113 protein-coding genes, 1 tRNA gene and 1 pseudogene (2 of these 115 only partly in view) are annotated in these 111,281 nt (G+C 70.5%); 80 read left to right on the plus strand and 35 right to left on the minus strand.

All coding sequences use genetic code 11. From position 1 onward, the window contains the following. Window positions 1-106, plus strand: the 3' portion of a protein-coding gene (locus M3667_RS14600) for an SDR family NAD(P)-dependent oxidoreductase (protein ID WP_251509395.1). The gene continues 1,382 nt to the left of window position 1, outside the view; the window shows 106 of its 1,488 coding nt (coding positions 1,383-1,488); its start codon lies off the left edge, out of view; the stop codon is at window positions 104-106. 389 nt (window positions 107-495) lie between these two features. On the opposite strand, the gene M3667_RS14605 is transcribed toward M3667_RS14600, so the two are convergent. From M3667_RS14605 to M3667_RS14615, 3 genes are read right to left on the minus strand one after another with little or no spacing between them, the layout of a single operon-like run. Further along, on the minus strand, window positions 496-903 hold the full coding sequence (locus M3667_RS14605) for an NUDIX domain-containing protein (RefSeq protein WP_251509057.1): 408 nt from the start codon (window positions 901-903) through the stop codon (window positions 496-498). 36 nt (window positions 904-939) lie between these two features. Next, a complete protein-coding gene (locus M3667_RS14610) occupies window positions 940-2,268 on the minus strand; it encodes an FtsX-like permease family protein (protein ID WP_251509059.1) in 1,329 nt (442 codons plus the stop codon). Then, complete coding sequence (locus M3667_RS14615; protein WP_251509060.1) at window positions 2,265-3,023, minus strand: ABC transporter ATP-binding protein; 759 nt, start codon at window positions 3,021-3,023, stop codon at window positions 2,265-2,267. Before M3667_RS14615 ends, M3667_RS14610 begins: the two co-directional genes overlap by 4 nt. Between M3667_RS14615 and M3667_RS14620 the strand changes: the two genes are divergently transcribed. The 3 genes from M3667_RS14620 to M3667_RS14630 all read left to right on the plus strand — a co-directional run bounded on the left by M3667_RS14620 (window position 3,022) and on the right by M3667_RS14630 (window position 4,288). Beyond that, on the plus strand, window positions 3,022-3,183 hold the full coding sequence (locus M3667_RS14620) for a hypothetical protein (RefSeq protein ID WP_251509061.1): 162 nt from the start codon (window positions 3,022-3,024) through the stop codon (window positions 3,181-3,183). The two genes, M3667_RS14615 and M3667_RS14620, sit on opposite strands and share 2 nt — an antisense overlap. Before the next feature lie 83 nt (window positions 3,184-3,266). Beyond that, on the plus strand, window positions 3,267-3,899 hold the full coding sequence (locus M3667_RS14625) for an acyl-CoA synthetase (RefSeq protein ID WP_251509062.1): 633 nt from the start codon (window positions 3,267-3,269) through the stop codon (window positions 3,897-3,899). Next, a complete protein-coding gene (locus M3667_RS14630) occupies window positions 3,896-4,288 on the plus strand; it encodes an amino acid transporter (RefSeq protein WP_251509064.1) in 393 nt (130 codons plus the stop codon). The genes M3667_RS14625 and M3667_RS14630 overlap by 4 nt, the downstream gene beginning before the upstream one ends. Window positions 4,289-4,300: 12 nt before the next feature. On the opposite strand, the gene M3667_RS14635 is transcribed toward M3667_RS14630, so the two are convergent. The 4 genes from M3667_RS14635 to M3667_RS14650 form a co-directional block, all read right to left on the minus strand. Continuing rightward, window positions 4,301-5,341, minus strand: coding sequence for a zinc-dependent alcohol dehydrogenase family protein (locus tag M3667_RS14635; RefSeq protein WP_251509065.1), 1,041 nt, complete (start codon window positions 5,339-5,341; stop codon window positions 4,301-4,303). Window positions 5,342-5,655: 314 nt separating this feature from the next. Continuing rightward, on the minus strand, window positions 5,656-7,035 hold the full coding sequence (gene purB / locus M3667_RS14640) for an adenylosuccinate lyase (RefSeq protein WP_251509066.1): 1,380 nt from the start codon (window positions 7,033-7,035) through the stop codon (window positions 5,656-5,658). Between the two features lie 26 nt (window positions 7,036-7,061). Then, window positions 7,062-7,568 (minus strand): low molecular weight protein-tyrosine-phosphatase, encoded by a 507-nt coding sequence (locus M3667_RS14645; protein WP_251509068.1) that lies wholly within the window; start codon window positions 7,566-7,568, stop codon window positions 7,062-7,064. A 142-nt stretch (window positions 7,569-7,710) separates the two neighbouring features. Beyond that, window positions 7,711-8,115 (minus strand): phage holin family protein, encoded by a 405-nt coding sequence (locus tag M3667_RS14650; protein ID WP_251509069.1) that lies wholly within the window; start codon window positions 8,113-8,115, stop codon window positions 7,711-7,713. 60 nt (window positions 8,116-8,175) lie between these two features. Between M3667_RS14650 and M3667_RS14655 the strand changes: the two genes are divergently transcribed. The 4 genes from M3667_RS14655 (at window position 8,176) to M3667_RS14670 (ending at window position 13,427) form a co-directional block, all read left to right on the plus strand. Then, the gene (locus tag M3667_RS14655; RefSeq protein ID WP_251509070.1) at window positions 8,176-9,252 is read left to right on the plus strand and encodes a histidinol-phosphate transaminase; all 1,077 of its coding nucleotides are present in this window, start codon (window positions 8,176-8,178) and stop codon (window positions 9,250-9,252) included. 620 nt (window positions 9,253-9,872) lie between these two features. After that, window positions 9,873-11,003 carry a thiamine pyrophosphate-dependent enzyme gene (locus tag M3667_RS14660; RefSeq protein WP_251509071.1) on the plus strand — a complete coding sequence of 377 codons (1,131 nt, stop codon included), beginning with the start codon at window positions 9,873-9,875 and terminating at the stop codon, window positions 11,001-11,003. Between the two features lie 8 nt (window positions 11,004-11,011). Then, a complete protein-coding gene (locus tag M3667_RS14665) occupies window positions 11,012-11,977 on the plus strand; it encodes an alpha-ketoacid dehydrogenase subunit beta (RefSeq protein WP_144832012.1) in 966 nt (321 codons plus the stop codon). Between the two features lie 115 nt (window positions 11,978-12,092). Further along, window positions 12,093-13,427: a dihydrolipoamide acetyltransferase family protein gene (locus M3667_RS14670; RefSeq protein ID WP_251509072.1), complete on the plus strand. Its 1,335-nt coding sequence runs from the start codon at window positions 12,093-12,095 to the stop codon at window positions 13,425-13,427. Between the two features lie 163 nt (window positions 13,428-13,590). On the opposite strand, the gene M3667_RS14675 is transcribed toward M3667_RS14670, so the two are convergent. The 3 genes from M3667_RS14675 to M3667_RS14685 are packed head-to-tail and all read right to left on the minus strand — an operon-like array spanning window position 13,591 to window position 17,278. Beyond that, on the minus strand, window positions 13,591-14,883 hold the full coding sequence (locus tag M3667_RS14675; RefSeq protein WP_251509074.1) for an MFS transporter: 1,293 nt from the start codon (window positions 14,881-14,883) through the stop codon (window positions 13,591-13,593). 59 nt (window positions 14,884-14,942) lie between these two features. Beyond that, window positions 14,943-15,794 carry an N-acyl homoserine lactonase family protein gene (locus tag M3667_RS14680; RefSeq protein ID WP_251509076.1) on the minus strand — a complete coding sequence of 284 codons (852 nt, stop codon included), beginning with the start codon at window positions 15,792-15,794 and terminating at the stop codon, window positions 14,943-14,945. Further along, on the minus strand, window positions 15,794-17,278 hold the full coding sequence (locus tag M3667_RS14685; RefSeq protein WP_251509078.1) for an aldehyde dehydrogenase: 1,485 nt from the start codon (window positions 17,276-17,278) through the stop codon (window positions 15,794-15,796). The genes M3667_RS14680 and M3667_RS14685 overlap by 1 nt, the downstream gene beginning before the upstream one ends. 59 nt (window positions 17,279-17,337) lie before the next feature. On the opposite strand from M3667_RS14685, the gene M3667_RS14690 reads away from it, so the two are divergent. Both M3667_RS14690 and M3667_RS14695 read left to right on the plus strand, forming a co-directional pair. Next, window positions 17,338-18,261, plus strand: coding sequence for an NAD(P)-dependent oxidoreductase (locus M3667_RS14690; protein ID WP_251509081.1), 924 nt, complete (start codon window positions 17,338-17,340; stop codon window positions 18,259-18,261). 9 nt (window positions 18,262-18,270) lie between these two features. Next, window positions 18,271-18,969, plus strand: a complete 699-nt coding sequence (locus M3667_RS14695) for a GntR family transcriptional regulator (protein WP_251509082.1) — start codon at window positions 18,271-18,273, stop codon at window positions 18,967-18,969. Between the two features lie 28 nt (window positions 18,970-18,997). Here M3667_RS14695 and M3667_RS14700 read toward each other — a convergent pair. The 4 genes and pseudogenes from M3667_RS14700 to M3667_RS14715 form a co-directional block, all read right to left on the minus strand. Then, a pseudogene (locus tag M3667_RS14700) lies at window positions 18,998-19,156 on the minus strand (YegP family protein); the annotation flags it as partial. A 68-nt stretch (window positions 19,157-19,224) separates the two neighbouring features. After that, window positions 19,225-20,664: an MFS transporter gene (locus M3667_RS14705; RefSeq protein ID WP_251509085.1), complete on the minus strand. Its 1,440-nt coding sequence runs from the start codon at window positions 20,662-20,664 to the stop codon at window positions 19,225-19,227. Window positions 20,665-20,707: 43 nt separating this feature from the next. Beyond that, a complete protein-coding gene (locus M3667_RS14710; RefSeq protein WP_251509086.1) occupies window positions 20,708-22,042 on the minus strand; it encodes a D-serine ammonia-lyase in 1,335 nt (444 codons plus the stop codon). 109 nt (window positions 22,043-22,151) lie between these two features. Continuing rightward, entirely contained in the window at window positions 22,152-23,054 is a 903-nt protein-coding gene (locus M3667_RS14715) for a LysR family transcriptional regulator (RefSeq protein WP_251509087.1), read from the minus strand. Between the two features lie 215 nt (window positions 23,055-23,269). Between M3667_RS14715 and M3667_RS14720 the strand changes: the two genes are divergently transcribed. From M3667_RS14720 to M3667_RS14740, 5 genes are all read left to right on the plus strand, one after another. Continuing rightward, on the plus strand, window positions 23,270-24,172 hold the full coding sequence (locus M3667_RS14720; RefSeq protein ID WP_251509088.1) for a MetQ/NlpA family ABC transporter substrate-binding protein: 903 nt from the start codon (window positions 23,270-23,272) through the stop codon (window positions 24,170-24,172). Then, complete coding sequence (locus M3667_RS14725; RefSeq protein ID WP_251509090.1) at window positions 24,169-25,194, plus strand: methionine ABC transporter ATP-binding protein; 1,026 nt, start codon at window positions 24,169-24,171, stop codon at window positions 25,192-25,194. The genes M3667_RS14720 and M3667_RS14725 overlap by 4 nt, the downstream gene beginning before the upstream one ends. Continuing rightward, a complete protein-coding gene (locus M3667_RS14730; protein ID WP_251509091.1) occupies window positions 25,191-25,850 on the plus strand; it encodes a methionine ABC transporter permease in 660 nt (219 codons plus the stop codon). Before M3667_RS14725 ends, M3667_RS14730 begins: the two co-directional genes overlap by 4 nt. Before the next feature lie 70 nt (window positions 25,851-25,920). Beyond that, entirely contained in the window at window positions 25,921-26,331 is a 411-nt protein-coding gene (locus M3667_RS14735) for a hypothetical protein (protein WP_251509092.1), read from the plus strand. Between the two features lie 238 nt (window positions 26,332-26,569). Then, the gene (locus tag M3667_RS14740) at window positions 26,570-27,988 is read left to right on the plus strand and encodes a DUF1524 domain-containing protein (RefSeq protein ID WP_251509093.1); all 1,419 of its coding nucleotides are present in this window, start codon (window positions 26,570-26,572) and stop codon (window positions 27,986-27,988) included. A 176-nt stretch (window positions 27,989-28,164) separates the two neighbouring features. Here M3667_RS14740 and M3667_RS14745 read toward each other — a convergent pair whose 3' ends face one another. Continuing rightward, on the minus strand, window positions 28,165-28,344 hold the full coding sequence (locus M3667_RS14745; protein ID WP_251509095.1) for a hypothetical protein: 180 nt from the start codon (window positions 28,342-28,344) through the stop codon (window positions 28,165-28,167). Window positions 28,345-28,379: 35 nt separating this feature from the next. Further along, complete coding sequence (locus tag M3667_RS14750) at window positions 28,380-29,705, minus strand: aspartate aminotransferase family protein (RefSeq protein ID WP_251509096.1); 1,326 nt, start codon at window positions 29,703-29,705, stop codon at window positions 28,380-28,382. A gap of 84 nt (window positions 29,706-29,789) precedes the next feature. Here M3667_RS14750 and M3667_RS14755 point away from each other — a divergent pair, with 84 nt between their 5' ends. Beyond that, the gene (locus M3667_RS14755) at window positions 29,790-31,295 is read left to right on the plus strand and encodes a PucR family transcriptional regulator (protein ID WP_251509098.1); all 1,506 of its coding nucleotides are present in this window, start codon (window positions 29,790-29,792) and stop codon (window positions 31,293-31,295) included. Window positions 31,296-31,633: 338 nt separating this feature from the next. On the opposite strand, the gene M3667_RS14760 is transcribed toward M3667_RS14755, so the two are convergent. Then, the gene (locus tag M3667_RS14760) at window positions 31,634-33,148 is read right to left on the minus strand and encodes a CoA-acylating methylmalonate-semialdehyde dehydrogenase (protein WP_251509099.1); all 1,515 of its coding nucleotides are present in this window, start codon (window positions 33,146-33,148) and stop codon (window positions 31,634-31,636) included. Between the two features lie 154 nt (window positions 33,149-33,302). On the opposite strand from M3667_RS14760, the gene M3667_RS14765 reads away from it, so the two are divergent. The 11 genes from M3667_RS14765 to rpsN all read left to right on the plus strand — a co-directional run bounded on the left by M3667_RS14765 (window position 33,303) and on the right by rpsN (window position 41,343). Then, window positions 33,303-34,304: a metal ABC transporter solute-binding protein, Zn/Mn family gene (locus M3667_RS14765; RefSeq protein ID WP_251509100.1), complete on the plus strand. Its 1,002-nt coding sequence runs from the start codon at window positions 33,303-33,305 to the stop codon at window positions 34,302-34,304. Next, entirely contained in the window at window positions 34,301-35,116 is an 816-nt protein-coding gene (locus tag M3667_RS14770; protein ID WP_251509101.1) for a metal ABC transporter ATP-binding protein, read from the plus strand. The genes M3667_RS14765 and M3667_RS14770 overlap by 4 nt, the downstream gene beginning before the upstream one ends. Further along, window positions 35,113-35,973 (plus strand): metal ABC transporter permease, encoded by an 861-nt coding sequence (locus M3667_RS14775; RefSeq protein WP_251509103.1) that lies wholly within the window; start codon window positions 35,113-35,115, stop codon window positions 35,971-35,973. Before M3667_RS14770 ends, M3667_RS14775 begins: the two co-directional genes overlap by 4 nt. A 54-nt stretch (window positions 35,974-36,027) precedes the next feature. Further along, a complete protein-coding gene (locus M3667_RS14780) occupies window positions 36,028-36,441 on the plus strand; it encodes a Fur family transcriptional regulator (protein ID WP_251509104.1) in 414 nt (137 codons plus the stop codon). Between the two features lie 7 nt (window positions 36,442-36,448). After that, window positions 36,449-37,456, plus strand: a complete 1,008-nt coding sequence (locus M3667_RS14785; RefSeq protein ID WP_251509107.1) for a permease — start codon at window positions 36,449-36,451, stop codon at window positions 37,454-37,456. Next, window positions 37,449-38,306 carry a DUF1980 domain-containing protein gene (locus M3667_RS14790; RefSeq protein WP_251509108.1) on the plus strand — a complete coding sequence of 286 codons (858 nt, stop codon included), beginning with the start codon at window positions 37,449-37,451 and terminating at the stop codon, window positions 38,304-38,306. Before M3667_RS14785 ends, M3667_RS14790 begins: the two co-directional genes overlap by 8 nt. Further along, complete coding sequence (locus tag M3667_RS14795) at window positions 38,296-39,729, plus strand: hypothetical protein (RefSeq protein WP_251509109.1); 1,434 nt, start codon at window positions 38,296-38,298, stop codon at window positions 39,727-39,729. Before M3667_RS14790 ends, M3667_RS14795 begins: the two co-directional genes overlap by 11 nt. After that, window positions 39,726-40,415 (plus strand): DNA-3-methyladenine glycosylase, encoded by a 690-nt coding sequence (locus M3667_RS14800; protein ID WP_251509110.1) that lies wholly within the window; start codon window positions 39,726-39,728, stop codon window positions 40,413-40,415. The genes M3667_RS14795 and M3667_RS14800 overlap by 4 nt, the downstream gene beginning before the upstream one ends. 211 nt (window positions 40,416-40,626) lie before the next feature. Beyond that, a complete protein-coding gene (rpmB, locus tag M3667_RS14805) occupies window positions 40,627-40,863 on the plus strand; it encodes a 50S ribosomal protein L28 (protein WP_055832508.1) in 237 nt (78 codons plus the stop codon). After that, the gene (gene rpmG / locus M3667_RS14810) at window positions 40,863-41,033 is read left to right on the plus strand and encodes a 50S ribosomal protein L33 (RefSeq protein WP_013584775.1); all 171 of its coding nucleotides are present in this window, start codon (window positions 40,863-40,865) and stop codon (window positions 41,031-41,033) included. Before rpmB ends, rpmG begins: the two co-directional genes overlap by 1 nt. A 4-nt stretch (window positions 41,034-41,037) precedes the next feature. Next, the gene (gene rpsN, locus M3667_RS14815; protein WP_022878196.1) at window positions 41,038-41,343 is read left to right on the plus strand and encodes a 30S ribosomal protein S14; all 306 of its coding nucleotides are present in this window, start codon (window positions 41,038-41,040) and stop codon (window positions 41,341-41,343) included. Window positions 41,344-41,404: 61 nt separating this feature from the next. Here rpsN and M3667_RS14820 read toward each other — a convergent pair whose 3' ends face one another. Further along, the gene (locus M3667_RS14820) at window positions 41,405-42,862 is read right to left on the minus strand and encodes a helix-turn-helix transcriptional regulator (protein WP_251509112.1); all 1,458 of its coding nucleotides are present in this window, start codon (window positions 42,860-42,862) and stop codon (window positions 41,405-41,407) included. Window positions 42,863-43,274: 412 nt separating this feature from the next. Between M3667_RS14820 and M3667_RS14825 the strand changes: the two genes are divergently transcribed. Together M3667_RS14825 and M3667_RS14830 are read left to right on the plus strand one after the other, a co-directional pair. Next, entirely contained in the window at window positions 43,275-43,562 is a 288-nt protein-coding gene (locus M3667_RS14825; RefSeq protein ID WP_013584778.1) for an HU family DNA-binding protein, read from the plus strand. A gap of 77 nt (window positions 43,563-43,639) precedes the next feature. After that, on the plus strand, window positions 43,640-45,625 hold the full coding sequence (locus M3667_RS14830; RefSeq protein WP_251509114.1) for a cytochrome c oxidase assembly protein: 1,986 nt from the start codon (window positions 43,640-43,642) through the stop codon (window positions 45,623-45,625). Between the two features lie 6 nt (window positions 45,626-45,631). On the opposite strand, the gene M3667_RS14835 is transcribed toward M3667_RS14830, so the two are convergent. Together M3667_RS14835 and M3667_RS14840 are read right to left on the minus strand one after the other, a co-directional pair. Further along, the gene (locus M3667_RS14835; RefSeq protein WP_251509115.1) at window positions 45,632-46,717 is read right to left on the minus strand and encodes a hypothetical protein; all 1,086 of its coding nucleotides are present in this window, start codon (window positions 46,715-46,717) and stop codon (window positions 45,632-45,634) included. A gap of 42 nt (window positions 46,718-46,759) precedes the next feature. Then, entirely contained in the window at window positions 46,760-47,590 is an 831-nt protein-coding gene (locus M3667_RS14840; protein WP_251509117.1) for an NAD(P)/FAD-dependent oxidoreductase, read from the minus strand. Between the two features lie 50 nt (window positions 47,591-47,640). Between M3667_RS14840 and M3667_RS14845 the strand changes: the two genes are divergently transcribed. Beyond that, window positions 47,641-48,120 (plus strand): MerR family transcriptional regulator, encoded by a 480-nt coding sequence (locus M3667_RS14845; RefSeq protein WP_251509121.1) that lies wholly within the window; start codon window positions 47,641-47,643, stop codon window positions 48,118-48,120. A 9-nt stretch (window positions 48,121-48,129) separates the two neighbouring features. Continuing rightward, window positions 48,130-49,503, plus strand: a complete 1,374-nt coding sequence (locus M3667_RS14850; protein WP_144831311.1) for an ATP-dependent RecD-like DNA helicase — start codon at window positions 48,130-48,132, stop codon at window positions 49,501-49,503. A gap of 3 nt (window positions 49,504-49,506) precedes the next feature. On the opposite strand, the gene M3667_RS14855 is transcribed toward M3667_RS14850, so the two are convergent. Beyond that, window positions 49,507-50,160, minus strand: coding sequence for a heme oxygenase (biliverdin-producing) (locus M3667_RS14855; RefSeq protein WP_251509124.1), 654 nt, complete (start codon window positions 50,158-50,160; stop codon window positions 49,507-49,509). A 187-nt stretch (window positions 50,161-50,347) separates the two neighbouring features. Here M3667_RS14855 and M3667_RS14860 point away from each other — a divergent pair, with 187 nt between their 5' ends. The 5 genes from M3667_RS14860 to M3667_RS14880 all read left to right on the plus strand — a co-directional run bounded on the left by M3667_RS14860 (window position 50,348) and on the right by M3667_RS14880 (window position 55,575). After that, entirely contained in the window at window positions 50,348-51,619 is a 1,272-nt protein-coding gene (locus M3667_RS14860) for a serine hydrolase (RefSeq protein ID WP_251509126.1), read from the plus strand. 7 nt (window positions 51,620-51,626) lie between these two features. After that, window positions 51,627-52,535: a DMT family transporter gene (locus M3667_RS14865; protein WP_251509129.1), complete on the plus strand. Its 909-nt coding sequence runs from the start codon at window positions 51,627-51,629 to the stop codon at window positions 52,533-52,535. Between the two features lie 71 nt (window positions 52,536-52,606). Next, window positions 52,607-52,936, plus strand: a complete 330-nt coding sequence (locus M3667_RS14870; RefSeq protein WP_251509132.1) for a DUF3140 domain-containing protein — start codon at window positions 52,607-52,609, stop codon at window positions 52,934-52,936. A gap of 71 nt (window positions 52,937-53,007) precedes the next feature. Then, entirely contained in the window at window positions 53,008-54,006 is a 999-nt protein-coding gene (gene corA / locus M3667_RS14875) for a magnesium/cobalt transporter CorA (RefSeq protein ID WP_144831326.1), read from the plus strand. 60 nt (window positions 54,007-54,066) lie between these two features. Next, complete coding sequence (locus M3667_RS14880) at window positions 54,067-55,575, plus strand: amino acid permease (protein WP_251509135.1); 1,509 nt, start codon at window positions 54,067-54,069, stop codon at window positions 55,573-55,575. Between the two features lie 9 nt (window positions 55,576-55,584). On the opposite strand, the gene M3667_RS14885 is transcribed toward M3667_RS14880, so the two are convergent. Both M3667_RS14885 and M3667_RS14890 read right to left on the minus strand, forming a co-directional pair. Next, complete coding sequence (locus M3667_RS14885) at window positions 55,585-56,766, minus strand: 4-hydroxybenzoate 3-monooxygenase (RefSeq protein ID WP_251509139.1); 1,182 nt, start codon at window positions 56,764-56,766, stop codon at window positions 55,585-55,587. Between the two features lie 199 nt (window positions 56,767-56,965). Further along, entirely contained in the window at window positions 56,966-57,718 is a 753-nt protein-coding gene (locus M3667_RS14890; protein ID WP_251509142.1) for an IclR family transcriptional regulator, read from the minus strand. A 90-nt stretch (window positions 57,719-57,808) separates the two neighbouring features. On the opposite strand from M3667_RS14890, the gene pcaH reads away from it, so the two are divergent. The 11 genes from pcaH (at window position 57,809) to M3667_RS14945 (ending at window position 67,152) form a co-directional block, all read left to right on the plus strand. After that, window positions 57,809-58,621, plus strand: a complete 813-nt coding sequence (gene pcaH / locus M3667_RS14895) for a protocatechuate 3,4-dioxygenase subunit beta (RefSeq protein WP_251509144.1) — start codon at window positions 57,809-57,811, stop codon at window positions 58,619-58,621. Next, window positions 58,618-59,175 carry a protocatechuate 3,4-dioxygenase subunit alpha gene (gene pcaG / locus M3667_RS14900; RefSeq protein ID WP_251509147.1) on the plus strand — a complete coding sequence of 186 codons (558 nt, stop codon included), beginning with the start codon at window positions 58,618-58,620 and terminating at the stop codon, window positions 59,173-59,175. The genes pcaH and pcaG overlap by 4 nt, the downstream gene beginning before the upstream one ends. After that, a complete protein-coding gene (locus tag M3667_RS14905) occupies window positions 59,165-60,535 on the plus strand; it encodes a lyase family protein (protein ID WP_251509150.1) in 1,371 nt (456 codons plus the stop codon). Before pcaG ends, M3667_RS14905 begins: the two co-directional genes overlap by 11 nt. After that, window positions 60,532-61,320 carry an alpha/beta fold hydrolase gene (locus M3667_RS14910; RefSeq protein WP_251509153.1) on the plus strand — a complete coding sequence of 263 codons (789 nt, stop codon included), beginning with the start codon at window positions 60,532-60,534 and terminating at the stop codon, window positions 61,318-61,320. The genes M3667_RS14905 and M3667_RS14910 overlap by 4 nt, the downstream gene beginning before the upstream one ends. After that, window positions 61,320-61,736 carry a 4-carboxymuconolactone decarboxylase gene (pcaC, locus tag M3667_RS14915; protein ID WP_251509156.1) on the plus strand — a complete coding sequence of 139 codons (417 nt, stop codon included), beginning with the start codon at window positions 61,320-61,322 and terminating at the stop codon, window positions 61,734-61,736. Before M3667_RS14910 ends, pcaC (M3667_RS14915) begins: the two co-directional genes overlap by 1 nt. After that, window positions 61,733-62,476: a 3-oxoacid CoA-transferase subunit A gene (locus M3667_RS14920; RefSeq protein ID WP_251509159.1), complete on the plus strand. Its 744-nt coding sequence runs from the start codon at window positions 61,733-61,735 to the stop codon at window positions 62,474-62,476. The genes pcaC (M3667_RS14915) and M3667_RS14920 overlap by 4 nt, the downstream gene beginning before the upstream one ends. Continuing rightward, entirely contained in the window at window positions 62,473-63,111 is a 639-nt protein-coding gene (locus tag M3667_RS14925) for a 3-oxoacid CoA-transferase subunit B (protein ID WP_251509162.1), read from the plus strand. The genes M3667_RS14920 and M3667_RS14925 overlap by 4 nt, the downstream gene beginning before the upstream one ends. Window positions 63,112-63,114: 3 nt before the next feature. Then, window positions 63,115-64,281: a thiolase family protein gene (locus M3667_RS14930; RefSeq protein ID WP_251509165.1), complete on the plus strand. Its 1,167-nt coding sequence runs from the start codon at window positions 63,115-63,117 to the stop codon at window positions 64,279-64,281. Window positions 64,282-64,682: 401 nt separating this feature from the next. After that, window positions 64,683-65,072, plus strand: coding sequence for a 4-carboxymuconolactone decarboxylase (gene pcaC / locus M3667_RS14935; protein WP_251509168.1), 390 nt, complete (start codon window positions 64,683-64,685; stop codon window positions 65,070-65,072). Further along, a complete protein-coding gene (locus tag M3667_RS14940; protein ID WP_251509171.1) occupies window positions 65,065-65,940 on the plus strand; it encodes an NAD(P)-dependent oxidoreductase in 876 nt (291 codons plus the stop codon). Before pcaC (M3667_RS14935) ends, M3667_RS14940 begins: the two co-directional genes overlap by 8 nt. Before the next feature lie 60 nt (window positions 65,941-66,000). Then, window positions 66,001-67,152, plus strand: a complete 1,152-nt coding sequence (locus M3667_RS14945; RefSeq protein ID WP_251509173.1) for a serine hydrolase — start codon at window positions 66,001-66,003, stop codon at window positions 67,150-67,152. Between the two features lie 12 nt (window positions 67,153-67,164). Here the strand turns inward: M3667_RS14945 and M3667_RS14950 are convergent, their stop codons facing one another. Continuing rightward, window positions 67,165-68,019 carry an MBL fold metallo-hydrolase gene (locus M3667_RS14950; RefSeq protein WP_251509175.1) on the minus strand — a complete coding sequence of 285 codons (855 nt, stop codon included), beginning with the start codon at window positions 68,017-68,019 and terminating at the stop codon, window positions 67,165-67,167. Window positions 68,020-68,117: 98 nt separating this feature from the next. Between M3667_RS14950 and M3667_RS14955 the strand changes: the two genes are divergently transcribed. Next, entirely contained in the window at window positions 68,118-68,852 is a 735-nt protein-coding gene (locus M3667_RS14955; RefSeq protein WP_251509177.1) for an SDR family NAD(P)-dependent oxidoreductase, read from the plus strand. 9 nt (window positions 68,853-68,861) lie between these two features. Here the strand turns inward: M3667_RS14955 and M3667_RS14960 are convergent, their stop codons facing one another. Then, a complete protein-coding gene (locus M3667_RS14960; RefSeq protein ID WP_251509179.1) occupies window positions 68,862-69,551 on the minus strand; it encodes a GntR family transcriptional regulator in 690 nt (229 codons plus the stop codon). A gap of 81 nt (window positions 69,552-69,632) precedes the next feature. On the opposite strand from M3667_RS14960, the gene M3667_RS14965 reads away from it, so the two are divergent. From M3667_RS14965 to M3667_RS14990, 6 genes are all read left to right on the plus strand, one after another. Further along, window positions 69,633-70,436 (plus strand): SDR family oxidoreductase, encoded by an 804-nt coding sequence (locus tag M3667_RS14965; protein WP_251509181.1) that lies wholly within the window; start codon window positions 69,633-69,635, stop codon window positions 70,434-70,436. 58 nt (window positions 70,437-70,494) lie between these two features. Next, complete coding sequence (locus M3667_RS14970) at window positions 70,495-71,796, plus strand: MFS transporter (RefSeq protein WP_251509183.1); 1,302 nt, start codon at window positions 70,495-70,497, stop codon at window positions 71,794-71,796. 89 nt (window positions 71,797-71,885) lie between these two features. Continuing rightward, entirely contained in the window at window positions 71,886-72,275 is a 390-nt protein-coding gene (locus tag M3667_RS14975) for an ester cyclase (protein WP_251509185.1), read from the plus strand. Between the two features lie 121 nt (window positions 72,276-72,396). Next, window positions 72,397-72,681, plus strand: a complete 285-nt coding sequence (locus M3667_RS14980; protein ID WP_251509187.1) for a hypothetical protein — start codon at window positions 72,397-72,399, stop codon at window positions 72,679-72,681. Further along, window positions 72,678-73,115 (plus strand): BLUF domain-containing protein, encoded by a 438-nt coding sequence (locus M3667_RS14985; RefSeq protein ID WP_251509189.1) that lies wholly within the window; start codon window positions 72,678-72,680, stop codon window positions 73,113-73,115. Before M3667_RS14980 ends, M3667_RS14985 begins: the two co-directional genes overlap by 4 nt. Before the next feature lie 27 nt (window positions 73,116-73,142). After that, the gene (locus M3667_RS14990; protein ID WP_251509191.1) at window positions 73,143-73,778 is read left to right on the plus strand and encodes a Pr6Pr family membrane protein; all 636 of its coding nucleotides are present in this window, start codon (window positions 73,143-73,145) and stop codon (window positions 73,776-73,778) included. On the opposite strand, the gene M3667_RS14995 is transcribed toward M3667_RS14990, so the two are convergent. Both M3667_RS14995 and M3667_RS15000 read right to left on the minus strand, forming a co-directional pair. Continuing rightward, window positions 73,773-74,477, minus strand: coding sequence for an SGNH/GDSL hydrolase family protein (locus M3667_RS14995; protein ID WP_251509193.1), 705 nt, complete (start codon window positions 74,475-74,477; stop codon window positions 73,773-73,775). The genes M3667_RS14990 and M3667_RS14995 overlap by 6 nt on opposite strands. 39 nt (window positions 74,478-74,516) lie before the next feature. Beyond that, complete coding sequence (locus M3667_RS15000) at window positions 74,517-75,095, minus strand: YdeI family protein (RefSeq protein WP_251509195.1); 579 nt, start codon at window positions 75,093-75,095, stop codon at window positions 74,517-74,519. Window positions 75,096-75,216: 121 nt separating this feature from the next. On the opposite strand from M3667_RS15000, the gene M3667_RS15005 reads away from it, so the two are divergent. Both M3667_RS15005 and M3667_RS15010 read left to right on the plus strand, forming a co-directional pair. Continuing rightward, window positions 75,217-75,579, plus strand: a complete 363-nt coding sequence (locus M3667_RS15005) for a hypothetical protein (protein WP_251509197.1) — start codon at window positions 75,217-75,219, stop codon at window positions 75,577-75,579. A gap of 183 nt (window positions 75,580-75,762) precedes the next feature. Further along, window positions 75,763-76,524 (plus strand): SDR family NAD(P)-dependent oxidoreductase, encoded by a 762-nt coding sequence (locus M3667_RS15010; protein ID WP_251509199.1) that lies wholly within the window; start codon window positions 75,763-75,765, stop codon window positions 76,522-76,524. A gap of 3 nt (window positions 76,525-76,527) precedes the next feature. On the opposite strand, the gene M3667_RS15015 is transcribed toward M3667_RS15010, so the two are convergent. Further along, the gene (locus M3667_RS15015) at window positions 76,528-77,241 is read right to left on the minus strand and encodes a TetR/AcrR family transcriptional regulator C-terminal domain-containing protein (RefSeq protein WP_251509201.1); all 714 of its coding nucleotides are present in this window, start codon (window positions 77,239-77,241) and stop codon (window positions 76,528-76,530) included. 126 nt (window positions 77,242-77,367) lie between these two features. After that, on the minus strand, window positions 77,368-78,186 hold the full coding sequence (aqpZ, locus tag M3667_RS15020; RefSeq protein WP_251509203.1) for an aquaporin Z: 819 nt from the start codon (window positions 78,184-78,186) through the stop codon (window positions 77,368-77,370). A gap of 317 nt (window positions 78,187-78,503) precedes the next feature. Between aqpZ and M3667_RS15025 the strand changes: the two genes are divergently transcribed. The 4 genes from M3667_RS15025 (at window position 78,504) to M3667_RS15040 (ending at window position 80,618) form a co-directional block, all read left to right on the plus strand. Then, the gene (locus tag M3667_RS15025; protein WP_251509205.1) at window positions 78,504-78,992 is read left to right on the plus strand and encodes an Asp23/Gls24 family envelope stress response protein; all 489 of its coding nucleotides are present in this window, start codon (window positions 78,504-78,506) and stop codon (window positions 78,990-78,992) included. 201 nt (window positions 78,993-79,193) lie between these two features. Beyond that, window positions 79,194-79,604: an MFS transporter permease gene (locus M3667_RS15030; protein ID WP_251509207.1), complete on the plus strand. Its 411-nt coding sequence runs from the start codon at window positions 79,194-79,196 to the stop codon at window positions 79,602-79,604. A 69-nt stretch (window positions 79,605-79,673) separates the two neighbouring features. After that, window positions 79,674-80,069 (plus strand): hypothetical protein, encoded by a 396-nt coding sequence (locus M3667_RS15035; protein WP_251509209.1) that lies wholly within the window; start codon window positions 79,674-79,676, stop codon window positions 80,067-80,069. Window positions 80,070-80,072: 3 nt separating this feature from the next. Next, window positions 80,073-80,618 (plus strand): cysteine hydrolase family protein, encoded by a 546-nt coding sequence (locus tag M3667_RS15040; RefSeq protein WP_251509212.1) that lies wholly within the window; start codon window positions 80,073-80,075, stop codon window positions 80,616-80,618. 5 nt (window positions 80,619-80,623) lie between these two features. Here the strand turns inward: M3667_RS15040 and M3667_RS15045 are convergent, their stop codons facing one another. Beyond that, window positions 80,624-81,319, minus strand: coding sequence for a FadR/GntR family transcriptional regulator (locus M3667_RS15045; RefSeq protein WP_251509213.1), 696 nt, complete (start codon window positions 81,317-81,319; stop codon window positions 80,624-80,626). A gap of 168 nt (window positions 81,320-81,487) precedes the next feature. Here M3667_RS15045 and M3667_RS15050 point away from each other — a divergent pair, with 168 nt between their 5' ends. From M3667_RS15050 to M3667_RS15095, 10 genes are read left to right on the plus strand one after another with little or no spacing between them, the layout of a single operon-like run. Then, window positions 81,488-83,086 (plus strand): ABC transporter substrate-binding protein, encoded by a 1,599-nt coding sequence (locus M3667_RS15050; RefSeq protein WP_251509214.1) that lies wholly within the window; start codon window positions 81,488-81,490, stop codon window positions 83,084-83,086. A gap of 56 nt (window positions 83,087-83,142) precedes the next feature. Next, the gene (locus M3667_RS15055; protein WP_251509215.1) at window positions 83,143-84,099 is read left to right on the plus strand and encodes an ABC transporter permease; all 957 of its coding nucleotides are present in this window, start codon (window positions 83,143-83,145) and stop codon (window positions 84,097-84,099) included. Window positions 84,100-84,103: 4 nt separating this feature from the next. Further along, window positions 84,104-86,140 carry a dipeptide/oligopeptide/nickel ABC transporter permease/ATP-binding protein gene (locus tag M3667_RS15060; RefSeq protein ID WP_251509216.1) on the plus strand — a complete coding sequence of 679 codons (2,037 nt, stop codon included), beginning with the start codon at window positions 84,104-84,106 and terminating at the stop codon, window positions 86,138-86,140. Beyond that, complete coding sequence (locus M3667_RS15065) at window positions 86,137-86,928, plus strand: ABC transporter ATP-binding protein (protein WP_251509218.1); 792 nt, start codon at window positions 86,137-86,139, stop codon at window positions 86,926-86,928. The genes M3667_RS15060 and M3667_RS15065 overlap by 4 nt, the downstream gene beginning before the upstream one ends. A 22-nt stretch (window positions 86,929-86,950) precedes the next feature. After that, the gene (locus M3667_RS15070) at window positions 86,951-87,898 is read left to right on the plus strand and encodes a dihydrodipicolinate synthase family protein (RefSeq protein ID WP_251509219.1); all 948 of its coding nucleotides are present in this window, start codon (window positions 86,951-86,953) and stop codon (window positions 87,896-87,898) included. An 11-nt stretch (window positions 87,899-87,909) separates the two neighbouring features. Next, window positions 87,910-88,842 (plus strand): ROK family protein, encoded by a 933-nt coding sequence (locus tag M3667_RS15075; RefSeq protein WP_251509220.1) that lies wholly within the window; start codon window positions 87,910-87,912, stop codon window positions 88,840-88,842. Next, window positions 88,839-89,519, plus strand: a complete 681-nt coding sequence (locus M3667_RS15080; RefSeq protein ID WP_251509221.1) for an N-acetylmannosamine-6-phosphate 2-epimerase — start codon at window positions 88,839-88,841, stop codon at window positions 89,517-89,519. The genes M3667_RS15075 and M3667_RS15080 overlap by 4 nt, the downstream gene beginning before the upstream one ends. Further along, window positions 89,519-90,295: a glucosamine-6-phosphate deaminase gene (nagB, locus tag M3667_RS15085; protein ID WP_251509222.1), complete on the plus strand. Its 777-nt coding sequence runs from the start codon at window positions 89,519-89,521 to the stop codon at window positions 90,293-90,295. The genes M3667_RS15080 and nagB overlap by 1 nt, the downstream gene beginning before the upstream one ends. Next, entirely contained in the window at window positions 90,292-91,242 is a 951-nt protein-coding gene (locus M3667_RS15090) for a DUF4862 family protein (RefSeq protein ID WP_251509223.1), read from the plus strand. The genes nagB and M3667_RS15090 overlap by 4 nt, the downstream gene beginning before the upstream one ends. After that, complete coding sequence (locus tag M3667_RS15095; RefSeq protein ID WP_251509224.1) at window positions 91,239-92,408, plus strand: N-acetylglucosamine-6-phosphate deacetylase; 1,170 nt, start codon at window positions 91,239-91,241, stop codon at window positions 92,406-92,408. The genes M3667_RS15090 and M3667_RS15095 overlap by 4 nt, the downstream gene beginning before the upstream one ends. 58 nt (window positions 92,409-92,466) lie before the next feature. Here the strand turns inward: M3667_RS15095 and M3667_RS15100 are convergent, their stop codons facing one another. Together M3667_RS15100 and M3667_RS15105 are read right to left on the minus strand one after the other, a co-directional pair. Continuing rightward, the gene (locus M3667_RS15100; RefSeq protein WP_308196478.1) at window positions 92,467-94,404 is read right to left on the minus strand and encodes an exo-alpha-sialidase; all 1,938 of its coding nucleotides are present in this window, start codon (window positions 94,402-94,404) and stop codon (window positions 92,467-92,469) included. 498 nt (window positions 94,405-94,902) lie between these two features. Next, window positions 94,903-94,973: transfer RNA gene (locus tag M3667_RS15105), tRNA-Gly, on the minus strand. A gap of 264 nt (window positions 94,974-95,237) precedes the next feature. Between M3667_RS15105 and dcd the strand changes: the two genes are divergently transcribed. Next, complete coding sequence (gene dcd / locus M3667_RS15110; RefSeq protein ID WP_144831433.1) at window positions 95,238-95,843, plus strand: dCTP deaminase; 606 nt, start codon at window positions 95,238-95,240, stop codon at window positions 95,841-95,843. 88 nt (window positions 95,844-95,931) lie between these two features. Here the strand turns inward: dcd and M3667_RS15115 are convergent, their stop codons facing one another. Then, window positions 95,932-96,843: a hypothetical protein gene (locus M3667_RS15115; protein WP_251509226.1), complete on the minus strand. Its 912-nt coding sequence runs from the start codon at window positions 96,841-96,843 to the stop codon at window positions 95,932-95,934. A 108-nt stretch (window positions 96,844-96,951) separates the two neighbouring features. Here M3667_RS15115 and M3667_RS15120 point away from each other — a divergent pair, with 108 nt between their 5' ends. Next, window positions 96,952-97,479, plus strand: coding sequence for a MarR family winged helix-turn-helix transcriptional regulator (locus tag M3667_RS15120; RefSeq protein WP_251509227.1), 528 nt, complete (start codon window positions 96,952-96,954; stop codon window positions 97,477-97,479). Between the two features lie 209 nt (window positions 97,480-97,688). Here M3667_RS15120 and M3667_RS15125 read toward each other — a convergent pair whose 3' ends face one another. Continuing rightward, the gene (locus tag M3667_RS15125; protein WP_251509396.1) at window positions 97,689-99,059 is read right to left on the minus strand and encodes an MFS transporter; all 1,371 of its coding nucleotides are present in this window, start codon (window positions 99,057-99,059) and stop codon (window positions 97,689-97,691) included. 128 nt (window positions 99,060-99,187) lie between these two features. Here M3667_RS15125 and M3667_RS15130 point away from each other — a divergent pair, with 128 nt between their 5' ends. From M3667_RS15130 to M3667_RS15150, 5 genes are all read left to right on the plus strand, one after another. Next, window positions 99,188-100,972, plus strand: coding sequence for a DEAD/DEAH box helicase (locus M3667_RS15130; protein ID WP_251509229.1), 1,785 nt, complete (start codon window positions 99,188-99,190; stop codon window positions 100,970-100,972). A gap of 791 nt (window positions 100,973-101,763) precedes the next feature. Continuing rightward, on the plus strand, window positions 101,764-103,638 hold the full coding sequence (dnaK, locus tag M3667_RS15135; protein WP_251509231.1) for a molecular chaperone DnaK: 1,875 nt from the start codon (window positions 101,764-101,766) through the stop codon (window positions 103,636-103,638). Between the two features lie 9 nt (window positions 103,639-103,647). Next, complete coding sequence (locus M3667_RS15140) at window positions 103,648-104,262, plus strand: nucleotide exchange factor GrpE (protein WP_251509233.1); 615 nt, start codon at window positions 103,648-103,650, stop codon at window positions 104,260-104,262. A gap of 11 nt (window positions 104,263-104,273) precedes the next feature. Further along, complete coding sequence (locus M3667_RS15145; protein ID WP_251509235.1) at window positions 104,274-105,254, plus strand: DnaJ C-terminal domain-containing protein; 981 nt, start codon at window positions 104,274-104,276, stop codon at window positions 105,252-105,254. A gap of 91 nt (window positions 105,255-105,345) precedes the next feature. After that, window positions 105,346-105,783, plus strand: a complete 438-nt coding sequence (locus tag M3667_RS15150; protein ID WP_056224717.1) for a heat shock protein transcriptional repressor HspR — start codon at window positions 105,346-105,348, stop codon at window positions 105,781-105,783. 179 nt (window positions 105,784-105,962) lie between these two features. Here the strand turns inward: M3667_RS15150 and M3667_RS15155 are convergent, their stop codons facing one another. Next, window positions 105,963-106,556 (minus strand): hypothetical protein, encoded by a 594-nt coding sequence (locus M3667_RS15155; protein WP_251509237.1) that lies wholly within the window; start codon window positions 106,554-106,556, stop codon window positions 105,963-105,965. 159 nt (window positions 106,557-106,715) lie between these two features. Here M3667_RS15155 and M3667_RS15160 point away from each other — a divergent pair, with 159 nt between their 5' ends. From M3667_RS15160 to M3667_RS15170, 3 genes are all read left to right on the plus strand, one after another. Beyond that, on the plus strand, window positions 106,716-108,443 hold the full coding sequence (locus tag M3667_RS15160; protein WP_251509239.1) for an ABC transporter ATP-binding protein: 1,728 nt from the start codon (window positions 106,716-106,718) through the stop codon (window positions 108,441-108,443). Continuing rightward, complete coding sequence (locus M3667_RS15165) at window positions 108,440-110,617, plus strand: ABC transporter ATP-binding protein (protein ID WP_251509240.1); 2,178 nt, start codon at window positions 108,440-108,442, stop codon at window positions 110,615-110,617. The genes M3667_RS15160 and M3667_RS15165 overlap by 4 nt, the downstream gene beginning before the upstream one ends. 395 nt (window positions 110,618-111,012) lie before the next feature. After that, a protein-coding gene (locus tag M3667_RS15170) for a glycosyltransferase (protein ID WP_251509242.1) crosses the window boundary here: on the plus strand, window positions 111,013-111,281 show its beginning. The gene runs 946 nt beyond the window's last position; only the first 269 of its 1,215 coding nucleotides appear in the window; its start codon is at window positions 111,013-111,015; its stop codon lies beyond the right edge, outside the window.

Genomic DNA, 111,281 nt, shown 5'->3' on the forward strand with positions numbered 1-111,281 from the left:
CCTCGTCGACGGTGCGGCCCGCGTGTACGACCCGATCGTGCGCGGCGAGGCCGGCGAAGACCTGTTCGGCATCTTCTTGAAGGATTACCGCAAGAGCTCCTGGTGAGCTGACGCTCGGGGGCTGGGCGATCGCGAGGTCCCTGAGCCTGTCGAAGGGCCGGGGGCTCGCGGTGGCCCCGGTGGCTACGACATACTCAGCCACGTTGCGTTGCGCGAGGTCCCTGAGCCTGTCGAAGGGCCGGGGGCTCGCGGTGACCCCGGTGGCTTCGACATGCTCAGCCACCTTGCGTGGCAGAGGTCCCTGAGCTCGTCGAAGGGCCGGGGGCTTCGACATGCTCAGCCACCTTGCGCTGCGCGAGGTCCCTGAGCTCGTCGAAGGGCCGGGGGCTCGCGGTGACCCCGGTGGCTTCGACATGCTCAGCCACCTTGCGTGGCAGAGGTCCCTGAGCTCGTCGAAGGGCCGGGGGCTCCGACAAGCTCAGCCACCGATCCGCATCACGCGGGCAGGAAGAACTCGCGGGCGAGCGGGGCGATCTCGATCCCGGATGCCGTCGCGGCGGTGACCCAGCGGAGCTCGGCGATCTCGGCATCCGGAACCGGCCGCTGATCGCCGATGTCCACCCGGAAGACGTCGGCGACCACCTCGAAGCCCGGCTCGTTCGCGGCGCTGGCGGAGAACTCGCCCAGCGGCTCGAGGGCGTCGGGGCTCACCCGCAGCCCCACCTCCTCCGCGAGCTCGCGCGCGAGGGTCTCGGCCGGCGTCTCGCCCTCTTCGGGCTTGCCTCCGGGCTGCATGAACGCGGTCGTCCCGGCCTTGCGCACGACCAGGAGGCGGCCGTCGGCGTCGGTGATCACCGCGGCCGAGACTCTGATGCGGCGAGGGGCGGTGGCATCCGGAATCACCCCCGCACGCTAGCACTCGAGTGGGGGAGGGCCGGGTCATAGTGTGCCGCGCCGGATGCCGGTCACGATCGGCCGCGTCGAGGCCAGAGCGGCGGCGACCAGTGCGAAGCCCGCGCCGAAGGTCAGCGCGATCGTCAGCACCGACAGCGGCGCCACGATCAGACTCATCCCGACGATCGGGAACGCGAGCATCAGACCGAGTGCGGCGCCTCCCACCGAGGCCCATCGCAGCGGCACCATGACGGTGATGCGGCGGGCGCGGCGGAGTTCGGCATCCGGGATGCCGAGGCGGTCGAGGCCCACGATCAGCTCGCGCTCCTCGAGCACCGACGCCGCCTGCGTCACCCCCACCGCGCACGCGAGCAGCACAAAGGCGATGCCGAGGGTCACGAGCACCCCCGTGCGGATGTCGGACATCAGCGGCCCGGTATCGCCCGCGACATCCGCGATCGCGAGGCCGCATCCGGCCACGACGGCGATGAACGACACGAGCGCCATGCCCGACACCCGGCGCCACGCCGGTCCCGCGTGCGCGGCGAGCTCCCGACCGGCGACCAACTGGGCGGCGGTGCGGGCATGACGGGCCATCGCGCGGCCGCGGGCGGCGACGATTGGCGCGCCGGTGAGGTTGAGGAGCGCGAGCGCTCCGGCGAACAGCCCGAGGAGCACGGCGATGGTCACGGCGGGCCCGAGCAGCTGACCGAGGGCTCCGAGATTCGACACGAGCACCACGACCAGGACGATCGAGACGCCGCCGACGACGAAGGCGGTCGTCCTCTTCGCGGGCGCCTCGCTGCGGGTGCGCACACCGAGCGGGGTCACGGCGACCTTGCGCAGGCTCGCGGCCGCGCTGACCGCGCCGATGAGCACCACGGATGCCACCACCCCGGCGCCCAGCAGAGGATCGACGCTTACGGCCCCGACGCCGACCGGGCCGCCGAAGAACGGCAGCAATCCGACGACGGGAAGGAGCGCAGCGTAGAGGGCGACCCCCGCGACGGCTCCGGCGGCCGCGATCGCGGTGGCCTCGAGCACGGTCAGCGACCACAGCTCGCGTGTGCTCGCACCGAGCAGGCGGAGGGTCGCGAGCCGGTCGTTGCGCCGACGACTCGTCAGACGGGCCGCCGCGGCGCCCAGGGTGACCAGGGGCACGGCGAGCAGCACCAGCGCGAGGACGGCCAGGATGCCGTAGAGCCCGCCCTCGGCTCCGGCTCGGGGATCGACGAGGAACATGCGCGCGCCGCCGGCGACGACCAGCAGCAGCGCCGTGGTGACCGCGAACGCGACGACGGGGAGGGCGATCGCCGCCCGACCCTGGCGCGCGGGGCGCGAGAGCAGGCGGGCGAGGGGGAGGACGGTGCTCATCGGGTCACCTCCGTCAAGGTGGGGACCGTCGCGCTCGCCGGAGGCGCGGTGGTCGCGGCATCCTGAGCCGAATCGCCCACGATCCTCCCGTCGCTCACCCGCACGATCCGCGAGCAGCGGCGGGCGACGTCTGCATCGTGCGTGACCATCACCAGGGTGCGGCCCTGACCCGTGGTCGCGCGCAGCAGGGCGTCGAGCACCTCGGACGAGGTGGCCGAGTCGAGGGCCCCGGTCGGCTCGTCGGCGAAGACGACGGGAGCACCGGTCACCTGGGCACGGGCGATCGCGACGCGCTGCGCCTGACCGCCCGACAGCTGCCCGATGCGCCGGCCCTCGAGACCCGCGAGTCCCAGAGAGGCGAGCCAGGCGGTCGCGTGCCGCTCGGCATCCGGTCGGCGCATGCCCTTCAGCAGCAGGGGCAGCGCCGCGTTCTCGACCGCGGTGAGTTCGGGCAGCAGCAGGTGCTCCTGGAAGACGAAACCGAGCGACTCGCGGCGCACCCGAGCCCGCTCGCTCTCGCTCAGCCCGACGAGTTCGCGCGGGGCAAGACCGGGGGCGCTCAACACGATCGAGCCCGCATCGGGGGCGATGACCGCCGCGAGGCAGTGCAGCAGGGTGGTCTTGCCCGAGCCCGAGGCGCCCATCACGGCGACGGACTCGCCGGCGCGGATCGTGAGAGAGACGCCGTCGAGGGCGCGCAGCTCGCCATACTGCTTGACCAGGCCGGAGGCGGTGAGCACGGGTGAAGAGATCATGGTTCCATTCCAGCGATCGGGCGCCGCTCGGTCGTCCACCCCCGGGTGGATCCGCGTCGTCCTCGGGATCGATCTGCCGTTCACTCTCTGCTCGTACGTCGCCGCCGCGATCGAGCGCACCCGGGCCGAACAGCAGAGGGAAGGCCAGCTCGTCGACTGATTCGACGTCGAGCGTCCACATATTCGCCACAGGTGCCGAGGAATAGACTGGGTCGTATCGACACCGTCTCTTCGGGACCCTCCGTGACCACTCCTTCTTCCGCTCGCACGTTCGACGCGCGCCACGTGCAACTGGCGCGCGCCCTCTTCGCGGCGCTCGCAGCGGTGATGATCACATTCTCGGGGGACCACTCCGCGCCGCTCGGCCTGAGCGTCTTCTCGGGCTTCGCGCTCGCGACCGGTCTGGTCTTCGGGCTCTCGGCGTGGCTCGTGTTCCCGGCCGGACAACGCACGGTCCCCGTGCTGCTGGCCGCCGTGTCGGTTCTCGCGGGTCTGGTGTCGAGCGTCGGCAGCTGGCGCACCACCGGCGTCTTCTTCGGCGTCGTGGTCGCCTGGGCGCTGCTGTCCGGACTCATCGAACTGATCGGCGCGATCCGCGATCGCAAGGCGGGCCGCACGGCGGGTGTGCGCGACGGCGTGCTCATCGGCATCGTGACCCTCGTGCTGGGGGCGGCCCTCCTGCTGCCGTTCCAGCAGTACGCACTCGACTACAGCATCGCCGGTGCGGGGTCGTTCACCCTCACCGGCATCACCATCGCCGTAGGACTCTTCGGCGGATACGCGGCGGTCGTCGCCGTGTTCCTCGCGATCGCCGGCTTCTCGCCGCGTCGTCCCGAACCCGTTCCGGCCGCATCCCCCGAGGAGGCAGCGTCGTGACCGACAAGCCCGCCGACAAGCCCACCACCCGACGCGACCTGATGAAGCCCGTTCAGCTTCTCGGCCTGGCCTTCATCGCGGCGCTGTTCGCGGGTTTCGTCACGCTGATGTCGATGGGGTTCTTCCAGACCCGTCCCGCCGACGAGATCCAGCGCGCCCTGGTCGTCGGCCTCGTCGCCGCTGGCGCGACGTTCATCATCACGCTCGTCTCGCTCGCGCTGCTGCTGCTGGCCGTCGATCCCTCGAAGGTGACCGCGACGGTCGACCGCCCGCTGCTGTTGCCGAAGGACGCTCCGGATGCCGCCGCACCCGGTGCTCCCGCGACGCACGACGCCCCGGCCAAGCCCGCCTCGTCGACCGACGGCACTCCCGAGGCCCCGAAGGCCTGACGCAGGCCGCCGCTACGCGCGGCGCGGGTCGATCATCGTCATGCCCGCGGGCGACGCCGAGTCCATCGAGGGAAGCAGCCCCGCCGCCTCGCCGAGGCCGACGACGCGTTCGATGAGCTCCTGCGGGCGCAGCGCGCCGCTCTCGATGAGCGACAGCATCTCGGGATAGTCCGCGGCGGCCATGCCATGGCTGCCGAGCAGGTCGAGCTCCCAGGCGATGACGCGGGCCATCGGCATCCGGGTCATTCCGTCGTCGGTGGGCAGCAGGCCGATCTGCACGTGACGGCCGCGGCGGCGCAGGCTCAGCACGGCGTCGCGCGCGGTCTGGGCGCTGCCGACCGCGTCGACCGAAACGTGGCTCCCGCCGCCCGTGATCTCGTGCACGGCGGCGGGGATGTCGGCGCCGTCTGCCACCAGCACGTGCTCGGCGCCCAGGCGCGTGGCGGCCTCGAGGGCCGCGGATGTGCGGTCGACCGCGATGACGCGCGCGCCGAGTGCGACGCCGATCATCACGGCGCTGAGGCCGACGCCGCCGGCACCGACCACGGTGATCCACTCGCCGGCCTGCACGCGCGCGCGGCCGGTGAGGGCGCGGTACGCCGTGGCGAAGCGGCAGCCGAGGGCCGCGGCGGCCTCGAACGAGACGTCGTCGGGAATGCGCACGACGTTCGTGTCGGCCGCGCGCAGTACGACGCGCTCGGCGAAGCTGCCCCACTGCGTGAAGCCGGGCTGCTGCTGGTCGGGGCACACTTGCGCGTTTCCGCTCAGGCACCACTCGCACGCGCCGCAGCCCATGACGAACGGCACGGTGACGCGGTCGCCGACGCTCCAGCGCTGGACGCCCGGACCGACCTCGACGATCACCCCGGCGAGCTCGTGCCCCGGAACGTGGGGGAGCGCGACGTCGTCGTGCCCGACCCAGGCATGCCAGTCGCTCTTGCACAGACCCGTCGCGTACACCTCGACCACGACGCCGCCGTCGGGCGCCGTGGGGGCCTCGACCTCCCGCACCTCGAGGGGTTCGGCCAGGGCGTCCATGATCATCGCGCGCACGGCATCCATTCTGCCGCGTCGTGCCCGTGGCATCCGCGGGCACCGACCCCCGTTGAGTGTCCACGACACGCCGCGGCGGGCGCGAGCGTGCGGCGTGTCTTGGACACTCGACAGGCTCTCGCGCCCATACCTGTTGAGCGTCCGAAACACCCGGACGCCCGGCGAAATCGTCCGGGTGTTTCGGACACTCAGTGCGAGGGAGGGCGCCGGGTCGCCGTCATCGGTTGAGCGTCCACGACACGCCGCGGCGGGCGCGAGCGTGCGGCGTGTTGGGGACACTCAAACGGGGCGTGGCGCCCGGTAGGGCGGGCCGCTTACAGCGCGTCGACCACCTGCGACGCAAGGCCCGCGTAGGCGGCGGGGGTCAGCGCGAGCAGGCGCTGCTTCGCGGCGTCGCCGATGTCGAGGCCGCGCACGAACTCCGCGAGCTCGGGGCCGCCCACGCGGCGTCCGCGCGTGAGGTCCTTCAGCAGGGCGTAGGGGTCGGTGATCTGCGAGCGACCCGCGGCGATCTCGGCGCGCACGACCGTCTGGATCGCCTCGGCGAGCACTTCCCAGTTCACGTCGAGATCAGCCAGCAGCACGTCTTCGGCGAGCGAGATCTCGGTCAGGCCCCGCTGCAGGTTGTCGAGCGCGAGCAGCGAGTGTCCGAAGGCGACGCCGATGTTGCGCTGGGTCGTCGAGTCGGTGAGGTCGCGCTGCATGCGGCTGGTGACGAGGGTGGATGCCAGGGTGCCGAACAACCCGCCGGCGATCTCGAGGTTCGCCTCGGCGTTCTCGAAGCGGATCGGGTTGATCTTGTGCGGCATCGTCGACGAACCGGTGGCTCCCGCGACGGGGATCTGGGTGAAGTAGCCGAGCGAGATGTAGGTCCAGATGTCGGTGGCGAGGTTGTGCAGGATGCCGCCCGCGTGACGCGCGCGGTCGTAGAGCTCGACCTGCCAGTCGTGCGACTCGATCTGCGTGGTGACCGGGTTGAAGCCCAGGCCCAGCGACTCGATGAACTCGCGCGTCAGCTCGGGCCAGTCGACATCGGGCTCGGCCGCGACGTGCGCCGACCAGGTGCCGGTGGCACCCGAGAACTTGGCGAGGTACTCCCCGGCGTCGAGCTGGCGGATGACGCGCTCGAGGCGCCACGCGAACACGCCGATCTCTTTGCCCATGGTCGTGGGCGTGGCGGGCTGCCCGTGCGTGCGCGAGAGCATCGCGGCGTCGCGGTGCTGCTTCGCGAGCTCGGCGAGGGCGGCGGTGACCGAGCGAAGCTTCGGCAGCCACACGCGCTCGACCGCGCGCTGCACGGTGAGGGCGTAGGCGGTGGAGTTGATGTCTTCGCTCGTGCACGCGAAGTGGGTCAGCTCGGCGAGGGCGGTGAGGCCCAGCGTGTCGAGGCGGTCGCGCACGAGGTACTCGACGGCCTTGACGTCGTGGCGGGTGACGGCCTCTTTCTCTTTCAGCCACGCGATCTCGTCGGCGTCGAACTCCTCGTAGAGGGCACGCAGGCGCGCGCGGTCGGCATCGGAGACGGGCGAGGTGCCGAACAGCGAGCGGTCGGTCAGGGCGAGCAGCCACTCGACCTCGACCTCGACGCGGGCGCGGTTGAGTCCGGCCTCCGACAGGTAGTCGCCGAGTTCTGCGACGGTGGCGAAGTACCGGCCGTCGAGCGGGCTGAGGGGCTGCGGGGGCAGAGAGGACACGGGTCTCCCGGTGGTCGCGCGAGCGGTCAGCTCGCGGAACGGATGGCGGGCTCGAGCTGCCGGAACAGGGCCCTGCTGGCGCGTTCGATCATACCGAGCACCTCGTCGAACATCGGCGGCCCGGCGTAGTAGGGATCGGGCACGTCGAGGGTCTCGGCGTCGGGCAGGAACGACTGCAGCAGAGCGATCTTGTCGGCGTCGTCGTCGTGGCGCGCCCACCCGCGCAGCACGCGCTCGTGGCTGCGGTCGAGAGCGACGACGAGGTCGTTGCGCTCGAAGTCGGAGTACTGGAACTGGCGCGCGCGGTGCGCGGATCCGTCATATCCGAGGCGGTCGAGGGCGGCGAGCGTGCGATGGTCGGCGCGCTCGCCCACGTGCCAGTCGCCGGTGCCCGCGGAGCTGGAGACCACGTGGGAGCCGAGGCCCGTGGCATTCGCGATCCGACGGAAGACGACCTCTGCCATGGGGGAGCGGCAGATGTTGCCGCTGCAGACGAACACGACGCGGAAGGGCGCGTCGGGATTCGCAGTCATCGCTCCATCATGGCGGGGATGCGGCGCGACCGCACGCGTCGATTGCGGCGGAGGAGGCTGAGCCCGTCGAAGCCTCCGGCCACGAGTGGGTTCTGGTCCCTTCGACAGGCTCAGGAACCTCGCTGACGCGGAACCGGCCGCATCAGCGGCGGTCGCGCTCTTCGCGCCGCGGCCGCAGCAGGCCGCCCAAGAGCGCGTTGATGATGCCGATCAGAAGCGCCGCCACGACCGTGAGCCAGAACTCGCCGGTGCGCAGCCCCCAGTCCCAGTTCTCGGTGATGATCGCCGTCAGCCACAGCAGGAAGCCGTTGATGATGAGCGAGATCAGCCCGAGCGTGAGGATGTAGAGCGGGAACGCGACCATCTTCACCACGGTGCCGACGATGGTGTTGACGAGGGCGAAGATGAGCCCGACCAGCAGCAGGGTGAGCAGCACCTGCAGCCACTCGCCCGGGGCGAACGGGATGAGGCGCACCTGCAGGGCGGGCAGCAGCGTGACGATCCAGATGGCGAAGGCGTTGACGGCGACGCGGACGACGAAGCGCATGGCCCCATCGTGGCACGCACCCATGACATCGGCGGCCCCCTCGCGGTTAGGCTCGCGGGTGTGAGTGAAGAGTCGGTTCTGCCCCGCATCCGTCCCGAGATCGCCGCGCTGCCCGCGTACCGGCAGGGCCGCCAGGCGAGCCCCGACGCGTTCAAGCTGTCGAGCAACGAGAACCCCTTCGAGCCGCTCCCCGGCGTGCTCGACGCGGTGCGGGCCACGGGGGCCTTCAATCGGTATCCGGATGCCACGGCCTCTCGCCTACGCGAGCGTCTGGCCGCGCGGTACGGCGTCTCGCCCGACGAGGTGCACGTCGCCGCCGGCAGCGTCTCGATCCTCGCCCAGCTGCTGCTGGCCACCTCGGGCCCCGGCGACGAGGTCGTCTACGCCTGGCGCTCGTTCGAGGCCTACCCCTCGCTCGTCGCGGTCTCGGGCGCGACGAGCGTGCAGGTGCCGCTGACCGCCGACGCACGCCACGATCTGCCCGCGATGGCCGCCGCGATCACCGACCGTACGCGCCTGGTGATCGTGTGCAGCCCCAACAACCCCACGGGCCCGACCGTCGGCTACGACGAGTTCGCCGCGTTCGTCGACGAGGTGCCGCGCGACGTGCTGATCGTGCTCGACGAGGCGTATGCCGAGTTCGTCACCGACGCGGCCTCGGTCGAGGGCGGCCGCGTGCGCGCGGTTCTCGCCCGGCCCAACATCGTGGTGCTCCGCACGTTCTCGAAGGCCTATGGGCTGGCGGGCCTGCGCGTCGGCTACGCGATCGGCCACACGCGCGTGCTCGATGCGGCCCGCAGCACCGCCATTCCGCTGTCGGTCACCGCGGCGGGCGAAGCGGCGGCGCTCGCGAGCCTCGACGCCGAGAGCGAGCTGCTGCACCGCGTCTCGGTCATCGCCGAGCGCCGCGACCGTCTCGTCGACCGCCTGCGCGAGACCGGGTGGGACGTGCCCGACGCGCAGGGCAACTTCGTCTGGCTCGCCGCGGGTGAGCGCACGCTCGAGGTCGCGGCGGCGTTCGAAGAGGCGGGCCTGATCGTGCGTCCGTTCGCGGGCGACGGCATCCGCATCTCGATCGGCGAAGAGGAGTCGCTCGACCGCGTGGTCGAGGTCGCCGCCGCGACAGCTCCGCGCTGACCTCGCGCAGCCCAGGTCCCTGAGCTTGTCGAAGGGTCGGGGACCCGCGGTGGCCCGGTGGCTTCGACGGGCTCAGCCACCTTGCGGCCCAGGTCCCTGAGCTTGTCGAAGGGTCCGGGACCCGCGGTGGCCGGTGGCTCCGACGGGCTCAGCCACCTTGCGGCCCAGGTCCCTGAGCTTGTCGAAGGGTCCGGGACCCGCGGTGGCCCGGTGGCTTCGACGGGCTCAGCCACCTTGCTGCACAGGTCCCTGAGCTTGTCGAAGGGTCCGGGACCGGGCTCAGCCACCTTGCTGCCCAGGTCCCTGAGCCTGTCGAAGGGTCCGGGACCCGCGGTGGCCCGGTGGCTTCGACGGGCTCAGCAACCTTGCTGCCCAGGGTCCCTGAGCGTGTCGAAGGGTCCGGGACCGGCGGTGGCCCGGTGGCTTCGACGGGCTCAGCCGCCTTCGCCGTGAGCCCGTCGCAGGCCCCGGTGGCTTCGACGGGCTCAGCCACCTCGTGCAGCGAAGCCACCTCGCGCGGCCGAGCGGGGCACCTGTTTGTCCGACCTCCACGCCGAATCACGGCATCCGTTGTGCACCTCATGCGGTCTCGCGCATAAGTCGCGCGTTAGCGTGGGTTCATGACCCCGCTCGACGACCCCGCTCTCGTGCGCGTTCTGGCAGCCGACGGCACGCTGGCGCCCACGCCCGCCGCCGAGCGCTACCTGCCGCTCATCGACGCCCTGACCGACGCCGAACTCGAGACCTTCTACCGCGACATGGTCTCGATCCGCGCGTTCGACGTGCAGGCCACCAACCTGCAGCGCCAGGGGCAGCTCGCCCTGTGGCCGCCGTCCTTCGGACAAGAGGCAGCGCAGGTCGGCTCCGCTCGCGCGGCCCGCGCGCAGGACCACGTCTTCCCCTCGTATCGCGAGCACGTGGTCACCCGCATCCGCGGCGTCGACCCGCTCGACATCATCCGCCTCATGCGCGGACTCACCCACGGCGGGTGGGACCCGACAGACCCCAAGAACGGCAACACGCACATCTACACGCTCGTGCTCGGTGCGCAGACGCTGCACGCCACGGGCCTGGCGATGGGCCTGGTGTTCGACGGCAAGAGCGGCACCGGAGACCCCGAGCGCGACGAGGCCGTGATCGTCTACTACGGCGACGGTGCTTCGAGCCAGGGCGACGTGCACGAGGCCATGGTCTTCGCCGCGAGCTTCCAGACGCCCGAGGTGTTCTTCCTCCAGAACAACCAGTGGGCCATCTCGGTGCCGGTCGCGACGCAGTCGCGCTCGCCGCTGTACAAGCGCGGTGAGGGCTACGGCATCCCGAGCCTGCAGGTCGACGGCAATGACGTGCTCGCCAGCTACGCCGTGTCGAAGGTCGCCCTCGACGAGGCGCGCGCAGGCTCCGGCCCCCGCGCGATCGAGGCGATGACCTACCGCATGGGCGCGCACACCACGAGCGACGACCCCACCAAGTACCGCACCTCCGACGAAGAGAAGGCGTGGGCCGGGCGCGACCCGATCGCCCGCATGCGCGCTTACCTCGAAGGCCGCGGAGCCTCGCAGCAGTTCTTCGACGACGCGGATGCCGAGGGAGCAGCCCTCGCCGACGACGTGCGCGTGCGCACGAACGAGCTCGGCGGCATCCCGCGCGTGCACATGTTCGAGAGCGTCTACTCCGAGGCCCACGCGCTGATCGCCGAAGAGCAGCGCTGGCTCGACGACTACGAGGCCTCGATGGAAGGAGGCGCGCAGTGACCGACAACATGCCGATCAGCCGCGCGTTGAACGCCGGACTCCGTCGTGCACTCGAGACCGACGACCGCGTGCTGCTCATGGGCGAGGACATCGGTCCGCTCGGCGGCGTCTTCCGCGTGACCGAGGGCCTGCAGAAGGACTTCGGTCCGCGCCGGGTCATCGACTCCCCGCTCGCGGAATCGGGCATCGTCGGTACCGCGATCGGCCTCGCGATGGGCGGCTTCAAGCCGGTGCTCGAGATCCAGTTCGACGGCTTCGTCTTCCCCGCCTTCGACCAGATCACCTCGCAGCTGGCGAAGATCACGAACCGCCACGAGGGCGGGGTGCGCATGCCCGTCGTCATCCGCATCCCCTACGGCGGACACATCGGCGCGGTCGAGCACCACCAGGAGAGCCCTGAGGCGTACTTCACGCACACCCCGGGTCTGCGCGTGGTGAGCCCCTCGAACGCGAACGACGCGTACTGGATGATGCAGCAGGCGATCGCCTCGCCCGACCCGATCGTCTTCCTCGAGCCCAAGGCCAAGTACTGGCAGAAGGGCGAGGTCGACCTCGAGGCCCCCGCGCTGCCGCTGCACGCGAGCCGCATCGTGCGTCGCGGCACCGACGTCACGCTCGTCGGCCACGGCGCGATGGTGACGACCCTGCTGCAGGCGGCGGCGCTCGCCGAGAGCGAGGGCACGAGCTGCGAGGTCATCGACCTGCGATCGCTCTCGCCCGTCGACTACGGCCCCCTGCTCGACTCGGTGCGCCGTACCGGCCGCATGGTCTACGCGCAGGAGGCGCCGGGCTTCACCTCACTCGGCTCCGAGATCGCCGCGACCGTCATGGAGAAGGCCTTCTTCGCGCTCGAGGCGCCCGTGCTGCGGGTGTCGGGGTTCGATGTGCCCTTCCCGCCCGCGAAACTCGAGGGCACCTACCTGCCCGACGCCGACCGCATCCTCGAGGCCGTCGACCGGTCTCTGGCGTACTGACCCGCTCTTCCTCTCCCCGCCATGAACCGCGAGACTGCAACTCGCTGACAAAACCCGCGACAGCCTGTCACCGTTTCGTCAGCGAGATGAAGTCTCGCGAGCAAAGGACACCACCGTGACCGAGCAGACCTTCGTTCTCCCCGACGTCGGAGAAGGCCTCACCGAGGCCGAGATCGTGCAGTGGCGCGTGGCGCCCGGTGACTCCGTCGCCGTCAACGACGTCATCGTCGAGATCGAGACGGCCAAGTCGCTCGTCGAGCTGCCGTCGCCCTACTCGGGCACGGTCGGCGAGCTCCTGGCATCCGAGGGCTCCACCGTCGAGGTCGGCGCCCCGATCATCACGATCGGATCGTCGGATGCCGACACCCCGGCCCCCGCAGAACCGGTGAGCGTCCCCGAGCCCAGCGACCCCGGCGGCGCCGTCCTCGTCGGCTACGGCACGGGCGGCGCGGTGTCGTCGCGTCGTCGAAAGCCCGCCGAGCGCCCGGTCAAAGCATCCGTCGGGGTCGTCGCCAAGCCCCCGATCCGCAAGCTCGCCCGCGACCTCGGCGTCGACCTGTCGGCCGTCACGCCCAGCGGACCCGCCGGTGAAGTGACGCGCGACGACGTCGTGAAGCACGCCGAGCAGGCCAGCGTCTTCCGCAACATCGAGACGCCCGCGTGGGGTGCCGTCCGCGAGGAGACGATCCCGGTCTCGGCTCCCGCAGCGCCGGCCCCCGCGGCATCCGCCCCCGCTCCTGCCCTCGATGCCCGCGAGGAGTCGATCCCCGTCCGCGGCGTGCGCAAGGCGACCGCCAACGCGATGACCTCGAGCGCGTACTCGGCGCCGCACGTGTCGGTGTGGGTCGACGTCGACGCCTCGCGCACGATGGAGCTCGTCAAGCGACTCAAGGCCTCGCCCGACTTCGCCGACGTGAAGATCTCGCCGCTGCTGATCATGGCGCGCGCCGTGATCTGGGCGCTGCGCCGTACGCCGATGATCAACGCCGCGTGGGTCGACACCGAAGACGGCGCGCAGATCTCGGTGCGCCACTACGTCAACCTCGGCATCGCCGCGGCGACCCCGCGCGGACTGCTCGTGCCGAACATCAAGGACGCGCAGTCGATGAACACGCGCGAACTCGCCAAGGCGCTCGAGAACCTCACGCTCACCGCGCGCGAGGGCAAGACCAGCCCCGCCGATCAGACCGGCGGCACGTTCACGATCACGAACATCGGCGTGTTCGGAGTGGATGCCGGCACCCCGATCATCAACCCCGGTGAGGCCGGCATCATCGCGCTCGGTGCGATCCGCCAGAAGCCGTGGGTCGTCGACGGCGAGGTGCGTCCCCGCTGGGTGACCACGGTGTCGGGCTCGTTCGATCACCGCGTGGTCGACGGCGACGGGATCTCGCGGTTCATCGCCGACGTGGCATCCGTGCTGGAGGAGCCGGCGCTACTGCTCGACTGAGACCGGTGGCCACTCGCCGGAGCGCCGGTTTCCGTCGTGCGGAAGCGCGGTCCCATCGCTCCGGCCAGACGAGGTGGAGCGTGCCGAGTCCGCGACTACTGTTCGTTACGAAGCGCAAGAGGGGGAGGCGCCGACTCGGCACCTCCCCCTCGTCACGTTTCGATCAGACGCGCTCGAGCTGACGCGTGCGCGCGACCTGCCGCGTCACGGCGATGCCGGCGACGAGAGTGATGATGCTCATCAGCGCGAGGTAGCCGGGGATCAGGATGCCGAACGACGGGGTGGTCAGCGCGGCCGTGAGGATGAGCGGCGAGAACCCGCCCACGACGCCACCGAACTGGAAGGCCAGCGACACACCCGTGTAGCGGATGCCGGCGGGGAAGAGGTCGGTGAACATCGTCGACAGCAGCGCGTAGGTGAGCGGGTGGATGATCGACATCGATCCGACCATCACGATCAGCAGCACCGCGGTGTCGCCCGGGGCGGCGATGAGCGCCGCGACAGCGGGGAAGGCGAGCACTACGAGCAGCGCCGCGCCGATGGTGAAGACCTTGCCGCGCCCGTACTTGTCGGCGAGCCAGCCGGCCACCGGCATGAGCGCGATCTCGACCGTCGCTGCGATCGTGACCGAGAGCAGGAGCGTCTGCCGGTCGAAGCCGAGCTCGCTGACGCCGAAGGTGAGCAGGAACGTCGTGAGGAAGTAGAAGTACACGAACGGGCCGCAGGTCAGGGCGATGCCCGCGAGCACCTGCAGGGGCGCTTTCGCGAACGTCGCGAACAGCGGGATGCGGGTGGTCTGGCCGGCCTCGCGGACCTTCTTGAACTCGGGCGATTCGTCGACCTTGAGGCGGATGAAGAGCCCGATCGCCACGAGCAGCGCGCTGAAGAGGAACGGCACGCGCCAGCCCCACGTGAGGAAGACCTCGTCGGGCTGCGCCGAGAAGATCGCGAGGATGCCCGTGGCCAGCACGAGACCGGCGGGGGAGCCGACCTGCACGAGCGCGCCGGCGAGGTTCTTCTTGCCCGCGGGGGCGTGCTCGACCGAGAGCAGCATCGCGCCACCCCACTCGCCGCCGACGCAGAAGCCCTGGATCAGGCGGCAGGCCACGAGCAGGATCGGGGCGAGGGCGCCCACCTGGTCGTAGGTGGGGAGCAGGCCGACGGCGACCGTGGCGATGCCCATGCCGACGAGGCTGTAGATCAGCATCTTCTTGCGTCCGATGCGATCGCCGAAGTGACCGAACACCGCGGCGCCGATCGGGCGGGCGAGGAAGCCGATCGCGAAGGTCGCGAAGGCGGCGATCGTGCCGACAAGCGGATCATCGGCGTGGAAGAACAGCATCCCGAACACGAGGGCGGATGCCGTGCCGTAGATGTAGAAGTCGTACCACTCGATGATCGTGCCGACGACGGCCGAGGTCGTGACCTTGCGGTCGAGCTGGGGTGAGGTCTGCATTGACGTCTCCTAGGGAGGTGACCGCCGGGTGCGGTCGAAGGGGTGGGGTGGAGGGGTGGTCAGGTGACGCGCCAGACGCGTCCGGCCAGGTGCGGGTCGCCGCCGTCAGCTGGTGCGAAACGTCGGGTGACGGCGGGATCGTGGCCGGGGACGATGGTGCCGAGAGCACCGTCTTCGCCGATTGCCAGCTGGTGTAGGGCGTCGAAGGCGTCGTACATGCCGGGCGTCTCGTGCGCGATCGAGAAGGGGCGGTCCTCGCACACGTTCGCGTCGAAGTGCGCGGCATCCGAGGCCAGGACGATCGGCGCGCGGCCGGGGATGCTCACGCGCACAACCTGCATGCCGGGGGTGTGGCCGCCGACGTGGTGCACGGTGACGCCCGCGGCGAGCTCGGTGTCGCCGGCGAGCACGTCGACCCGACCGTCGAAGTTCGCGCGGACGAGACCCGCGACGTCGTCGGGGTGGGCGATCGTGGCGTAGAGGCCGCGGCGCACGTGGCGACCGGTCCAGAACGCCATCTCGGCCTCGTTCACGTGCACGATCGCGTCGGGCAGGTGCCCGAGGTAGCCGGTGTGGTCGTAGTGCAGGTGGGTGACCACGACGCTGGGGATGCGCTCGACCGGGTAGCCCAGCGCCTCGGCGACCTCCAGCGGCGACCCCAGGTGCTCGCGGCCCGGGCGTGCCTCGGCCGTCTCGGGTGTGAATCCCGCGTCGACGAGGATCGCGGCATCCGGACCCGTGATGAGCCACACGAAGTAGTCGATGGGCATGGACTGGTCGCCGTCGGCGATGTGGCCCATGAAGTGCTCCGCGGCCACGGCGGTCGGACGCGTGGCGTATCGGATGACGTAGACCTCTTCGGGCGTCCACCCCTCGGGCAGAGTGCCGCGGCCCGGGATCAGCGCGCGCATCAGCGCACCCCGCCCACGTGGGTCACGACCGCCTTGACCTGGCTGTAGCCGTAGAGCGCCTCGAAGCCCTTCTCGCGACCGTGGCCGGAGTGCTTGACGCCGCCGAAGGGGATCTCGTTGCCCGCACCGATGAATCCGTTGATCTGCACCTGTCCAGCGTGCAACGCCGACGCCACCCGCATCGCACGATCGATGTCGCGCGTGAAGACGGCGGCGGCGAGACCGTAGTCGGTCGCGTTGGCGACGCGCACGGCCTCGTCTTCGTCGGTGAAACCGAGCACCGACTGCACCGGGCCGAAGATCTCGGTCGAGGCGATCTGCATGTCGGGGGTCACCTCGGTGAGCACCATCGGCGTGAGGAACCACCCCGCGGGAAGGTCTTCGGGGGTGTCGAGGGAGCCCTGGGCGAGGACCGCGCCCTCCTCGACAGCCCCGCGCACGAGCTCGCGCACACGCTCGCGCTGGCGCTCCGAGACGAGGGGGCCGATCGTGGCGTCGTCGATGCCCGCACCGACCGAGAACGACGCGACGCGCTCGACGAGGCGCTCGGTGAACTCCGCGCGCACCTCATCGTGGACGATCCAGCGGGTCAGCGCCGAACACGACTGGCCCGAGTTGCGCACGACGGCTTGTGCCGCGAGGGCGGCCGCTGCGGCGATGTCGGCGTCGGCGAAGACGACGGCCGCAGACTTGCCGCCGAGCTCGAGGTTGCTCGCGACGACATTGGCCGCCGCGGCCTGAGAGGCGCGGATGCCGGTGGCCACCGAACCGGTGAAGGTGAGGTGATCGATGCCGGAGTGGCCGGCCAGCGTTGCCCCCGTGGTCACTCCGTCGCCCTGCACGACGCACAGGACGCCCGCGGGGAGGATGTCGCGCGAGAGCTCGGCGAACAGCAGCGACGACAGGGGCGCCAGCTCGGACGGCTTCACGACCACGGTGTTGCCGATGGCGAGCGAGGGGGCGACGCCGCGGGTGAGCTGGCTGATGGGGGCGTTCCAGGGCGTGATGTGCGCCACGACCCCGAGCGGCTCGCGCAGCGTGTGCACCTGACGGCCGGGTGTGGAGGGGATCGTGTCGCCGAAGAGGTGCTGCGCGGCGTGCGCGTAGAAGCGCAGGTAGCTCTCTGCCCCCTTCACGTCGGTGCGCGACTGCGACAGCGGCTTGCCGGTGTCGAGCGTCTCGACGCGGGCGAGCTCGTCGGCGTTGGCGGCCACGACGTCGGCGAGTCGCTCCAGGATGCCGGCGCGCTCGGCACTCGAGCGTGCGGCCCACGCGGGGAAGGCCGCTCGGGCGCTGCGCACGGCGCGGTCCATGTCGGCGGCGGTCGCATCGGCCACGTGGGCCAGGGTCTCGCCGGTGGCGGGATCTTCGATCGCGCGGCGCGGGCCCGCGACGGAAGCCCAGTCGCCGTCGATCCACATGCCGGCCGGAAGGACGCGCCCGCCGGGAAGGGTGGTGTTCACCTCGTTGTATGCACCTTGCATGCAAGCACTGTATTCTTCGATCACCGACATCGCAACAGGAGCTCAGAGAGGCGCATCCGATGCAGAACACGACTCCCCCCACCACCGACCACACCATCGGCGTGGTCGGCCTCGGCAACATGGGCATCGAGGTCGCCACGCGCCTCCACGCCGCATGGCCGACGATCGGCATCGACCTCAGCGAGGAGCGCCGGGCCGAGGCGAGCGACCGCGGACTCCGCACGCTGCCGCTCGAGTCCGCCGTCGACGAGTGCGACATCGTCGCGCTGTCGCTGCCCACCCCGGCCGCCTCGCTCGCCGTCGCGCGCAGCCTCGCCGCACGTCCCGGCACCGTCCGCACGGTCCTCGAGATGAGCACCGTCACCCCCAGCGACATGAAGGCCGTCCAGCGCGTGCTCGAGCCGGTCGGCATCCGCGTTCTCGACTGCGCGGTGCTCGCCGGCGTCGCGCAGATGCGAGCGGGCACCGCGGGCCTCGTGCTGGCCGGCGACGCCACCGCCATCGAGGAGATCTCGCCGGTGCTCGACGCGATCACCGACAAGCGCCGCGTGCTCGGTGAGGTCGGCACCGGCATGGCCGCGAAGGTGCTCAACAACGCCGTCGCGCACGGCGTGATGGTGATGCTCGGCGAGGTCATGGCCATGGCCGTGCAGGCCGGGCTCGACCCGCGCGCGCTCGTCGACATCCTCGCCGGCGACGACGGCGGACTGCTGCGGCCCCTCACCCACCGCGTCGCCGAGCGTGGATTCACCGGTTCGTACGACGGGGGCATGTCGCTCGAGGCGGCGCGCAAGGACTCCGTGCTCGCCCTGTCGATGGCCCAGGACGACGGCGTGCCCGTGTTCACCCTGCCCGCCGCGCACGGTGTCTACGAGATGGCGATGGCCGAGGGCTGGTCGCGCAACGACTACGCCGTGCTGCTGCGCCTGTGGGAGCGCTGGGGTGAGTTCACGTTCCCGGATGCCGTGGGGCCCACCCCGTAACATTGCCCCATGTCATCCGCGACCGGCCTCGAAGACTTCACGGGCGTCGCGGCCTACCTTCCGGCGCAGCGCCGCCGGGGTGACGCCGTCGAGAGCACGACCTACGCGCTGCGCGAGGCGATCCTCGAGGGTGACCTCCCTGGCGGGACCTGGCTGCGCGAGGAGTCGATCGCGAGTGTGCTCGGCATGTCGCGCACGCCCGTGCGCGAGGCCTTCAACCGCCTCGTCGAAGAGGGACTCGTCGAGCGTCTCCCCGGCTCGGGGGTGCGCGTCTCGGCACTGACCATCGACGACGTCGCCACCGTCTACCAGGTGCGCGGCAGCCTCGAGTCCCTCGCCGTGAGCAACGCTGCGCGCCGCGGCGACCCGGCCGTGCACCAGCGGCTGCGCGCCATGCACGAGGCCATGATCCGCGCCGCCGACGCCGAAGACCCGGCCGAATTCCACCACGCGAACATGGCGTTCCACGCGGCGTTCGCCGAGATCGGCGACAACAACTACCTACGCCGACTGCTCGGCACGGTCTACACCGCCGTCCGTCGCATCGGCACGCGTACCTTCAGTGCCGAGCGCATGCACGAGATCATCGCGGAGCACGCCGTGATCATCGACGCGGTGATCGCCGGCGACGCCGAAGCCGCATCGGCGGCGGCGCTCGACCACGCCGAGAAGGCGCGCGCGATCACCCTGGCGCGGTTGCTCGCCTGAGGCGCGGGCCTCAGGTCAGATCGACGACCGCCGAATCCGCATTCTTCTTCACCGACTCGATGCCGTTCGCCGCGGCCGCTTTGGTCGTATAGGCCTCGGAACTCGCGATGATCTCACCGTTCGCTGCTTTCAGGCGAAAACGGAATTGGCCGTTCGGCGATTTGTAGAGCTCGACTTTGCCCGCCATGTCAGCTCCTTTGCTCGACGGGGAACATCATCGTCCCGCCGGCATTCCTCGGCAAGAGGGGGTTCAACTCAGGGCAGCGACGGGTGCTTCTCGACCGGCGTCGGCCGCGTCGGGATGAGCAAGGCGAGCACGAGGGCGATCGCTGCGGCCCCGATGCCCATCAGGAACGACACCTGGAACGCCTGCGAGGTCGGCACACGCGTCTCTCCCGACCCGGTCGACAGGGTCGCGAGCACGACGCCGACGATCGCGGCGGCGGTGCTCGTGCCCAGCGAACGGGCGAGCGCGTTGAGACCGTTCGACGCGCCGGTCTCGCTCGGCGGCACGGCGCGCATGATGAGCATGGGCATGGCGGCATAGCCGAACCCGATGCCGAAACCGATGAGGATGTTCGCCACGACGAAGTGCCAGACCTCGGTCGAGAAGATCAGGCTGAAGCCGTAGGCGAGGATCAGCGAGATCGAGCCGGCGATCAGCAGCACACGGGGTCCGATCGTGCGGGCCAGGGTGCCCGATATCGGGGAGAGCACCATCATGACCAGGCCAGACGGCATGACCACGAGGCTCGCGGCGAGCAGCGACAGGCCCAGGCCGACGCCGGTGGCGACGGGCAGCTCGAGCATCTGCGGGTACGCGACGTTCGAGGTGAAGAGGGCGAAGCCCATCGCGACGGATGCCAGGTTGGTGAGCAGCACGGGGCGGCGCGCGGCGACGCGGAGGTCGAGCAGGGGGTTGTCGACGCGCAGCTCGTACCAGCCCCACACGAGCAGGACGAGGATGCCGCCGATCGCGAGGCCGAGCGTCAGCGGCGACGTCCAGCCCCACGAGTTGCCGCGCGAGACGGCCAGGAGCACGCCGATCAGACCGATTGCGAGACCGATGGCGCCGAGATAGTCGAAGCGTCCCGCGGTGCGCAGCACGCTGACGGGGACGATCCAGAGGATGAGCAGGAAGACGATCGCGCCGAGGGCTCCGGCGATCCAGAACAGCCAGTGCCAGTCGGTGTTCTCGGCCACGAGCGCGCTGATCGGCAGACCCAGGGCGCCGCCGACGCCGAGCGTCGCACTCATGAGGGCGATCGCGCTGTCGACGCGGTTCTCGTGCAGCACGTCGCGCATGATCGAGATGCCCAGCGGCACGACTCCGACCACGGCACCCTGCAGCGCGCGGCCGATGATCATGCCGATGATCCCGGTCGAGAGCGCGGCCACGACCGAGCCGAGCATCATCACGACCAGCAGCACGAGCACGATGCGGCGCTTGCCGTACATGTCGCCGAGGCGGCCCGCGATGGGGGTGATGACTGCCGCGGCCAGCAGGGTCGAGGTCACGACCCAGGCGGTGTCGTCGCGCGAGGCGTTCAGCAGCTGCGGCAACTGCGACTGAATGGGCACCACGAGGGTGAACATGAACGACGAACACAGGCCGGCGAGGGCCAGGATCGCGACGACCAGACCCTGGGGGCTGTTCCGGGACAATCTCTTACGCGCGTTTTCATCCCGTGACATCGCTGTCCAGGTTACGCCTTCGCTGTGAGCCCGCGGGTCGTCGTCAGAGGAGGCCGCGGCCCGCCTCCGCGTATCCGTCGAGTTCGTCGCGCGGAACCATGCTCCCCCCGGTGAGCCAGGCGACGTGGGTGGCGTTGCGCAGCTGCGCGTCGGACAGGCGGGGCCGCGAGGCCTCTGGTGTCGCGGAGAGCCGCAGGGCCCCGTCGAGCCCCGCCGCGGCCGACGGTTCGACGGCGAGCCCCTCCGTGTCGCGGAGCTGAGCGACGCCGCGCAGCATGTCGGCATCCGTCAGGGTGTACAGCCCCGTGACGAGACGGGCCATCCGTCGGCCGACGAAGCCGGAGGGGCGCCCCACGGCGAGGCCGTCCGCCGTGGTGACGTTGTCGATTCCGAGCTCGTGCACGCTGATGTCGTCGTGTCGGCCGGTCACCATGCCGAGAAGCATGGCCGGCGAGTGGGTCGGCTCGGCGAAGACGGCGTGGACGTGATCGCCGTAGACGGTCTTCAGGCCGAAGGCGATCCCGCCCGGTGCGCCGCCGACCCCGCACGGCAGGTACACCACCAGGGGATCGGCCGCGCCAGGACGAACATCCCGGGCGCGCAGCTGCGCGGCGAGGCGCCTGCCGGCGACGGCGTAGCCCAGGAACAGGCGCCGGGAGTTCTCGTCGTCGACGAAGTACGTCGACGGGTTCCCCTCCGCCTGACGGCGGCCCGCCGCCACCGCCAGGGAGTAGTCCCCCTCGTGCTCGACGACGTCGACGCCGTGTTCGCGCAGGCGGACCTTCTTCCACTGCCGCGCGTCGGACGACATGTGCACGGTGACGCGGAATCCCAGGGCGGCGCTCATGATGCCGATGGACAGGCCGAGATTTCCGGTGGACCCGACGACCACGGAGTGCGTGCCCAAGAGGGCACGTACCTCGGGGGAGCCCATGCGCCGGTAGTCGTCGTCGAGCGAGAGAAGACCCGCGGCTCGCGCGAGGTCCTCGGCGTGCGCGAGCACCTCGTAGATACCGCCCCGCGCCTTCACCGACCCGCTGATCGGCAGGTGGGAGTCGCGCTTCAGCAGGAGCCGGCCGGGAAACGGGCGACCGGCCCGCGCGCCGAGGGTGCGGGCGAGCCCGGGTGCCTCCGTGAGCGGCGACTCGATGACGCCCCCCGACGCCGCGGTGTCGGGGAACGTCTCCGCGAGATACGGCCCGAACCGGTGCAACCGGTCGGCGGCCTCGTCGATGTCGCTGACGCTCAGCCCCACGTCGGCGAGCGCGTCGCCCGCCGGCGCTGTACGCGGATTGATCCACGTGACCGGTTCGAGGCGGGCGAGGCGCGAGATCACGGCATCCGGGCTATCGGGGAGGGGGGCGGCGAGGCGCGTCATGGGTTCGTCCTTCTCTCGGGAACGACCGTCCGGTCGGGCCGGAGCCACGCTACGTCGGCACGGAACGCCGAAGAAGGGGCGGATCACGCCCAGGCTGTGAAGCCCTCCTTCACGATGGCGAGCCCAGAAACGCCTTCCCCCGGTCGCCGACGACAGCCTGAACGACGTCGATCAGATGCGACGCCCGACTGGACCGGCGCCGAGCGAGAAGGATCGTGCGCGTCTGCGGGGGCTCGAAGCGTCTGATCTGCTGCGGGCTCACCCCACCGCGCGTGTGCATCTCGCTGAGCACGGCGACACCGACGCCGGCCTCGACGAGAGACAGGGTCACCGCGACGTTCCGACAGCGTGCGACGATGTTCGGCTCGAACCCCGCGTCGCGGCAGAGTCCGACCGCGAAGTCGTCGAACACCTCGTGGCTGCCGTCCAGAATCCAGCGTGCGTCCGCGAGCATGCCGGCATCCACCGGTCCGGGCGGGAGAAGGCTGTCGGCCGGGGTGCACAGCACGATCTGGTCGACGCCCAGCGCGAGCGTGTCGATCTCCGTGAGGTCGTACGGGTGCATGTCGTCGATCACGGCGAGATCGATGGAGCCGTCCCGCAACCCGCGGAGCCCCTCGAAGGGCTCGAGATCGCGCACGCCGACGCGGAGGGCGGGGTGGTCCCGCTGCATGTCCCGTATGACGCGCGGCAGCACGGTGCTCGCGAAGCTCGGCGGCGCGCTGAGCCGGACCTCGCCCTGGACTGCCCCCGCAAGCCTCTTCATCGTCGTCTGCGCGTCTTCGGCAAGGGCCGCCATCTGCTCGGCGAACCGCACGAGCACGACGCCGGCCTCGGTCAGGGTCGCGCGCCGGCCGCGCCGATCGAGCAGGGCGATCCCGGCTTCGTCCTCGAGGATCCGCAACTGCTGGCTCACCGCCGACGTCGACAGGAAGAGCGTGTCGGCAGCGGCGGCCATCGTTCCTGCGGTGGCGAAGGCGCGGAGGATCTCGAGGCGCCGAGGATCGATCATGACGTCCATTGTGCGTCGCCGGCTCGGGCCCCCGCCTCCCGCGCGGCACGGCGTGACGCATCTCCTCGCCGGGGCAGTCCTCCCCGCGTCAGCGGCGATCGGTGATCATCGCCCACTTCGCGGCATCCGCCCAATCGGTTACCCCGCGTGACAGCCCGTTACCGGCCGTAACGCGTCGAATTCCGATCCCGGATGCCGCGTGCTGACGTGGACACATGACTTCACGACGCACCGCACGCCTGGCCACGATCCTCAGTGCTTCCACCGCCGCCCTGATGCTGACCCTGACCGGTTGCGCCGGGGGAGCGGCATCCGGGGACGACTCCTCGCGCATCGTGCTCGGAGCCGACGACGGCACCGAGGCGCACTGGACCGTGCTGAAGCAGAAGCTGGCCGACGAGGGGATCGACCTCGAGGTGCGCACCATCAACGACGGCGTGCAGCTCAACCAGGGCGTGCAAGACGGCGAGCTCGATGTGAACCTCTTCCAGCACCTCATCTACCTCTCGCAGTTCAACGTCGAGAACAACGGCTCGCTCGTGCCGGTCGGCGCGACCGCGGTGTATCCCCTCGCGCTGTACTCGGAGCAGTACACAGACGTGAAGGACCTGCCCGAGGGCGCGACCGTGGCGATCCCCAACAACGCCACCAACCTCGCGCGCGGCCTGCTCAACCTGCAGACCGCGGGCCTGCTCACCCTGAAGGACGGCGGCAACGCCCTCTCGACGCCGGCCGACATCGAGACGACGAAGGTGAAGCTGCTGCCCGTCGACACGAACCAGACGGTGACCGCCCTCAAGGACGGCAGCGCTCAGGCCGCGATCGTCAACAACACGCAGGCGCAGAAGGGCGGGCTCGGCGACGAGCTCATCATCTTCAAGGAAGACCTCGACAACCCGCAGCTCGCGCCGTACATCAACGCCTTCGTCACGCGCGACGACAAGAAGGACGACCCCCGCTGGGCGAAGCTCGTCGAGGCGTATCACTCGCCCGAGGTCGAGGCCGCGGTCACCGAGCTCAACCAGGGCAACCTGCAGTTCAAGACCGAGTGGACCGGCGCGCAGCTGACCGAGGAGCTCACGAGCCTCGAGGATGCCGTCAAGGCGCAGAACGGATGACCGCGGTCATCGAGCTGCGGGGGGTCACGAAGAGCTTCCGTACCGATCGCCGCACCTCCACCACCGCCGTCGACGACGTGTCGCTGACGGTGGAGGAGGGGTCGATCGTCGGGATCATCGGGTACTCCGGGGCGGGCAAGTCGACGCTCGTGCGGCTGCTCAACGGACTCGAGCAGCCGACGTCGGGCACCGTCGAGGTGCTCGGCGTGGATGTGGGGGATGCCAGCGAGTCGACGCTGCGCGACCTGCGGCGCCGCGTGGGCATGATCTTTCAGCAGTTCAACCTCTTCACCTCGCGCACGGTCGCGGCCAACGTCGCGTACCCGCTGAAGGTGGCGGGGTGGAAGAAGGCCGACCGTGAGAAGCGCGTGGCCGAGCTGCTCGACTTCGTGGGGATCGGCGACAAGGCGAAGCAGTACCCGCGGCGCCTGTCGGGTGGGCAGAAGCAGCGCGTGGGCATCGCGCGGGCGATCGCGACCGACCCGCGGATCCTGCTCGCCGACGAGGCGACCAGCGCCCTCGACCCGCAGACCACGGCCGAGGTGCTCGACCTGCTGCGCGAGATCAACCGGCGCCTGGGCATCACGATCGTCGTCATCACGCACCAGATCTCGATCGTGCACGAGCTGTGCGACCAGGTCGTCGTGATGGACGGCGGCCGCGTCGTCGACAGCGGCGACACCTACCGCGTGTTCGCCCACCCGCGCGCCGAACTCACGAAGCGTTTCGTGGCGGCCGTCACCCAGGGCGTCCCCTCGGGCGAGGCGCTGACGGCGCTCGCCGCGGGCGGCGGCGACCTGGTGAGCGTCGAGATCAACGAGTTCTCCAGCGAAGACGTCTCTGCCGTGTTCCACCGCCACGGCGTGCGCCACTCCGTCGTCTACGGCGGGGTGACCGACGTTCTGGGCCGGCAGCTCGGCACCCTCACCTACCGCGTGCACACCGACGACCTCGATCCGGTGCTCGCGGAACTGCGCGCGCACACCGACGTCGTCTTGCCGGCGAGGGAGGTGCGCTCGTGAACAAGTGGGACACCCTCACCCCGGTGCTGCTGCAGTCGATCGGCGAGACCGTCTACATGGTCGCCGTCTCGCTGGCCATCTCCGGCGTCGCGGGCCTCGCGATCGGGGCGCTGCTGTACGCCACGCGGCCGGGCAACCTCTTCGCCAACCGCGTCGTGTTCTTCGTCGCGAACCTGGTGATCAACCTCATCCGGCCGATCCCGTTCATCATCTTCCTCACCGCGGTCGCCCCGGTCACCCGGGCCGTGACGGGATCGACCCTGGGGACGGATGCCGCGATCGTGCCCATCACGATCATGGCCACGGTCGTGATCGCCCGCGTCGTCGAACAGAACCTCGTGGCCGTCGACCCCGGAACCGTCGAAGCGGCTCGGGCCGTGGGAGCGCGCCGCATCGGCGTGCTGTTCGGCGTCGTCATCCCCGAAGCCCTCGCCCCGCTGATCCTCGGCTACACGTTCATGTTCATCGCGGTCGTCGACATGTCGGCGATGGCCGGATACATCGGCGGCGGCGGGCTCGGCAACTTCGCGATCATCTACGGCTACCAGCAGTTCAACCAGCAGGCGACGTGGGTGACGGTCGCGATCATCGTCGTCATCGTGCAGCTCGGGCAGCTGATCGGCAACGCTCTGGCGCACCGCATCCTGCGGCGCTGACGGGGGCGGCGGGGGTGGCGTGTCCGCCCCCGCGCTCTGCGGTCCCGCACAGCCCGCCTACCCTCGGAGGATGAGCTTCCCCCGCACCTTCGCCCGCTGGCTGCTCGGTGCCGCACTCGTCTTCACCGGCACCGCGCACCTGACGTTCGCCCGCGACGACTTCGTCGCCCAGGTGCCGTCGTGGCTTCCGCTTCCGGTCGATGTCACGGTCGTGGCATCCGGGATCGTCGAAATCGCGCTGGGACTCGCCCTCATCTTCCTCGGCCGCTGGCGCGTCGCCGTCGGCTGGCTGGTCGCGGCCTTCTTCGTCGCGATCTTCCCCGGCAACATCGAGCAGTTCGTCCGGGGCACCGACGCCTTCGGCCTCGACACCGACCTCGCCCGCGGCATCCGCCTGCTCTTCCAGCCCCTGCTGGTCGTCTGGGCGTTGTGGTCGACCGGAGCGTGGAAGGCCTGGCGCGCGCGAAGACGAGCCCGCTGAGTCGCATCCCACATCGCGCGCCCGCTGCGCGCCGCACCCCGCCCGCGCGCGCCCGGTATCGATTTCGTCTCGACATTTCCCGCCCACGCATGCTGCATTCGTAATCCGTCCAGGCGCATTCGGCGCGGGCAGTCGACCTGCATTCCCCTGAATAGACTCGCGAGGTTGTCTTAACGGGGGAAGGGGAATCCATGCGATTCCGAAACGCAATGATCCACGCGAACGCGGCGGTGGCCGCATGACCGACGCGACCCCGGGCTGGTACCCCGACACCGAGACCCCCGGTCGACTGCGCTGGTGGGACGGCCGCCAGTGGACGAACGACTTCAGCCCGCTGCCGCCCGCTCCCACCGTGACCACCACGCCCCCGCCGGCGACCCGACGCGAAGCGCGCGGCGGGATCTCGCGCGTCCCCACGTGGGGCTGGATCGTCGCCGGCCTCGTGCTTCTCATCGCCCTCTGGCTGCTCGCCCCCTTCGTCGGGCTGGTCGCCCTCGTGGTGCTCATCACCGGCATCGTCGCGCTCGCACGCAACACCCCGACCTGGCTGCGCTTCCGCTCGCGCTCGAGCGCGGCGATCTGGACCGTCGCCGCCGTCGTCGCGTTCGCCGTCGCGGGCGGCATCACCACGGCCACCTCACCGAAGACGGCGACCCCGGTCGCCCAGGCGGAGCCCGTCGCGACCGTGTCGGCAACGCCGTCGCCGACGCCCACGGCATCCGCCACCCCCTTCGCCGACGACCAGGCCGCCCTCGCCGCGTTCGCGGGGCAGGCGGGAACCGTCGCCGACGCCTCGGCCACCACCGACAAGGCCGCGCTCGCGGTGCTCGACACCCTCGCCGTGAAGGGCCGCGCGCCCAAGACCGGCTACGACCGCGACCAGTTCGGCCAGCGGTGGCTCGACGTCGACCGCAACGGATGCGACACCCGCAACGACATCCTGGGCCGCGACCTCACCGACGCCGTGCGCTCGGGCGCCTGCCGCGTGACCGGCGGAAACCTCGCCGACCCGTACACGGGCACGAGCATCGCGTTCGTGCGGGGTCAGGGGACCTCCGAGCTCGTGCAGATCGACCACGTCGTGGCGCTGTCGGACGCCTGGCAGAAGGGGGCGCAGCAACTCACCGCCGACCAGCGCGCGAGCTTCGCGAACGACCCGCTCAACCTGCTCGCGGTCGACGGATCGGCCAATGCGCAGAAGGGCGACGGCGATGCCGCGACGTGGCTCCCGGCGCAGAAGTCGTACCGCTGCACGTACGTCGCGGCGCAGATCGCGGTCAAGGCGACCTACGGCCTGTGGGTGACCGAGGCCGAGCGCGACGCCATGAAGCGCGTGCTCGACAGCTGCCCCGACCAGGTCGTGCCCACCTCGGCCTTCGCAGCGCCCGCTCCGGTCGCGGCGCCCGAGCCCGCCCCGGTCGTCGAGCCGGTCGCCGTGGAGCCCGCGCCCGCTCCCGCTCCCGCGCAGCCCGCTCCCGCCGAGCCCGCGCCCGCTCCGGCACCGGTCGAGCAGGCGCCTGCTCCGGCTCCCGTCGAGAACGTGTATTACGAGAACTGCACGGCCGTGCGTGCGGCCGGCGCGGCTCCGATCTACCGGGGTCAGCCCGGGTACAGCAAGAAGCTGGATCGCGACGGAGACGGCGTCGGCTGCGAGTGACGCCACTCACCCGGTGAGTGTCCACGACACGCCGCCCCCGCCGAGGGACGCGGCGTGTTCTGGACACTCGACAAGAGGTGGCGGATGCCGGGACCTCGGCCCCGCGCGCAGTGACGGGCCGCGAGATCCCGGCGCTCAGCCCGCGCGCGCAGTGACGGGTCGCGAGGCCCCGGCCCTCAGTCCGCGCGCGTCAGCCCGAGGATGCAGCCCCCGACCGCGGCGACCCGCACCCGCGGGGTGTCGGCGTGCAGCACGCTCTGGCTCACCGCCCCGACGTGGGCGGCGACGACCGCGCGCGTGAACAGGGCGGGGTCGATCACCGGGTGCAGTGCGGGTGTGCGGCCTGCGCGGGCCAAGCGTGATCGGCGCGGCCCGCGCGGCGCGCGGGGCGTCAGGCGCGCGCGGCCTCGGCCTGCAGCACCTCGACCAGCACGTCGAGGCCGCGGTGGGCGTCAGCGTCGCCGATCACGGCGGGCGGCACGACGTGCACGCGGTTGTCGGCGGTGAAGCCGAGCACGCCCTTCTCGAGCATCGCGGCCTTGATCGCCCCGATGCGCGCGGCGGGCAGCGGCTCGCGCGTGGCCTGGTCGGCGACGAGCTCGACGGCCCAGAACACGCCGCGGCCGCGCACCTCGCCCACCAGCGGTGAGTCCTCGGCGAGCTGGTGCAGGCGCGGGCCGATGACCTCCTCGCCGATGCGGCGGGCGTTCTCGATCACGCCCTCGTCGGCCATCGCCTGCTGGGCGGCGACGATGGATGCCGCAGCCAGCGGGTGACCCGAGTACGTCAAGCCACCGGGGAAGACGCGGTCGTCGAACGTCGAGGCCACGGCATCCGAGATCGCCACTCCCCCCACGGGGACGTACCCGGAGTTCACGCCCTTCGCGAAGGTGATGAGGTCGGGCCGCACGTCGAACGCGTCGAACGCGAACCACTCACCCGTGCGGGCGAAGCCGGCCATGACCTCGTCGAGGATGAGCAGGATGCCGTAGCGGTCGGCGATCGCGCGGACGCCCTCGAGGTATCCGGGCGGCGGCACGAGCACGCCCGCGGTACCGGGGATCGTCTCGAACAGGAACGCCGCGATCGTGTCGGGACCCTCGGCCTGCACGGTGCGCTCGAGGTGGCGGAGGGCGCGCTCGCACTCCTGCTCGGGGGTCTCGGCCCAGAATTCCGACCGGTAGAGGTACGGGCCGAACACGTGCACGTGTCCGCGCGAGTACTCGTTCGGCATGCGGCGCCAGTCGCCGGTCGCCACGATCGCCGCCCCGGTGTTGCCGTGGTACGAGCGGTAGTGCGACACGATCTTGTCGCGGCCCGTGGTCAGGCGGGCCATGCGGATGGCGTTCTCGTTGGCATCCGCCCCGCCATTGGTGAAGAAGACCTTCGAGAACCCCTCGGGGGTCCGCTCGAGGATGAGCTCGGCCGCGTGCGCGCGCGTCTCGTTGGCGTGCGCGGGGGCGACGGTGGTCAGCTGCGCCGCCTGCTCCTGGATCGCAGCGACGACCCGCGGATGCTGGTGCCCGATGTTGACGTTGACCAGCATGCTCGAGAAGTCGAGGTACCGGCGGCCCTCGGCGTCCCACACCTCGACGCCCGAGCCGCCCGCGAGGGGGAGCGGGGCGAGGGTGCGCTGGGCCGACCACGAGTGGAAGACGCTCGTGCGGTCGCGCTCGCTGATCTCGGCGTTGCGGGTCGTGGTGAGAGGAGTCGACATGCCACCAGTGTGGGCGCGCCGCGCCGCGCCGGGGAGCGCCGATCTGTCGGTAATCTCGACGGACGCTCGACAGTTTGGCCCATCATGCCCGCGACCCTCCGCACCCTCCTCGACGACCAGTCGTTCCCCCTGCGCGTGCTGACGCGGCCCGACGACGAGGCGCTCGACCGCCCGCTGTCGTGGGTGCACAGCTCCGATCTGCTCGATCCGACTCCGTACCTCGAGGCGGGCAACCTGCTGCTGACCAACGGGGCGCAGTTCTCTCCGGATCCGGATGCCGATCAGGCACGGGCCTACTGCCAACGACTGCGCGCGCTCGGGGTGGCGGGTCTCGGCTTCGCGACCGACATCATCCACGACCGCGTGCCCGAGGCCGTGGTGCGCGCGGGAGAGGCCGCCGACCTGCCGATCGTCGAGATCGCGGATCGTGCGCCGTTCATCCGGATCATCCGCTTCGTCGCCGACATCATCGCCGCAGAAGGCGCCGCGCGCCTGTCGTGGCTGCTCGACGCCCAGCGCGCGGTGGCGCGGGCCGCGGTGCGCGACGACGGCCTGCGCGAGATCCTCGCCACCCTCTCGCGCCTGCTCGACGCGTGGGTCGAGCTGTACGACGCGGTCGGCGGGCGCCTGTCGTCGCCGGGCCTGCGTGCGGCCCCGTCCGAGGTCGAGGCGGAGGTCGGCCGCGACGTGCGGCGCCTGCTCGAGCGACGCACCGCGGCGAGCCTCGTCGTGCCGTCGGCCGGTCACGCGCTGGTGCAGACGATCGGGCAGAGCGGGCGGTTGCGCGGCGTGCTCGCGGTGGGTGGGCCCGAGCCGCTCGACCCCGCGGGCCGGGATCTCGTGGCCTCGGTGGTGGCGCTCGCCAGTATCGCGCTCGAGCAGCAGCGTGGGCTGCAGTCAGCCCTGCGCGGCGTACGCGCGGGCGTCATCGACCTGCTGGTCGACGGACACGGCGACACGGCGCGGCGGGTGGCCGAGTCGGCGTTCGGCGGGCTGCCCTCGGAGCCGTACCTCGTCGGGGTCGTGCGCGGGGCCGGGGCGCTGCCCGGACTGCTCGACGAACTCGACCTCGTCTCGAGCGATCCGACCCGCATGTTCTCCGCCGAGCGCGGCGACGACGTCATCGTGCTCGCGGCCGAGGGGGCGGCATCCGCCCTCGGAGCTCTCGCCGAGCGGCGGGGCCTGTGCGTCGGCACCGCCCGTCACGAGGCGGGCGACGACCTCGCCGAGGGTCTGCGGCGGGCGGCGCACGCTGCGCGCAATGCCGAGACCGGCGTGGTGCGCGCTTATGACGAGCTCGCGGGGCGCGGTCTGGTGGGGGCGCTGCGCGAGCGCGGCGGCGAGGTGCTCGCGCGCTCCCTGCTCCGCCCGCTCGACGGCCTCCCGACGATCGAGCGGGAGCGGCTGCTCGCCTCGGCGCGGGTCTGGCTCGACGCGAACGGCGCCTGGGATCCCGCGGCGCGGAGTCTCGGCATCCACCGCCACACCCTAAGGGCGCGCATGGCGCAGCTCGAACAGGTGCTCGAGATCGACCTGTCGAGCTTCGCCGCGCGCACCGAGCTGTGGGCGGCGATGGAGCTCGCCGGCTGACCGCTCCCTCGCGCGCGTGAGGGGTCGATTTCTGTCGCCTCCGCGCGCGCCAGGCGACACTTCTCGACCCCTCACGCGAAGTCCGGTGCACCGACACGGCAGCGCGCGTGAGGGGTCGATTTCTGTCGCCTGGGCGCGTGCCAGGCGACACTTCTCGACCGCTCACGCGAAGTCCGGTGCAGCGACACGGCAGCACGCGTGAGGGGTCGATTTCTGTCGCCTGGGCGCGCGCCAGGCGACACTTTTCGACCCCTCACGCGAGGTGCGGGACGGAACGACGGATGCCGCGACCCCGAGCCTGCGGAGAGCCCGGGGGCGCGGCATCCGGTGCCGACGATTCAGCTGTTCTGGGGGAAGCCGAGGTTGATGCCGCCGTGGGTGGCGGGGTCGAGCCAGCGGCTCGTGACGGCCTTCTCGCGGGTGAAGAAGTCGAAGCCGTGCACGCCGTAGGCCTTCGCGTCGCCGAACAGCGACTTCTTCCAGCCGCCGAACGAGTGGTACGCCACGGGCACGGGGATGGGCACGTTGATGCCGATCATGCCCACCTGCACCTCGTGCTGGAAGCGGCGGGCGGCTCCGCCGTCGTTGGTGAAGATCGCCGTGCCGTTGCCGAACTCGCCGCTGTTGATGAGGGCGAGGCCCTCTTCGTAGGTCTTCACGCGCACGACCGAGAGCACGGGGCCGAAGATCTCCTCGGTGTAGGCGCGCGAGCTGGTCGGCACCTCGTCGAGCAGGGTGGGTCCGAAGAAGAAACCCTCCTCATGTCCGTCGACCGAGAAGCCGCGGCCGTCGACGACGATGGTCGCGCCGTCGGCCTCGGCGATGTCGACGTACGACGACACCTTGTCGCGGTGGGCGCCCGAGATGAGCGGGCCCATGTCGGGCTCGTCGGCATCCGCGCCGTTTCCGATGCGCAGCTTGGCGATGCGCTCGGTGACCTTGGCGATCAGTTCGTCGGCGACGGGGTCGACGGCCAGCACGACCGATACGGCCATGCACCGCTCGCCCGCGGCGCCAAAGCCGGCGTTGACGGCGGAGTCGGCCACGAGGTCGAGGTCGGCGTCGGGGAGCACCAGCATGTGGTTCTTCGCGCCGCCCAGGGCCTGCACGCGCTTGCCGTTCTTCGACGCGGTCTCGTAGATGTACTGCGCGATGGGGGTCGAGCCGACGAACGAGATCGACTGCACCTCGGGTGCCTCGAGCAGCCCGTCGACGGCGACCTTGTCGCCCTGCAGCACCGTGAAGGCGCCGGCGGGAAGACCGGCCTCCTTCCACAGGCGCGCGAGCCAGAGCGAGGCGGAGGGGTCCTTCTCGCTCGGCTTGAGCACGACGGCGTTGCCGGCGGCCAGGGCGATGGGGAAGAACCACATCGGCACCATGGCGGGAAAGTTGAAGGGGCTGATGATGCCGACGACGCCAAGCGGCTGCTTGAGCGAGTACACGTCGACTCCGCTGGAGGCGTTCTCGCTGTAGGCGCCCTTGATGAGGTGCGGGAAGCCGGTCGCGAGCTCGACGACCTCCTGGCCGCGGGCGATCTCGCCCATCGCGTCGGAGAGCACCTTGCCGTGCTCGGCGGTGAGGATCGCGGCCAGCTCGTCCTTGCGCGCGTTGAGCAGCTCGCGGAACGCGAACAGCACGCTCTGGCGCTTGGCGATCGAGTACCCGCTCCACTCGGCGAAGCCGCGCGTGGCCGAGGCGATCGCGGCCTGAATGTCGGCCTCGTCGGCCAGGGCGACGTGCGCCTGCACCGCGCCGGTGGCGGGGTTGTACACGGGGGCGGTGCGTCCGCCCGTCGGGGCGCTCTCGGCGCCGTCGATCCAGTGCGCGATGACGGGGAGGTCGTGGTCGGTCATGCCCCCAGTAAAGGGCCGTCACCCTCGTGGCGCTGCTGCCAATCCGGCGCGCGGACCCGAAGGCGCGGGACAGACCGGCATGCGGAGTCTGGGAGCACCCGATGAACGCAGCGCTGAGTTTGAGAACGATTATCAGCAGCGATACTCTGAACGCATGACCCGACGCATCCTCGCCCCCCTCGTCCTCGGTACCGCCTCCGTCCTCGCGCTCGCCGGATGCGCGGGCACGTCGACCTCGACAGGCGCGACCGGGAACGCCGACGCCAAGGTGACGGTCGTCGCATCCACCGACGTCTACGGCTCGATCGCCGAGGCCGTCGGCGGCGACTTCGTCGACGTGCAGTCGATCATCACCTCGCCCACGCAGGACCCGCACGAGTACGAGGCGAGCGCGCAAGATCAGCTCACGCTCAAGAACGCCGGGCTCGTCATCGAGAACGGCGCCGGCTACGACTCCTTCATGGAGTCGCTCATCGAGGCCAGCGGCACCACCGCCCCGGTGATCACCGCCGTGGAGTACAACCACGACTACCCCGGCGCGGAGTCACACGACGACGCGGCCACGCCGGCGGCGAGCGAGGGCGCCGACGACCACGACCACGCCGAGGGTGACGGTCACGACCACATCGAGGGCTTCAACGAGCACGTCTGGTACGACCCGCACACGGTCGAAGACCTCGCCGGCGAGATCGCCGAGCACCTGGGCGAACTGGCCCCCGACCACGTCGCCGACTTCAACGCCAACGCCGCCGCGTTCACGCAGCAGGTCGCGGGACTCGAGGACTCGCTCGCGAAGATCGAGGCGACGGATGCCGGCGCGAAGGTGTTCGTGACCGAGCCGGTGCCCGTGTACCTGACCACCGCCGCCGGGCTCGACAACGCGACGCCGAACGAGTTCAGCGAGGCTGTCGAGGAGGGCCAGGACGTGCCGCCCGCGACACTTCTGGAGTCGCTGCAGCTGCTCGACTCGGGCGAGGTCAAGGTCATGATCGTCAACCCGCAGACCGGCGGCGCCGAGGTGACGCAGGTCGAAGACGAGGCCAAGGCGAAGAACATCCCGGTGATCGAATTCACCGAAACGCTCCCCGAGGGACAGACTTACATCTCGTGGATGCAGAGCAACATCGCGGCGCTGACCGACGCGCTGGCGGCGTGAGCGCGGCGGTACCGCTGCGTATCCGCGGCGCCGCGCTCGAGCGCGGCGGCCGCGAGCTGTGGTCGGGACTCGACCTCGAGGTGCAGCCCGGCGAGCTGGTGGCCGTGCTCGGCCCGAGCGGCTCGGGCAAGACGACGCTGCTGCGCGCGATCCTCGGACTCGAGCGGGTCAGCGCCGGCTCCGTCGAGGCCCTCGGCGCCCCGGTCCGCCGGGCGGGCAACCGCCGCATCGGCTACATCCCCCAGCAGCGTCCGCTTCCGCGCGAGACCCCGTTGCGCGGGCGCGACATCATCGGCCTCGGCGTCGACGGTCACCGACTCGGTCTGCCGCTGTCGCGCAAGAAGGACCGCGCGCGCATCGACGAGCTGCTCGAGGCGGTCGGGGCGACGGCGTTCGGCGACCGACCGGTGGGGCTGCTCTCGGGCGGCGAACAGCAGCGTCTGCGCGTGGGCCAGGCTCTCGCCGACGACCCCGCGCTGCTGCTGTGCGATGAGCCGCTGACGAGCCTCGACCTCGCCAACCAGCAGGCCGTCGTGCGCCTGATCGACCGCCATCGCCGCGAGCGCAACGCCGCCGTGCTGCTGGTCACGCACGACATCAACCCCGTGCTCTCGCACGTCGATCGCATCCTCTATATCGCGAACGGCCGCTTCACCCTGGGCACCCCCGACGAGGTGCTCACGACCGAGACCCTCTCGGCCCTGTACGGCGCCCCCGTCTACGTCGTGCGCGCGGGCGACCAGCTGATCGTCGTCGGTGCTCCGGATGCCGAGGACGCCCACCACCATCACCACGGCGAGGACGACGAATGAACTGGTCCGACGTCGGCCACGCCCTGTTCGGCGGGGTGAGCCAGTACGGCGCCATCCTCGACCTGGTGCAGAACTCCGTGTACGCCGGAGCGGTGCTCGGGCTCGTCGGCGGCCTGATCGGCGTGTTCGTGATGCAGCGCGACATGGCCTTCGCCGTCCACGGCATCAGCGAGCTGTCGTTCGCCGGCGCCGCAGTGGCCCTGCTCATCGGCGCCGACGTCGTCTCCGGCTCGATCGTGGGCTCGCTCATCGCCGCCGCCCTCATCGGCGTGCTCGGGGCCCGTGCGCGCGATCGCAACTCGATCATCGGCGTGCTCATGCCGTTCGGTCTGGGTGTCGGCATCCTGTGCCTGTCGCTCTACAACGGACGCAGCGCCACGCGTTTCAGCCTGCTGACCGGGCAGATCGTGTCGGTGCAGAGCGGACAGCTGGGCTGGCTCGTCGTGATCGGCGTCGCGGTACTCGTGGCCCTGCTGCTCATCTGGCGTCCGCTGCGCTTCGACTCCCTCGACCCGCAGTCGGCGGCCGCGCGCGGAGTGCCCACCACGGCGGTCTCGCTGGCGTTCATGCTGCTGCTCGGCCTGATCGTGGCCGTGGCCGTGCACATCATCGGCGCGCTGCTGGTGATGGCGCTGCTGGTCACCCCGGCCGCGGCCGCGATGCGCGTGGCATCCGGGCCGCTCTCGGTCCCCGTGCTGGCCGCGCTCTTCGGCTTCGTTTCGGCGGTGGGCGGCGTGCTGCTCGCGGTGGCGGGAACGCTCCCCGTGAGCCCGTACATCACGACCATCTCGTTCGCGATCTACCTCGTGTGCCGCCTCATCGGCGCCCGGCGCGAGCGCACGACACGCGCCTTCTGATCGCGCCGGCACGCGCCCAGCCGATTCACCGACGCCGTCGATAGACTCCCGGCCATGGTCCAGCGCAATACGTGGCAGCGCGAGCGCGTGCGCGAAGCCCTCTCCGGAGCGGGCGGCTTCGTCAGCGCGCAGTCGCTGCACGCCACCCTGCGCGACGAGAACACCGGCATCGGCCTCGCGACCGTGTATCGCACGCTCGCCGGTCTCGCCGCCCGCGGCGACGCCGACTCGCTGCAGAGCCCCGAGGGCGAGAACCTGTTCCGCGCCTGCGAGAGCCGCGGTCACCACCACCACCTGATCTGCCGTTCGTGCGGCAAGGCCGTCGAGATCGCCGCGACCGACGTCGAGGACTGGGCCCAGCGCACCGCCGCGCAGAACGGGTTCATCGAAGCCGAGCACGTGGTCGACATCTTCGGCCTATGCACCGACTGCGCCCTCGCACGGGCCCGCGAGCGTGGCGACGAGTAGTCGCACCATGGCCCCCGCGCCGCAGCGGTCGGGGTCCTCCCGCACCCTCGTCGCGCTCGGCCTGGGTGTGCTCGTGGTCACCGCGCTGTTCCTCGTCGACGCCTTCGCGCCGACCTTCTTCGCCCAGCCGCTGCCCACCCGTGCGCAGGACGGACTCACCCTCGCTCTGAGCGTGCTGATCGAGTCGCTGCCGTTCGTGGTGCTCGGCGTCGTGCTGTCGATCCTCGTGCAGGTGTGGGTGCCGCCGGGGGCGATCGAGCGGTGGATGCCGCGCGCGCCGTGGGCGCGCCGGGCCGTGCTGTCGCTGCTGGGCATGTTCATCCCGGTCTGCGAGTGCGGCAACGTCCCCTTCGCGCGCGGGCTCATGATGCGCGGGTTCGGGGTGAGCGACACCCTGACCTTCCTCGTCGCTGCGCCCATCGTGAACCCCATCGTCATCATCTCCACGCACGCGGCGTTCGGCTTCAGCGACGGCATCCTCGTGGCGCGCCTGATCGGCGGTTTCCTGGTCGCCAACCTTCTCGGATGGCTGTACAGTCGGCATCCCGATCCCGACAAGCTGCTCACCGAGCGCTTCCTCGAGACCTGCGAGATCGTCGTGCAGGAGCGCGGCGACCGGGGTCGGCGCACCCTCGCCCAGCTGGTGGTCGAGCTGCGCTCGGTCATGCCGGCGCTGATCATCGGATCGCTCCTGGCCGGCGCGGTGCAGGTGCTCGTGCCGCGCAGCGCCCTGCTGGCGATCGGCTCCGACCCGGCCCTGTCGATCGCGGCGATGGTGGTGCTCGCGATCGTGGTGTCGCTGTGCTCCAACGTCGACGCGTTCTTCGCCCTGTCGTTCGCGTCGACCTTCACGCCCGGCTCGATCGTCGCCTTCCTCGTGGTCGGCCCGATCATCGACCTCAAGATGATGGCGCTGCTGCGCACGACCTTCACCACCCGCGTGCTCGCGGGCATGACGGTCGTCGTGGTGCTGTTCGCCTTCGCGCTCGGAACGGTGGTGAACCTGGTTGTCTAAGGCATCCGCACTCGCCACGCGCTGGCTCGGGGTGGGGCTCACCGCGTGCCTGTCGATCACGACGATCACGCTGTGGCTCACCGGCCGCATGTCGCTGTACATCAACCCCGACTCCGCGTGGTTCGCGGTACTGATGTCGGTGGTCGCGCTGATCGGGGCGATCGCGTCGTTCGCCCTGCCGCTCGGCGCCGAAGCCGATCACGGCCACGACCACGAGCACGGCCATGCGCCGGCTTCAGCGGCGGCCCGGCGCGAGGCGTTCGCGCACGCCGATCACGAGCACGCGGATGCCATGGACGACCACGACCGCGTGGCGCACGAGCACCTGGCCGCGAGGCCGCGACTCACCCCCGGCGGTATCGCCGCGTTCACCGGGGGAGTGCTGGCCTCGGGGGCTGTGATCGCCGTGCTGCTGACGCCCGCGGCCTCGCTGTCGACCGAGCTCGCCGTCTCGCGCGACGTGGGCGCTCCGCCGCTGTTCGCCGGATCCGACGTGATCACCCTCGCCGCCTCGGGCGACACCTCGACCTTCGGCATCGGCGACTGGTCGGCGGTGTTCGCGCACGCCACCAACCCCGAGACCTTCGACGGCAAGCCCGTCACCCTCACCGGCTTCATCACCCCGGCCGCTGACGGCTCGACCTTCGACCTGACCCGCCTCGTGATCACGCACTGCGTGATCGACGCCCAGACCGCCCGCCTGCCCATCGCCGCCACCGTCGATGCCCCCTCGACGGGTCAGTGGGTGACGGTCACGGGCACGGTGCGCTCCAGCGGCGACGGCAAGCTCGAGGTGCACGCCGATCAGGTCGCCTCGATCGACGAGCCGGCGGATCCGTATGAGTACTGACAGCCGCCGCGCCGCGAGCGCCGGGTCGTCGCGTCGCGCCCGTTCGCGCAAGCGCCGCGGCCGCGGCTTCGCGATCGCGTTCGCCGTGGTGCTCGTCGGCCTCATCGTGGTCGGCGGTCTCGGCGGTGTCGTGGCGGTCGCGCAGGGCCCGCGCGTGACGGATGTGCAGGTCGACCCCGCGGCCGCGGTCGCGGCATCGGGATCGCGCGTGATCCTCACCACGACGCAGTCGCTCGAGACGGTCGACCCCTCGCAGGTCGTGGTCGAGCCCGCGGCCCCCTTCACCGTCGACACGGCCGGCCGCAGCGTCGGCGTGCGCTTCACCCTGCCGCTGCGCGACGACACCGACTACCGCATCACCGTCAACGGCGTGAACGGCCTCGGCGCGGGACCTTCGTCGACCCTCACGGAGAGCTTCCGCACGCCGCCCCTGCAGGCCTTCCTCATGCAGCGCGGCACGCCCGAGGGCGACACGATCTTCCGCACCGATCTGAAGGGCGAGGCCGGGCTCCCCGTCTTCGTGCACCCGCACATCGAGGACTTCCGCGCGACCGCCAACCACCTGGTCATCTCGGTGCGCGACGGCGAGACCGCTCGGGTCATCGTGACCGACCTCGACGGCAAGAACCAGCGCGACATCGCCTTGCCCGGCCCGGGATTCGTCTCGAACCTGCAATCGGCCGACCGCGGAGAGCGGATCGGATTCACGTTCTCGGATGCCGACCTCAGTGCCGCCGGGGGACGCGAGAGCCGTCTGTTCACGGCGTCGGCGGCCGACGACGCCCCGCCCACCGAGGTGGGTCTGAACGGCGGCGACGTGCGCATCGCCGACTACCGCTTCGTGCCCGACACCGACAGCATGCTCGTGCTCACCTTCGACTCGCGATTGCTGCTCACCGACGCCCAGGGCGGCAATGCGGCGCCGCTCGGCAGCGCCGTGTCGATCGACGGCATCGCCCGCGGGTCGTCGGTGGCGGTGGTGGAGCGCCTCGAAGGCATCCGCGAGATCAACCTCACCGACGGCTCCGAGCAGGGACTCGTCGACCCCGTCGATCCGCCGGGGCTCGCCGGTCGCGCGACGCCCGTGCCGGGGACCGATGCGGGCACCATCCGCTCGTTCGCCGACATCAGCTCCGACGGGGTCTCGCGCTCGACGATCGTGGCCCACGTGGCCACCGACGGCACCGTCGACCCGCTGGTCGAGGTGCCCGGTGCCGACACCGTGCTCCAGACGTGCGTCTCGCCCAGCGGTCGCTACGCCGCCGTGCTCGTCGCACCGCGCGCGGTCGACAACCCCTACGACCGCTACCAGCTGCCGCTTCCCGAGCGCCTGCTCACGCACCTCGTCGAGATCGACACGGGGCAGGAGGTCGTCGCCCTGCAGGGCTTCGACCTGTCGTGGTGCCAGGTGCCGCCGCAGTGACCCCGGCCGCGACCCGACCCGCGTCGCGCGACGAGCTGTCGGCCCTGCCCGTCGAGGTCGCCCCGCTGCTGCTCGGCGCGCTGCTTGAGACGGTGGTCGCGGCCGAGCGCGTGGTCGTGCGTCTGACCGAGGTCGAGGCCTACCACGGGCTCGGCACCGGCGACCGGCCCGACCCGGGCTCGCACGCCCGCATGGGCCCGACGGCGCGCAACGCCACGATGTGGGGCGAGCCCGGCCACCTCTACGTGTACCTGAGCCACGGCATCCACTCGTGCGTCAACGTCGTCTGCGGACCCGAGGGGGTCGCCGGCGGTGTGCTCCTGCGCGGCGCTGAGGTGGTCGAGGGTGAGGCGGTGGCCGAGCGTCGACGACTCGAGCGCCGCGGTGCCGTGCGCAGCGCGCGCGACCTCGCCCGCGGACCCGGCCGGCTCGGCGACGCCGTGGGCCTGCGGCATCCGGTGCACGACGGGATCGACGCGGTGACCGGTGCGGAGCACGCGGGAGCACGAGCGCGCCTGCTGCTGCCGGCCGTGCCGGTCGCCCGCGTGGCGACAGGCCCACGGGTCGGTGTGGCGGGCATCGCGGGGACGGCGGCGTTCCCGTGGCGCTTCTGGATCGAGGGGGATGCCACGGTCTCGGCGTTCCGCTGGGGCCGGGGAGCCGCGGAGGCGGCGGGTGGGGCGTGAGGTGGCTGAGCTCGTCGAAGCCCCCGGTCCCTTCGGCAGGCTCAGGGCGGGCACGCTGTCCGTGCTAGACTGATTCCTTGTCTGCGCGCACTCCAGCACGCAGTTCGCATCCCTCTTCCCGATCCCGGCCTTTCGCCGTGCTCGGGCGGGGTGCAGACAAGGGATCTTGGGTGGCACCGTCCGGTGTCACGGTACAGAAGGAGACATCACCATGGCAGCAGTGTGCCAGGTGACTGGAGCGGTTCCCGGCTTCGGTCACAACATCTCGCACTCGCACCGCCGGACGAAGCGCCGCTTCGACCCGAACGTGCAGAAGAAGACCTACTTCGTTCCGTCGCTGGGTCGCAACATCAAGCTCAACGTTTCGGCGAAGGGCATCAAGGTCATCGACGCTCGCGGCATCGAGTCCGTCGTCCGTGACCTGCAGGCGAAGGGCGTGAAGCTGTAATGGCGAAGAAGGCTCAGGACGTTCGTCCGATCATCAAGCTGCGTTCGACCGCCGGCACGGGGTACACCTACGTGACGCGCAAGAACCGCCGCAACAACCCCGACCGCATCGTGCTCAAGAAGTACGACCCCGTGGTCCGCAAGCACGTCGACTTCCGAGAGGAGCGCTAAGCACATGGCTAAGAAGAGCAAGATCGCGCGCAACGAGCAGCGCAAGGTCGTCGTCGAGCGCTACGCCGCGAAGCGCGCCGAGCTGAAGAAGACCCTGGTCGACCCCAACGCGACCGACGAGGCCCGCGAGGCCGCCCGCGTGGGTCTGCAGAAGCTCCCCCGCAACGCGTCGCCCGCGCGCGTGCGCAGCCGCGACGTCATCGACGGCCGCCCCCGTGGTGTCCTCACGAAGTTCGGCGTCTCGCGCGTCCGCTTCCGTGACATGGCCCACCGTGGCGAGCTGCCCGGTGTGACCAAGTCGTCCTGGTAAGCACCAGACACCTGTCCGAAGGGCGGGGGTTCCCGAAAGGGGCCCCCGCCCTTCGGCGTTCTCAGACGCGGACGCCGGAGAGGTGCTCGACCGCCTCGGTGCGCCCGCTCACGCCGAGCTTGAGGTAGATCGAGCGCACCTGGCTCTTGACGGTGTTCACCGACACGCCTCTCGCCTGCGCGATCTCGGCGAGGCTCAGCGAGGAGTGCAGCTGCGCGACCAGGTCGCGCTCGGTCGGGGTGAGGCGCAACGGCACGTCGGTCGCGCGGGCGGGGCGGTCGTCGCCCGGGGCCGCCATGAGACTGATGGTGCGCGCGAGATCGGGCAGCATCTCGGCCAGATCGGGCCTGGTGCCCGCGACCGTCTCGACCAGGCGCATCGTCTCGTCGCGCGGGAGCATCGAGAACGTCGTCGCCCAGATACCGGTCTGCGCCATGATCAAGAGCGCCGCCTCGACGCTCTGTCGAGCGCGGCGGTCGTCGCCCAGGCGGTTCCACGCGAGGGCCCGGCCCAACAGCACCGGCATGAACGTGCGCAGGCAGTGGTCGGTCTCGGCGGCCATGCACGCGTCGGTCTCGCGCAGAAGATCGCGCTCCCGACCCAGTTGCAGCAGGGCGGCGGAACGCTGCATCGAGAAACACACGCCGTGACCTGCGGGATTGTCGTACGGTTCGAGAATGGCGAGAGCTTGAACGGCGTCACCCTGGGCGACGTAGGTGTCCGACAGGATGATCACGACGAACGAGCGCACCATGCGATGGCTTTCGTGGCTGCCGCTCGAGTGCAGCAATTGTCGCGCTCCGGCGCGCGCGCCGCCGAAGTCGCGGCGCAGCAGCTGCACCATGACCTCGGCGGCGCGCGCCGTATAGCTCGCGGAGGGGCTGTCGGGGAAGGCCTCGTCGAGCACGCGCGGGACGCGCGCCAGCCGGTCGACGTCGAGGCTCGCCGCCGACGTGAGGATCTCGGCCAACAGCAGGATGTAGGCCTGCTCGGCCGCGGGCCATCCGTTCTCGGCGAACAGACGCGCCGCCGCTTCTCGTGACGACTCGGCCGCGTCGAACTCGCCGTTGATGGCGTGCCCGAGCGCCATGACCGACAGGGCGCGGTAGCGCAGCGCCGGAGCATCCGCGAACAGCAGCGCCTCGGCACCGAAGCGTGTGGCGACCTGCGCCCATCCGAGGGCGGCGCAATACTCGCCGACGCTGGTGTAGAGCAGAGCGCGCGCGCCCGATGACAGGGCGGTTGGTCGGAGAAGGCGGACGTCGTCGAAGTACTGGCGGACGAGCCGGGTGCCGTCGGCCAGCGCATCGCGGCGCGCGCGGGCCGCGAGGAGAGCGGCGACGGTGAGGGCACGCTCATCGGTCCAGACGGGCGGCGGCTCCGGGAGGTCGGCCTCGGCGAGGAGGGCGAGGTGCCGCGAGAGGGGCACGCCGTGTCCTGGCGCGAGGCGCAGGGCGGTCGACAGCGCCGCGGCACGGAACGTCGCGCGAGCATCGACGGATGACGGGGTTCCGGGCATGACGACTCCAAGGGATACGCGCCCGCGGGGTCGGGTGTCGCTTCGCGATCGGATCCCCGCGGGGGAGATGCGCGAAATCCTAGGACGGACGTTAACCCCCACCCGCGGTTCCACCCCCGGCCAGGCGTCTCCCTTCCGACAGCACACCCCCGAGATCGCCCGTGGACGTCCATATCTTCACCCGCACCGTGCGGCGGCGGGGACGGGGACTGCCGCGCAGGGGCCTCACGCGCCCCCTCAGCCCCTCCCGCACCGCGACACGCCGTCGAGAAAGGCGCAAAATCCGTCAAGATCCGCGTAATTCCGCGGTTCGGTTGATACTGTCGAGGCGGTCTCCCGACCAACGGGGAGGATTTCCTCTCCGTCCGCGTAACGAGAGGCGACCCGCGTGGTCGTCTGGAGGACAAACCACATGGCCGACAAGTCCATCACCAAGACCGAGCTCGTCGCGAGCATCGCCAGCGCGACCGGGCAGAGCCAGTCCGCCGTGTCGGGCGTGCTCGACTCCCTCTTCTCCACCGTCTCCGAGGCGGTTGCCAAGGGCAGCAAGGTCTCTATCCCCGGTTGGATCGCCTTCGAGCAGGTCGCGACCTCGGCCCGCACCGGCCGCAACCCGCAGACGGGTGAGGAGATCTCCATCCCCGCCGGCAAGCGCGTCAAGGTGACCGCTGGCTCCAAGCTCAAGGCCGCCGTCAAGTAATTCGACCGCGAGTCATCGAGGGGGGATGCCGGGCGGCATCCCCCCTTCGTCGTCCCCGGGCGACGTAGGCTGGGCAGGTGAACCCCCGGCTTCTTCGTGTCGCGGGACCCGTCATCCTGATCGCGGTCTCGCTCATCGCCGTCGTCGCGGGACTCGCCTACGGCGGTGGAGCCGCCGCACCCCAACTGGCCGACCCGGGTCCGGTGGTGCGGTGGGGGCTCCCCATCGCCACGGTCATGGTCAACCTGTCGGCCGCGACCCTCGTCGGCTCGCTCGTGCTGGCGCTCTTCGCCCTCCCGGCGGGGGAGCGCCCCTTCGAGATCGCCCTCGACACGGCATCCATCGGCGCCGCCGTCTTCACCGTCGCCGCAGCCGCCACGGGTTACATGACGTTCCTCAACGTCCTCAACGCCAAACCCACCCTCGACGCCGTCTTCGGGCAGCAGCTCGGTCGATTCCTCGTCGAGAGTCCCCTCGGGCAGGCCTGGCTGCTGACCACGATCGCCGGCGCGGTGCTGACCGTGCTGACCTTTGCCGTGCGGTCGTGGTTGCCCACGCTGCTCGTCGCGATCCTCTCGCTCGCCGCGCTCATCCCGATGGGCACGCAGGGCCACGCGGGCGATGAGGCCAGCCACGACGCCGCCGTCACCTCTCTCGTGCTGCACCTCATGGCCGCGGCCGTGTGGCTCGGCGGGTTGGTGCTGCTCGTGGTCATCCGTCCCGCGATGTCGCGCACGCAGCTGCAGACCACGATGCTGCGCTACTCCTCGCTCGCTCTGGTCGCCTTCGTCGTGGTCGCGGTGTCGGGCACCGTGCGCGCCTCGATCGGACTGCTGGGGCTGCAGAACCTCTGGTCGGCCTACGGCGTGCTCGTGCTGGTCAAGGTCTTCGCCCTCGTCGCCATGGGTGTACTGGGTGCCTGGTACCGCCGCCGCCTGATCTCGCGCATGGCCGATGAGAACGGCTCGCGCCGCTTCTGGGGCGTCATCTCGCTCGAGCTGGTGTTCATGGGCATCGCCAGCGGTGTGGCCGCCGCGCTCGCCCGCACGCCCCCGCCCGTCGAGGCGCCGCTGGTGGGGCAGACGCCCGCCGAGGTGCTCACGGGCGCCCCGCTTCCGCCCGAGCTGACCCTTGAGCGCTGGTTCACGGCGTGGAACGTCGATCTGCTGTGGACCTTCGTCGTCGCGTTCGCGCTGTTCTTCTACCTCGCCGGCGTCTGGCGCCTGCTGCGCCGCGGCGACCGCTGGCCCATCCACCGCACGGTGCTGTGGTGCCTGGGCATGCTCTCGGTGTTCTGGGTGACCTCGGGTCCGCTCAACGTGTACCAGGACTACCTGTTCAGCATGCACATGATCGGGCACATGCTGCTGTCGATGGCGATCCCGCTCATGCTCGTCGCGGGTGCGCCGGTCTCACTCGCGGCGCGGGCGATCCGCAAGCGCGACGACGGCTCCCGCGGCGGTCGCGAGTGGATCCTCTGGGCCGTGCACAACCCGGTCGCCAAGGTGCTGACCAACCCCTACGTCGCCGCCGGGCTGTTCATCGGCTCGCTGTGGGGCTTCTACTACACCGACCTCTTCCGCTGGTCGCTGTACGATCACGTCGGCCACATCTGGATGGTCGCGCACTTCCTCATCACGGGCTACCTGTTCGTGCTGAGCCTGATCGGCATCGACCCGGTGCCCTACCGCCTGCCCTACCCGATGCGCCTGCTCGTGCTCATCGCGATCATGGCGATGCACGCCTTCTTCGGCATCGCGATCATGATGAACTCCGGTCTCATGGTGGCGGAGTGGTTCGGCGCGATGGGCCGCACGTGGGGCGCCACACCGCTCGAGGATCAATACGTCGGCGGTGGAGTCGCGTGGTCGGTCGGCGAGATCCCCACGCTCATCCTCGCGATCACCGTCGCGATCCAGTGGAGCCGCAGCGACGAGCGCCACCAGAAGCGCCGCGACCGCCACGTCGACCGCGTCGGCGACGTCGAGCTCGACCAGTACAACGAGGAGCTCGCGCGGCTGGCCGCCCGGGACGCCCGCGTCGCCGCCCGCGGCGGCAGCTGAGCGAGGTCAGTCCGACCCTGTTCCGCCTCCGACGAGGATCGACGCCGACCCGTCGGGCAGCACGCTGATCTGCCCGTCGACGCGGAACGCGATGTCTTCGCTGACCGTGCGGACCGAGCCGTCGAAGATCGAGCGCACGTCGACGTCGATGTGGGCCACGGCCTTGGCCGAGGGGATGCGCCAGCCCGCGCCGTCGGGCACGACCGTCACGACGGGCTGCTGCACGATCGACCAGGTGGGCGCGTCGTCGATGCGATTGCGCACCGTGTAGCCGAACGGGCAGCCGGTGGGCTGGAGCACCTGCTGCTGCGTGCAGGCCGAGAGGAAGTCCTCGACCCGCTGCTGCACCACGTCGATGAACTGTTCGGTGGGCTGCGCCTGCACCGACACCGGGAAGCCGGCCAGCGGCGCGTCGGCGAGCACGGCGACACCCGGGGTCGACGAGATCGCGGTGTCGACGGCGACCGAGTACAGCCCCGGCGAGAAGACGAGCAGGGGGAGGGATGCCGAGGGGTCGGCATCGGCGCCGTCGATCGACACCTGTCGCTTGTCGACCTCGAAGCCGTTCACCGAGAAGCGCATCGACCCCTGCACCGACAGGTTCATGACCGACAGGGGGCTGCGAGCGAAGCGCCACCGCGGCAGCAGGCTCGAGCCGGTGTCGTGGGCGACGGCGAACGTCGTCGTGCCGGTGTAGCCGCCGGCGGAGTACGACACCGTCACGAGCGTGTCGTCTCCGTCGACTTCTTCGCCGGTGATCTCGGCATCCGTCAACGTCGTCAGCACGTCGGGGCGCAGCAGCGCCTCGGACGACGTGGCCGGAAGACCGGCTGCCTCGAGCTCGGCGGAATCGACCACGACGCCGGGCACGGCCAGCGCCTCGGGGGTGCGGTGCTCCTGCAGCAGTTCGAGGTAGTGCAACACGAACGCCCGGGGGCTGTAGAAGTCGCGGTACAGGGACGCTGCTCCGGCTCCGAGCGCGGCGACCAGGAGCACGCCGATCAGAACCATCGCGGGGATCTCGAGCGGATGGCGCACGCGCGCACCACGAACGCCCTCGGGCGTCGCGGGGCCCCCGCCTGCGTTGTCCACGCCTCCAGTGTAGAAAGCCCTCCTGCGAAGGTGCCCCGCGCGTCAGTCCATGACGAGCGACTGCACCACCGCGACCGCCGCGAGCTGCCCGCCCGCGATGGCCGCGGCGAGCGAGAACAGGGGTCCGGGCAGGTGATCGGGGTGCGCGATGTCGCCCACGGCGTACACGCCCTCGACGCTGGTGCGCCCGAACGGGTCGGTGCGGGCGGCCCCCGATTCCTGCCGTTCGACGCCCAGGGCATCGAGCAGGTCGCTGCGCGAGCGCCACACGGGGGCGACGAAAGCGCCGGCGACCTCGAGGTCGCGGTCGGTCAGGTGCAGCACGAGACCGCCTTCGGAGTCCTCGACCTCGCGCACCTCGGCGGGATCGACGACGTGCACCGCGGATGCCACGGGCTCGAGCATGCGCTCCAGCATGCCCGCGTGGGCCGTCGCGTTGATCACCGCGACCGGGCGCCCGGCGAACTCGTGGCCGTGGCAGAAGGGGCAGTTGGCGACGGTGTCTCCCCAGTGCTGCGCGAGGCCGGGGATCGGCGGGAGCTCGTCGGTCACCCCCGTGGCGAGGATCACCGCGTGCGTGCGGAGACGCTCGTCGCCGACGGTGACCGTGAGGGAGCCCTCGTCGCGCGCGACGGCTGCGGCCGCGGCATCCCGGATCTCGACCGTGTCGTACGCGGCGATCTCGGCGCGGGCGATGCGCCGGAGCTCGGCCGGGTCGCGTCCGTCGTTGGTGAGCAGGTTGTGCGCGTGGCGCACGGTGGAGTTGCGGTACGTGCCCGCGTCGAGCAGCAGGGTGCGCCGGTGCATGCGGCCGAGGGTGAGGGCCGCCTGCAGCCCCGCGGGGCCGCCGCCGATGATGATCGCGTCGTACATGAGGAGTCCTTCCGCTTGCGTTCGCCTCCATGGTGTGACTTCATGTCGACATGAAGTCAAGCGCGCCGGTCGAGTCCATCGGAGAGACCGCGGCCAGGTTCGGCCTCGAGACCCACGTGCTGCGGCACTGGGAGGACGAGGGGCTGCTCCGTCCCGTCCGCGACGCGGCCGGCCGGCGGCGCTACGGCGACGACGACAGCGTGCGCGTGGCGGTGATCTTGCGCAACAAGGCGGCGGGCATGTCGCTCGAGCAGATCCGCGTGCTGCTCGATGAGGGGGCGCACGACCGGCACCGCGTGCTCGAGGAGCACGTGGCCGAGCTCGACCGCCGCGCCGCCGACATCGCACAGGCCCGCGCCATGACCGAACACGCGCTGCGCTGCCGCGCGCACGACATCACCGCGTGCCCGCGCTTCCGCAGCCACGTCGCCGACGTGCTGTCGGGCGAGGCCCGGTGGCTGTTGGCCACGACCGAGCCGATGGGCGGCCCCATCCCCCGCCCGCCGACCGAGGCGACGCGCGCGAACTAGCATGAACCGGTGACCACGCCGCCCCTCTCCGCCGAGCAGCAGGCGCTGTTCCGGCTGATCGAGGACACACGCGAGCACGTCTTCGTCACGGGTCGCGCGGGCACGGGCAAGTCGACGCTGCTGCAGCACCTGGCGTGGAACACCAAGAAGCAGATCGCCGTGTGCGCGCCCACCGGCGTCGCCGCCCTCAACGTCGAGGGTCAGACGATCCACTCGCTGTTCCGCCTGCCGATCGGGCTCATCGCCAACGGCGACATCGACCAGAACGACGCGACCCGCAAGCTCCTCAATGCCATCGACACCCTCGTCATCGACGAGATCTCGATGGTCAACGCCGACCTCATGGACGCCATCGACCGCTCTCTCCGGCAAGCGCGAGGGCGCCGTGCCGAGCCGTTCGGCGGCACGCAGATCGTCATGTTCGGCGACCCCTACCAACTCGCCCCCGTGCCGCCGCGGGGCGACGAGATGCGCTACATCCAGGACCACTACCGCTCGTTCTGGTTCTTCGACGCCAAGGTGTGGTCGGGGGAGTCGGCCAGCGACGGCCTCATCGACATCGGCCGCCACGGCGCCGACCTGCACGTCAACGAGCTGGTCGAGATCCACCGGCAGTCCGACCCGGGGTTCAAGCAGCTGCTCAACGCCGTGCGGTACGGGCGGGTGACGGCCGAGATGGCGGGAATCCTGAACACCGCCGGAGCCCGCACTCCTCCGCATCCGGCCGACGGCGAGCACCCGATCATCACGCTCGCGACCCGCAACGACCGGGTGAACACGATCAACCGCAAGCACCTCGACGAGCTCATCGGTCGCACGCAGACCGCCAACGCCGAGATCTCGGGCGACTTCGGTCGGGGCGAGGCCAACTATCCGGCCGAGATGGAGCTGACGCTCAAGGTCGGCGCGCAGGTGATGTTCCTGCGCAACGACGCGGCGCAGTTCGGCGAGGCGCCGCGCTGGGTGAACGGCACGATCGGTACGGTCACGCGCATCGCGGGCGACAGCGTGCGGGTCGAGGTCGACGGCATCGAGCACGACGTCGAACCCGCCGTGTGGGAGAGGTACCGGTACGCCTACGACCCCGGAACGAAGAACCTCTCGCGCGAGATCGTCGCCGAGTTCACCCAGTTCCCGCTGCGCCTGGCCTGGGCCGTGACCATCCACAAGTCGCAGGGCAAGACCTACGACCGAGCCGTCGTCGATTTGGGCGCGGGTGCCTTCGCGCCCGGGCAGACCTACGTCGCGCTCAGCCGGCTGACCTCGCTCGAGGGGCTCTACCTCACGCGCCCGCTGCGACCGAGCGACATCCGCGTCGACGAAGACGTGCGCCGCTTCATGAAGCAGGCGTGGCTGGCGCGGCAGGACGCCGCGAAGGCGTGAGCCTCAGGCGACGCGCGAGCGCTTCGCACGCGTGAGGTCTGCGAACAGCTCGGTCGTGAAGCGGTACGCGACCAGCACCTCGGCGATCACGCGCTCCTTCTCGTCGTCGTCCCAGGGCGCCGCGTCGAGCTGCTCGCGGTAGACGCTCTTGAAGGCTTTCGGGTCGGCGATGTCGCCGAAGAGCAGGAAGCCGATGCCGTTGGTCTCGAACCCGAACCGGCGCTGCATGAGACGCCCGATCGACGGTCCGCCCGACAGGTCGCCGACGAAACGCGTGTAGTGGTGCGCGACGAAGCCGCCCGGCCAGGTCGCCGCGACGCGACGGATGCGCGAGACGTAGGCCTGCGTGGTCGGCAACGGGGCGATGCGGTCGCGCCAGTCGGGACCGATGAGGAAGGACAGGTCGGCCTCGAGCGCGGGCAGTCGCGAGTGGGTGCCGGTGAGGAACACGGATGCCACGGGGTCGGTCCGCAGGTGAATCGCGGCCTCTTCGAGCGCGGCGTAGAGGAACCAGTGCTGGGCAATCAGCGCGATGTAATCGTCGCGCGTTCCCGCCCCGGTGAGCAGGTCGGTCATGAAGCCGTCGCACTCGCGGGTCGAGTGCGCGCCACTGGAACGCTCGCGCAGGGCGGCGGAGAACGGGGCGACGGCGTTCATGCGGCCATCATACGCACAGGGTTAGGTTCGCCTAACCCTGATTTCGCCGGGAGTCACCCCGGTCACGGCCCGTTCGTGATGCAGACGTGACGGGCGAGGAGCGCAAGGGCCCGATTCGCCCAGGTGCCGTGTGTTTGAATCGGGGGAGTACGCGCTTCGTCGTGCGCGGAAGTCCTGGGGGTTACACATGCGGGGATGGCGTCGTCCAGCGGCCATCGCGATCGCGGGGGCCAGCGCGCTCGCCGTCCTGCTCAGCGGCTGCACCGCGCAGGGATCCGTGTCGATCGACGTTCCCGCCCAGGTCGAGGCCGCACTGCCCGACGCGACGGTCGCCGAGCTGCAGGACGCCGTCGAGACCGCGATGAGCGCGTCGGGCTCCACCGGTGCGATCGTGGGCGTCTGGGCGCCGTGGAGCGGCACCTGGGTCGCCGGTCTGGGCACGCAGGGCCCAGGCGGTGCCGCGGTGACCTCCGACATGGAGTTCCGCGCCACCGACGTCACGCGCGCGATGACCTGCGACGTGCTCTACAGCCTCGCCGCCGACGGCACGCTGACCATGAGCGACCCGGTCACCACCTGGGTGAGCGGCGTCCCCGGCTACGAAGACATCACCCTGCGTCAGCTGTGCGACAGCACGTCGGGACTGAACGCCTACACGCCGGTACTGCAGGGCTTGCTCGCGAACAACCCCGACCGCGTGTGGAACCCCCGCGAACTGATGGCCTACGGCATCGCGGGCCCGCGCCTGAACGCGCCCGGCGCCGCGTTCGCGGACGTCGACACCAACTACGTCCTCGCCGGCCTCGCCGTCGAGCGCGCGACGGGTCAATCCCTGGCCGACGCCATCGCCGAGCATGTCACCGGCCCGCTGGGGTTGAGCGCCACCGGTCTGCCCGCGCCCGCTCCTGCCGCGCCGGGGACGAACGCGCTCGAGGGCTACTGGTCGCAGCGCAACGCCGAGGGCGCCATGAACTGCACCGACCCGGGTGATTACACCGTCTTGTCGTCGAGCTTCGGCGGAGCGGATTCCGGCGCGGTGACGAACATCACCGACCTCGGTCGTTACACGCAGGCTCTGGCTGCGGGCTCTCTCCTTCCCGCCGGGGACGACCGATTCGCGAACGCGTTGTCGGTCAACGCGCAGAGCCCCACTTGGTTCACGGCCGCGGGCGGCGCCTACCAGGCGGGCTCGCTGATCGGTCAGTTCGGAGCGACCCCCGGGTACATCGTGGGATCGTTCGCCGATCCCACGACGGGGATGTCGGTCGCCGTCGTCCTGAACAACTCCGGAGGCGGCAAGGGGTTCGGCGCCTGGTTGGCGTGGGAGCTCGCGGCGATCGCGTCGAAGGCACCCGCCGCCGAGGGGCAGACCACGCCCGAAGCCGGCCTGCCGTGGACCGCGCAGCAGATGCGCGACCTCGTCGTCGGAAACGCGATCTGCCCCCTCCCCGCCGGATGACGTCGTCATGACCGCACGCGGCGGCCAGGGGTCGGCCGCGGCGCTGGTGTTCGCAGGCCTCGCCTGCCAAGAGGTCGGCGCCTCGTTCGCCGTCATGCTGTTCCCCGACACGGGGCCGCTCGGCATCGTCATGCTGCGCCTGGTGTTCTCGGCGCTCCTGCTGCTGCTCGTCGCCCGACCGCGGTGGCGCGGGCACACGGGGTCGGCCTGGCTCTCGGTCGTCGGCTTCGGCGTCGTGCTCGCCGCCATGAACGGTCTCTTCTACCTCGCCCTCGAGCGCCTGCCGCTCGGAGTCACCGTCACGATCGAGGTGCTCGGTCCGCTGACCCTGTCGATCCTGACGGCCACCGGTGCCGCGCGCTGGCTGTGGGCCGGTCTCGCACTCGCGGGAGTCATCGCCCTCGGCGCGGGCGGATGGGACCGGCTCGACGCGCTCGGAGTGGTGTTCGCCCTCGGCGCCGCCGTCAGCTGGGCGCTGTACATCCTCGCCTCGGCCCGCGTGGGCCGACAGTTCCCCCGCCTCGACGGCCTGGCCATCGCGATGACGGTCGGTGCCGTGATCGCGCTGCCGTTCGGCGTCTTCCAGGCCGGCGCATCCCTGCTGCGCATCGACATCCTCGCCCTCGGCGCGGCCGTCGCCCTGCTGTCGTCAACCATCCCCTATGCGCTCGAGCTCATCGCGCTGCGCCGGCTCGCGGCATCCGCCTTCGCGATCCTCATGAGCCTGGGCCCCGCCACCGCTTCGGTCGCCGGCTTCCTGCTGCTCGGCCAGCACCTGTCGTGGCTCGAGATCATCGGCATCGCCCTCGTCATCACCGCCAGCATCGGCGCCGTGCTCGCCGCGGCACGCCGCAGCGCCGGGGCACGGCATCCGGGTCCCGATGCCGATGAGCCGCTGAGCGAGCCCGTCGGCTGACCGGATGCCATGGCCCGGGCGACCCCCGCAAGGGGGCGGGCGCGGCCGGGGTCGCTGACGAGGATGACGTCATGAGCGACGACGACGACCAGACGAAGAAGGATTTCGACGAGGCGGTCAACATGACCGCGAGCGAGCTGAAGAAGTGGCTCGACACTGACGAGTCGAGGTCGGTCGGGCAGAAGAAGGACGGCGGGGAATCGACCGGTCACGAGAGCGGACGGCACATCGTGCGCATCCTCGAGAAGAAGAAGGCCGACCTCACCGACGACGACTACGCGCACATGCGCAAGGTCGTCGGCTACGTCAAACGGCACAGCGCGCAGAAGCCGAAGGGCGACATCACCGACACCGACTGGCGGTACTCGCTCATGAACTGGGGCAACGACCCCAAGAAGTGAACCCGTAAGGGGATCGTGAGGACCGGCGCCACGGGGCCCGTGCGCATAGGCATCCGGGGTACAACGGACTCATGCCCATCATCGACAGCGCCGTCTACGTCGACGGTCACCGCATCGAGAACCCGGCGAGCCTCGACCAGACCTTCGAATACATGGAGGCGCACGGGGGCATGGCCTGGATCGGGCTGCTGCGGCCGTCGCCGGAGGAGCTCGAGCGCGTCGCCGCGGAGTTCTCGCTGCACCCCCTCGCCGTCGAAGACGCGTTGGCCGGGCACCAGCGTGCGAAGCTCGAGCGCTACGGCGGCAACCTCTTCGCGGTGCTGCGGCCCGCGCGCTACCTCGACGAGACCGAGACGATCGACTTCGGCGAACTGCACGTGTTCATCGGCTCCGACTACGTCGTGACGGTGCGTCACGCCGAGGTTCCCGACCTCTCGCAGGTGCGCAAGCGCCTCGAGCACAACCCCGACCTGCTCAAGCGCGGGCCCGAAGCGGTGCTCTACGCGATCCTCGACGAGGTCGTCGACCAGTACGACCCCGTGGCGCGCGGTCTGCAGAACGACGTCGACGAGATCGAAGACGGCCTGTTCAGCTCGGGCGGCGCCGACCTCACGCAGCGCATCTACCAGCTCGCCCGCGAGGTCATCCACTTCCAGCGGGCCACCGAGCCGCTGCGCGACATGCTCGAGGCGCTGCTGCGCGGCTCCGACAAGTACGGCGTCGACATCGAGCTGCAGCGCTCGCTGCGCGACGTGCTCGACCACGTGCTGCGTCAGTGCGAGAAGCTCACGGCGCTGCGCGCGATCCTCGACAACGCGCTCACCGTCAACGCCACGCTCGTCACCCAGCGCCAGACCGACACCGCCCTCGAGCAGAACGAACAGGTCAAGAAGATCTCGGGGTGGGCGGCGATCCTGTTCGGCCCGTCGCTGGTGGGCGGGATCTACGGCATGAACTTCAAGAACATGCCCGAGCTCGACTGGACCTTCGGCTACCCGATGGCGCTCGCCCTGATGGCCGCGACCTCGTTCGGGCTCTGGCTGACGTTCAAGCGCAAGCACTGGCTCTGATCGCCCGACCCGCGCTTGTCGGATAGCCGGTTGCGCGAATCGAGTGGTTCGATGGGGGGCATGAACGACACCCCCTCGCGCCCGGGCGACGCCGCCGAGCCGACGACCACCTCGACCGTGCAGCTCGAGGACAGCGGCTACCACAAGCGCCTCACGTCGCGACAGGTGCAGATGATCGCCATCGGCGGTGCCATCGGAACCGGCCTGTTCCTCGGTGCCGGTGGCCGCCTCGCGCAGGCCGGCCCCGCGATCGTCATCTCGTACGCGGTCTGCGGACTGTTCGCGTTCTTCATCCTGCGCGCACTCGGCGAGCTGGTGCTGCACCGCCCGACGTCGGGCTCGTTCGTCTCGTACGCGCGCGAGTTCTTCGGCGAGAAGGCCGCGTTCGTCTCCGGCTGGTTCTACTGGATCAACTGGGCGACCACGACGATGGTCGACATCACCGCCGCGGCGCTCTACATGAACTTCTTCGGCAAGTACGTGCCCTGGATCGGGGCCGTTCCGCAGTGGGTGTGGGCGCTCGCCGCCCTCGTGACGGTCCTCGCCGTCAACCTCGTGTCGGTGAAGGTGTTCGGCGAGTTGGAGTTCTGGTTCGCGCTCATCAAGGTCGCCGCCCTCGTGGCGTTCCTGCTCGTGGGCATCTACTTCGTCGTGTTCGGCACCCCCACGGGCGCCCCCACCGGGTTCTCGCTGATCGCCGACAACGGCGGGTTCTTCCCCAACGGCATCCTGCCCGCGATCATCCTCATGCAGGGCGTGGTGTTCGCGTACGCCTCGATCGAGCTGGTCGGCACCGCCGCCGGCGAGACCAAGAACCCCGAGAAGGTCATGCCCCGCGCGATCAACTCGGTGATCTTCCGCGTCGCGATCTTCTACGTCGGCTCGGTGCTGCTGCTGGCCCTGCTGCTGCCGTACACCGCATACACGAAGGACGAGAGCCCGTTCGTGACGTTCTTCGGCTCGATCGGGGTGCCGGGCGTCGACGTGATCATGAACCTCGTCGTGCTGACCGCGGCGCTGTCGTCGCTGAACGCGGGGCTGTACTCCACCGGCCGCATCCTGCGCTCGATGGCGGTCGCGGGCTCCGCCCCGAAGTTCGCCGCGCGCATGAACAAGGCGGGAGTGCCCTACGGCGGCATCGCGATCACGGCGTTCGTGGCCCTGTTCGGCGTGGTGATCAACTTCGTGGCGCCGAGCGACGCGTTCGAGACGGTGCTGAATGTCGCCGCCGTCGGCATCCTGGTCACGTGGGCGACCATCATGCTCTGCCAGATGAAGTTCAAGCGCCTCACCGACCGCGGCGAGCTGGTGCGCCCGGCCTTCCGGCTGTTCTGGGCGCCGTACACGGGATACGCGACCCTGCTGTTCCTCGCGGTCGTGCTCGTGCTGGTGTTCGTCGACTCCCCGCCGACCCTGCTGGTCGCGGTGCTCGCGAGCATCGCCATCACGATCGGCTGGTTCGCCTGCCGCAAGCGCATCGCGGCGCTCGCCGCCGAGCGCGAGGGCTTCACGGGCACGGTGCCGGTGGTGCCGAGCCCCTTCCCGACGGCGCGCGACACGAAGGACTGAGCCCGCGGGTCAGTCGGTGAACGGCCAGCCGCAGTACGCCTCCGCGAGGGAGGCGCGGCCGTGCTCCGACTCCACGACGGTGCGCAGTTCGCCGACCTGGCGTCGGCGATCGAAGTCGGTGGCATCCGGAGCCACGTGCAGCAGGCTCGTCATCCACCACGAGAAGTGCTGGGCCTTCCAGATGCGCCGCAGGGCCTTCTCGGGGTAGGCGTCCAGTCCCCGCTCGTCGCCCTCGAGCAGCAGGCGCCGCAGGGCGTCGGCGAGCAGGCGCACGTCGGCGATCGCGAGGTTCATGCCCTTCGCCCCCGTGGGTGGCACGGTATGCGCGGCGTCTCCGACGAGGGCGACGCGGCCGCGGCGTAGCTCGTGGGCGACGAAGCTGCGGAAGCGCAGCACGTCGCGCTGGAAGATCGGCCCCTGCTTGAGCGTCGTTCCGGGCACGCGCTTCTGCAGTTCGTCCCACAGCTGATGTTCACTGAAGGCCGCGGTGTCGGTGTCGGGGTCGCACTGGAAGTACATGCGCTGCACGGTGTCGGACCGCTGGCTGACCAGCGCGAAGCCCTCGGGGGAGTTGCTGTAGATGAGCTCGTCGGCGCTCGGCGGCGCCTCGCACAGGATGCCCAACCACGCGAACGGGTACTCGCGGAAGAACCCGCCCTGGCTCGATCCCGACACGGTCGCCCGGGCGATGCTGCGCGACCCGTCGGAGCCCACGACGAACTCCGCCTCGATCTCGAACGGCTGCCCGCCGGCGTCGCGCGCGATCACGCGCGGGCTCGAGGTCTCGGCATCCGCGATGCCCTCGGCGGTGACGCCGAAACGCAGGTCTTGACCGGCCGCGAGGCGCGCGGCGATCAGGTCTTTCAGCACCTCGTGCTGCGGGTACAGCCACACGGCACGGCCGACGGATGCCGCGAAGTCGATGCGATGGCCCTCTCCCTCGAAGCGCAGCTCGATGCCGTCGTGACGGTGGCCCACGGTGCGGGCGCGCGAGTGCTCGCCGAGGGTGTCGAGCATCTCGACGGTGCCCTGCTCGAGGATGCCGGCGCGGATGGTGCTCTCGATCTCGTCGCGCGAGCGCTGGTCGATCACGACGGAGGCGATGCCGGCCTCGTCGAGAAGGTGCGAGAGCAGGAGCCCCGCGGGGCCGGCGCCGATGATGGCGACGCGGGTGCGGACGGTGGTGGTCATGGCGTCTCCTTCGACGGTGGCTGTGTCGATGCTGCGCGCTGCCGGCGCTTCTCGTCGCCGTATTCCCGTTGATCAGGAACCCGCGCGCTGCGCGCGAGGGGTCGGTTTCTGTCGCCTGGACGGTCCGTAGGCGACAGGTTTTGACCCCTCGCGCGCAGGAGCCACGCGCGCGGGCGGAGCGCGAGCGGAAGGCGGAAGGTCAGCGGCGGAAGCCGAGGGCGCGCTCGGTGTCGCGCGCGGCGCGGTGCAGCTCGACGAGGGCGAACTGGGTCTCGGCGTCGCGCGGGAGCACGGCCGAGAGGGCGGCGATGACCGCTCCGGTCTCGTCGCGCACGGGCACCGCGACGCCCGTCGAGACCTCGTCGACGTAGCCGGGGGCGACGACCCGACCGAGGGTGCGGATCTCGGCGAGGGTGCGGCGGAGCGCCGCGGGGTCGACGATCGTGTCGGCCGTGACCCGCGCCAGCGGGCCGGCGAGCACGCGCTCCTGCAGGTCGTGCGGGGCGAAGGCGAGCAGCACGAGTCCCGACGACGACGCGTGCAGGGGGAGACGCCCGGCGACGCGGGTGATGTTCGCGCCGGAGTCGGGAGCGCTCAGCCGCTCGAGGAACAGCGCCTCGTCCTGCTCGAGGATCGCGAGCTGCGTGTGCTCGCGCACGCGCTGCTGCACGCGTTCCATGTAGGGCAGGGCCGCCTGGCGCAGGCGCAGTGCGTGTGAGGACCGCGTGGCCAATTCCCACAGGCGCATCCCGATGCGGACGCGGCGTTCGTCGTCGCGCTCGAGCAGACCGGCATCGACCAGCTCGTTCACGATCCGGTGCGCCGACGAGCTCGGCAGGCCCGCCCGACGACCGATGTCGGCCGTGGTCTGCGCGGTGCGCGTGGGGGTGAAGGTCTCGAGGATGCGCACGAGTCGGTCGGTCACCGAATCGCCGGAGAGGGAGTTCGCCACGACTCCACCCTGGCACGACTCCCATTCAGCGGGAACGCCTGGCCACGACGTGGGGCGGTGGCGGAGCATGGAGGGGTCGAAGGAGACCCCATGACGAACGCCCCCGCCGCGGCCCCCGAATCGCTGCTGGCCGCTCCCGACCAGGCGACGCAGGACGAGATCGTCCGCGAGATCCAGGCCCGCCACGCCCAGCTCGACGCCCTCGATGCCGCGGGCGAGCGCGTCGCCGCGACCGCGCACGACTTTCCGGCCTATCGGTCGAGCGTGCTGCGGCATCCGACCAAGAATCCGAAGCTCGTCGACCCCGAGACCATCGAGCTGTTCTCGCCCGCGTTCGGACAGCGCGACGTCGCGGCCATCGAGTCGGACCTCACCCTGCAGCACGCGGGGGAGCCGCTGGGCGAGCGCATGACGGTGCAGGGGCGGCTGCTCGATTCGTGGGGGCGCCCGGTGGCGAACCAGCTCATCGAGATCTGGCAGGCGAACTCGGCCGGCCGTTACATCCACCAGCGCGACCAGCACCCCGCGCCCCTCGACCCGAACTTCACGGGGGCCGGCCGCGCGGTCACGAACGACAACGGCGAGTACCGCTTCACGACCATCAAGCCCGGCCCGTACCCGTGGAAGAACCATCGCAACGCATGGCGTCCGGCGCACATCCACTTCTCGGTCTTCGGGTCGTCGTTCACGCAGCGTCTGGTGACGCAGATGTACTTCCCGGGCGACCCGCTGTTCGCCCTCGACCCGATCTACAACTCCATCCACCGCCAGAAGGACCGAGACGCCCTCGTCGGCGTCTACGACCACGACCTCACCTCGCCCGAGTGGGCGACGGGATATCGCTTCGACATCGTGGTCGACGGGCCGGACGCGACCTACTTCGAGCAGGAGGGCGACGAGTGATCCCCGCCAGGACGCACCGCGCCACCCCCGGCCAGACGGTCGGGCCGTTTTTCGCCTACGGCCTCGAGTTCCCGAAGCAGCACGAGGTCGTCTTCCCGCACTCGCCCGGCGCGATCGTGCTCTCGGGCACGGTGTACGACGGGGCGGGAGCGCCGATCCCCGACGCCCTCGTGGAGATCTTCGGGGCGGATGCCGACGGCTCCGCGCCCCGCGCGCGCGGCGCGTTCCGCCGTGACGACCACACCTTCACCGGGTTCGGCCGCGCCTTCACCGACGACGAGGGGCGCTACTCGTTCTGGACGCGCGAGCCGGGCGGCATCCGGGGTCGGGCGGGGTTCTTCGCCGCGATCTTGTTCGCGCGGGGACTGCCTGACAAGCTGCACACGCGCATCTACTCGCCGGCCGACGACGACGCTCTCGCCGCCGACCCGCTGCTGTCCGCTCTGACGTCGCAGGAGCGCGCTAGCCTCGTCGCGACCCGGACGCCCGACGGGTACCTGTCGCACGACATCCGGTTGCAGGGCGAGAACGAGACGGTGTTCCTTGCCTTCTGAACCCCTGCCGCGCATCGACCTCGGGCTGCTCTCGCCGGTGAGCGTCGGGCACGACGCCCTGCTGTCCGATGAGTTCGTGCTGACCACGATGATCCGTGTCGAGTGCGCCCTGGTCGCGGCCTACGTCGCGGTGGGGGCCGCCCCACGTGAGGCGCGCGCGGAGATCGACCACGTCTTCGGGATCGACGAGAAGGGCGGCGCGTCCGCGCGGGGGTTCGACGTCGACGGCCTGGTGCGCGACGCCGTCGCCGGGGGAAACCCGGTGATCCCGCTCGTCGGTGCGCTCACGGCCCAGGTGCCGGCCGAGCACCGCGGGTGGATCCACCGCGGGGCGACGAGTCAGGACGTCCTCGACACCGCACTCATGGTGGTCGCCCGCCGCGCGGTCGAGCAGACGCGCCGCTCGGTCGCGAACGCGGCCGTCTGGGCGCGACAGCTCGCCACCGCGCACGCCGACCAGGTCGCCGCAGCGCGCACCCTCACCCAGCACGCCGTGCCCACCACGATCGGGGCGCGCGCCGCGACCTGGGCGCGCGGACTCGAGCGGGCCGTCGTGCGACTGGACGCCCTGGTTTTCCCCGCGCAGCTCGCGGGGGCGGGCGGCACGCTCGCCTCGTTCGTCGAGATCACCGGATCGGCGGATGCCGCCGACGCCCTGCCCGCGGCCTTCGCACGGGTGCTCGAGCTCGACGCCCCCGACGCCCCCTGGCACGTGACGCGCTGGCCCGTGACCGAGATCGGGGACGCCCTCGTGCAGGCGATCGACGCGCTCGGCAAGATGGCCGCCGACGTCGCGACCCTCAGCCGCACCGAGATCGGCGAGGTGTCGGAGGGCGTGGGCGGCGGATCGTCGGCCATGCCCCAGAAGCAGAACCCCGCCGAGGCGGTGCTCATCCGCTCGGCCGCCCTGCGCGCGCCCCAACTGGGCGCGACCCTGCACCTGGCCTCGGCCCTCGCGGTCGACGAGCGCCCCGACGGCGCCTGGCACGCCGAATGGCCGACGCTGCGCGAGCTCCTTCGCCTCGCGGTCGGCGCCTCGGCGCACGGGTCGTCGCTGCTGGCGCACCTGCGGGTCGACGCGGCCGCAGCCGACGCCAACGCCGTTCTGACCGGCGGGCGCCTCGTCAGCGAGCGCCTGCGCGGCGTGCTCGTGCCCCTCATCGGCGCCGAGCGCTTCGCCGCCCTGCTCGACGGCGACGACGACCTCGCCCCGCGTCTGCGGGCGCTGCCGGAGGCGGCCGACCTCGACGTCGACGCGATGCTCGATCCGGCCGCCTACGTCGGCCTCGCCCCCCGCCTCGCCCGCGGCACCCGCCACGTCGGCGGAGGCACCGCGCACGATGAAGGAGCCGACGCATGAGCCTCATCTCGCTGACCGCGCCGGTCGGCCCCGCCGACGCGCCCCTCGTCGTGCTGGGGCCCTCGCTCGGCACCTCGACCATGCTGTGGGACGACGTCGTGCCCCTGCTCGCCGACGACTACCGCGTCGCCGCGTGGGACCTTCCCGGGCACGGAGCCGGGCCGATCGCGAGCGAGGCGTTCACGGTCGCGGATCTCGCGGATGCCGTGGCCGCCGCGGTCCCCGATGACACGTTCCTCTACGCCGGGGTCTCCCTCGGCGGGGCGACCGGCCTCGAGCTCGCGCGGCGCCATGGCACCCGGCTGCGGGGCGCCGCCATCGTGGCATCCGGAGCCGTCCTCGGCGATCCCTCGTCATGGCACGAGCGGGCCGCCCAGGCGCGGTCGCAGAGCACCTCGAGCCTCATCGTCGCGTCTGCCCAACGCTGGTTCGCGCCCGAGTCGATGGCGCGCCGCCCCGAGCTGAGCGGCCGCCTGCTGCACGCGCTGCAGGACGCCGACGACGACAGCTACGCCCGCTGCTGCGAGGCGCTCGCCGCGTACGACGTGCGCGCGACGCTGGGCGAGATCGCGGTGCCGGTGCTCGCCGCGTGGGGAGCGTTCGACCAGGTCGCCCCCGAGCCCAAGGCCGTCGAGATCGCCGAGGGCGTGCAGCGCGGGAGCGTCGCCCGCATCGACGACGCGGGCCACCTGCCCCCGGCCGAACAGCCCGAGGCCGTGGCGGCTCTGCTGCGGTCGTTCTTCGCCTCCGTCTCGACGACCTCCCCTTTTCGAAAGGACGTCTGATGCCCACCGATCAGGAACGCCACGACCAGGGCATGACCGTGCGCCGCGCCGTGCTGAGCGACGCGCACGTCGACCGCTCGATCGCCGCGACCACCGACCTCACCGCCGACTGGCAGGACTTCATCACGCGCGTCGCGTGGGGAGACGTGTGGTCGCGGCCCGGCCTCAACCGCCGTTCACGCTCGATCGCGGTGCTGAGCTCGCTCATCGCGCACGGCCACCACGAGGAGCTCGCGATGCACCTGCGCGCGGCGCTGCGCAACGGGCTGAGCGTCGAGGAGATCCGCGAGGTCATCCTGCAGTCGGCGATCTACTCCGGCGTGCCGGCGGCCAACTCGGCCTTCCGTATCGCCTCGGAGGTCTTCGCAACGCCCGAACCGGCTCCGTCGGAGACGAACGAGGGGAATGCGCCGTGATCGACAAGACCGTTCCCGACGTCGCGGCCGCCGTCGCCGGGATCAGCGACGGGGCCACCGTGATGATCGGCGGCTTCGGCCGCGCCGGGCAGCCCGTCGAACTGATCGACGCGCTCATCGCGCACGGGGCCCGCGACCTCACCGTCGTCAACAACAACGCCGGCAACGGCGACACCGGGCTCGCGGCCCTGCTCGCCGCCGGTCAGGTGCGCAAGATGATCTGCTCGTTCCCGCGCCAGAGCGACTCGTGGGTGTTCGACGGCCTGTACCGCGACGGCAAGGTCGAACTCGAACTCGTGCCGCAGGGCAACCTCGCCGAGCGCATCCGCGCGGCGGGCGCCGGCATCGGCGGGTTCTTCACCCCCACCGGCTTCGGCACCCAGCTCGCCGAGGGTAAAGAGACGCGGCGCATCGACGGCCGTGACTACGTGCTCGAATACCCGATCCATGCCGATGTCGCGCTCGTGAGCGCCCGCGCCGCCGACCGCTGGGGCAACCTCGTCTATCGCGAGACCGCCCGCAACTTCGGGCCCATCATGGCCGCGGCCGCCACGACCACCGTCGTGCAGGTCGACGAGATCGTGCCGCTGGGCTGGCTCGACCCCGAAGCGGTCGTCACCCCGGGCCTCTACGTCGATCGCGTCGTCGCCGTCGGCGAGCGCCGATGGCTCCGCGACGGGGAGTTCGTCGGCGGCGTCGACATCGAGGGCCGGGCCCTGGCATCCGAGGAGGAAGCATGACCACCCGCATCTCGCGCCGCGATCTCGCCGCCCGCGTGGCATCCGACATCCCCGAGGGCGCCGTCGTGAACCTCGGCATCGGGGCGCCGACCCTCGTCGCCGACTACCTGCCCGCGGGGCTCGAGATCGTGCTGCACACCGAGAACGGCATGCTCGGCATGGGCCCCGCCCCCGAGCCCGGCCAGGTCGACCCCGACCTCATCAACGCGGGCAAGCAGCCGGTCACCGCGCTGGCGGGAGCCGCGTACTTCCACCACGCCGACTCGTTCGCCATGATGCGCGGCGGCCACCTCGACGTGTGCGTGCTGGGCGCGTTCCAGGTGTCGGCCGGCGGCGACCTCGCCAACTGGTCGACCGGCGAGCCCGGTGCGATCCCGGCCGTGGGTGGGGCGATGGACCTCGCGATCGGCGCGAAGGACGTCTACGTCATGACCGACCTGCTCACCAAGGGCGGCGAGCCCAAGCTCGTCGCCGCCTGCAGCTACCCGCTGACCGGGGTGGGCTGCGTGTCGCGGGTCTACACCGACCACGGCGTCTTCGACGTCACGCCCGACGGCTTCCGCGTGCGCGAACTGTTCGGCGACAACACCCACGCCGAGATCGAGGCGCTTCTCGGTCTGAAACTGGAGGCCTGAGCCATGCCCGCTTCGTTCGTGTACGACGCCGTCCGCACCCCCTTCGCCCGGCACGCCAAGGCCTTCGCCGACGTGCGCCCCGACGATCTGGCCGCCACCGTCATGGCATCCGTCATCGACCGCACCGGCCTCGACCCCGCGCGCATCGAAGACGTCATCTTCGGCGACGCGAACCAGGCCGGCGAAGACAACCGCAACGTCGCGCGCTTCGGCGCGCTGCTCGCGGGCTTTCCCTCGTCGGTACCCGGCACGACCATCAACCGCCTGTGCGGATCGTCGCTGGATGCCGTGATCCAGGGCTCGCGCGCGATCGAGGCGGGCGATGCCGACGTGATCCTCGCGGGCGGAGTCGAGTCGATGACGCGCGCCCCGTTCGTGATCGAGAAGAGCCCGCGGTCCTTCCCCGCCGCCAACCAGACGATGTGGAACACCTCGATCGGCTGGCGCATGACCAACCCGCGCCTGCGCACGGACTGGACGATCTCGAACGGCGAGAGCGCCGAGAAGCTCGCCGAGATCTACGACATTTCGCGCGAGGAGCAAGACGCGTTCGCCGCGCGCAGCCACCGTCTCGCCGCGGCCGCGTGGGCCGAGGGACGCTTCGACGACGAGATCGTGCAGGTCGAGGGTCACGCGCTGGCTCGCGACGAAGGCATCCGCGACGATTCCACCGCCGAGGTGCTCGCGGGGCTGCGCCCGGCCTTCCGGCAGGGTGGGTCGGTCACCGCGGGCAACTCCTCGCCCATCAACGACGGCGCCTCGGCGGTGCTGCTGGGGGCGGAGGGGGCGATGGATGCCGAGCCCTTGGCCCGCATCGCCGGCCGGGCCGCGTTCGGCAACGACCCCGACGTGTTCGGCGTCGCCCCCGTCGAGGCGGCGAACCGCGCGCTCGCGCGCGCCGGCAAGACGTGGGCCGACGTGACCTTCGTCGAGCTCAACGAGGCGTTCGCGTCGCAGACCCTCGCGTGCGCGAAGCTGTGGACCGAGCTCGACCCCGCCCGTCTCAACGAGAACGGCGGAGCGATCGCGATCGGCCACCCCCTCGGCGCGTCGGGCGGGCGCATCGTCGCGCGCGCGGCCCACGAGCTGAAGCGCCGCGGCGGGGGCGTCGCGGTCGCGGCGATCTGCATCGGCGTGGGGCAAGGCCTCGCGGTGGTGCTCGAGCGCTGATCGGCGGGTGCCGGGCGGCTTCATCGGCGGGAAACGTCCGTACGAGGATGCCGTGCAGAGCCTGTGGATAACTCTGGGGAGAACTGTGGGGAACCCGCTGTTCCCTGTGCAGGCGACCTGGGGATAACTCTGAGAACGGCAGGATCTTCGAAACTACAGCTGTGTCATTCGGAGGAAGACCCGGAGGCGGCCCCGTGCGGACGCTCGGGCACCCATCGGCGTCGACGCGCCGGCTCGTGAGTATTCGGAACACCGTGCTTCGCGTCGTCGCGCTCGGGGGTACGCGGTCCTCGTCGCGGGGTGCACCCGTCCGATGGGGAGAACCGTCTGATGGCTTGTGGCGGACGAGGACCTGGGCTAGTGTCTAGCTGTCTGACAGCTATACGAGCAACGGAGTTCTCATGGCGACGAACGATCTGTACGAGGCCGGACTGGCGAAGCGCAAGAAGGTCCTCGGTGAGCAGCATGTTGAGCGCTCTCTCGCGGCCGCGAGCGAGTTCACGCGACCGATGCAGGAGCTCGTCACGGAGTACTGCTGGGGCGCGATCTGGACGCGGGACGGCCTCGACGACCGCACGCGCAGCCTGATCAACCTCGCGATGCTCACCGCTCTCAACAGGGGGCACGAACTCTCCGTGCACGTGCGCGGCGCAGTGGCGAACGGTGTGACCGACCAGGAGATCCAAGAAGTTCTCATGCAGGCCGCGATCTACTGCGGAGTGCCCGCGGCCTTGGAGTCGTTCCGTATCGCCGAGGCCACGCTGAGCGAACTGCGCGCCCACGATGAGTGACGTCGGCTTCATCGGTCTCGGCAAGATGGGCGTGCCCATGGCCGCTCGCCTCGTGGCCGCCGGACATCGAGTGCGCGGGTACGACCCCGTCGACGCCGCTCGCGCGGCCCTTTCGGATGCCGGTGGGGAAGCCGTCGGCAGCGCCGCCGCTGCGGCCTCGGCCGTCACCGTGCTGATGCTGCCCGACTCGACGGTCGTCGAGTCGGTGCTGTTCGAGGATGGCGTCGCCGCGGCTCTGCCTACCGGGGCCCTCGTCATCGACATGTCGTCGTCGGCGCCCCTGCGAACGCAGGAGGTCTCGCGCCGACTCGCGGAGCAGGGCGTCGCTCTCGTCGACGCGCCCGTGTCGGGGGGAGTGTCGGGCGCCGTCGCCGGCACGCTGACGATCATGCTCGGCGGTGCGGAAGACACCGTCGCCCGGGCGACGAGCGTCGTCGAAGCCCTGGGGACGGTTCGCCATGTCGGCCCGGTCGGTGCCGGTCACGCCGTGAAGGCGTTGAACAATCTGCTCTCGGCGACGCATCTGTGGGCGACGTCCGAGGCGATCCTCGTCGGCGAGCGGTTCGGCCTCGACGCCGCGACCATGTTGGAGGCCATCAACACCTCGAGTGGTCGCAGCGGCTCCACGCAGAAGAAGTGGCCGGACTTCGTGCTCCCCGGGACGTACGATTCCGGATTCAGCCTCGCCCTGATGCTGAAGGACATGCGCATCGCAAGCGACCTCGGACACCGCCTCGGAATGCCGCTCGAGCTCGGCGATGCGGCGGTGGCCCGCTGGGCGGACGCGCGGGAGGATCTCCCCGCCGACGCGGATCACACCGAGATCGTCCGGTGGCTGCGCGACGCGGCCGCGGACTCCGATCACTGATCGCGGCTCGGGTCGCCTTCCGGCATCCGACCGCACGCACCGACTCGAAGAGGAGTGACCATGATGGATTCGCTGATGGATGCCGAGCGTCTCAGCCACCTGGAGCGCGTGGTGCGCGCCGATGTGGAAGCGGGCCGCTATTTCGGCGCCGCCATCAAGATCGCGCGGAGGGGCGAGACGGTCCTCGACCTGGCCGTGGGCCACGCCGATGAGGCGCGGACGCAGGCGATCCGAACCGACACGGTGTTCAGCGTCTTCTCGATCACCAAGGCCTTCGTGAACGTGCTGGTGCTGCGGGCCATCGAGCTCGGGCGCTTCGCTCTGACGACACCTCTGGTCGACATCGTCCCCGAGTTCGCCGGCCGTCCGCGGGAACGGGCGACGATCTTCCATTTCCTCACCCATACGACGGGCATGCCGGGCGTCTGGGAGCCGGTCCCGGGTCTGCTGTTGGAAGAACTCGACGAATCGGTGGCCGCCGTCGTGGCGAACGTCCACGGCGTGGTCGAACCCGGCACGCGCTGCGACTACGCGCCGATGGCCGGTCACGTGCTTCTGGGGGAGGTCCTTCGTCGCACGGATCCGGCGGGTCGGCCCATCGGCCGGATCCTCCGTGAGGATCTGTGGGAGCCGCTCGGCATGAGCGACACCAACCTCGGCATCCTTCCGCACATGCGCGATCGTCACGCGGTGCCGGAGATGCGCGGGGTGCTGCCGATCACCTCCCGGTCTCGAACGAGCCCGGGGGACTACGGCCTCTACACCGCCGAGCGAAACGAAGCCGTGTGGGCGGGATCGGCGTCGACGACGGGTGACCTTCAGCGGTTCATGGAGATGCTGCGAAGGGGCGGGGCTGCGGACGGCGGACGGATCCTCTCGCCGAGGATGATCGAGCTCGCCCGGACCGTGTGGACGGGCGACATGGCGAACGAGCTCTACCGTTCCGTGGCCCTGCGCAACGGAGATGCGGTGCCTCCCGCGAATCTCGGTCTCGGTTTCAACGTGCGTGGGCACGGGATCTACACGACGCAGCTCGGCACGCTGACCAGTGCGTCGACGTTCGGCAACTACGGAGCGGGCACGGGGCTGGTGTGGGTCGATCCGGAGTCGGACCTCTCGTTCGTGGGCCTGAGTGCCGGGCTCCTCACCCAGTCGGACAACATCGCGCGCTATCAGCGGCTGTCCGACATCGTCGCCGCTGCCGTCGTGTGAGCGCCGCCTCCGTCAGTGCCGGGCGATGACGCTCACGTGTCCGAGTCCGGGCAGCGACGCGTGTCGCGCCTGCACGCTCGGGTCGTGACCGGTGACGACCTCGACCACGGCGGCATGGGCTCGGATCGTCCGCAGCAGATCGAGACTCTCGTACATCGACAGAAGGTCCGTCTGATGCCGGAAGGGCAGGTCGCGGTCGAGCTCTTCGTCGAGGTGAGCGGCGTCGCAGGCGAGGGCGACGATGCCCGACCCCGTCTTGACGAGCACGGCGATCTCGCCCGGGGTGTGGCCCGGGGCGGGCACGACGACGACTCCCGGCGCCACCTCGCGTACCCCCGTCGTGAGCGTCAGCCGGCCCGCCTCGGCGACCGAATCGAGGTGACGGAGGTCGGCCTCGTCGACGACGCTGCGCAACAACGCGCGTCGAGAGTTCGGGGTACGCCAGAACGCGTACTCGTCCTCGGACATCGTCACCGGACGGCCCGGAAGCTGGGAAAGGCCACCGATGTGGTCGTAGTGAGCGTGCGAGAGGATCACGAGCGCGACGTGATCCGGCTCGATACCGAGGTCGGCCAGAGCGTCGGCCGTGGACCGGTCGAACCCCCGTCCGCGGGATCGGGCGCCGAACTCGGACATGCCCGTGTCGACGAGGATCACGGTGCGGTCGTTGCGCAGGACCCAGAAGGAGTACGCCATCACGATCTCGGCATCCGGATCGCCGTAGACATCGTGGTTCAAGAAGACGTGGGAGCGGCGGGTGGACAGCGTCCCCTGGCGCACGGCGAGGACCTCCCAGGTTTCCGTGCCGACGCTGCACAGGCGGACAGCGGCCTCGGGGCCGAGGGGCGAAGCAACCGGGTACGCCATGGTGGCAGTGTAGTGCCACCTATCCGGCTATCAGACAGCCGGGGTATTGCGGCGTGAGAGGCGACCCAAGCTCCAGGTCGCGGATGAGAGGACAGGAAATGCATGAAGGACGGAACCGCGTCGTCATCGTGACGGGAGCCGGTCGCGGCATCGGCGAGGCGATCGCACGGCGTCTCGCCGACGATGGCTGGACGGTCATCGCCGTCGACCGCGACGGTGATGGCGTCGAGCGGCTGGTGCACGCGGCGGGCGCCGCCCGCCTCCACGCGGCGCGCGCGGATGTGACGGACCGCTCCGCGGTCTTCGCGCTCGTCGACGACGTCGTCGCACGGCACGGGAGAGTGGACGCCGTCGTCAACAACGCCATGTGGGTGCGTTACGCCCCCCTCGACGAGATGACGGAGGAGGTCATCGACGGCATGTTCGCGATCGGGGTGAAGGCCGCGCTCTGGCTCACGCAGGCGGTCTTCCCGCACTTCCGCCGGCAAGGCGGGGGCTCGATCGTCAACATGTCGTCACCGGCCGCGACGCGGGGGTTCGATGGGAGTTCCGCCTACTCAGCGGTCAAAGGAGCGGTGACGAGCCTGACGCTCCAGGCTTCGCGCGAGCTCGGTCCGGACGGAATTCGGGTCAACGCGGTCGTGCCCGGCGCGGTGCCCACACCGGGAGCGCGTGAGGTCGTCGACGACGAGGGGTACGAAGTACGGCGGTCGATGGCGGCGCTGCGGCGCCTGGGCACGCCGGACGACATCGCGGGTGCTGTCGCCTTCCTCGTGGGAGACGACGCCCGGTTCATCACCGGGCACCTCCTCCGCGTCGACGGCGGTCTCTGATCCTCCGACTCAATCGGTGGGCAGAAGGCCGTGGGCGGAGGCCATGGCGTCAGCGGCGGCGTGCACGTGCGCAGCCGCCTCGCTCTCGGCCGCGGCCTCGTCGCCGGATTCGATGGCGCGGTGCAGTCGTTCGAACTCGGCGAGAGAGGCCTGGTCGCGGCCTGGGACGCTCAGGGTGAGAGCGCGCAGCTGCGCGACGCGAACCTGGAGTCCTTGAATGGTGCGGTCCAGGACGGGGTTGCCGGCGCCGTCGAACAAGGCCCGATAGAAATCCGCCTGTGCCTCGAGAATCGCGCGCTGATCGTTCTTCACCCTTGTCGCCTCGCGAAGGGCCTCGAGGGCGAGCGCCAGGCGGCTCCGCGTGGCATCGTCGGCGCGGCCGCAGAACAGCCGCGCGGCGAGGCCCTCGAGCTGAGCGCGGACCTCGTACACGTCGCGGGCCTCACTGAGGCTGAGGACGCGCACGTACGTCCCGCGACCGTTACGCGACTCGATCAAGCCCTCCGCCTCGAGCTGACGCAGGGCCTCACGCACCGACGGGCGGCTCGCCCCCGTGCGCTCTGTCAACTCCCGCTCGATGAGCAGCTGCCCGGGCTTGAGTTCGAGGTCGGCGATGGCTCGACGAAGGGAGTTCGCGATCTGATCGCGGATGGTGGGATGCCGCGTGACGGCCATCGATGCGCCGTGGGCCAGTTCCATGCGAGTCAGCATACGGCCCCGCCTCTTGCGCCCGATAGGTAGCTCACCTACTATCAGTCTGTCAGACAGCTTGGAGGCACTGTGGCCCGTCAAGATCACACCCACCCCTCGCGGATATCGGTCGTCACCGGTGCCGCGTCCGGGATCGGCGCCGCGCTCGCCACGGCGCTCGCAGAACGGGGGCATCGCGTCGTCGTCTCCGACATCGACCCCGACGCGGCCGCGACCGTCGCGCGCGAAATCGGCGGACGGGCTTTCGCGTGCGATGTCGCGGATCCCGACCAGGTCGACGCCCTCGCCGCCTTCACCCTCGCCGAATACGGCGGGGTCGACGACCTCTTCAACAACGCGGGAGTGGGCTCCCATGGCCGAGTCGACGAGATGACGCGAGACGACTGGGCGTGGATGCTCGGAGTCAATCTGTACGGCGTCATCAACGGCGTGACATCTTTCCTCCCCGCGTTGCGCCGCAGCGCCGCAGGCGGACGGATCGTGAACACGTGCTCGATGTCGGCTGTGGCGCCGCTCGTGGGTCTCGGTGCGTATGCCACCGCCAAGGCCGGGGTGCTCGCGCTGACCGAGGTGCTGTCCGCCGAGATGGAGGGGCAGCCCGATGCGGTGACGGTGTCCGCCGTCCTGGCGGGTCCCACGCGCACGCGCATCAGCACCAGCGCACGCCACCGCGGCGACACGGGACCTTCCGGTCTGGCCGACGTGGAGCTCTCCGGTCCCATCGTCGCGCACATGATCGAGCCCGACGAGGCCGCCGCCCGCATTCTGGAGGGTGCCGATGCCGGGCAGCTCTTCATCGTCACCCATCCCGCCCTCGGTTTCCGCGCGAGCGAGCGAGCCAAGCGGATCCTCGCTTCTTTCTCTTCCGCCTGACCCGTCGGTCTCCACCCCATCGCTGACGACCACACCCTCATCCGCTCGAAGGAGAGCCATGTCCACTGCACCCGCAGCCGTCCACCCGGACGTTGAGAAGAACCCCCGGGACGCCCGTCGCGCAGCGCTCGGCAGTTACCTCGGCGCGACTCTGGAGTTCTACGACTTCGTCATCTACTCCACGGCATCCGCCATCGTCTTTCCCGCGGTGTTCTTCTCCGGGATCGATCCGGCGCTCGGCGTGGTGCTGTCGTACGTCACGCTGGCGGCTGGGTACGTCGCCCGCCCGATCGGGGCGATCGTCTTCGGACACTTCGGCGATCGCCTCGGGCGACGCCAGATGCTCGTCGTGACGATGATCATCATGGGTATCGCGTCGATCGGCATCGGACTCGTCCCCGGATCCGCCGTCATCGGCGGATTCGCCGCCGTGCTGCTCGTCACCCTCCGCGTCGTTCAGGGCTTCGCGGTCGGTGGCGAGTGGGCCGGCGCGAGTCTGATGTCGATCGAGCACGCACAAGCTAAGAAGCGCGGGTTCGCCGGCGCGATCGTCCAGAGCGGCGGCCCGAGCGGTGCCGTGCTCGCCACCCTCACCTTCGCGCTCGTTTCGCTCATGCCGCAGGACGTCCTGCTGGCATGGGGGTGGCGGATCCCCTTCCTGGCGTCGGCCATCCTGGTCATCGTCGCAATCCTCGTACGCCTCGGAGTGAAGGAGTCGCCGGAGTTCGCAGCGGCCGATCGATCAAACGAGACGACGCGGGTCCCCCTCATCTCGACATTCTCGCAGAACGGCATGAGCGTTCTGCTGGTCGTGCTCACGGCGCTTTCGCCGTTCTTCCTGCAGTCGGTGACTTCGACGTTCGGCCTGCAGTTTGCCATCGGCCACGGCAACGAGCAGGGCCCTGCACTCTGGATGCTGACGGTAAGCAACGCCCTCACCATCTTCGCCACGTTGTTCTTCGCTGTGCTGTCAGACCGATTCGGACGCGTGAGGATGATGATTGTCGGCTTCGTGGTCACGGGCCTGCTCGTGTGGGTCGCATTCGCTCTGCTGTCGCAGCCGAACCTCGGCGCGGTACTGGTGGCGTTCATCATCCTGCAGCCGATCGGCAACGCGATGATCACCGGTCCTCTGGCGGCGTACATGGCCGATCTCTTCCCGGTGCGCAACCGCTTCACCGGCGTCGGTGTCTCCTATCAACTCGCGGCCACAATCGCCGCCGGCTTCGCGCCGCTGATCGCCACAGGCCTCGTCAGCGCAGCCGGGGGCGGGACGTACCTGCTCACCGGTCTCGTCTCGCTGCTGGCCGTAATCGGCATCGGCGCCGTCCTGGCGAGCCGTCGGATCCGCGTGCAGTAACGCGCGCGGACGAGGGGCGGGTCGGGCCCAGGCCCTTCCCGTCCCTCGGTCGTTGCCCCCGCCGCGGCATCCGCCTCGATAATGAAGAGGTGGAGCCCTGGGAGATGCGCGAGTGGTTCGCGGACTTCCTCGACGCCTACAACCGTCACGACATCGAGGCCGTTAGGGGGTTCCTCCACCCCGCCGTACGCCGTGCGCACCTCCCCGCCGGGGCAGAGGCCTGGATCGCCGACTACGCCGAGCTGCTGCACGGGTTTCCCGACTGGCAGGCCAAGCGCATCCAGCTGATCGTCGAAGACGACCGCCTCGCCGTGCACCTTCGCGCGGGCGGGACGCACACGGGCACCTTTGCGCACCTGTCGGCCACGCGTCGGCGGGTCAACATCGCGTCGTTCGCGATGTACCGCGTCGAGCGCGGCCTGATCGTCGAGGCGACCGGCACGGACGACGCCGACCAACTTCGAGCCGCCATCTCCTGAGCGATCAGCACAGTGTGACGGGGGTCCGGTGAGCGATCTGTCAAGGCCCGCTCGGTGTCGGCGGTCCCGGGTACGGTCACTCGTGCCCGGTTTCCATCCTCGGGCGAAAGGAGCGGTGACCATGGAGTCTCCAGACCGCCCCGGCGCCGGAGTCGTGTGGGCTCGTGTCGAAGAGGGTTTCCACGTCGGTAGCCGCAAGGGCGTCTTCCTCGGCTACATCGATCGTCAGCCCAGCGGCGCCTTCCTCGCCTACGACGGGCGCTCCCGTCTCGTCGGCAGCTTCCGCGCTCTCACCGCCGCCATGGCCGCCGTCACCAACGGTCAACCTCCCCAAGACGCCGAGATCACCCTCTCCGAGGTGCGCGTGCCCGCCCCCCGATCGATCGACGGCGGGGGTACCGCGTGAGCGAATCGCTGATTTCCGTTTCGTACGTCAGCACGGCGGCCGAGCCCTTCGACGACGCCCGCCTGGCCGAGTTGCTCACGCAGAGCCGACGCTCGAACCACGAGCACGACCTGACCGGCATGCTGCTGTATCGCCGGGGGCGCTTCTTCCAGGTGCTGGAAGGGCCGACGGATGCCGTGGACGAGCTCATGACGAAGATCCGTCGCGACCCGCGGCACGCCGAGGTGCGGGTGCTGCTGTCCGAAGAGATCGACGAGCGCCGCTTCTCGGAATGGACGATGGGCTACGAGCCGATCGGGGTGCCCTCCACCCCGGCGCCCGAGGGCTTCCGCGACACGTTCGACGACCTCGAGTCCGACGACGAAGACGACGCGATTCGCGCCGTGCGCGAACTGACGGTGTGGTTCCGAGCGCGGACGACCGAAGAGGCCTGAGCTTCTCTCTCGCGTTATCGTCGCGGGGTGAAACTCGACAGCAGCCGAAGCGGTGCACGCCCGCGTGCCCTGGCTCGGATCGTGGTGGGCGTTCTCGTCGTCGTCGTGGTGACGTACTCGTATGCGCTGCGCATCGCCGCCGATGACGGCAATCCCTTCGACTTCTTCGGCTACTTCACCAATCAGACGAGCACGCTGACGGCTCTTGTGCTGATGCTGGTGGGGTGTATCGGATTAGCGGGGCGCTCGGTTCCGCGAGTCGTCGCGCTGGCCTGGGCGATCGGCGCCGCGTGCCTCGTCGTCGTCGCTGTCGTCTACAACGGGCTCGTGCCGGGCACGGGCTCGGCGCCCCCGTGGGTGAGCGTCACGCTGCACGTCGTGTTCCCCGTGCTCGTCGTGGTCGACGTCGCGACGGCTCCCGATCGGCCCCGGCTCGCGTGGCGACAGCTGTGGTGGGTTCTGCCCTACCCGCTTGCGTGGATCGCCGTCGTCCTCGCGCGAGGGGCCACCGACGGGTGGGTTCCCTACGGCTTCCTCCTGCCCGAGCGCGGCCTCGCGTCGCTCGCCCTGCACGTGGTCGGCATCCTGACGCTCCTGCTCCTCGCCGCGGTGGGCGTCTGGGCGCTCGGACGACGTGGATCGTCGCGACCGCTGTCGTCATAGCGGCGGATCGAGGGCGCGGAGCGCGGCATCCATCCGCTCCGCCATGTGCGCGTACCCGGTGTCGTTCGGGTGCAGGCCGTCGGGGGCCATCCAGCTGTCGAAATCGTCGGCGTAATGACCGTCGAGCCATCGACTGGCCCCGTCGATGTGGTCGGCCCCGATACGTGCGGCGGCGTCTTCGACCCACCCCGAGATGACGTCGACCGAGGCCGGCCGGTCGGCGATGTACCAGAACGGCTCGACCACGACGATGCGCGCCGCGGGCAGGCCGTCGCGCAGCCGCTGCAGGTCGCTGTCGATGGTCGATCGGATCTCGTCGGCGCGATCGTCGTAGCTGAAGTTGTCGTTCAGGCCCATCGTGACGAACACGATGTCGGGGCGATCGGCGATCACGAGCGCGGGGATGTCGCCGAGCCCGTCGCGCATGCCGGCGCGACGGTTGACGAAACCCAGGCCGTTCTCGCTGCGGTTGATCTCGCGCCAGCCGCGGTCGACGGAGATGACCGTCGACCACCGCCGGTCCGACGAACTGGCTCCCGTGCCGCGGGTGTACGAGTCGCCGTAGAACGACACGACCGGACCATCGGCGGGGGCCGAAGACGACGTCACCTCCGCGGAGGGTGAGGCGGGCGCGCACGCGACCAGACCGAGCATGACGGATGCCGTGACGGCGGCGATCCCCAGGAGTCTGGTGCGCATGTGCCCATTCTCGTCGGCGCCGCGGGACGCGGGGCCTTCTCAGCTCGGCTGCGGATCGACCCCGCCCTCGAGCAGCGCGATGTGCTTCTCGATGCGCGCGGCCCGCGTCTTCGCGGTCGCGGCCGTGACGACCGGGTGCAGCACGGAGTAGCGCTCCGCCTTCGTCAGCGCGGCGAACGCACGGGCCGCCGCGGGGGAGGCGTCGAGCGCTTCCTGCAACTCGGGCGGCACCTCGATGTCGGCGGAACCCGCGTAGGCGCGCTCCCACCGCCCGTCGGTCTGCGCACGGGCGATCTCGTCGGCACCGCGCGGTCGCATGCGCCCCTCGTCGCCAAGTCGGGCGACGATGTCGACGTTGCGCTTCGACCACATCGACCGGGCGCGGCGGGGAGTGAAGTGCTGGCGGAAGGTCGCGGCATCCCGAGACTGCTTGCGCCCGTCGATCCACCCGCTGCAGAGGGCCTCGTCGAGGGCCTGCGCGTAGGTGAGGGTGGTCGGCTCGACGGTGCCCTTCTTGGCGAGAACCAGCCACACGCCGTCGCTGGTGGCCTCGTACGCGTCGAGCCACGCGCGCCACGCGGCGGCGTCGTCGACGACCAACTCGGGTATCTCGGCCACGATCTCTCCTTCGTCCGCCTCTGATCGGACCCTAGTGCCGACCTCCGACACCGCCCTATCGGAGTGCGGTCGCCGGGGCAACCGGCCCCCTGCCGCGCCCGCGAGCGGCGAGCATGAGGGAATGCGATGTGTGACCTATGCCGGCGAGACCGTGACCACGACCGATGACGTGGCGGAGGCGCTCGTGCAACTCACCGCATCGATCGCCGCCGAGGGGCAGGCCGAGGCCGTGAGCATCCCGATCGTGACGGACGGCGGTCAGACCGAAGAGGCCGAGCTGGTCATCGGTGTCGGCAACGACGTCCTCAGCGCCCCCAACGACGAATGGTCGGGCGAAGAGCCCGACTTCTCGTGGGCCGCTCACGAACTGCGCCAGCACAAGCGCTTCCCGCAGGCCCCCGCCGTCGCCGTCGAGCAGCCCGACGCGGGCGACAACCCCGACGCGTTCTGGGACCCCGACCTCGAAGGCTTCACCCGCGCCTGACCACGCACCCGTCGGGGGAGCTCGTCAAGCCCACCTCGGCCGCCGGGCACGGTCGTAGCGTGAGGCATCCACGTCGGAGGCGACCGGTTCATCGTCCCGGCGGAGGAGCCCCGGACAGTCCGGGTGGTGCAGCCGTTTCGCGGTACCGCCCGGACGCTCTCCGGCATCCGGCACGATGGACCCATGCAGCACTCCCTCGTGACCGGCGCCTCGCGCGGAATCGGTCGTGCCATCGCCGTCGCCCTCAGCCGGCGCGGTGATCGCGTCGCCGTCCATTACGGAAGCGACCGCGACGCCGCCGAAGAGACGCTCGGGCAGCTGCATGGCGACGGGCACGTGCTCGTGGCGGGAGACCTGTCCGAACCCGCGGTGGCCACGCGGGTCGTCGATGAGGCGTTGTCCGGGCTCGGACGCATCGACGTGCTCGTCAACAACGCCGCGATTGCGCCGAACGCCGAGACGTCGCATCCGATCGCAACGACCGACTTCGACGCGTGGCACCGCGTGTGGGAGCGCATGGTGGCGGTCGACCTGCTGGCCCCCGCGAACGTCGCCTTCCTCGTCGCGCGTTCGATGATCAGCCGCGGTATCGAGGGCGCGATCGTCAACGTCGGCTCGCGCGGAGCGTTCCGCGGAGAGCCCGAGTTCCCCGCCTACGGAGCCGCCAAGGCGGGACTCCACGCGATGGGTCAATCGCTCGCGGTCGCGCTCGCTCCCCACGGCATCTCGGTCACCTCGGTCGCGCCGGGTTTCGTCGGCACCGACCGGCAGCAGACGAAGCTCTCGGGCGAAGGTGGCGACGGCATCCGGTCGCAGAGCCCTTTCGGCCGCGTCGCGGAGCCGGAAGAGGTGGCGGATGCCGTGGTCTACCTCAGTTCGTCGCACTCGCAGTGGGCGTCGGGGGCGATCCTCGACCTGAACGGGGCGTCGCACCTGCGCACGTGAGGGCTACTGCGACATCTCCCGGTCGAGGCGATCCAGGAGCGACTCCAGGGCCACCTCGAACTCCTCGTCGGCGCGATCCTCGCTGAGCAGGGGACGCAGGCGCATCACCTGCGGCAGGTCTTCGACCTCGCGCTCGCCGTCGCCCTGCGGGAGGTCGGCATCTCCCTCGTCGATGACCTCTTCGACCGGCCCCGTCTCGGCACCGCGCACGGCGGCCTCGAGCAGCAACTGCCCCAGCAGGAAGCTGCTGAACGCGCGGTAGGCGTCGACGGCCTGCTGGTCGCTGAAGCCGAAGTCGATCAGCGAGGCGAGGAAGATCTCGACCACCTCAACACTGCGCAGCGGCGGCCGCAGCCAGGGTGCGGCGGGGTGGCGCGTCGCGACCAGCGGGAATGCCCGCGGGTGCTCCACGGCGACGTTGCGCACCTCGTGCGCGGTCACCTGGAGGAACCGCTGCCAGCTGTCGCCGCGCGCATCGCGCAGAGCAGCCGTGAGCCCGGTCATGAGCACGTCGACGACGCCCTCGAGCAGGTCTTCGCGACCGTTCACGTAGCGGTACAGCGACATGGCCTCAACATCCAAGGCTTTGGCGAGGTTGCGCATCGACAGCCCGCCCAGGCCATCGTCGTCGATCCGCTCCAGCGCGCACGCGATGATGGCCTCGCGGCTCAGCCGAGGCGTGGCCGAGTCGGTGACATCTCGTGTGTGGCGGATCATGTGGCTTCCCGATGGTGTGGGTATCCATGGTGACGCGTCGAGGGGGCAGGTTCGGGTCTGCTTGCGCGATGCCGCATCCGTGGGCTAGACCCGAGCCTACCGCCGTGTTCAGAGTCGTCATCCGACTCACGCGGCCTGAACGACCCGTCGCCCGAGCACGCGCACGATGAGACCCGCCACCGCTGCGCCGACGATCGGCGCGACGATGAACACCCACAGTTGCGACACGGGCAGTGCGCCGCCGTATAGAGCCGTCGCAATCGAGCGCGCCGGGTTCACCGAGGTGTTCGAGATCGGGATGCTGATGAGGTGGATCAGCGTGAGCGTCAGGCCGATGCCGATGGGGGCGAAGGTGACGTACTCCTTCTTCGCGGTGATTGAAAGGATGACGGCGACGAACACGCCTGTCAGCACCGCCTCGACGACGAAGACGGAGACCAGGCCGTAGCCTCCCGGGCTGCCGTCGCCGAAGCCGTTCGAGGCGAAGCCGGTCGACTGGGCCGCGGCGAATGCCCCGTCTTTGCCCGAGAGCACGAGCGCGAGCACGCTCGTGGCCACGATGCCGCCGAGCACCTGTGAGAGCAGATAGCCGGGCACGTGGCGGGCGTCGGTGCGGCCGGCGATGAGGAGGCCGAGCGTCACGGCCGGGTTGAAGTGGCCGCCGGAGATGTGGCCGACGGCGGCGATGCCGGCGACGAGGGTGAGTCCGAACGCCAGTGCGACGCCGAGGAACCCGACGCCCGCCTGGTTCTCGTCGGCGCTGGGGAAGTTGGCGGCGAACAACGCCGCGCCGACTCCGCCCAGCACCAGCAGGAAGGTTCCGAAGAACTCGGCGGCGTAACGCGCCGACGACGACCACTGCGGGGCGTGCTGGGCGCGCTGCTCGACCGTCGAATCCTCGACGGCGACCGGCTCGTTTCGTTTTTCGTTCTTCTTCTTTCCCATGACGGGGTGCTCCTTCCGTGGCCGGCGGTGCACCGGCATCGCGTTGTGGACGTGGCCAGCCAGGAATTCGTCACGCACGGATTTCGTCTCCGCGCGCCACCGCCACACGACCACGATGACCGCCGACGGGAGGATGGTCGTGGTCTTGACCCCCGCGCCAGCACTGGGATATACGCCGTAAGCCTATTCATCTCGATGCACACCTGCCGACGGCGTGCAACCCCCGCGTGACGTATCCGGCGCCCGGTACGTCTGTTCTGTGTAAGCGAATTCAGCGCCTCGGATCCCCCGGGTCGTCATGCTCGAAAGGAACCGCCATGGCTGAGAACATCACCGCCCCGACCGACACCCCCGCTGCGCGCAACGTCCCCCGCGCCGCCTCGCGTGTCCACCGTCCGCTCGGCGGCCGCGGTCCCGAGGCCCGCACCGAGGGCACCACCTCGATCGCCGACGGCGTCGTCGCGAAGGTCGCGGGCATCGCGGCTCGCGAGGTCACCGGCGTGTACGCCCTCGGTGGCGGCGGAGCCCGCGCGTTCGGCGCGATCCGCGACGCCGTCAACGCCACCGACCTGACGCAGGGCGTCAAGGTCGAGGTCGGCGAGACGCAGGCGGCCGTCGACGTCACGATCGTCGTCGAGTACGGCGCACAGATCCAGGAGGTCGCCGACCAGGTGCGCGCCCGCATCGCCGGATCGATCGGGCGCATCGTCGGACTCGACGTGGTCGAGGTCGATGTCGCGGTCGACGACGTGCACGTGCCCGGTGACGACGACCACGACGACGACGACGAGTCGCGCGTCCACTGACCCGTCGGGGGCGGAGTGCCGCCGGGCCGCGAGGTCGCGGCATCCGCCCCCTTCTCCTCCCGGGTTCGCTCAGCGCACCCTCCACCCACCTCGCCGATCGAAAGGACTCGACATGATCGACCTGTCTTTCCCGTCGCTTCTGATCCCGGATGCCGCGCCCGCACGCCCCGCGCGCTCGCCGCGCAGCGAGGGGGGCCTGTCGTGAAGACGTCGAGCCGGGTGTTCGTCCGTCGCCCGCGGGGCGTCTACATCGCCACGGGTGTCGGCGCGATCGTCGTCGTGCTGATCGCCCTCGGGCTGTTCCTGCCGCTCACGGGCTTCCTCGCGGCGACCACCGCCAGTACGGCGGGGCTCGTGCCGTTCCCCGTGCTGAGCGTCACGGGGGTGACACTCCTCGGGATGGTGCTCGTCGCCGGCGCCCTGCTGCTCGCACTCACCCGCCGCCGGCCCGCCGCCGCCTGGGTGTGGAGCGTGCTCGCAGTGCTGATCGCCCTCGCCGTGACGGTGTTCCCGCTCGTAGCCGTGGCGGTCGGCTCGGCCGATCGCGCCGCCGACATCGGTCCGATCATCGGCGACCTGTGGGGCCGGCTGTCGGGGCTGCTGCCCTCGTAAGCGGGACAGGGCTGCGCGAATGGGTCGGGGACGGTTGCGGTTCGGCGCGGGGGCGGGTTGCCTGGGGTGATGACCGAAGCCCTGCCGATCACGCTCCTGCTCGTGGGGGCCACCCTGTGGCTCGCATCGGTGCTCGTCGTGATCCTGGCGGCTCCGGACGAGAAGATCCCCTGGAACCGCAACCCCCGTCATGGGCGCGGGATGAGTTTTCTCTTTCGGTTCCTGGGGCTCGGCACGATCATCTTCACGGTGACGGCGTTCCTCCGGCCGGTCATGGGTTACTGGGCGGCGATCCCCATGGTGGTGGCGTTCGCGCCCGCCTTCCTCGCCATCGCCATGCACAATGCCACTGTCACCCGCCGCGCGTCGCTGGCGCAGAGGCCCGAGTCACATGACGACGGATTGACGCTCCCCGGCGCGGGTGGTCGACTGGACGACGCGCCGCATCGGCGCGGAGAGGCGTGACCCATGAACCCCGTGCTCGTCATCATCGACATCCAGCGCGACTACTTCCCCGGTGGTCGGCATCCTCTCATCGGCCCGGATGCCGCGGCCGAAGCGGCCTCCGCGGTGCTCGCGCACCAGCGCGACCAGGGCGACCCCGTGATCCACGTGCGCCACGAAAACCCCGCGGGCGGCGGCTTCCTCGAGGTCGGCACGCCCGGCGCCGAGATCGACGAGCGCGTCGCCCCGATCGGCGAAGAAACCGTGATCGTCAAGCACGCCCCCAACTCCTTCGTCGGCACCGACCTGCACGACCAGCTGCGGGGGCTGGGCGAACACCCCCTGCTCGTGGTCGGCATGATGACGAGCATGTGCGTGGATGCCACGGTCCGCGCCGCCATCGACCTCGGCTACGACGTGTCGGTGGTGGCCGACGCGTGCGCCGCACCCGACCTGTCGTACGGCGGAACCGACGTCGACGGAGCGACCGTGCACGCGGCTTTCCTCGCCGCGCTGGAGGGCGCTGGGGCGACGATCGTGACGAGCGCGGAGGTCGTTGCGGCTGCGTGAGACGCTCAGCGTCGAGAAGCCTCCGCAGCGAGCGAGCGCTGGAGCGGTTCGTAGTGGGCCACGACCGCGCGGCGATAGGCCTCGACGTCACCGGCGAGCGCGGCGTCGAGCATTTCCCCGTGCGCGACGGCCGTCTGCCGGATGTCGTCGGGCATCGGGATCTCCAGCAGCGGGATGACCGCGGTGTGCACGTCCCAGAAGGCCCCCACGAGCTGCTCGGCCAGGCGGTTGCCCGTGGCGGCGAAGAGCTTCGTGTGGAAAGCGCGGTCCGCCTCGAGGAAGCGCTCGCCGCGCTCGGCGCGCTGCACCATCTCGGCGACCAGCGCCCGAAGGGCGTCTGCATCCGCCTCTCCCGCGTGGGTTCGCGCGACGACGAGATCGGCGAGGGCGAGGTCGAGGGCGACGCGCACCTCGACGACCTCGCGCAGGGCCTCCATCGAGCCGTCGGGCGAGAGCACCCCGCGGAAGACCAGAGCCTCGACCATGGGGTCGAGTGACATGCCTCCGACGAAGGTGCCGTGACCGTAGCGCACCTCGACGATGTCGAGCGTCGCGAGAGTGCGCATCGCCTCGCGGACGGACGAGCGTGAGACGCCGAGCGTCTCGCACAGTTCCGCTTCCGTCGGCAGGAGATCGCCCGGCTTGAGGTCGCGGGTGAGGATCAGCTGCTTGATCTGATCCGCTGTCGTGGACCTGCGCATGCGCGACGCGTTTCGGTCAGCCATGACCATTCGGTGCTCCATCCCCCTGAAATGCACCGCCCGAGAGCGGCTTCGGTTTCGGCTTTGTGTTTCGCCGACGTTCGTGAGTATAGTGCGTCAGACGTCAGATGTCCTCTCGACGCTCGAACCATCCACACAGGAGTGATCATGTTCCGAAACCCCCTGCGCCGACGCACGCACCGGGCGACCGCGCTGCTCGCCGGCGCCGTCGTGGCCAGTGTCGCGCTCGCCGGGTGCGGCGCGGGCGGCACCACGGCCGCCGACACTGCGACCGATGCCCCGATCGACCCGAACGCCACCATCGAGGCCGGCATCTCGTACTCGCTCAACGGCAGCTTCGACCCGATGGTCGCCTCGGGCGCCGTCACGGTCGCCGCCAACTGGCATATCTTCGAGGGCCTGGTCGACCTCGATCCGGTCACCAAGCAGCCCTACGCCGCGCTCGCCGCCGACCTGCCCGTGCAGAAGGACGACACGACCTACGACATCGACCTGCGCGAGGGCGCGACGTTCCAGAACGGTGAGCCCGTCACGGCCGACGATGTCGTCTTCAGCTACCAGCGGGTGCTCGACCCGGCGAACGGATCGCTGTTCACCTCGTACGTCGATTTCATCCAGTCGGTGACCGCAATCGACGCCGACACGGTCGAGATCACCACCAAGTACCCGTTCTCGCTGCTGAACGAGCGTCTCGGCATCGTCAAGATCGTGCCGAAGGCGCTCGTCGAGAGCGAGGGTGCCGAGGCGTTCGGCAAGACCCCTGTCGGTTCGGGCCCGTACTCGCTGGTCTCGGCCGTTCCCGAAGACAAGATCGTCTTCGCGAAGTACGACGGCTACAACGGCCCGCGGCCTGCCAAGGCCGTCGGCATGAACTGGAACCTGCTCTCCGACTCCGCCGCGCGCGTGACGGCCATGTCGTCCGGCACGATCCAGGCGATGGAAGACGTGCCCTACATCGACGCGGACGGCCTGGCATCCACCGCTGACGTCGAGAGCGTCCAGTCGTTCGGCCTGTTGTTCATGATGTTCAACACGCAAGCGGCACCGTTCGACGACGTGCGCGTGCGTCAGGCGTTCCACTACGCCCTCGACATGGACAAGATCATCTCGACCGGCATGCTCGGCAACGCCACCGCAGCGACCTCGTTCCTGCCCGAGGGGTACGCGAACTACCACGAGGCCTCGACCGTCTACTCCTACGACCCCGACAAGGCGAAGGAGCTGCTCGCCGAGGCCGGCGCTCAGAACCTCTCGATCACCCTGCTGTCGACCGACACCGGCTGGGTCAAGGAGGTCGCGCCCCTGATCAAGGAGTCTCTGGATGCCGTGGGCGTGAACGTCACGCTCGACATCGGTCAGTCCTCCGCGCAGTACGCGAAGGTCGACGCGGGCGAGTACACCGCCATGATCGCGCCCGGCGACCCCTCGGTCTTCGGCAACGACCCCGACCTGCTCATGAACTGGTGGTACGGCGCCAACGTGTGGACGCAGAAGCGCACGCACTTCGCCGACCAGCCCGAATACGCCGAGCTCCAGGGCCTTCTCGACCAGGCCGTGCAGCAGACCGGCGACGAGCAGCAGCAGACGTGGAACAAGGCGTTCGACCTGCTCGCCGACCAGGCCGTGCTCTACCCGCTGTTCCACCGCAAGCTGCCCACGGCCTGGAACGGCCAGCAGCTCGTCGGCTTCCAGCCGGTCCCCACGACCGGCCTGTCGTTCCTCGACGTGGGCGTCGCCGCCCAGTAATCCCGGCGGGGGCGCGCCGCGCGCCCCCGCCCCACCCGCTCAGGAAGGAGCGGTCCGTGTCGCACACGCTCCGCCTCATCGGCCGCCGGCTGCTGCAACTGCCGCTGATGATCCTCGGCATCACGTTCCTCGTCTTCTTCGTGATGTCCTTCTCCCCGGTCGACCCCGCGCGCAACGCTCTGGGTGAGACCGCCTCCCCGGACGCCCTCGAGGCGTACCGCGACGCCAATGGTCTCAACGACCCGCTGTTCGTGCGGTACGTCGCCTTCCTGCTCGGACTTCTGCGCGGAGACCTCGGCACGTACTCCGCGCGATCGCTGCCCGTAGGCGACGAGGTGGCCCGTGCCTTCCCCGTGACGTTGTCGCTGACGTTCTTCGGCCTCGCCATCGCCGTCGTGCTGGCGTTCGTGCTCGGGGTGCTCGCAGCCGTCTACCGCGACCGGTGGCCCGACCAGCTGATCCGCGTGATCAGCGTCTCGGCCCTGTCCACACCGTCGTTCTGGCTCGCCATTCTCATGATCCAGCTGTTCACCCTGCAGTTGCGTCTGCTGCCGGCATCCGGTCCCCTTCCGAACTTCTTCGACGATCCCGGGGGGTGGATCGCCCGTATGACGCTGCCGGCGGTCGCTCTGGCGATCCCCGTCATCGGACAGCTCTCGCGCGTCGTCCGCACCTCGATGGTCGAAGAACTCGACCGTGACTACGTCCGCACCGCGCTCGGCGCCGGAATCCCGCGCGTCATCGTGGTCGCGCGGAACGTCCTGCGTAACGCGCTGATCACCCCCGTGACCGTGCTGGGCCTGCGCATCGGCTACCTGCTCGGCGGGGCCGTGGTGATCGAGGTCATCTTCGCGATCCCCGGCATGGGAACCCTCATCCTCAACGGCGTGACCAACAACGAGCCGAACCTCGTCCAGGGCGTGACCCTGGCCGTCGCGCTGGCGTTCGTCGTCATCAACATCGTCGTCGACCTGCTCTACGTCCTCATCAATCCCCGAATCCGGGCGGTGTAACACCATGCGACGCACATTGACCGAGCGACTTTCGCTCCCCGGGCTGCGGTTCGGCCGCCTCCCGATCGGCACCAGCATCTGTCTCGCCGTCATCGCGGTCGTCGCGCTGGTGGCCGTCTTCGCGCCCCTCGTGGCGCCCTACGACCCGCTCGCTTCGGGGCCGGCGGTGCAGCCGCCCGGGCCGGAGCACTTCTTCGGCACCGACCGCCAGGGCCGAGACATCTTCTCGCGCCTGGTCTACGGCGCGCGCTACTCGCTCTCGATCGGACTGGGCGCCACCATCGCGGCTCTCGTCGCTGCGGCGGTGCTCGGCACGATCGCCGCGACCGCTCCCCGCCTCATCGCCGAGACGCTGATGCGCGTCATGGACGTCATCATGTCGTTCCCGGGCATCGCGCTCGCCGCGGTGTTCGTGGCCGTGTTCGGTCGCTCGCTCCCCGTGCTGATCCTGACGATCGCCTTCCTGTACGTGCCGCAGCTGACGCGTATCGTGCGCGCGAACATCCTCGACCAGTACGGCGAGGACTACGTGTCGGCCGTCCGGGTGATCGGGTCCTCGACGCCCCGCATCATCGTCAAGCACGTCGCCCGCAACACTCTGGCGCCCGTGCTCGTGTTCGCGACCGTCCTCGTGGCCGACGCGATCGTCTTCGAGGCGTCGCTGTCGTTCCTGCAGGCGGGCGTGCCCGACCCCGAGCCCTCGTGGGGCAACGTGATCGCCGCCGGCCGCAACCTGCTGATGGCGGGCGCATGGTGGGCGACGTTCTTCCCCGGCATCCTGATCATGCTGACGGTGCTCTGCCTCAACATCGTGTCCGAGGGACTGACGGATGCCATGGTCTCGCCCAAGGCGCGCAAGATGACCACCGATGCCGCCTCCACCGACGAAGCGACGACCGACCTCGAGAAGGCCGAGGCCCCCGGCCCCGACGACGTCGAGGCGGAGCCCGTCGATCCGCTCGAGGAAAGGGTCGCGGCCACCACCTCCCTCGCGGCGACGGCCGCACTCGACCGCCGGCTCGACGACCTGCGCGAGCGAGAGCTCGAGCGCGGCGAGCGGATGCCCTTCCACTCCGACGCTGCGCCCCTACTGGAGGTGCGCAACCTGTCGATCGGGTTCCCCCGCCACGGTGACGTCGACGTGGTCGACGACGTGTCGTTCACCGTCCGGCCGGGCGAGACGATGGCCCTGGTGGGAGAGTCGGGCTGCGGCAAGTCGATCACCTCGCTCGCGATCATGGGCCTGCTCGACCCGCGGGCGCGGATCTCCGGTCAGATCCTCTTCGACGGCAAGGATCTGTTGACGATGTCTCCGGCCGAACGCAAAGCGCTGCGTGGCCACGACATCGCGATGATCTACCAGGACGCGCTCAGCTCGTTGAACCCGGCGATGCTCATCCGTTCGCAGATGAAGCAGCTCACCTCGCGCGGCGGCACCCGCAGCGCCGAAGATCTGCTGCGGCTGGTCGGTCTCGATCCCGAGCGCACGCTCGCGTCGTACCCGCACGAGCTCTCGGGCGGTCAGCGTCAGCGCGTGCTCATCGCGATGGCGCTCACCCGCAATCCGCGTCTGGTGATCGCCGACGAGCCGACGACGGCTCTCGACGTCACGGTGCAGGCGCAGGTGGTCGATCTCCTCAACAGCCTCCGAGAAGAGCTCGGCTTCGCGATGGTGTTCGTCTCGCACGATCTCGCCCTCGTGGCCGAGCTCGCGCACCGGATCACCGTCATGTACGCGGGCCAGGTCGTCGAACAGGCGCCCACGCACGATCTGCTCGTGCAGCCGCTGCACGAGTACACGCGCGGGCTGCTGGGGGCCGTCCTGTCGATCGAGTCGGGGTCGGACCGCCTGCATCAGGTGCCGGGAACCGTGCCTTCGCCGCGCGACTTCCCGAAGGGCGATCGCTTCGCCCCGCGGTCGTCGAACCCCCAGCGCGGACGCGGCGTCGCTCCGGTGCGCCGACGCGTCGATGGAACCGACCATTACTACGCCGCGCATCCCGACGATGCGCCCGTCGCCCCCGTAGGAGGTGTGAGATGACCGATCCCGTCATCGAACTGAGAGACGTGCACGTGCGCTTCGCGACCCGGCAGTCGGGATTGTTCCGCAAGAGCTACGTCGATGCCCTCGCCGGGGTCTCCCTCGCTGTTCGCCGCGGGTCGACCCTCGGCATCGTCGGGGAGTCGGGGTCGGGCAAGTCCACCGCGGCCAAGGTGCTGATCGGCCTCGAGAAGCCCACCTCGGGCGAGGTGGTGTTCGCCGGTCGCCCCGTGCGCGACTTCTCCACCCGGGTGCGTCGTGAGCTCGGCGGCATCCTGTCGGTGGTCTTCCAAGACCCCGCTACGGCGCTGAATGCGCGCATGACCGTGCGCGATGCGCTTCTCGACCCGATGCAGGTTCACCGGATCGGCAGCCCGCGCGAGCGCCAGAAGCGCGTGGCGGAGCTGATCGGGCTGGTGGGGCTGCCCACCTCGGCCCTCGACGCCCTGCCCGGTCAGCTCTCCGGCGGGCAGCGGCAGCGCGTCGCGATCGCCCGCGCCCTCGCCCTCGACCCGCAGGTGATCGTCGCCGACGAGCCCACCTCGGCCCTCGACGTCTCGGTGCGTGCGCAGATCCTCAACCTGCTGACCGACCTCAAGCGCGACCTGGGCCTGGGCATGGTCTTCATCTCGCACGACATCCAGACGGTGCGCTATCTCTCCGACGAGATCGCCGTCATGCACAAGGGCCGCGTCGTCGAGTTCGGCGCCGCCGCCGACGTCTTCGACGCCCCCGCCGACCCCTACACCCGCTCGCTCCTGGGCGCCGCGCCCTCGCTGCTCGCCTGACCACAGAAACACGGATCCCCTCATGAACCACCTGCCCTCGACCGCCCGTTTCTCGGGCGTCATCCCGCCCGTCGCCACGCCGCTGCGCGCCGACCGCTCCATCGATCACGCCTCGCTCGAGCGGCTGGTCGATCACCTCATCACCTCCGGTGTGCGGGGGCTGTTCGCTCTCGGCTCCACTGGTGAGACCGCCTACTTCACCGATGCGCAGCGCGTCGAGATCGTCCGCACGATCATCAGTGCCACGGGGGGTCGTGTGCCGATCATCGCCGGGGCGATCGAGCTGACCGCCCCGCGTATCGCCGAGACCGCCCGTCGGCTCACCGCCGAGGGCGTAGACGCGATCGTCACCACCGCGCCGCTGTACACGCTCAACTCCCCGGCTGAGATCGCCCGCCATTTCCGCGCGGTCGCCGCCAACATCGACGCGCCCCTCTGGGCCTACGACGTCCCGGTCCGCGTGCACACCAAGCTGCCGCTCGCGCTGCTGCTCGAGTTGGCTGCCGACGGCGTCGTGCACGGGGTCAAGGATTCCTCGGGCGATGACGTGGGCTTCCGCCGTCTGGTGGCGGCCAACCTCGAGGCCGGGCGACCCCTGCAGCTGCTCACCGGGCACGAGGTCGTCGTCGACGCGATGGCCCTCGCCGGGGCCGACGGCGTCGTTCCGGGCCTCGCCAACGTCGAGGCCGCGGGCTACGTCCGCCTGTGGGAGGCCGCCGAACGCGGCGACTGGGAGGCGGCGCGCGCCGAGCAGGAGCGCCTGAACCGCATCTTCGACATCGTGTTCCAGCCCCGGGGGCTCTCGGGCGACGCCACGGGTGTCGGAGCCTTCAAAGCGGCGATGGCCGCGCGCGGTCTCATCGACGACGCCGCCATGGCGGACACGGTGGAGAGTCTCGGCGCCGACGCCGTGGCGTCCGTCCGCGACGTCCTCGCCCGCGTAGGACTCCTCCCCGTCTCGGTGGCGTGATGGCGGATGCCGTGGCCGCCGTCGATATCGGAGGCACCAAGACGACGGTCGCCCTGGTCGACGCGTCGGAGACCATCGTCGACCGGGTGACGGCGTCGACGCCCGGCCGCATCGGCGGAGCCGCGATCGTCGACCTCGTGGCCGCGCTGACGACCTCGCTCGTCGAGCGCCACGGTGCCTCGTTACGCGGGGTGGGGGTCGCGACCGCCGGCGTCGTCGACACGTCGACGGGCACGATTGTCTCGGCCACCGACACCCTCCGGGGCTGGATCGGGATGCCGTTGGGTGCCGCCGTGCGCGCTGGTCTGGGAGAGCACCTCGCGGGCTCCGCGCCGATCACGGTGCAGAACGACGTCGATGCGCATGCGCTCGGCGAGTACCTCTGCGGTGCCGGCCGCGGCGCGTCGAGCCTGCTGACGGTCGCCGTCGGCACGGGCGTCGGGGGAGGCCTCATCGTCGAGGGCCGACCCTGGCGCGGGGCGCATCACGTCGCGGGTGAGATCGCACACATGCCCGTCCCGGGAGCCGAACACCTCCGCTGCCCCTGCGGGCGGATGGGGCATCTCGAGGCGATCGGGGGAGGACTCGGCCTGCTCCGGCATTATCGCTGGCTCGGGGGAGACCCCGCCGTCGTCGACACCCGAGCCGTCGCCGCTCGGGCGGCCGATGACCTCACCGCCGGGCGGGCCATCGCCGACGCTGCCGGGGCGGTCGGCCGGGCCCTCGCCGGGGCGGCCACCCTTCTCGACCCCGAGGTCATCGTGGTCACCGGGGGTGTTGCCGACATCGGCCCGGTGTGGTGGCACCCGATGGAGGCCGCCTTCCGCGCGACGGTCATCGACGCCCTCGCGGGTGTTCCCGTGCACCGGGGCGTACTCGGCGCCGACGCTCCCCTGCGCGGGGCCGCCGCCTCGGCCTGGGCTGATGTGGCGGTGGCGGCATGAGCACAGAACTGCTCGACGCCATGCGGGGCGGTCTCATCGTGTCCTGCCAGGCCTACCCCGGCGAACCGATGCGCGACCCCCGCACGATGGCGCAGGTCGCCCGCGCAGCGGTCGTCGGCGGTGCCGCCGGTGTGCGCCTGCAGGGACTCGACGACATCCGCGCCACCCGAGACGTCGGCGTTCCGATCGTCGGTCTGTGGAAGGACGGCGACGACGACGTGTTCATCACGCCCACGCTCGACCACGCGCTCGCCGTCGCCGAGGCCGGGGCGCACATCGTCGCCCTCGACGGAACCCGGCGCGCTCGTCCCGACGGCCGCTCCCTGGCCGAGACCATCGCCGGGCTCAAGGCCGCGCACGATGTGCTCGTGATGGCCGACTGCGGCTCGCTCGACGACGCGATCGCCGCCGAGGCTGCGGGCGCCGACATCATCGGCACGACCCTCGCGGGCTACTCGGGCGAACGGCCGAAGACCACCGGCCCCGACATCGACCTGATCGCCGAGGTGGTCGGCGCGTGCGCGCGACCCGTCGTCGCCGAGGGGCGCATCCACACCCCCGACCACGCCCGGCGCGCTCGGGCCGCGGGGGCCTTCGCGGTCTGCGTCGGCACCGCGATCACCCACCCGTCCACGTTGACGTCGTGGTTCGTCGCGGCGATCGAGAAGGAGAACTGATGGAAGTCGTCATCACGCGTGAAGACGAGATCGGCGAGCTCATCGCCGACGAGATCGCCGCACTGCTGGCCGACCGACCGGACGCCGTGCTCGGGGTGGCCACCGGTTCCAGCCCCCTGCGGGTGTACGAGGCGCTCGCGCGGCGGGTGGCCGCGGGCGAGACGTCGCTCGCCCGCGCGCGGGCGTTCACCCTCGACGAGTACGTCGGACTGCCTCCCGGGCACCCGGCTCGCTACGACGCCGTGATCCGCGAGGAGTTCGTCGCCCGCGTCGACATCGACCCCGCCGCGGTGCGCGGACCCGACGGCGACGCCGACGACCTCGACGACGCCTGCCACCGGTACGAAGGGGCCATCCGCGACGCCGGGGGTGTCGACCTGCAGATCCTCGGCATCGGCACCGACGGCCACATCGCCTTCAACGAACCCGGGTCGTCACTCGCGTCCCGCACGCGTGTGAAGACCCTGACGGCGCAGACGCGTCTCGACAACGCGAGGTTCTTCGCCGACGACCTCGCTGCCGTCCCCCGCCACTGTCTGACCCAGGGTCTCGGCACCATCCTCGAGGCGCGCCGCGTCGTGCTCGTGGCGACCGGCGAGGCGAAGTCGCAGGCGGTGGCTCAGCTCGTCGAGGGCGCAGTCTCGGCCCGGTGGCCGGGTACCGTGCTCCAGCATCACCCCGACGTCACGGTCTTCGTCGACGAGGCGGCGGCATCGCTGCTCGAGCTGGCCGACTACTACCAAGACGCCCGCGCTCACCGGTCGTTGGTCCAATGACCCCCGTCCTCGTCAGTGCGTATGCGGCCTCGCCCGCCTTCCGCACGTGGGACCCGCGTCTCGAGGCCGAGCTGCTGGCCGGCTTGTGCGCGCTGCCCGACGTCGTCGGTCTCGAGGTGCCATGGCTCGGCGGTGTCCATCCGCACGACGACAAGTGGTTTTTCGGCGAACTGCCCGCGATCGAGCTGGCCGTCACTCCGCTGCCGTGGGTGATGGGCCGGTCTCAGAAGGCACCCGGATACGGGCTGGCGTCGCTCGACGAGGGCGGGCGCCGCGCTGCCCTCGATGATCTGCGCGGACTGCGTGACGACGTGCACCGGCTGGCGGAGCACAGCAGCGCGCGGGTCTTGACGGTGCTGCTGCACTCGGCGCCGCGCGGCTCCGGCTCCGCGGACCGACTCGGTTCCTCGCTGGACGAACTCGCCTCGTGGGATTTTGCGGGCGCAGACCTGCGGATCGAGCACTGCGACGCGGTGATCGCTTCGCACCCCTTCGAGAAGGGCTTCCTGCCGCTGGATGCCGAGATCGGGGCCATTCGCGCCTCAGGAACTCCGGTGGGGATGTGGATGAACTGGGGCCGCTCCGTGATCGAGACGCGCGACGCCGCCGAGGCGACCGCCCAGATCGCCCGGGCGCACGCATCGGGAATGCTCCGAGGACTCGCCCTGTCGGGAGCAAGTGCCGTCGCAGGACCCTACGGCGAGGCCTGGAGTGATGCGCACCTTCCGTTCGCCGAGACCGATCCGGGCTCGGGCTCACTGCTCGATCGCGAGACCGCCGCCCGGGCGCTCGAGGCGGCGGGAGACGTCGGCAGATGGGGTCTGAAGGTGAGTCGTCGCCCCGGCGACGTCTCGGCCGCCGACGTCCTGACCACCGTGCGCGACAACCTCGACGTCCTGCGCAGCGCCGCGGCATCCGTCACCGCCCCCGCGCGCGCCGGAGCGTGAATCTGCTCATCCACGGCGCCCGCGTGATCACGGGCGCCGGCGGCGTCGTCGTCCGCGAGACCCCGCGCGGCTGGGTGCACATCGGCGACGGCGTCGTCCGCGAGGTGGGGGAGGGCGACGCGCCCCGCGCCGCCCCCGTCGACGCCGACGTGGTGGATGCGGAGGCCCTCGTCGGTCCCGGGGCGCTCCTGACCGCGGGTCTCGTCGACATCCACAACCACGGCGGGGGCGGGGCCTCCTTCGATGATCCGGATGCCGCCGCTGCGGTCGATCGCATCATCGGGGTGCACGCCCGTCACGGGGTGACGCGACTGGTGGCCTCGCTCGTGAGTGCTGCGCCGTCCGCGCTGGAGCGGACGATGCGCGCCCTGAGGGTCGCAGCCGATGACCGACCGGGGCTCCTCGGCATTCATCTCGAGGGCCCCTGCCTCGACGTCGATCATCGTGGCGCTCACGCCCCCTGGACACTGAGGCATCCGTCATCGCTCGACGTCGAGCGCCTGACATCCGCCGGCGACCTCGTGCAGGTGACCATCGCCCCTGAGCTGCCGGGAGCGCTCGAGCTCATTCGCGAGTTGGTCGGCGCGGGGGTGCGTGTCGCGATGGGGCACACGGGTGCCGATGCGGCCACGACCCGCGCGGCGATCGCGGCCGGAGCCTCTCTGCTCACCCACGCGTTCAACGCCATGCCGCCGCTGCACCATCGAGCGCCGGGGCCGGTCGGTGCAGCCCTCGCCGACGACGTCGTCACCCTGGAGCTCATCGCCGACGGAACGCACGTCGCGCCCGAGCTGTTCGCGCCGCTCTTCCGAGCGGCTCCGGGGCGCATCGCGCTCGTGAGCGATGCCATGGCGGCTGCTGGATCGCCCGACGGCGACTACCGGCTCGGCGACCTCGCGGTGATCGTCTGCGACGGGGTCGCGCGTCTGCGCGAGACCGACACCATCGCAGGTTCCACCCTCACACTCGATCGTGCCGTGCGCACCGTCGTGGCATCCGGGGTCCCGCTCACCGACGCGGTCGCGGCGGCGACGCTCGTTCCGGCCCGGGCCGTCGGGCGATCCGACCTCGGCCGGCTGCAGCCCGGCTGCCGCGGCGACGTCGTGCTCTGGAACGCGCTGCTCGAGCCCACCGCGGTCTGGCGCGACGGCATCCGCATCGCCTGACCCACCCTCCGCGAGCGGATCGCCCCCCACTCGGCCGGGGGCGATCCGCGTACGGGTGTCAGCGCACGGCGACCTGACCGCCGGTCACCGAGATCGACCGGGTGGTCGCCCCCGACGCCGACAGCGACCAGACGGTGTCGGCCACGAAGTACCCGCGGTCGAGGTCGGTCTGCGTCACCGTGTGCCGCGGGGTGGAGCAGGTGTAGGCGCCGTTCGCGGCGAGATTCGACCATCGGCAGTTGCCCGCGCCGGCCGGAAGGAACGGCGAGAAGTCACCGCTCGTCGGTGTGACCGTGACCGTTGTCGACGAGGTGTTCTGCACGCGGAAGGTGTACGGCACCTGCTCGCCCACCTGGTAGGGGGTGGTCGCCAGGTTCCGCGAACCGTCCGCCCGGGCGCCGGTGATGGTCGCCGACAGTGCGCCTGCCGGGGCGGTGACGCTCACGGTCGCCTGGCTCGTGCGACCGTCGTTCGCGGTGAAGACCGCGGCGACGTTCTGCGTTCCGGATGCCGCCGATGCGGCGGTGAGTGTCACGGTGACCGTTCGAGAGGCGCCCGCGGCGAGAGTGGAGACGGCTGTGCTGCCGGCGGTCCATCCCGAGGGCGGTGCGAGCGTGAGTGTGCCCGTCAGCGCCGCCGCTTCCTGGTTCGTCACGGTCACCGGAACCTGCACGGTCTGTCCCGGCTGGATCGTCTGCGCGGGTGCCGCGAGCGGGGCGCACGCGTAGTTCAGCCAGGGCTCGTCGAACGTCGACAGCTGCATGTCGTTCGTGTAGCTCTTCTCCCACAGCACGCCGATGCGTCCGTCCTCGAGCGTCGTCGCGCTCGAGTAGGCGAAGAACCCGGTCGTGATGCTCCGCAGGCCCGGCCAGGTCTGTCCGTCGTCGCACGAGACCCTCACCGCGCCGTTCACACGGTCGCCGTTCGCGCCGTTGTTCGCGTTCGTGAAGACGAGCTTGCGCGCATCGGCGGATCCGGACGGGGCGTCGGGGTGCATCCGGATGATCGAGGCGTTGTTGGTCGGGTCGGGTAGTTCGGCGTCGGAGGTGACCGCACCGTACGTGGCGCCACCGTCGGTCGAGACGGCGGTTTTGCGCAGTCGCCCGTTGGCGCTGTCGCGGGAGTTGAGCATCACGCGTCCGTCCGAGAGCTCGACGACCTTGTTCTCGTCCATCCCGGTGCCGACGTTCGCCCCCTTGGTCCAGGTCGCCCCGTGATCGTCGGAGTACACCGAGTACGCCTGGATCGCGGTCGATCCGTTCGACTGCAGCACGGTGCCCGCGAACTGCTGGATGAGACGGCCCGCGTGCGGCCCGTAGCGCAACTGGATGCCCTCACCCGAGGTGGCGAAGGTTCCCTTCACGTCGCCCGCGACGGGGGCTGAGGCGCCGCCGGCCGCGGGCTTGGTCACGCTCGTGATGAGTCGCGGTGCGCTCCAGGTGAGTCCGCCATCGTCGGAGTGGGCGACGGCGGAGCTGAGGATGTTGCGGTCGCTGTCGAGGTTGCCGTAGCCGCTGTTCTGGAAGCTGACGTCCTTCGAGTACACGAAGAACGCGAAGACCCGGCCGGTCGACCGGTCGGTCACGTAGCTGGGGTCGGAGTATCCGAACTTCGGTCCTGACGCGTCCGCCGCCTTCCCTGCCGCGACCACGGTCTGCGGACCCCAGGTCGCCCCGTTGTCGGTGGAGCGCCGCTGCACGATCGAGTTCGGATTCGGTGCATCCGCCGCGCTGCCGGGGCGTGCATCCCAGGCCGCGAGAACGACGCCGTCGCCGAGGTGGGTGAGGGCGGGGATGCGGTAGAAGTAGTTCGCCGGGGTGCGATCGGCGGCGAGATTCTGGGCGGCGTACGAGCCCGGTGCCGACGAGGGGTCGGTCGGGTTTCCGGATGCCGCCTGGGTCGGCGCCACGAACGCTGCGGCCAGGAGGGCGCCGATCGTGACGCCGACGCACACTGCTCTGCGCGTACGGGGGAGGGGGAGGGAGGCGCGCTTCATCGTCGGAGCCTTTCGTTGGTGGACTGACATCAGAGGTCAGATGTCCAACGATAGGGGTGAAGGCGCGATGCCAAGGGTCGGGCGCAGCGCGCGGAGCCTCTGGCGGCGTGGGCCCACCCGCTGCGGCTTCGTTTTCTACGGCACCCACGCAAAAGGTCCGTTCCATCGCCAGGGCGATGAACCGAACCTCCGAGGGGCTGACGGGAATCGTCCCTCCCGCCCCTCCACGGCCCGACTGCGTCGGCCCGCGGAGCCTCCGGCGGCAGGGGCCCACCCAAGGGTTCGCTTCACGGCAACACGAAAGCCCTCCCGAACGGCCTGCGGCCGCCCGTGAGGGCTTTGGAGGGGCTGACGGGAATCGTCCCCACCGCCTCTCCACGCGCCGCTGCGCAGCGCGCGGAGCCTCTGGCGGCGTGGGCCCACCCGCTGCGGGTTCGGTTCCTACGGCACCCACGCAAAAGGTCCGTTCCATCGCCGAGGCGATGAACCGGACCTTTGAGGGGCTGACGGGAATCGAACCCGCGCTATCTGCTTGGGAAGCAGAAGTTCTGCCATTGAACTACAGCCCCGTGCGCCTTGCGGCAGCCCGGCCAGCATAACAGCGTCGTCGCCGCATCCCTCGGCATCCGCCCCCGAAGCCGCCTCCGCCGGCGAAACCGCATCCGTTCGTCGAGCGCGCATTCCCTTGCGTGCGACGGCGTGCGTTCTCGGCGAACGGATACGTCTTCGCGCGCCACACGCGAGACCACGCCGGTCGGATCGACGCGGCGCAGCGGCGCGAGCGGGGTGAAACCCGTCAGCGCGAGCGCGGGCCCCGCCCGTAGGCTGTGGGCGTGCTGCTCTCCGATCGCGACATCCGGACCGAACTCGACGCGAAGCGCCTCGGTCTCGAGCCCTTCGACCCGGCCATGGTCCAGCCCTCGAGCGTCGATGTGCGGCTCGACCGGTACTTCCGGTTGTTCGACAACCACAAGTACCCCTTCATCGACCCGGCCGAGGATCAGCCCGAGCTCACCCGTCTGATCGAGGTCGACCCGGACGAGCCGTTCATCCTTCACCCGGGGGAGTTCGCCCTCGGTTCGACGTTCGAGCGCGTGACGCTGCCCGACGACATCGCCGCGCGCCTCGAGGGCAAGTCGTCGCTCGGGCGGCTGGGCCTTCTGACCCACTCGACCGCGGGCTTCATCGACCCCGGCTTCTCGGGACACGTCACGCTCGAGCTGTCGAACGTCGCGACCCTGCCGATCAAGCTCTGGCCCGGAATGAAGATCGGCCAGGTCTGCTACTTCCGCCTCACCTCGCCGGCCGAGAACCCCTACGGCTCGGGTCCCTACGGCAACCGCTACCAGGGGCAGCGCGGTCCGACCGCGTCGCGCTCAGCGCTCAACTTCCACCGCACCGACGTCGGCTCGACCGACGCCGGATCCGCGGGACGCTGAGCGCCGGCATCCGCCCCCGAATACGCCGAGGCGGGTGAGACCCGGCCTCTCACGCCGTGTCTCACCCGCCTGAGCGGTTGCTCGCGGATCACTCCGCGACCGGGCCGCGCTCCGTGTCGGAGGGGGTGCCGGATGCCGTGGACTCGCGCCCGCGGCTGAACCCGGCGTCGAAGCCGCGCTCGTAGGCGCGCTGAGCCGCTCGAGGTCCGCGGCCGTGACCGCGCTCGCCGTCGCCGTGTCCGCGCCCGTGACCGAAGCCCGGGCCGAACCCGTGACGGCGCTCGCCGTGCCCGCGTTCGCGTCCGTGACCGAAGTCGGGTCCGAGGCCGTGGCCGTGGCGGGCGCCGCGCTCGCCACGGGCGTGCTCGGTGTCGCCGTCGTGCGCTCGGGGGCCGCCGTGTCCGCGACGGTCCTCGCCGTCAGCGTCGCGGTCGACACCGCGCGCTTCGGGGTCGAACCCGTAGCGCTCGCCCGGACCGAAGGGTCCGAAGCCACCGCGCGGACCGAACCCGGGGCCGAAGCCGCCGCGCGGACCGAATCCGGGGCCGAAGCCACGGCGCGGACCGAACCCGGGGCCGAAGCCACGGCGCCCGCGGTCGTCGCCCGACTCCTCATTCAGGCCCAGTGCACCTTCGAGGGTGCCGAGGGCTGCGACGAGACGCTCGAGCTCGTCGGTCGGGATGTCGGCGAGCAACGCCGAACGATCGGCGTCCAGCCGGTCGAGGACCGCGCGGCCCTCGTCGGTGAGCGCCCAGCCGTCGTCGGTGGAGGTGATCCATCCTCGGTCGGCGAGGGCGGAGACGCGCTTGCCTCCGCGAGCGAGGCGCTCGGCGACCCAGGGGGCGTCGATGCGGCCGTCGATGTCCCGCAGGAGGAAGACGGTCTTGGGGTGCAGGTCGCTGTCGCGCAGCTGCGCGAACAAGCGGTGATGCAGCGCGTGGCCGACCGTCGTGAGGCGATGGGCGAGGCTGCGGGGATCCAGAGGTGTGGAGGTGTTCATCAGGGTGTCCTTTCGTGGGCGGAAGTTCCGCCGATGCATGTCATGTGACAACGGATGTACTGTGACATGTATTCCCGATGCTTGTCAAGCGACATGTAAAATCACCGCATGGCATCCGACCCCGCCGATGAGATCGCGGCCGCCCTCTCCCGACTGCGCGGTCGCCGACCACGTCCGCCGTTCCCGCCCGAGGCGCCGCACCACCACGGAACGGGCCACGGCGCAGGGCACGGAGGACGCGGCGGCCCCTGGGGTCACGGCGGTCCGCCATGGGCCGACGCCGCCGCGGGCCGGTTCGCCGGCCCCGCGCGCCTCCGCATGCTCGACGCCCTCATCGCGGCATCCGGATCGCTCTCGGTCAGCGAGATCGCCGAGGCGGTCGGCGTCGATCAGCCGCGCGCGTCACGCCTCGTGCAGCAGGCGGTGCAGATGGGCCTCGTCGAGCGCGAGCCCGATCCCGAAGACGCCCGCCGCACCCGCGTGCGTCTCACCGCGCAGGGCGAGGGACTCGTCTCCGGCTTCCGCGGGCGCCGCCGCGACGCGGTGCGTTCCGCCCTGGAGTCGTTCACCGACGCCGAGCGCACCGAATTCGCCCGCCTGCTGGCGAAGTTCGCCGACGCCTGGCCGCGCGACTGAACGCCGGAGCGTCGGCCGCGTTCCCGGCATCCGGATGCCGCGCACCGGGCGCCTCGGCCCTGCGTGCACAACTCCTGAAAATTCGGTGTGCGCCGGGGTTGCATCCGCGTGATTCCGGGGCCGCGCCCCGTATCGCCGTCGGATCTTCCGGAGTTGTGCACGCCGAGGGCCGGACGGATCCGCGGCCAGCGGTTCCGGATGCCGCCGGCTCAGACGATGACGGCGGGCTTCGCCTTCACCGGGAGAAGCAGCAGCAATCCCGCACCCAGGATCAGCACGATGCCCAGGATGCCGAGGCGCGTGTCGCCCGTGATGCCGACGAAGAGGGCGAACAGGCCGGGGGCGAGGAACGACACGGCTCGGCCTGTCGTGGCGTAGAGGCCGAAGATCTCGCCCTCCCGCCCCTCGGGGGCCACGCGGGCCAGGAAGGACCGGCTCGCCGACTGCACGGGGCCGACGAAGGCGCACAGGCCGAGGCCGGTGATCCAGAACGCGGTCTGCGACGTTCCGATGAGCAGCACGGCCCCGCCGAGCACGATGAGTCCGATCAGCGAGATGACGATGACCCGCTTCGGGCCGAACCGGTCGTCGAAGCGACCGGCGATGAAGGTGCTCACTCCGGCGACCACGTTCGCGGCCACCGCGAAGTACAGCACCAGCGTCGAGCTGAAACCGAACACCTGCGCGGCGATGATCGCGCCGAACGTGAAGACGCCGGCGAGGCCGTCGCGGAAGACCGCGCTGGCCACGAGGAAGAGCAGAACCTGACGGCTGTCGCGCCAGAGCGCACGCAGTGTTCCCCACAGCACCACGTAGGAACGGAAGAAGCCGACGCGCACCTGGCGACGGCGGGCGGGGATCTCCGGCACGCGCAGCAGCACGGGGATGGCGAATGCGCCGAACCAGAGGGCGGATGCCAAGACGGCGAGGCGGATGTTCCACCCGCCCTCCTTGGTCACGGCCAGGAGCCCGCCGGCATCCGGATCTCCGAAACTCTGGATGAACAGCGCGAGCAACAGCAGCAACAGCACGATCCCGCCGACGTAACCCATGCCCCAGCCGAAGCCCGAGACCCGGCCGATGTTCTCGCGAGTGGAGACCTGCGTGAGCATGGCGTAGTAGTTGACGCTCGCGAACTCGAAGAAGACGTTGCCGACCGCGATGAGCGCAGCGCCCAGCACGAGGAACGACGGCGTCCCTTCGACGAACACCATCGCCGCCATCGCCAGCACGACCAGGCCGGTGTTGATGCCGAGCCAGAGCTTGCGGCGTCCGGTGCCGTCGGATCGCTGTCCGAGCACCGGGGCCACGAGGGCCACCACGATTCCGGCGATCATCAGCGCCACGCCCACGAGGGTCGCGTTGTCGGCGAGAGCGCGCACGAGGGCCGGGTTCTTGTCGTCGCCGTTCGCCGCCGCCACGATCGCCGGGTCGACGAACAGCTGACTGGCCAGATAGGTGCTGAAGACGAACGTCGTGACCACGGCGTTGAACGCCGCCGAACCCCAGTCCCAGAGGGCCCAGGCGATCACCGGTCGCCGAGGGGTGGTCGGGGCTTCGGTGGCGCCGGAGGAGGACATGTCGGTCACGCTAGGGTCCTTCGGTGAACGCCCGGTTCGGCGGGCGAGGCAGCCGCGCCATCGTCGGCGCACGCCCTCAGGCTAGACCTCGGCCCGCGCGCGAGCGCGGAGGAGACTACCGTGGAGTCATGGCATCCGAAACCCCCGTCGACTCCGCTGAAGCCGAGACCGCCCCCGAAACGCTCACCTTCGCCGATCTGGGACTGGATGCCGCTGTGCTGAAGGCCCTCAAGGACGTGGGCTACGAGACCCCCTCCGCGATCCAGGCCGCCACGATCCCCGTGCTGCTGCAGGGCCGCGACGTCGTCGGCCTCGCGCAGACCGGTACCGGCAAGACCGCCGCGTTCGCGCTGCCCGTGCTGTCGCAGATGGAGACCGGCCACAAGAACCCGCAGGCCCTCGTGCTCGCGCCGACCCGCGAGCTCGCGCTGCAGGTGTGCGAGGCGTTCGAGAAGTACGCCGCGCACATCAAGGGCGTCTCGGTGCTGCCCGTCTACGGTGGCCAGGGCTACGGCCAGCAGCTGTCGGCCCTGCGCCGCGGCGTCGACATCGTCGTCGGTACCCCCGGTCGCATCATGGACCACCTCGACAAGGGCACCCTCGACCTGAGCGAGCTGAAGTACCTCGTGCTCGACGAGGCTGACGAGATGCTCAAGATGGGCTTCGCCGAAGACGTCGAGACGATCCTCGCTGACACCCCCGCCACGAAGCAGGTCGCACTGTTCTCGGCCACGATGCCGGCGCAGATCCGCCGCATCTCGGCGCAGTACCTGAACAACCCCGAAGAGATCACGGTCAAGACCAAGACCGCGACCTCGACGAACATCACCCAGCGCTACCTGATCGTGTCGTACCAGCAGAAGATCGACGCGCTCACGCGCATCCTCGAGGTCGAGAACTTCGAGGGCATGATCGTCTTCACCCGCACCAAGAACGAGACCGAGACGGTCGCCGAGAAGCTGCGCGCCCGCGGCTACACCGCCGCCGCGATCAACGGCGACGTCGCCCAGGTGCAGCGCGAGCGCACGGTCAACCAGCTCAAGAGCGGCAAGCTCGACATCCTCGTCGCCACCGACGTGGCCGCGCGAGGTCTCGACGTCGACCGCATCAGCCACGTCGTTAACTACGACCTGCCCATCGACACCGAGTCGTACGTGCACCGCATCGGCCGCACGGGCCGCGCCGGCCGCACCGGTGACGCGATCAGCTTCGTCACCCCGCGCGAGCGCCGCATGCTCACCGCGATCGAGAAGGCGACGCGCCAGCCGCTGACCGAGATGTCGCTGCCGAGCGTCGACGACGTCAACGCCACGCGCCTCACCCGTTTCGACGACGCCATCACAACCGCCCTCGAAGACACCGCCGCGATCGCGACGTTCCGCGACGTCGTCGCCCACTACGTGGCGCACCATGACGTGCCCGAGGCTGACGTGGCCGCAGCTCTCGCCGTGGTCGCCCAGGGCGACACCCCGCTGCTGCTCGAGGCCGAGGCCTTCCGTCAGCCGCGTTTCGACAGCGAGCGTCCCGCCCGCGACGGCGGTTCGCGCGACGGTGGTTCGCGCGACGGCGGCTCGCGCGACGGCGGATCCCGCGACGCCGGCCCGCGCCGCGACACCTCCGGCCGCTTCGCGACGTACCGCATCGCGGTGGGTCGTCGTCAGCGCGTCGAGCCCCGTCAGATCGTCGGTGCCCTCGCCAACGAGGGTGGCCTGCGCCGCAACGACTTCGGTGCGATCCAGATCCGTCAGGACTTCTCGCTCGTCGAGCTGCCCGTCGACCTCTCGAGCGACACGATCGACCGCCTCGCCGACACGCGCATCTCGGGCCAGCTGATCGACCTGCGCCTCGACGCCGGCGGCCGTTCGGCCAAGCGCAGCGACCGGCCGCAGCGCCGCGATCGCGACCGCGACTGAGTCACGTTCGCGGTCGAGACCGCGACTGAGTCACGTTCGCGGTCGAGACCGCGACTTAGTCACGGCATCCGTTCGACGCCCCCGTACCCCGTTGAGGGTGCGGGGGCGTCGGGCGTGGTGGGGGCGCCGCTCACTGGGCGTGTGGCGGTCCGCGGCGCCCTGGCTGGGGCGTCGGAAGTGGCCCCGGGGCGGGGAACGTGGTTTCGGGGCCGTGGGGGACGCCCCGGGGTGTTCGAGCCGGTCGTCGGTTTTCTGGGGCGTGGTTCGTGGCCCCGGGGCGTTTGGGCCCGTCGTCGGGGTTTGTGGGGCGTTGAAAGTGGCCCCGGGGCGGGGACCGTGGCCCCGGGGCCGTGGGGGACGCCCCGGGGTGTTCGAGCCGGTCGTCGGCTTTCTGGGGCGTGGTTCGTGGCCCCGGGGCGGGGACCGTGGCCCCGGGGCCACATGGGGCGGTGGGCCCTCGCGGTTTCGGGGCGAATCTCGTCGTTCGGGGCGTGAAAATGCCGCCCCGAACGGCGGAATCCGCCCCAAAGCGAGGTGCCGGGACACGGCGCAACCGCGGCACTCGCGCGAGCGCGGTCCATGGCATCCGGATGCCGAGACGACGGCGACCCGCCCTGCACTGCGCAACTCGCGCCCATCGGTACACGGAAGTTGAGCCAATTCATATCAAGTCACCTTGACCTCGTGGAGGGGGTCCGATAACCTTGAGTCATCGCGGCTCAACCCGCGCAGAGACTTTCACCAGAACCCCGAGTGCGGCAACGGCCGTGCTCACAAGCAAGGAGACACATATGCCCCGTGCAGTGGGAATCGACCTCGGTACGACCAACTCCGTCGTGAGCGTGCTCGAGGGTGGCGAGCCCAAGGTCATCGCCAACGCCGAGGGTTTCCGCACGACCCCCTCGGTCGTCGCCTACACGAAGGACGGCGAGGTGCTCGTCGGCGAGACCGCCAAGCGCCAGGCCGTCACCAACGTCGACCGCACCATCTCCAGCGTGAAGCGCCACATGGGCACCACCTGGAGCTTCGACGTCGACGGCAAGAAGTGGACGCCGCAGGAGATCTCGGCCCGCATCCTGCAGAAGCTCAAGCGCGACGCCGAGGAGTACCTCGGTGACAGCGTGACGGATGCCGTCATCACGGTCCCCGCGTACTTCAACGACGCCGAGCGTCAGGCCACCAAGGAGGCCGGCGAGATCTCGGGCCTCAACGTGCTGCGCATCATCAACGAGCCCACCGCCGCGGCCCTCGCGTACGGCCTCGACAAGGGCAAGGAAGACGAGCTCATCCTCGTCTTCGACCTCGGTGGCGGAACGTTCGACGTCTCGCTGCTCGAGGTGGGCAAGGACGACGACTTCTCCACGATCCAGGTGCGCGCCACCTCGGGTGACAACCGCCTCGGTGGAGACGACTGGGACCAGCGCGTCGTCGACTACCTCATCAAGCAGTTCAAGGACACGACCGGTGTCGACGTCTCGGGTGACAAGATCGCCCTGCAGCGTCTGAAGGAAGCGGCCGAGCAGGCCAAGAAGGAGCTGTCGAGCTCGACCTCGACCAGCATCAACCTGCCGTACCTGTCGCTCACCGACACGGGCCCCGTCTCGCTCAGCGAGACCCTCACGCGCGCCAAGTTCGAGGACCTCACCAAGGACCTCCTCGACCGCACCCGCAAGCCCTTCTCCGACGTCATCCGCGAGGCCGGCGTGAAGGTCGACGACATCGCCCACGTGGTGCTCGTCGGCGGCTCGACCCGCATGCCCGCGGTCGCCGAGCTGGTCAAGAAGGAAACCGGTAAGGACGCCAACAAGGGCGTGAACCCCGACGAGGTCGTGGCCGTGGGCGCAGCCCTGCAGGCCGGTGTCCTCAAGGGCGAGCGCAAGGACGTCCTGCTCATCGACGTCACCCCCCTGAGCCTCGGCATCGAGACCAAGGGCGGCATCATGACCAAGCTCATCGAGCGCAACACGGCCATCCCGACCAAGCGCAGCGAGACCTTCACCACCGCCGACGACAACCAGCCGTCGGTCGCGATCCAGGTCTTCCAGGGCGAGCGCGAGTTCACCCGCGACAACAAGCCGCTCGGCACCTTCGAGCTCACCGGCATCGCGCCGGCTCCCCGCGGCATCCCGCAGGTGGAGGTCACCTTCGACATCGACGCGAACGGCATCGTGCACGTCTCGGCGAAGGACAAGGGCACCGGCAAGGAGCAGTCGATGACCATCACGGGCGGCTCGTCGCTGCCCAAGGAGGACATCGAGCGCATGGTGCGCGAGGCCGAGGAGAACGCGGCCGACGACAAGAAGCGCCGCGAGTCCGCCGAGACCCGCAACCAGGCCGAGACCCTGTCGTACTCGATCGAGAAGCTCATCAAGGAGAACGACGACAAGCTCCCCGCCGAGGTCAAGACCGAGGTGCAGGGCGACGTCGACGCGCTCAAGACGGCTCTCGCCGGTGACGACGACGACGCGGTCAAGACCGCGTTCGACAAGCTGAACGCCAGCCAGGGCAAGCTCGGCGAGGCCATCTACGCCTCGTCGCAGGCCGCGGGTGAGCAGGCCGACCCCAACGTGGGCCAGCCCGGCAACGGCGAGACGCCGAACCCCGAGGAAGACGTCATCGACGCCGAGGTCGTCGACGACGAGAACCCCGACGAGAACAAGAAGTAAGCAGAGACCATGGCACACAAGGACGACGAACAGCCCACGGGCTCGGGCGCCGGTCCTGACGAGACGGGGCCGGAGGAGAACACCTCCGGCCCCGCGCCGTCGGGCGACCAGCCGGAGTCTTCGGAATCGGATGCCGATGGCCTGACCATCGACGACATCCTCGGCGCCGAACAGACGCCCGAGGCGGCCGCAGAAGGAGCCTCCTCCGACAAGGAGGCCTCGCTGCTGATCGATCTCAAGCGCCTGCAGGCCGAGTACGCCAACTACCGTCGGCGCACCGAGGAGCAGCGCGAGCGCGAGATCGAGCGCGCCAAGGGCGAGGCCGTGAAGGGCCTGCTGCCCGTCATGGACGACCTCGACCGCGCCGCCAAGCACGGCGACCTCGTCGAGGGCAGCCCCCTCTCCGCGATCGGCGACAAGGTGCGCGCCGTGGCCGAGCGCCTCGGTGTGGTGTCGTACGGCGCCGTGGGCGACGTGTTCGACCCGCAGCAGCATGAGGCGATCTTCCAGGCCCCCACTCCCGGCGTGACCGAGACCACGATCCTCGAGGTCGTCGAGGTCGGCTACCGCCTCGGTTCGGTCGAACTGCGACCGGCCAAGGTCGTCGTCGCCGTGCCGGCCTAAGAGGAGGACACATGGCGAGTCAGGACTGGTTCGACAAGGACTTCTACAAAGTCCTCGGTGTCGACAAGAGCGTCAGCGCTGCCGATCTGAAGAAGACGTATCGCAAGCTCGCGCGCCAGTACCACCCCGACTCGAACCCGGGAGACGCGAAGGCCGAAGCGAAGTTCAAGGAGATCAGCGAGGCCTACTCGGTGCTCAACGACCCCGAGCAGCGCGAGGAGTACGACCAGATCCGGGCCATGGGCTCGGGGGCGCGCTTCTCGGCTCCCGGGGCCGGGGCGGGTGGCGGTTTCGACGACGTCTTCAGCCGGTTCGGTCAGGGGCGGGGTCAGCCCCAGGGCGGCTTCGACGACTTCTTCACGATGTTCGACCAGCAGGGCGGGGGCTTCGGTTCCGGCCGGTTCGGTCAGACGACGGGCGGATTCCGTGGATTCGGCGGCCCGCAGAAGGGCTCCGACGTCACCGCGCGCACGACGATCGACTTCGTCACCGCGGCCAAGGGAGAGACGATCACCCTCGCGGGTGAAGACAATGTGCCCTTCAAGGTGAAGATCCCCGCCGGTGTGTCCGACGGGCAGAAGATCCGGCTGCGGGGCCGCGGACGCAAGTCACCCGACGGCGGCGAGAGCGGCGACATCGTCGTGACCGTGGCCGTGCGCCCCCACCCGGTCTTCACGCGCGACGGACTCAACCTGCGCATCACCGTGCCCGTCACCTTCACCGAGGCGGCGCTGGGCGCGACGATCGAGGTGCCGACGCTCGGGGGAGACCCCGTGCGCCTGCGCGTCGCCCCCGGCACCCCGTCGGGGCGCGTCCTGCGCGTCAAGGGTCGCGGGATCTCGACCACCAAAGGCACCGGCGATCTGCTCGCCGAGGTCCAGGTCGCGGTTCCCGCTCACCTCGACGACGCGGCGCGCGAAGCCCTCGAGCGCTTCCACGAGCTCGAACCCAAAGAGAACCCCCGCGCCGACCTGATGTCGAAGGCGCGATAAACACACGCGAGTCGCCGAGGTTCTCGGCATCCGATACGACAGGATGCCGAGAACCCGGCACCGCACCCGGCACGACGGAAGAGGTGAAGACGTGTCCGAAAGAGAGATCGACGAAGACGCCCCGATCTTCGCCATCGCCGCAGCCGCCGAGCTGTCGAACATGCACCCGCAGACGCTGCGGCAGTACGACAGACTCGGCCTCGTCGTGCCCGCGCGCACCCAGGGCGGTTCGCGGCGTTACTCGAGCCGTCACGTGCAGCAGCTGCGCGAGGTCGCGCGGCTGTCGGGTGAGGGCATGAGCCTCCCCGCCATCGCGCGTCTGCTCGCGCTCGAGGAGCGCGTGCATGAGCTCGCGCGTCGCGTGAACGACCTCGAGCGTCAGCTCACGATCGAGCGGCAGTCGCGTCCCGGCGCCCGCGTCTTCGCGGCCGGGGCCACCGGTTCGGTCGTCACGCTGCGCCACGGGGCGCGCGTGCGCCGTGCCACCGACATCGTGCTGTGGCGTCCGCGCGACATGCACGGCGACTGACGCCGCCCTACGCGGTCTATGCGCTGGGCGAGGTCCCTGCGCGCCCCGAGGTCCTTGAGAGCCCCGAGGTCCCTGAGCGCCCCGAGGTCCCTGAGCGCCCCGAGGTCCCTGAGCTTGTCGAAGGGACCGGGATGCCGCGGGCGCGCGGCGCTCCGACGGGCTCAGCCACCCCTCCCGCGTCAGGCCGGATCGATCCGCAGCACGGTCGGCGCCTCGCCCAGCTGAAGGTCGTCGACCACCCGGACCGTGCGCGCCACGGCATCCACCGCGTCGATGACCGTGCCGAAGCGCTGGCGGTCCGAGCACACCGCGGTGACGGTCACGAAATGCGAGCCGGTGTCCCACGTGTACGTGGCGAACGGCGGCGTCTTCGGATCGCTCGGCAGGGGCATCGCGAGCTTCTCGCCGACGCCGAGGTGCGGATTGCGGAACGACTCGGTGTCGTCGTACTCCATCGGCATCATCGCCCGCGCCGTGCGCAGCTGCGGCGTGGCCTCCTGCAGCTGCGCCATCACGACGAGCAGCTCCGGATCGTTCTTCCAGACCCACACGAGCACGCGTCCGCCCGCGCGGCGCATGAGCAGCGGCGCCGCCTGACTCAGGATCCACGCGAAGGCGCCACCGCCGGGGCGGGGCGCGGCGCCGACCGCCTGATTGGCCTGGCTGAGCAGCATTCCGATCGCCGCCTTGCGGTGGCGGCGGCCACGGAATCCGAGGGAACCGGTCACGGGCACCCAGAGATCGGCGGGAGCGTCGGCCTGCAGTCGAGACATGCGCTCAGCCTACGATCCGGGGCCTGTGAGACGGATGCCGATCAGCCGCGTTCGCGACGGGAGAACGCTCCCACGGCCGTGGGGGTCGCCGATGTCGGAGGTCGGTGCCAGGCTGTAGTTCGCGGTCATCGCGACCGCGTCGATCTCCCGGAGGGCCTCGTGCTCGGCAAACTCCTCATCCGCTATCTCGCGCGCTATCGCTGGCTGCTGGTCGCCATCCTCGTCTTCCAGGCTGCGTCCGCCGTCGCGACGCTGTACCTGCCGCGTCTGAACGCCGACATCATCAACCTCGGCGTCGCCCAGGGCGATACCGGCTTCATCTGGTCGCGCGGCGGGCTCATGCTCGTCATCTCGCTCGGACAGATCGTGGCATCCGTGATCGCCACGTACTTCGCCGCGCGGGCGGCGATGGCCGCCGGCCGCGACATCCGCCTCGACGTCTTCGAGCGCGTGAGCGGCTTCTCCGAGCGCGAGTTGTCGCAGTTCGGCGCGGGGTCGCTGATCACCCGTAACACCAACGACGTGCAGCAGGTGCAGATGCTCGCGATGATGGGTGCCACCATGCTCGTCAGCGCCCCGCTGCTGGCCATCGGCGGCATCATCATGGCGCTGCAGCAAGACGTCGGACTCAGCTGGCTCATCGCGGTGGCCGTGCCGGTGCTGGTCATCGCCGCCGGCCTCATCATCGCGCGCATGGTCCCGCTGTTCCGCAGCTACCAGACGAAGCTCGACGGCGTGAACCGCGTCATGCGCGAGCAGCTCACCGGCGTGCGCGTCGTGCGCGCCTTCGTGCGCGAGCGCATCGAAGAAGAGCGCTTCCGCGAGGCCAACACCGACATCCTCGTCGTCGGCCGCAAGGTCGGCTCGCTGTTCGTGCTGCTGTTCCCCCTCGCGATGCTCGTGCTCAACGTCACCGTGGTGGGCGTCATCTGGTTCGGCGGAATCCAGGTCGACGCCGGCGGGGTCGAGATCGGCACCCTGTTCGCCTTCATCCAGTACGTGGCTCAGATCCTCGGCGGCGTGCTCATGGCCAGCTTCATGACGGTGATGATCCCTCGCGCCGCCGTGTCGGCCGAGCGCATCGGCGAGGTGCTCGACAGCCGCTCGACCCTCGAGCGTCCGGCGAACCCCGTCGAGCGTCTCCCCGAACCGGGGGCGGTCGAGTTCGACGACGTCGCCTTCGCTTACCCGGGCGCCGAGTCGCCGGTCGTCTCGGGCATCAGCTTCACCGCGCGCCCCGGCGAGACGGTCGCGATCGTCGGCTCGACCGGCGCCGGCAAGACGACCCTCGTCTCGCTCATCCCGCGCCTGTTCGACGTGACCTCGGGCGCCGTGCGCGTCGGCGGCGTCGACGTGCGCGAGGCCGACCTCGACGTGCTGTGGAAGAGCATCGGGCTCGTTCCGCAGCGTCCGTTCCTGTTCAGCGGCACCGTCGCCTCCAATCTCCGGTTCGGACGCGAAGACGCCACCGACGACGAGCTCTGGCACGCTCTCGAGATCGCGCAGGGCCGAGACTTCGTCGAGGCGATGGAGGGTCGGCTCGAGGGGCGCATCGCCCAGGGCGGCACCAACGTCTCGGGCGGTCAGCGTCAGCGCCTCGCGATCGCTCGGGCCATCGTGCACCGCCCGGCGGTGCTGGTCTTCGACGACTCGTTCTCGGCGCTCGACCTCAGTACCGACGCTCGATTGCGACAAGCCCTGTGGCGCGAACTCCCCGAGGTGACGAAGATCGTCGTCGCGCAGCGCGTGTCGACCATCACGGGTGCCGACCGCATCATGGTGCTCGAAGACGGCCGCATGGCCGGCCTCGGCACGCACGACGAGCTGCTGGCCACCAGCGCCACCTACCGCGAGATCGTCGAGTCGCAGCTGGGGGTCGAGGCATGAGCACCGCAGACGCCCTCACCGAAGAAGAACGCGCCGAACTCGAGCTCGCCGAGCAGGCGCGCCTGAACTCCGGCAGCTGGGACAGCGTCGCGCCCGGCAAGGCCTCGAACTTCGGGCCGAGCTTCCGGCGCCTCATCGGCCTCCTCCGGCCGTACGCCGCCGCTTTCGTGTTCGTGTCGATCCTCGGCGCGATCGGCGTCGTGCTCGCCGTGCTCGCTCCGCGCGTGCTCGGAGACGCGACCAACATCATCTTCGAAGGCGTGGTCTCGAAGGGACTCGCGCAGCAGTTCCCCGCCGGCACCTCGCAGGCCGAGGTCGTCGACGCTCTGCGCGCCGCGGGGCAGAACGACATCGCCAACATCGTCGGGGCGATGAGCAACTTCTCCGTCGGCGCCGGCGTCGACTTCGACGCCCTGCGAGTCGTGATCGTGACGGTGCTCGCGATCTACGTCGGCTCGTCGCTGCTGTCGTGGATCCAGGGCTACGTCATCAACGTCATCATGGTCCGCACCATGTGGCGCCTGCGCGAAGACGTCGAGGCCAAGATCAACCGTCTGCCCCTGTCGTACTTCGACCGCGTGCAGCGCGGAGAACTGATCTCCCGGGTCACCAACGACATCGACAACATCACGCAGACGATGCAGCAGTCGCTCTCCAGCGCGCTCACGTCGGTGCTCACCGTCGTCGGTGTGCTCATCATGATGTTCACGATCTCGTGGCAGCTCGCTCTCGTCGCCCTCGTCTCGCTGCCGCTCATGGCGGTGATCTTCGGCGTCATCGGACCGAAGTCGCAGAAGGCCTTCGGCGAGCAGTGGAAGAAGGTCGGCCGCCTCAACGCCCGCGTCGAGGAGTCGTTCTCGGGCCACGCGCTGGTCAAGGTCTACGGCCGCGAGAAAGACGCGCGCGAGAAGTTCGAGGCCGAGAACGAAGAGCTCTACCAGGCCAGCTTCAAGGCGCAGTTCCTCTCCGGCATGATCATGCCCGGCATGATGTTCGTCGGAAACCTCACGTACGTCGGCATCGCCGTGCTCGGTGGTCTCATGGTGGCCGGTGGCCAGATCCGCCTCGGCGACGTGCAGGCCTTCATCCAGTACTCGCAGCAGTTCACGCAGCCGCTGTCGCAGCTGGGTGGCATGGCCGCGGTGGTCCAGTCGGGCACCGCCTCCGCCGAGCGGGTCTTCGCGCTCCTCGACGCCGAAGAGCAGGAGCCGGATGCCGATGACGCCCCGACCCACACCGAGGGTCGCGGGGTCATCGAGTTCCAGAACGTGCGGTTCTCCTACTCGCCCGACCGCCCGCTGATCACCGACCTGTCGTTCCGCGTCGAGCCCGGCCAGACGGTCGCGATCGTGGGACCCACCGGTGCCGGAAAGACGACGCTGGTGAACCTGATCATGCGGTTCTACGAGCTCGACGGCGGGCGCATCCTGCTCGACGGACAGGACATCGCCGAGCTGCGCCGCGACGACGTGCGCTCGCGCACCGGCATGGTTCTGCAAGACCCGTGGCTGTTCGCCGGGTCCATCCGCGACAACATCCGCTACGGGCGCGAGAGCGCGACCGACGACGAGATCGTCGAGGCCGCGGTCGCCACGCGCGTCGACCAGTTCGTGCACTCGCTGCCCGAGGGCTACGACACCGTGCTCGACGAAGACGCCGCCAACGTCTCGGCGGGTGAGAAGCAGTTGATCACCATCGCGCGGGCGTTCGTCGCCCGGCCCTCCGTGCTGATCCTCGACGAGGCGACCTCGTCGGTCGACACCCGCACCGAGCTGCTGCTGCAGCAGGCGATGGCGGCGCTGCGCGAGGGACGCACCTCGTTCGTGATCGCACACCGCCTGTCGACGATCCGCGATGCCGACCTCATCCTCGTGATGGAGCACGGCGACATCGTCGAGAAGGGCACGCACGACGAACTCATCGCGGTCGAGGGCGCGTACTACCGCCTGTACCGCTCGCAGTTCGAGCAGGCGGCATCCGACCTCGACGCGGTCGAGGCCGACGCACAGCGCGCCGCCGATCCGCAGCACGCCCCGGCGAACGACGATGCCGTGGTGGTGTCGGCGATGGCGGTCGCGGCATCCGGGGTTCCGGCGGCCGCGGGCGTCGACGGCCCTCCGCGTCCGGCGCAGGGCTCACCCGTGCCCGACCGACGCCTCGACGGCGAGGGCTGACCCCCCCCGCTGCACGGCACGACGACGCCCGCTCGGCTCCGCGCCGGGCGGGCGTCGTCATGCTCCGGTGCCGCGGGGGTCGCTGGGGCCCCGCCGTCTCGGTTTGGGGCGGGATCTGCACGTTGGGGCGGGAATCGTCCGCCCCGAACGGCGGAATCCGCCCCAAACCGTAGGTGGGGCCCGCCACCGGCCGAGCCCCTTCGCTCACCGCCCCGCGCCGCTTCCTTCACTGCCCCGCGCCGCTCCCTTCACCGACCTGCGCCGCTCCGACCTCCGCCCCGCGCCCGCCGACCCTGTGGAGGGTCCCCGGGAGTGCGAAAGCCGCTCCGGTAGGGTGGACCGCGCAACACCCGTACCGTGCGACCCGTCCGCCGCATAGATAGGCCTCACCCCTCGTGACCACTCCTGCGACGCCCGCCGACACCCCCGCGCCCGCTGCCGATCGTCCTCTGCGCATCCTCATCGGTGCCGACACCTTCTCGCCGCACGTCAACGGCGCCGCTCGTTTCGCCGAGCGCCTCGCTGCGGGCCTCGTCGCCCGCGGCCACGACGTGCACGTCTCCGCGCCGAGCGTCGGGCACGGCAACGCCGGCACCGCGACCGAGGTGATCGAGGGCGAGAAGATGGTGATGCACCGTCTCCCGGCCTATCGCTTCCTGCCGCA

It is taken from the genome of Microbacterium sp. P26, assembly GCF_023712585.1.
GTDB lineage: Bacteria > Actinomycetota > Actinomycetes > Actinomycetales > Microbacteriaceae > Microbacterium > Microbacterium algihabitans_A.

Excerpts from the sequence above, each read along its gene's own strand:
- M3667_RS14610 (WP_251509059.1), bottom strand. The coding sequence starts at position 2,268 with ATGAGCACCGTCCTCCCCCTCGCCCGCCTGCTCTCGCGCCCCGCGCGC.
- M3667_RS14620 (WP_251509061.1), top strand. The coding sequence starts at position 3,022 with ATGGTTCCATTCCAGCGATCGGGCGCCGCTCGGTCGTCCACCCCCGGG.
- M3667_RS14615 (WP_251509060.1), bottom strand. The coding sequence starts at position 3,023 with ATGATCTCTTCACCCGTGCTCACCGCCTCCGGCCTGGTCAAGCAGTAT.
- M3667_RS14645 (WP_251509068.1), bottom strand. The coding sequence starts at position 7,568 with ATGACTGCGAATCCCGACGCGCCCTTCCGCGTCGTGTTCGTCTGCAGC.
- M3667_RS14650 (WP_251509069.1), bottom strand. The coding sequence starts at position 8,115 with ATGCGCTTCGTCGTCCGCGTCGCCGTCAACGCCTTCGCCATCTGGATC.
- M3667_RS14660 (WP_251509071.1), top strand. The coding sequence starts at position 9,873 with ATGACCCCGCTCGACGACCCCGCTCTCGTGCGCGTTCTGGCAGCCGAC.
- M3667_RS14665 (WP_144832012.1), top strand. The coding sequence starts at position 11,012 with ATGCCGATCAGCCGCGCGTTGAACGCCGGACTCCGTCGTGCACTCGAG.
- M3667_RS14675 (WP_251509074.1), bottom strand. The coding sequence starts at position 14,883 with ATGCAGACCTCACCCCAGCTCGACCGCAAGGTCACGACCTCGGCCGTC.
- M3667_RS14680 (WP_251509076.1), bottom strand. The coding sequence starts at position 15,794 with ATGCGCGCGCTGATCCCGGGCCGCGGCACTCTGCCCGAGGGGTGGACG.
- M3667_RS14685 (WP_251509078.1), bottom strand. The coding sequence starts at position 17,278 with ATGCAAGGTGCATACAACGAGGTGAACACCACCCTTCCCGGCGGGCGC.
- M3667_RS14690 (WP_251509081.1), top strand. The coding sequence starts at position 17,338 with ATGCAGAACACGACTCCCCCCACCACCGACCACACCATCGGCGTGGTC.
- M3667_RS14695 (WP_251509082.1), top strand. The coding sequence starts at position 18,271 with ATGTCATCCGCGACCGGCCTCGAAGACTTCACGGGCGTCGCGGCCTAC.
- M3667_RS14705 (WP_251509085.1), bottom strand. The coding sequence starts at position 20,664 with ATGTCACGGGATGAAAACGCGCGTAAGAGATTGTCCCGGAACAGCCCC.
- M3667_RS14710 (WP_251509086.1), bottom strand. The coding sequence starts at position 22,042 with ATGACGCGCCTCGCCGCCCCCCTCCCCGATAGCCCGGATGCCGTGATC.
- M3667_RS14715 (WP_251509087.1), bottom strand. The coding sequence starts at position 23,054 with ATGATCGATCCTCGGCGCCTCGAGATCCTCCGCGCCTTCGCCACCGCA.
- M3667_RS14720 (WP_251509088.1), top strand. The coding sequence starts at position 23,270 with ATGACTTCACGACGCACCGCACGCCTGGCCACGATCCTCAGTGCTTCC.
- M3667_RS14725 (WP_251509090.1), top strand. The coding sequence starts at position 24,169 with ATGACCGCGGTCATCGAGCTGCGGGGGGTCACGAAGAGCTTCCGTACC.
- M3667_RS14735 (WP_251509092.1), top strand. The coding sequence starts at position 25,921 with ATGAGCTTCCCCCGCACCTTCGCCCGCTGGCTGCTCGGTGCCGCACTC.
- M3667_RS14740 (WP_251509093.1), top strand. The coding sequence starts at position 26,570 with ATGACCGACGCGACCCCGGGCTGGTACCCCGACACCGAGACCCCCGGT.
- M3667_RS14750 (WP_251509096.1), bottom strand. The coding sequence starts at position 29,705 with ATGTCGACTCCTCTCACCACGACCCGCAACGCCGAGATCAGCGAGCGC.
- M3667_RS14755 (WP_251509098.1), top strand. The coding sequence starts at position 29,790 with ATGCCCGCGACCCTCCGCACCCTCCTCGACGACCAGTCGTTCCCCCTG.
- M3667_RS14760 (WP_251509099.1), bottom strand. The coding sequence starts at position 33,148 with ATGACCGACCACGACCTCCCCGTCATCGCGCACTGGATCGACGGCGCC.
- M3667_RS14765 (WP_251509100.1), top strand. The coding sequence starts at position 33,303 with ATGACCCGACGCATCCTCGCCCCCCTCGTCCTCGGTACCGCCTCCGTC.
- M3667_RS14775 (WP_251509103.1), top strand. The coding sequence starts at position 35,113 with ATGAACTGGTCCGACGTCGGCCACGCCCTGTTCGGCGGGGTGAGCCAG.
- M3667_RS14780 (WP_251509104.1), top strand. The coding sequence starts at position 36,028 with ATGGTCCAGCGCAATACGTGGCAGCGCGAGCGCGTGCGCGAAGCCCTC.
- M3667_RS14785 (WP_251509107.1), top strand. The coding sequence starts at position 36,449 with ATGGCCCCCGCGCCGCAGCGGTCGGGGTCCTCCCGCACCCTCGTCGCG.
- M3667_RS14795 (WP_251509109.1), top strand. The coding sequence starts at position 38,296 with ATGAGTACTGACAGCCGCCGCGCCGCGAGCGCCGGGTCGTCGCGTCGC.
- rpmB (WP_055832508.1), top strand. The coding sequence starts at position 40,627 with ATGGCAGCAGTGTGCCAGGTGACTGGAGCGGTTCCCGGCTTCGGTCAC.
- rpmG (WP_013584775.1), top strand. The coding sequence starts at position 40,863 with ATGGCGAAGAAGGCTCAGGACGTTCGTCCGATCATCAAGCTGCGTTCG.
- rpsN (WP_022878196.1), top strand. The coding sequence starts at position 41,038 with ATGGCTAAGAAGAGCAAGATCGCGCGCAACGAGCAGCGCAAGGTCGTC.
- M3667_RS14820 (WP_251509112.1), bottom strand. The coding sequence starts at position 42,862 with ATGCCCGGAACCCCGTCATCCGTCGATGCTCGCGCGACGTTCCGTGCC.
- M3667_RS14825 (WP_013584778.1), top strand. The coding sequence starts at position 43,275 with ATGGCCGACAAGTCCATCACCAAGACCGAGCTCGTCGCGAGCATCGCC.
- M3667_RS14840 (WP_251509117.1), bottom strand. The coding sequence starts at position 47,590 with ATGTACGACGCGATCATCATCGGCGGCGGCCCCGCGGGGCTGCAGGCG.
- M3667_RS14845 (WP_251509121.1), top strand. The coding sequence starts at position 47,641 with ATGAAGTCAAGCGCGCCGGTCGAGTCCATCGGAGAGACCGCGGCCAGG.
- M3667_RS14855 (WP_251509124.1), bottom strand. The coding sequence starts at position 50,160 with ATGAACGCCGTCGCCCCGTTCTCCGCCGCCCTGCGCGAGCGTTCCAGT.
- M3667_RS14860 (WP_251509126.1), top strand. The coding sequence starts at position 50,348 with ATGCGGGGATGGCGTCGTCCAGCGGCCATCGCGATCGCGGGGGCCAGC.
- M3667_RS14865 (WP_251509129.1), top strand. The coding sequence starts at position 51,627 with ATGACCGCACGCGGCGGCCAGGGGTCGGCCGCGGCGCTGGTGTTCGCA.
- M3667_RS14870 (WP_251509132.1), top strand. The coding sequence starts at position 52,607 with ATGAGCGACGACGACGACCAGACGAAGAAGGATTTCGACGAGGCGGTC.
- corA (WP_144831326.1), top strand. The coding sequence starts at position 53,008 with ATGCCCATCATCGACAGCGCCGTCTACGTCGACGGTCACCGCATCGAG.
- M3667_RS14880 (WP_251509135.1), top strand. The coding sequence starts at position 54,067 with ATGAACGACACCCCCTCGCGCCCGGGCGACGCCGCCGAGCCGACGACC.
- M3667_RS14885 (WP_251509139.1), bottom strand. The coding sequence starts at position 56,766 with ATGACCACCACCGTCCGCACCCGCGTCGCCATCATCGGCGCCGGCCCC.
- pcaH (WP_251509144.1), top strand. The coding sequence starts at position 57,809 with ATGACGAACGCCCCCGCCGCGGCCCCCGAATCGCTGCTGGCCGCTCCC.
- M3667_RS14910 (WP_251509153.1), top strand. The coding sequence starts at position 60,532 with ATGAGCCTCATCTCGCTGACCGCGCCGGTCGGCCCCGCCGACGCGCCC.
- pcaC (WP_251509156.1), top strand. The coding sequence starts at position 61,320 with ATGCCCACCGATCAGGAACGCCACGACCAGGGCATGACCGTGCGCCGC.
- M3667_RS14925 (WP_251509162.1), top strand. The coding sequence starts at position 62,473 with ATGACCACCCGCATCTCGCGCCGCGATCTCGCCGCCCGCGTGGCATCC.
- M3667_RS14930 (WP_251509165.1), top strand. The coding sequence starts at position 63,115 with ATGCCCGCTTCGTTCGTGTACGACGCCGTCCGCACCCCCTTCGCCCGG.
- pcaC (WP_251509168.1), top strand. The coding sequence starts at position 64,683 with ATGGCGACGAACGATCTGTACGAGGCCGGACTGGCGAAGCGCAAGAAG.
- M3667_RS14940 (WP_251509171.1), top strand. The coding sequence starts at position 65,065 with ATGAGTGACGTCGGCTTCATCGGTCTCGGCAAGATGGGCGTGCCCATG.
- M3667_RS14945 (WP_251509173.1), top strand. The coding sequence starts at position 66,001 with ATGATGGATTCGCTGATGGATGCCGAGCGTCTCAGCCACCTGGAGCGC.
- M3667_RS14950 (WP_251509175.1), bottom strand. The coding sequence starts at position 68,019 with ATGGCGTACCCGGTTGCTTCGCCCCTCGGCCCCGAGGCCGCTGTCCGC.
- M3667_RS14955 (WP_251509177.1), top strand. The coding sequence starts at position 68,118 with ATGCATGAAGGACGGAACCGCGTCGTCATCGTGACGGGAGCCGGTCGC.
- M3667_RS14960 (WP_251509179.1), bottom strand. The coding sequence starts at position 69,551 with ATGGAACTGGCCCACGGCGCATCGATGGCCGTCACGCGGCATCCCACC.
- M3667_RS14970 (WP_251509183.1), top strand. The coding sequence starts at position 70,495 with ATGTCCACTGCACCCGCAGCCGTCCACCCGGACGTTGAGAAGAACCCC.
- M3667_RS14980 (WP_251509187.1), top strand. The coding sequence starts at position 72,397 with ATGGAGTCTCCAGACCGCCCCGGCGCCGGAGTCGTGTGGGCTCGTGTC.
- M3667_RS14995 (WP_251509193.1), bottom strand. The coding sequence starts at position 74,477 with ATGCGCACCAGACTCCTGGGGATCGCCGCCGTCACGGCATCCGTCATG.
- M3667_RS15005 (WP_251509197.1), top strand. The coding sequence starts at position 75,217 with ATGCGATGTGTGACCTATGCCGGCGAGACCGTGACCACGACCGATGAC.
- M3667_RS15010 (WP_251509199.1), top strand. The coding sequence starts at position 75,763 with ATGCAGCACTCCCTCGTGACCGGCGCCTCGCGCGGAATCGGTCGTGCC.
- M3667_RS15015 (WP_251509201.1), bottom strand. The coding sequence starts at position 77,241 with ATGATCCGCCACACACGAGATGTCACCGACTCGGCCACGCCTCGGCTG.
- aqpZ (WP_251509203.1), bottom strand. The coding sequence starts at position 78,186 with ATGGGAAAGAAGAAGAACGAAAAACGAAACGAGCCGGTCGCCGTCGAG.
- M3667_RS15025 (WP_251509205.1), top strand. The coding sequence starts at position 78,504 with ATGGCTGAGAACATCACCGCCCCGACCGACACCCCCGCTGCGCGCAAC.
- M3667_RS15035 (WP_251509209.1), top strand. The coding sequence starts at position 79,674 with ATGACCGAAGCCCTGCCGATCACGCTCCTGCTCGTGGGGGCCACCCTG.
- M3667_RS15040 (WP_251509212.1), top strand. The coding sequence starts at position 80,073 with ATGAACCCCGTGCTCGTCATCATCGACATCCAGCGCGACTACTTCCCC.
- M3667_RS15045 (WP_251509213.1), bottom strand. The coding sequence starts at position 81,319 with ATGCGCAGGTCCACGACAGCGGATCAGATCAAGCAGCTGATCCTCACC.
- M3667_RS15050 (WP_251509214.1), top strand. The coding sequence starts at position 81,488 with ATGTTCCGAAACCCCCTGCGCCGACGCACGCACCGGGCGACCGCGCTG.
- M3667_RS15060 (WP_251509216.1), top strand. The coding sequence starts at position 84,104 with ATGCGACGCACATTGACCGAGCGACTTTCGCTCCCCGGGCTGCGGTTC.
- M3667_RS15065 (WP_251509218.1), top strand. The coding sequence starts at position 86,137 with ATGACCGATCCCGTCATCGAACTGAGAGACGTGCACGTGCGCTTCGCG.
- M3667_RS15070 (WP_251509219.1), top strand. The coding sequence starts at position 86,951 with ATGAACCACCTGCCCTCGACCGCCCGTTTCTCGGGCGTCATCCCGCCC.
- M3667_RS15080 (WP_251509221.1), top strand. The coding sequence starts at position 88,839 with ATGAGCACAGAACTGCTCGACGCCATGCGGGGCGGTCTCATCGTGTCC.
- nagB (WP_251509222.1), top strand. The coding sequence starts at position 89,519 with ATGGAAGTCGTCATCACGCGTGAAGACGAGATCGGCGAGCTCATCGCC.
- M3667_RS15090 (WP_251509223.1), top strand. The coding sequence starts at position 90,292 with ATGACCCCCGTCCTCGTCAGTGCGTATGCGGCCTCGCCCGCCTTCCGC.
- M3667_RS15100 (WP_308196478.1), bottom strand. The coding sequence starts at position 94,404 with ATGAAGCGCGCCTCCCTCCCCCTCCCCCGTACGCGCAGAGCAGTGTGC.
- M3667_RS15115 (WP_251509226.1), bottom strand. The coding sequence starts at position 96,843 with ATGAACACCTCCACACCTCTGGATCCCCGCAGCCTCGCCCATCGCCTC.
- M3667_RS15120 (WP_251509227.1), top strand. The coding sequence starts at position 96,952 with ATGGCATCCGACCCCGCCGATGAGATCGCGGCCGCCCTCTCCCGACTG.
- M3667_RS15125 (WP_251509396.1), bottom strand. The coding sequence starts at position 99,059 with ATGTCCTCCTCCGGCGCCACCGAAGCCCCGACCACCCCTCGGCGACCG.
- M3667_RS15130 (WP_251509229.1), top strand. The coding sequence starts at position 99,188 with ATGGCATCCGAAACCCCCGTCGACTCCGCTGAAGCCGAGACCGCCCCC.
- dnaK (WP_251509231.1), top strand. The coding sequence starts at position 101,764 with ATGCCCCGTGCAGTGGGAATCGACCTCGGTACGACCAACTCCGTCGTG.
- M3667_RS15140 (WP_251509233.1), top strand. The coding sequence starts at position 103,648 with ATGGCACACAAGGACGACGAACAGCCCACGGGCTCGGGCGCCGGTCCT.
- M3667_RS15145 (WP_251509235.1), top strand. The coding sequence starts at position 104,274 with ATGGCGAGTCAGGACTGGTTCGACAAGGACTTCTACAAAGTCCTCGGT.
- M3667_RS15155 (WP_251509237.1), bottom strand. The coding sequence starts at position 106,556 with ATGTCTCGACTGCAGGCCGACGCTCCCGCCGATCTCTGGGTGCCCGTG.
- M3667_RS15165 (WP_251509240.1), top strand. The coding sequence starts at position 108,440 with ATGAGCACCGCAGACGCCCTCACCGAAGAAGAACGCGCCGAACTCGAG.